We start from the raw sequence: 115343 nt of genomic DNA on the forward strand, positions 1-115343 counted from the left end.
GATTGCTGCGGCTTTCCTCGTCGCCGCGGATCTCGACGTTGGCGCTGGCGACGAGCTTCTCCACCAGGTCCTCTGGAGTGCTGCTGATCGGACGCCCGCGCAGGGCCAGATCGAGATAGGTCACGGCGTTGAGCGCCGTCGTACCGGCGGCGCCGGCAGCTAGCCCGGCTCCAAACCCCTTCCACAGGCTCATCTGTCGGTTCATACGGCGACCAGTCCGAGCCGGGTCATGCTGCCAAGCTGGTCGCTGCCACCCCAGCGTTCGACGAGCTTGCCGACAACGAACCGGCCGATCTGAAGACCCCGGACCTTGATCAGATCCTGGTAGCCCGACGGCCCTGGGATCAGACCAGGAGCGGGACCGTCATCGACCGTGCCTACCGCTACCAGGTCATCGAATCCGTTGAGGTTCCCACTATTGACTGCCTCGCCAAAGACTTCCTGGGCAAGGACGTTGGCCCTCTTGTCCGACATCGCCTACCAACTCCTTCAGATCGTCAGCCGAGCGGCCCGGGAACTTGCGCCTAGCAACAAAAGCGCACCCGATTCCGTGGTCAACCATCGACCTAGTCGTGCCAACACTTGTCCGTTCGGTACCCATCGACGATCACCTCAAAAGGGCGATCACCATCGTCAAGCATGGACGACCCGGACACAGGGCTTTCACCGTTTGTCTACTCGCGCCCGGCTGTGCTGTTCGTTCGGGCGATGTAGCCAACCGTTGAACGCCCTGTCGGAGCGGTACCGCAATAGGTGCTGGGGCGGATGCAAATGTCGACGCGAGGTGGCGGCACGATGTGGCTTTCGGCCACTTTGGCGTCCGAACTCTCGCGTCAGACGAACGCCTGCCGGCCACTCGGTGGAGTGACCGGCTGGGCTTGGACGGTGCCGTGATCAGTAGGTGATTGCGGCAACGACCTTGTCGGGGTTCACCAGGAAAGGTGCGACCGCGGCCAGGACGTTGCTCTTGGACGCGCCCTTTTCAAAGGACCCCATGTAGACGCCCCCTTCGGCCTTGAGACCGAGCAGGTTGCCGACCACAGCGGCATGGCGGGCCTCGACGCCGAAGATGCCGGCCGCGGCCTGGAGAATCATCTTGTTCTTGATGAACCCGGCCGCTCCGAGATAGGCGCCGACGCCCTTGTTCTCGAAGATGTGCGCGGTGGTCAGGTAGCTCTTGCGGCTGTCGAAGGCACCGCCGTAGTCGACGGCCGGGGCGCCGACCGGGGTACCGCCGAGCTTTTGGATCGTGGCGGTCAGCGTCGCGACGTGCGAGGCCTCGTCGGCGCCGATCTGCATCAGGTACTGCTTCTCCTTGCCCGTCACCAGGTTCGCCTTGTTGCCCTGGCGGTAGAACTCGGCCTCCAGGTACTCCAGCGTGAGCGCGTAGTTCAGGACCTCGATGTCGCTGTTGAAGTCCTTCGCGGAGGCGAGGTGGAACCCGTTGTTCAGGGCCCCGATTGCGACGCCGGCCGGTACTGCGGAGGCGTTGCCGTGGATGAGATCGGCAGTTGTGTCAGTCATGTGCTGGTCCTCCTACTTCGCGATGAAGGGCATGGCGGCCTTGAGGACCGCGCCCATCGGAAGGTTGGCCTCGATCGGCGCCGGGAACGGGTTCCCGCCGGTGATCTGGGCGATGATGGCCGCGTGCCGGGACTCGACCCCGGCGATGGAGGCTGCGGCGGCGAGCAGGGCCGGGTCCTTCACCAGCGTGACCTGACCGTGGTAGGCCTTGACGCCGAGCTCTTCGAACGTGCCGGCAGTCTTCAGGAACGCTGCGCGGCTGGTGAAAGTGCCGGCCGGGAATTTCACCTTCGGCTGCGCGACCGGCTTGCCGCCCAGGTCGGTGATGGTCTTGCGCACCGTGGCCACGTGGTCGGTCTCGTGCTGCTGGATCGGGTCGATCAGCTCCAGGTCGCGGCCCTTGAGCAGTTTAGCCTTCAACCCGGCGGTGTAGAACGCCGCCTCGAGGTACTCCAGGGTGAGGGCGTAGTTGAGGATGTCGAGATCGGACTTGGCGGCATCGTTCTTGAAGCCACGGTCGGCGTTGCCGAAGGCGACCGGGTCGCCGGGGCGGGTGGCGACGTAGGTGACGCCGACGCCGATGAGGGCTGCATTGCGCAGGAAGCTGCGCCTGCTGTGCTCGTCGGCGAATTCGAGTACCGGACGGCCCCCGAAGATCTTGTTGATACCCATGACTCTCCTTCAGTGCAATCGATCCGGAAGCGTCTGCTCCCGGCTCACTGCCGGACTGTTACCTATTGGTCGGCCCTCCTTCCACCGCGCGTGCCTGAACGACGATGCGCTGGTAGTGGGCGGTCAGGGGGTTACAGGCGAACAAGGTGATGAGCTTGTCGGCCGGCTTGGTGGGTTGGCGCAACACGAACTGCACGTAGCCGGACTCGGGCACGATCGTGTTCGCGATCACCTTGTACGTCATCGTGCGGTCGCCAACGGTGACCCGGATCGGATCGCCCGACTTGAGCCGCTCGAGGTGCAGGAACGGCTTCTCGTTGGTGCTCCGGTGGCCGCTGACGACGCTGTTGCCGGGACTACCGGGCAGCGGAGTGCCGGGCCAGTGGCCGACACCGTGGACCAGGGCTGCTTCGTCGACGCCGTTGTTGAGCTGCTGGTCGACACCCAACTTGGGGATCACCAGCCGCCCGAGCCGCAACTGCTCGCCGGGCTTGGCCTTGATCGCCTCGATCGGCACGCCCTGCGCGGGGTTGTCACCAGAGCTGAACTGAGGCTCGACCGGCTTCCCGTCGCGCAACTGATCCAGCATCCGGTCCACGAGGGCGGGATCAGCAGAACTGGCCGCCGAACCAGGCTGGGTCTGTCCGGTCGGCGGCCCGGCACTCTGCGACGCACTGGTGGAGCTGTCGGGTCCGAAGACGACCACGCCGACGACCACCAACGCGGCGAACCCGCTGCTCGCGGCCACCCAGCGCCAGACCGGCTTCCATCCCCTCATCGGATCTCACCGCCGCTGCGGCGAGATGTCGTCGATGGGAACTCGCTGCCGGTCGTGGCTTCTACTGTCGACGGTCTCAAAGGAATCACCTCCACGGTGTTCGGAGCTATAGGCACCCCGGATGGGAGACGGCGCGGGCCTATTTCGCCGTCCGGCCGCAGCCGATCTGGCCGCGGCCGATCTGGCCGCCGCCAAGCAGCGAACGACCGACGCAGATCATCGACACCGCGACGCGGCCTCATCACCTTGTCGCGGTCTGGGAGCTATCCCTGGTGGATTGAAAGCCGGTCGCCTGCGAGATTCGCGACGCGGGGCCCCTCGAGGTCCACCTTTGGTCGGTGGCGCTGCGGTGACGATGGACAGAACCTCGAGGTCGTTCACGATGCCCGCGTCCATCAGGGCGTCGAGAACCTCCGGGTTCGTCGCGACTACTTGCAGGCGGCAACGATTGGTCCAGGACCGTTGCAGAGCTTCCCGGAGGACTGCTGGCAGGTCCTCTCCCAGACCGTCGGTCTTGTCGAGGTTCAGCTGCACCACCCCGGCACTGAGGTCGCACGCATCCAGCAGCACCTCCCGCAACTGTGCCGTGTAGTGGTGGTTCAAGGTGCCGGCTACGTCGATGACCAGCAGGCCATCGGCTACCTGCAGGCAGATCTGGGTCGCTCGTCGAGCCGCCGTCTCGGCCACCGGCTGGCGAACCTTCGGGGTGAAGGTTGACGACATGGCCTCTCCTTGCAACCGGAACGCACCCGTCATTGGTGATGGGGCCGACCCGGATCCGCTGACCCGTGTCGGTCAGCTATCTGAGGTTCAGTTCGGGGCCCGGGCAGGGAGCTCGTGGTGTTCGGCAGGCCGTCGATCGCTCGCCGGCATTCGAGCAGACCTGACTTCAGCAGCCCGGCCCGCCGTGGCCGGCGTGACATCCAGCAAGTCGGCGGCTTCGCGGTAGGAATGGTCACCGAAGACGGTCAGCGCCAAGACACCCCGCTGGTGGCGCGACAAGACGCTGAACCCACGGCTTGCCGCCACCCCCAGCCCCGACTGCGGCTGGACCCCTCCGCCAGCCGCGGCCGATGCCTGAGAGGAGCCGCGGGGGCGCACGCAGTGGGTGTAGGTCAGCCGGGCGAGTTGGTGACGCAGACTGCCGGACGGGTCAGCGTTGCCGTAGCCGGTGCAGGCCTGGACCACAGCCTCGACGACGGCCGACTCGGCGGCTTCGCGGTCACTCGAGACCGCGCAGGCCAAGTTGAGCAGCGCTAGGCCGTGCAGGTCGTAGATCTGCGCGATCGAGGCGTCGTCGCCGCCTCGCGCCGACGTCAGCAGCCGGCGGTCGCCCGCGGCGTTCTGCTGATGGTGCGTCGCGAGGGGCGTGGAGGCTGGCCGTCGGTGTCGCAGCGATACGGACATGACAATGCCCCGATCCGGGGTAGATACATCGGCTCGATGCGCTACCGGGGTCCGAGGCAGCACCACTCGAAGAGTGTTTGTACGCATAACGAAACCACGCCAAGGGCGCCCTGCGCAACTCTCGTCACCGTTCCGGTATCAGCCGGCATGGCCCTGGGAGGGTGGTCGACGGACGCCCTGCTTAGCGGACTGAGCAGTGTTGTATCGGCGATTGCCGTCGCTCGATATCCGGAGGCTCAAGTTGACGGCTGCACACTGGCTGGGCGTCCTCGGGTCATTTGAGCGATGTCACTGTTAGACGGTGGGGCTGATCGCCCGGGAAGGTTGCGGGTGGCAATCAACCTGAGTGCGACGGTGTGCAGCTTGATGTTGTTGTCTTGGGAGTAGCGGCGCAAGGTCGCGAACGCCTGTTCGTCGTCGAGACTGTAGCGCTCCATCAGGATCCCCATCGCCTGCCCGATCAGTTTGCGGGCATCGGCTGCCTGGTGCAGCGTCTCCTCGTGCCGGGCTGTGCCCATCGCGATCGCGGCGTGCAGGCCCAGGATGTGAGCGATCGCCTCGTCCCCGGCGTCGAACGCATCCGGTCCGGAACTGCCAAAGGTCAGTACGCCGGTGGTGCGCTGCCCGGTGCGCAGCGGCACCTGCAGGACGGTCCGCAGCCCCAGCTCACAGGTCTTGGTGGCCCACTCGGGCCACCGCGCATCTGTGGTGCTGTCGCGGACCAGGACGGGGATGCCGTCGGCGAGGGCCACGATCAGCGGACCGTCACCGGTGTCCATCTGTAACTGGGAGACGGTCTCCATGATCGGATCGGTAACGGCAGCGATCGCGGGCCTCCCGCTGCGGTGAGCCAGTACCATCGCGGCGTGACTGCAGCCGACCGCGGGCAGTACGAACTGCAGGACCGCCGCGGCCGTGTGTTCCACACCGACGGATTCGTAGAGTTCCATTGCCAGGTCGGCGAAAACATCAGATGTGTTGTCGATAGTGCCGTGACCGGTGCCGCTCATCGCTAGGCCTCTCCTGCTTATCGGGCCCCGTTGGACCCGCCCGCCCCAACTCGGCCGACTCTGCCCCCATCATGCGCCTCGCCCGGCTGTCCGGCGTCATCATCGTCGAACAGATCTTCACGATTGGGCCATGCGCAGGCGTATCCCGTACACCGCTCTTCGCGTGAAGTCCTGAGGACTGCGCGTACCAGGTCAGTGAGCGAGGATGGCGGCTTTGTCGAGTGAGCCACCGATGATGGCATTGGCCACAGCGGTGAGGGTCTGGCTATTGCTGCGGGCGTAGGAACGCATCGCGGCGAACGCTTCGCCGAGTGGCAGCCCGGCCCGTTCGGCAAGCATGCCTTTGGCCTGTTCAATCAGGATCCGGCTGTTCAGCGCGTGCTGGAGCTGCTCGGCCAGCACCTCCCGCTCCCGCACAGCCCGCTCGTGGAGCAGGCCGATGGTGGCCATGTCGGCCAGCGCCTGCCCCAGCTTGAGGTCTTCGGCTGTCAGGGCAGCGGTGCCGGTGCTGAACAGGTTCATCGCGCCGATCACTTCACCGCGCAGCCGCAGCGGCAGCGCGTGCGCTGCCCCGTACCCGGCGGCGAGCGCCGCCGCGGCGAACTGGGGCCACCGTCCCGCGGTCAGGTCGACGTTGACTACCGGTTGACCGGTCCGGAAACAGTCCACGCAGGGGCCTTGGCTGTGCTCGAGTTCGAATAACTCCAGCAGCTCGGCCTGCTCATCGGAGGAGGCCATGAAGTGAAGGTCGCCGCGCTGGTCGGCCAGCATCAACCCGGGCCGTGTCCACGGCGAGCAACTCGACGCTGACCTCGGCCAAGGTGGCGAGCAGGTCGACCAGGTCGAACTCGGCGGTCAAGGTATCGGCCAGCTCGACGAAGACCTCCGCCAAGCGTTCTTCGCGTTGCGTCATTTCGTCGTCTTCCTTTCAGTGCCCTGGGGGCTGTGCCTGTTCCAGTCGATCGTTATCGGCCGGGTGGTCGTCACTGGTGGAACCGTAACCGCCGGGCCACCACATCGACCGCCACGTCGGTGACCGGCCGTTCCAGCGCGTACGAGCGGGCGCGCAGCATCACCAACGCCTCAGCCAGTCCGGCATCCAGCTGTGCAGCGATCATGCCGGTCGCCTGATGCACCACCGTGCGGTAACCGATCGCCTCGGCCAGCAGCGGATGCAGCTCCTCGGCATCGGCCTGTAGATGCAGCAAGATCGTCGTTGCCGCGTCAGCAAAGGCCAGCGCCTCAGTGACCTCGGCATCACCGAGCACTCCGGTCTGGTCGCGGTACAGGTCCAGCACACCCACCCGGATGCCGCCGACCTGCAACGGGAACGCGAACACCGCCCGCACGCCGGCTTCCAGCGCACCCGCGGTGAACCCCGGCCACCTAGCCGCCCCGGTCCGCTCCAGGTCCGGATGCAGCACCGGCCGACCGGTCGTGGACGACTCCACACACGGCCCCTCGCCAAGGGTGAACTGCAACTCCTCCAGCACCCGGGCCGGGCCATCGGTCGCCGCGAGCATCGACCCCGGCCCCGTATTGGTCATCCACACCAATCCGACACCGGTCACGGGCAGCGCTGCGGCACACGCCTCGACCAGCAGCGAAGGAAGGCCGCCCGCCTGGGCGCCTGTGAACGTGGCACGGGTCAGCCCCGACAGGATCTGAGCCGACCGCGCAGTCACCATGGTCACCGCCCCGCCCCGTCGCTGGTCCAGCCAGCGGCTCGATATTGCATTGATCAACACCCATACCTAAGCACGTCTGCTCCCTTGAGCCCCCAACCCACCCGCGGGTGGGTTGGGAAGGTGAGCCCGTCACCGGCCCGCGTTCGCCCTCAGACATCGAACCGTAACGTCCGGGCGACAAACGTCAGCGGTACGGGCCGGTCAGGTCGACGCCATCGGCCTGCAGATGCCACAGCCGTCGTCGCCGCCGCCTCAGCGAACGCCAGCGCCTCGGCGATCTCGAGCTCGCTCAAAGGCCCACCCGCTCGCGGTAAGATCCAGCACCCCGACCCGGTGACCGCCCAGCTGCAACGGGAACGCAAACACCGCGAACACCCCCGCGTCCAGTGCACCAGACGCGAACACCGGCCACCGGGCCGGTCCAGTCCGTGTACCAGATCCGGCTGCAGCACCGGCCGCCCCCGTCGACGTCGACTCCACACGGCCCTTCACCAACGGTGAACTACAACTCCTCCATCACCCCGGGCCATCGCTCGCCGCCAGCATCGACCCTGGCCCCGAATCAGTCGTCCACACCGGCCCGACACCAGTCACCGGCTACGCTGCGGCACACGCCCGCACCAGTACGCGGCCACCTCGCCTGGCCCTGCACCAGCCGCCGCCCCGGTCAACTCCAACAAGATCTGCGCCGACCGCTCGCTCGCCACTCGCATCACTCACCCTGTCGCGGGGTCCGCACGCCAACCGACCGCCTCATACACCCTGGAGGCCAAGTGCTTGGGTAGCTGACCTGGGGGCAGACTTCGCGGGTCGGTGAGGATTTGGCTGCCGTGGTGCTACTGACGGCCGGCGCGGGTCCCTGCCTGGCGGCGGTCACGGATCAGCTCACGGTGCTGGTGGGCGACACCGTGTCCGATGACCGGTGGTCGGTGTGGGCCGCACAGCTGGCCGAGCTGGGTCTGCGCAGTGTGCTGGCGATCCCGATCCGCGTCGGCGACGAGATGCTGGGTGTGTTGAACGTGGTGGCCGCAAAGCCGTACGCGTTCGAGCCCAGGGACGTCGCGATCGCGCACCTACTGGCCCGGCACGCCTCGGTCGCGGTGGCCAGTGCCCGCCAAGAGGACACTTTGCAGCGCGCGGTCGACGCGCGGGGCGTGGTCGGTCAGGCGCTGGGCATCTTGATGGAACGATTCAGCGTCGATGCCGATCGGGCGTTTCTGATCCTGCGCCGGTCGAGTGGCCCGGGGGAATCGCACCCCCGGGCTCTCACAGAGTAACCATTCAGGTTCCGGTTGGCACCGGTGGTTTCCAGGGGTTGCCGGTGATGGCGTCGCGTAGCGCGGTGAGAACGTAGATGCGGTGTTTGCGGGCGGTGGAGATGTAGCCGCGGACGCGGAGCCAGGCTTGTGCTCCGGTGCTGGCGCGGTGGCAGCCAGAGATCTTGATCTGGGTTTTCGCGGGTCACAGATCGCGCTCGGCCTGGTTGTTCGTGAACGGCACGAGGCCGGGGTGGCGGGCGACAGGAGTACCTGCTGGTCGCGGTCGCGGAGCCGTTCCAGCAGGTTGCGGGTCTTGGATTGTTTGCGTCCGTCGCGGCGGGGATGACAGGCCAGCCCGCACAAGATCGCGTGTCGCCAGTTGTCCAGCAGCGGGTTGCCGATCTCGGGCGGGGTCTGTTGCAGACCGTTGTCGCGGGCGGCGTGAGCGGCGTCGTTCAACCCGTACAGGGCGTCCAGCGCGGCTGTCGGCCAGGCCTGGCCGGGATGGATTTCGGCGACCGCGACCAACTCGCGGGCGATGTGGGCACAGCGCGCGTGTGTGGCGGTGGCATAGTCGGTGCCGTCGTAGACGCTGAGCGCGTCGTGCACGACGACGCCGGTGAAGCCGGGCAGCACCCCGAAGGCATCGACAGCCTTTCGGCCCCGGGACTCGTGCAGGTGGTAGGCGGTCAGGGTTTCGGTGCAGGCCACGTGCAGCCACTGCTTGCTGCCGGCAACGTTCAGGCTGGTCTCGTCGACGTGGACCAGGTGTGCCAGCGTGATCAGGGTTTTGATCAGCGCCTCCGTGTCGGCCAGCGCCTCCGCAGCCTGCGCGAGCACGCCACTGACCCAGCCAGTCGAGCAGCGCGCCCCGGTCACGTCGGCGATCAACTGCGCGGTGCGCTCGACCGGGACATGCTGGAACACCAGCAGATACACCGCGAGCGCGCGCAGGTTCGGCCCATAGGCCACCGGCGCGTTCACCCCGTCCGGCGCCGTTGCGGTGGTCACCAGGCCGCAACCACAGCGACGCTTGTGCAGCCGATGCTCGGTCACCTTCGCGGTGACCTCGGGGATGTCGTGCAACTGACGGCGCACCACCCCGACGGCTCGGGCCGGTTCCAAGTCCGCCCCGCAGCCGCCGCATTCGGATGGAACATGGTCGACCACCTCATCGGGCTGATCGACCTGCCGCAGCGCCGAACCCGGTGAACCCGGCTGCTTGCCCGGCCTCCGGTCGGTCTTGCCCCGCAACGAGCGCGGCTTGCCGAACCGATCCGAGCTCGGCGGCAGCGACGAGTTGCCCGAGTTCTGACCCAGCCGCCGCTCCAGCTCAGCGATCCGCTCCACCTGCGCCGCGTTCTGCTCGGTCAACTCCGCTACCCGAGCCGACAGCTCACCGACCAACGCCAGTAACTGCTCATAGGTTGGGGCCTCGGACACGACCACAACCCTGCCCACGCACCCGACACAGTCAAGCCGACACGCTCACGCCAGCCACATCAGTCACACCAGCCCACCTGAATGGTTACCTTCACCCTGCGATACGCCTCGTGCACAGCCCATTTCGAAATCTCGAACGACTTCATCGACGACCTCGGTTGACTCATCCAGCTCCTCCCAGCTTTCGCTGGTTGACTGCTCCACCAACCCGAATGGTCCGGCCCCTTCGCTCCACGCCCATTACAGCCGCTTCACCACTACTACGAGCCGGTCCGCCGGCATACCCCGCATCGGTACTCAACGCCTCACAGTTTCTGCTGCTCGGCGCGCTCCCTCTCGCCGCCACCAACGCGGCACTATCAGGGCATGCCTTCCCACGTTCCATGCGAAAGCCGCAGACCAGGCTCACGTCGCCTCCATGCCGGACACCACCTGGCCAGAAATCGGGAACACCCACCAGACTCATCCCAGCACCAAAAAGAAGCCCCGGTTTCGATGTCATCTATATCCATTTCGACACGTCGTCAGCGATTCACTCGCGTTCGTCTTCCTGATCCCCATCTGACGCCATCACGGACGCCTTTTCCCCATCGTTCACCACGACGGTCTTCAGCCAACGCAGCATGAGGTGATTGAAGCCTCACTCCCGACGAGCGACTCCGAAGGGCCACTACCCCTTCATCATTCGCACAACACCACATTCGCCTGCCTGACCTACCTCACGCAGCCTCCTGTGTTCGTGGCACACCTTTTTTCAAGAACTCGTTTTCCATTCGGAGTTCCCGCATTTCCCGCTCAAGCTCCCGAAGCCGAGCCCGCTCGGCAACATCCAAAGCAGGTTCCGCGCCGGCATGATCACGCCGATAGGCACTCACCCAGTTACTGAGAGTTCCCGGATTGATACCGAGTTCCCTGGCCACTTGGGCTACCGGCCGCGAAGTCTCGATCACCGACTTCACGGCCTCCTCCCGGTATTCGGGAGTGAAATTCTTCTTCGGACGAGGCAAGATCTGTCCTCTCCAGACGGCCCAATCTTAGTTGGGGCACTGTCCGGAAGGTTCGTGGCACCTCATGGCGTGTCCTCGGGTGTCTTGTTTTAGGCGGGTTTGGTCGTTGGTGGCATGGGTCGGGCCCGGCTGTCGCGTCGGGTGGGCGGGTTCCGATGTCCTTGGGTGGTAGGGATGCAGGGCCGGGGTTAGGTGGCTGGCCAGGGGGCGGCGCGGAGGCGTTGGAAGGCGGTGGTGAGGTGGGTTGTCCAGGGCCAGTCTTGGTCGAGTCGGAGGTGTCGGCCGCGGGCGGTGCGGACGAGGACGGCGGCGACGTGTAGTGCCTGGTAGCGGAAGGTGGCTGGTTCGGTGCGGGCCAGCGTGGCGGTGAAGCAGAGGGCTTGGGACCAGGTGATTAGGTCGGCGGCGGTGAGGGCGAGTTCGAGCCAGCAGGCGTTGGCTGTGTAGGCGTGGAAGGGCAGGTTGCGCATTCCGGTGTCTTTGCCGGTGCGGATGCGGTCTTCGACGCGGGCGTGGCCGCGGTGTTCGTGTTCGAGGTCGGGGACCTGTCCGCCGGTGGTGTCGGTGAGGAAGGCTGTGAAGCGGTGTCCGTCGATGTCGGTGAAGGTGAGTTGGGCGCCGGGGTGGGGTCGTTCGCGGCGGACGATGACGCGGGAACCGGTCGGCCAGTTGTCGAGGTTGAGTAGCCCTGTGAGTTCGGCGACCCAGGCTCCGCGGCGGGGTTGTCCGTCGGCGTTGTAGGCGGGTAGCCAGGCGTGTTCGGGAGTTGCGAGGATCGCGTGTTGGAGGTTGTGGTCGACGGAGAACCCGAGGGAGTATCCGATCCCGCGGGCGCGGAGCGCGGCAGCGAACGTGTGGGTCGCGCCGGCTGAGTCGGCGCTGGCCATCATCTTGGGCCTGTCGGTCTGTCCGGGTCGGGGCCGGGCGTTGCCGGGCAGCGCAGCGATCGCCAGGTCGAGCACCTTCACGTGGTCGGCGGCGGTGTTTGAGCCTGCGTTCCCGGGCCGCAGCAGCCCAGCCAGCGCCTCTCCACCGGAGATGTCGGGGCGGTCCAGGTAGCACAGCAGCGGGTGGAAGCCGTAGCCTTTCTTCCAGGTGGGTGCGGCGTTTTCCTTGTCCGAGTGCGCGGTCAGCAGGGTCGCGTCGAAGTGCAGCCACATCGGTTCGGACAGGTCCGGTCCCGCGCCTGCGGCCCAGGCCTTCTCCCGGGCGCTTGTCCGCGCTGCCCGTAACAGGCCCAGTTTGGTGTCATCGACCTTGTCGACGACCCGCCACGCGGTCGGGTCGGACGCGACCAGCCCGAACAGGCGCGGCTGGTCGCGCAGCGTCCGCAAATGCCGCAGCGCATCACCGCCATCAGCGATCGACACCGCGATATCGGCCAGCACCTGCCCCGGTGCATGCAACGGCGGCAACCGGTAGGTATCGATCAACGCCTCGGTCCATCCCTGCACCAGCCCGGTCGAGGCTGCCAGCTCCCGCAGCAATGCCGTGCCGGCGTGCGACACGATCCCCTTACCATCCGCGGACACCTTGAACCGGGACCCACCCTTGCTACGCTTCACCTGAGAGTGTCTTTCTGTTCGAGATCATTGAGTCTTCGCAAACCCAATTTTCCCTTACAGGCAAGGCACTCTCGCCTTTTCACATCACGTGTCGCCCAAATTTCCGTGAAACGTGGAGGCTAGCGTTCAATCCTGTTCCGGTCCTCCTCGGCTCTGGCCGAGACCAGAGCCGGCGAGAGCGACGCGGCAACGGTCGGGGCGGCTGGAGCGGTGCCGCGAGCCGTGCGGACCCGGGGGATGTTCGCGGCGTCGAGGGCTGCGATGACGTCGGGGTGGTTGGCGATCACCCGTAACCTGCCGTAGGCCCGGGTGGGGCGGCGCCAGATCTCTTGGAGGGCGTGGACGGCGTCGATGCTGAGGTAGGTGCAGGCCGACAGGTCCACGGTCAGGATTCCGGCGCAGGCCGGCCAGACGTCGAGTAGGTCTTCGCGAAGCCTCGCCGCGGTCAGCCGGTCGATGCGACCGATGGCAGTCAGGACGATGACACCATCGCCGACTCTGATCGTGATCCGGTCTGTTTGATGGTGATGCAGGTCGGCGGCGCTGGTAGGGGTGGTTGTGAGAGCCAGGGCCGGCTGGGTTGTCGATGTCATGCGGCCCCTACCGGTGTGAGGCAGTCGCGCAGCCTGCGTAGACCGTCGCGGATCGGGGCTTTGATGGTGGGGAGCGTCACTTCGAGGAGGGCGGCGACTTCCGGGTAGCTGTAGCCCTCGTAGAAGGCCAGCACGACGGCTTGGCGCTGGAGATCGGTCAGCGAGAGCAGGCAGCCGCGGATGTCGGTGTGTCTGGTGGCGGTTTCGGCGGTGGCGTCGAAGCTGATCGTGGAGGCACGGGCATCCTCAAGGTCTCGTTCTTTGCCGGCTCGATCTCGCCGGACCCGGTCGACGGCTCGCCGGTGAGCGATGGTGAGGGTCCAGGTCTCGACCGAGCCGCGGCCCGGGTCGTAGCGGGCGGCTGTTCGCCACAGTTCGACCATGGCGTCTTGGGCGACCTCTTCGGCCAGGGCCGGGTTGCGCAGTAGGCGAAGAGCGATACCGAACGCTCGGGACGCGGCCACGTCGTACAGGGCGGAAAACGCGTCGCGGTCGCCGTCGGCGACCTGTTCCATCACGACGGGCAGCGGGTTGTGTCGTCCGGTCGTGGCCGGACTGGGTCTCGGCGTCTCGGACAACGCAGCCAGCTCCTTTGGTGATAACACACGGTGAGGTGTGCCGCCAGGGTCTGGGGCAGCGCGTCGCCCGGGCGGCTGATCGCCTGGGGCCTATAAGTGACGTTACATGCGTTTCGCGTAACAGACCCCGCTCGTTGCCCCGGGCACCGCTGCGGAGTGATAGAGCGAGCTAGTTCGCCCCGATACAGGGGAGCCGTTTGGCACACGGCCTGGTTTTGGGTTGCGCAGGATTCGGTACCGGTTGTACGACAGCACGGGGTACGGTCGTGTTGCTGCCCCGGACCCTGGCGGCTCTCCATGGAGCGCCAACGAAGGGGCCGTCCGATGTCTCGAACAGTCATTCCACAGCGTCGTCGCTCACGGCGAGCGGCACTAGCAACTGACTCGCTGTCGGCTGAACGGCGGGATTTACTGGAGGCCGCGGGCAGCGGAGATGCCGCAGCCGTCGGCCAGATCTGTGACCGTCACGGCGGGGCGCTGTTCGGTCTGGCCCTCGCGATTCTCGGCGACCCGGCCCGGGGCCGAGGCCGTCGTGGTCGATGTCATCGCCCGGGCCTGCGCTGATCCCGCAGCGACAGCTACCAAAGCTGAGGCCGGTGGCGGGGGCGGTCTGCGGCGTCAACTCGCCCGGTCGACCTATCTGTACTCGACCCGCTGCATGGCCGATACGGATCGGTCGTCGCGCGGGCCGGCCACGGCGCGGATGGCCGAGTCGACCGAAGTCGCTCGCCAGCAGCGCTCGGCGGTCGCACTGGTGCGGTGCGGGGACCACATGGTCGGCGACGTCGCTGATCTGCTCGGCCTGCCCGTCACCGCCGTGGCTGTGCTGCTGTCGTCTGGCCTGAGGGATCTGGAGGCGGCAGATAGGCGCGCTGTGGACGACGGCCGCCAGCGACGCCGGACGGGGCCCGCCGGCGTGACGATCGCGAATCCAGATCCGGACCCAGTCGCACCGTCGGTCGAATCTCAGTTGCCAACGGCCACGAAGTTCGCCGCGCTGGCAGTCGACCTGGCCGCAACCCGCGACCTCGACCAGGTCCTCGCCAAGGTACTCAGGTTCGCCATGGCCGACGTGCACTGCGACTCGGCCACGATCCGGCTGCAGCCCACCGGACGGTGGCCAGCCATCATGGTCACTTCCGATCCACCCGATGCTCAAGCCAGCCTCCTGCAGCCCACCGGCGGTCACGAGGAGACCGGTGCCGGCGTCCGCAGCGTCCAGGTCGTCGAGCTGGCCGTCGGCCAGACTGTTCTTGGCGCTATCGCCTTCTACGCTGCTCAATCCACCAGGTTCACCCCGGCCGACACAGCAACAGCGAAGTTGCTTGCCGTCCATGCCGCGCTGGCTATCGCTTCGGTCCGGAGCGCGGTGAATCTGTCGGAGGCGATCGATTCGCGGGCCCTGATCGGGCAGGCCCAGGGCATCGTGATGGAACGCCTCGAGGTCGACGGTGAGGAGGCGTTCGCGCTGCTGCGGCGCTGTTCGCAGGACGACAATCGCAAGCTCCGCGACATCGCCCACGACCTGGTCATCACCCGGCGGCTTCCGGGCGAGCAGCTACGCCCGGGACCGGGACGTCGGTCATGACCTCCGGTCGCCGCGCCCACCCACTGACAAACAGGTGCTCCAGGCAGCGTCGGCGCGGCAGGTCGCCAGACATCATCGCGGCGGGCATCGTAGGCAAGCGACGTCGAGGCCGTGTGCTCACGGTCAGCCGTCCACGGCGCGCGGATACCGGCCCAGGACGGGTGTGAGGCAGTGGCATCGCTACGCCTACGGCAGATCCTCCTCGAGGTGCTGGCTGTCGACCAGCCAGACCCAACCAGCCTTGACGGTGACACCGTCTGGGGCAGACTGTGCGCTTCGGCAACCGCGGCGGTGCCGGTCAGCGGGGCTGGAGTCGCGCTGATGACACCAACCGGCCATGGTGGCACCCTTGCGGCCACCGATGGGCCGGCCGAGGTGATGGAGAACCTCCAGTACACCCTCGGTGAAGGCCCGTGCCTGAACGCGTTTCGTGACCGGCGACCGGTCCTGGAGCACGATGTCGCCCGGGCAGGAGCACGCTGGCCCGCCTTCGCACCGGCCGCGGCCGGATCCGGGATCGCTGCGGTCTTCGCGTTCCCGCTGCAGATCGGAGCCATCCGGCTCGGCGTCCTCGACCTCTACCGCGACAAGCCCGGCCCGCTGGACAGCCTCCAGCTGGCCGAAGCGCTCGACTACGCCGCCGCCGCGACCACGATCCTGCTGGACCTGCAACACGAAATGCCACCGGACCGGCTGCACCCTCAACTGGCCCAGGCCGCCGACGGGCACCGAGGGATCCACCAGGCCACCGGCATCATCACCGTCCAGGCATCGGTCGGCATCAACGAGGCGCTGCTGCTGCTGCGCGCCCGCGCCTACGCCAAGGATCGCCCGCTGCTCGAGCTCGCTCAAGATGTGGTGGCCCGACGAGTGACCTTCTACCCTGAGGACGATCATGATGAGTAACACCACCACGTGCTCGCGGCACCTTCTGGTCCGGAAAGGCGGCACCAAATGAGCAGGGAACAGCGCCTCACGGAGGTGTTTGTCGAACTCGCCGACACCCTCGTCGACAACTTCGACGTCATCGATCTGCTTCACACCCTGTGCGAGCGCAGCGTCGAACTGCTGCAGGCCGACGCGGCCGGCCTGATCCTGGCCGACCAGCGCGGCGTGCTGCACGTGATGGCCTCCACCACCAACGAGGCCAGGCTGCTGGAGTTGTTCGTCTTGCAAAACGACGAAGGCCCCTGCCTGGACTGCTACTCCACCGGCGAGCAGATGGTGAACATCGACCTGGACCAGGTCGAGGAACGCTGGCCCAGGTTCCGGGCCGCCACCATCGCCGCGGGGTACCGCTCCACCCACGCCCTCCCGCTTCGTCTGCGCGGCCAGGTCATCGGGGTTCTGAACCTGTTCTGCACCGCCCGCACCGCCCTCAGCGATGCTGACATCGCCCTGGGCCAGGCACTGTGCGACATCGCCACCGTCGGGCTGCTCCAAGAACGCACCGTGCGCCACGGCGAAGTACTGGCCGAACAGCTTCAGTCCGCGCTGAACAGCCGCGTCCTGCTCGAACAGGCCAAAGGTGTCTTGTCCGAGCGTGCCGGGATCGGCCTCGACGATGCCTTCACCCTGCTGCGTGCCCATGCCCGCCGCAACCATCAACAACTCAGCACTATCGCCAGCCAACTCATCGACGGCACCATCCCCGCCGCCGCACTCCAGACACCCGCCAGCGGTCCCACCAACACCTAGATACCGGGGCTGGTTGGATCCCGCGGCGGGACGCACAGCTATCTGCTCGAGGCCGCTGATTCAGGACGAAGGCTCAGTCGGCGTGCATGTTCAGCCTTGCCACAGGCTGAACCCGGCTGTCTCTTGCAGTCCGCCGGCTAGCGGTATCCGCAAGACGAAGCAGCCGGTGGGAAGCTTCGTTGATCGGCTTGCCGCGGACTGGTGTAACCGCGGATCGTGGGCGGTCTGTTTCCGCTGTAGCCGCTCGGCGGGGACGTCTGTGCAGTCAGTTGATGGTGGTCGCGATCTCGGGCAGGTGGCGGGTCGGTCAATCGGCTGTGGCGCGGCCGCGGGCCGCGTGGACGAGGCGAAGCGTGTAAAGCAGGGTGCTGAGGGTGAAGAAGACGGCGGTGAGGAGCAACCAGCGGGCCAGGTAGGGGTGCTGGTCTTGGCCGGTCGCGGCGAGGTAGGTGTCGTGGCCTTGTTTGGTGATGCCGGGGAAGAACAACAGCAACACAAGCCCCGCGGCCAGGGCCGGGACCCGGAGATAGTTCAACGCGCTTGGGTGAGGATGTGTGCTGGGACGGCGTGGCAAGAACCGCAGTGTGCGTTGGGCGGTACGGTCGGCGAGGGTATAGAGCGGGAAGAGGACGAGGTCGTGGGCGATGACCGCACCGACGAACCACGCCGCCATCTTCGGCCAGGAGGCGTCAGTGACGACCTGTAGTGCGACGTACCCGGTGAGCGCGAAGCAGCCCAGGAGCACCATCGCGTGCAGCGGGTGGGCGCCGTAGAAGCGGCGGATCGGGTCGACTGTGATCGGCATGGTCAGGTCGCCCGGAACTCGATGGAACGGACCCATTTGGTGTTGTGTACTCCGGGGAGCGCGGGAACGATGACCCGTGCCGGGTAGCCGTGATCGAGGCTGAGGTCGGCCTGGTTGACCTGCAGGGCCAGCAGGGAGTCTGGATGCAGGATCTGGTTGCTCTGCAACGTTGCCTGGTTGAACGACCCGCTCTTCTCAAGAGACATCACTTTGGCCGAGGCCGGATGGGGTACGCCGGCGAGCTGAGCGAGGTCTCGCAGCCGGACTCCACCCCAGGTCTGGGTGCTGGACCAGCCTTCGACGCAAGCGATCGGTAGCGTCGCGGTGTGCTGTGTCATGGCCGCGAGTTGAGTGCGAGTCAGCGTCACCGGCCGCGGTCCACCGAGCAGCCGCAGTGACCAGTCGGCGGCGGTGCTGGCGGGGTTGATGTTTGCGGCGGTGGCAGTGCGGTTGATCTGGAAATCGTTGGGTCCGTCGCCTAGATCGCGACCGCGGGGAAGCAGTAACGCGAACCGGCGGGTGACGCCTCCGAGCGTCTGGCCCGCGGTCAGTATCCCGACCAGGACCGCCCCTCCGCCGACCAGCGCCAGCGCGCCTCGTCGACTCATAGTGGGTGGAGCCGGGTCGGGCGCGACCAGGCCGTACGGATCGGGTCGTTCTGGGCGGGTGTCGGCCAAACGGGTCCGCAGTTCGCTACGTAGAGATCGCGACCGCAATGCCCGGATCAGATGGGGCAGTTTGAACGCCACATGCGTGACGAACGCGCCGATGAACACCCAGGCGCCGTAGAAATGGGCGGTATAGAAGGAGAAGCCGAACAAGTAGTCGTACTGGATGTTCAGCACTCCGGTGGCGATCTCGAAAAGGATCCCGCCAACCAGCAGGACCAGGGACAGCCGTTCAAGCAACTGTGCCGCCGATCGTGCCGGGGGCCACGCAAACAGTTTCGGTACCACCGACCACAGCTTCGCCAGCACTATCGGGATCAGCATCAGCCCCAGTCCGACGTGCAGCCCCTGCGTGAGGCGATACAACCACGACGGTCGCGTCGGCCAGTCGAAGTACGGCAGGCGCAGCCAGCCCACGTCCACCGGGTTGCCCTGCCCGAATCGAGGGGCGTACGCGGCGTACGACAACAGCCCGGAGACGATGACGACGGGCAACACGATCAGAAGCACCAGCCCGAACACCGAGGTCAGCCACGGGCCCCGCAGCGGACTGCGCCAAGCCCGGGCCTGAAACGGTCCGGGCGGGTTGCGGCGGGCCAGCCAGCGCCACAACCCAGCAGGGAAGCCGTCCTGAGACGACGGGACTGGTCTGTGAGAAGTCTCGCGACTGGGCTGCGAGGGGTTGTCTGTTGCCATAGTGCTCTCCACTCACCCTTGTTCGTGGTCAGGGGCGTTGATCCCGCGACCAGCGCGCTCATCGCAGTCGTCTTGGGCGAGCTGGGCGAAACATCGGGTCCGCCCGCGGCGCGTGGCGACCACCCGCAGACCCGCACGCCGGGCCAGTTCGGAAACTGCATTCAAGCCGACGACCGCCCAGGGAAACCACGCCCCGGCGGCGCTGGGATCCTGCAGCCGAGCGTGTCCCTGCCACAGCTCTGACCGGCGGGGACCCGTTTCCACCAAGATGCTGCCCCCGGGAGCAAGGAGCCTTGTAGCGCGGCGCAACAAGGTGACCGGGTCGCCGCCGATGCCGATGTTGCCATCGGCCAACACCACATGACGCCACGATCCCTCCGCGGGCAGTGGTGCGAACACGTCGCCGTGCAAGACCGGTGCACCGCGAAGCAAGCAGTAACGCACCGCCAGCGCGGAGCAATCCACACCCAGCACCGGGATCCCCTTCCTCAGCAACGCCTCCACCAGCCGCCCAGGCCCGCAGCCGAGGTCCACCGTCGGGCCCTGGCACCGCAGCAGCAGCCACCGATCCCTACGGCCGGCTGCGGCGCGCCACCGCGCCACGGACAACACCATCGACCGACCGTCATCGAGATGCAAACGCGTGCGGGTGCCGCCCAGCGCCACATCGAAGACCCCCGGCGCAGGAAGCGAGACCGACCCGGCGATGTCTGGCGCCACCGATACAGCAGAGCCCGTCATGTCAGACCCGGTCAGGTCGCCGGCGTGGTCGGTCCTCGCCGATTACCGCTCCGTAAACCTTCGCGCGGTGGGCTCCGTAGGCTGGACAAAAGACGCTGCGACATTACCCGGCAAGCAACGGACCGCCACCGACATCCAAGCCGTCACCCGCCCACTGCCGGATTTCGTTCCATTCCTCACAGGCCGGATGCCGCAGCACCCGCGGCCTTACCGTACGTTTCCGTTCCGGTGTATCAAGCCCCGACAACCTCCCCGCAACCAAGCCGAACCATGTCGGCTGACTCCCGATGCTCTGACACAGCTAATCGTTGTTTTTGCGCTGGAAACTACGGGGAGGCCAAGCTAGAAGTCACCACCAAGCGGAACTACGTCCCGCGGCCAAACCCAGGCGACGGATCAGACCGGGTGCTCGCGGGTCAGGTCGAGAAGTTCGTCTACTGACCATTGATCAGCTGCGTGTCGACCGTACTTGCGGGCAAGGACCAGGCCCGTGGAGCCGATCAGGAAGTCGGCGGGCAGCCCGAGATGCTGTTCTCCCCGGTCGGCGGTGCCTTTGAGCGATCGTGCAGCGGTCACGCTGCGACCGTAGGCGAGCCAAGCGCGGGGGTGTAATAGGGCGTGAGGCGAGGCCTCGACCTTGAACTCGGCGTAGAGGTTCTTGGTGGGGTCGGCGATCACCGCGAAGGGGAACCGGTCGGCCCCGTAGCGGCGCAGAGCCGTTTCGGTGGAGTGGAAGACGACGATCTGTGTCACGCCGCTCTCGGCGATCTCGGCGTGGCGCTGGGTGGTCTGGCGTAGGTGGAGGTTGCAGATCGGGCAGCCCGCGTAGCGGCGGAACTGCAGGTGGACCAGCCCAGCCGGATCCGGCAGCCGCGTCATTTCGCCCTGGAGCGGGGTCAACGATCGGGCGGTGACAAGGTCGCCCACAGCGAGTTGTCGAATTGGTCTTCCTCCTTCCACCGTCTGACGCTTTGGCCCTGGGTGTGCCTCACGGTGCGAGGCTGCCGAGCGAGGTGGTCACGCTGTACAGGACAACGTAGGTCGCGACGGCGATCACAGCGACCGCGGGCAGCCGCCACCGCAGAGTCTTGGCACCGGCGAGGCTGCACTGGTTGCGTCGGCGTAGCGCGAGCCAGACCAGCGTTGCCGTGACGGCCAGGCCGGCGAGACGGAACCACCAGCGGTAGTTGTCGTAGAGGTCGGTGGCCCACACGAACGCCGTGCCCGCGCCGACCACGCCGATCAGGGCCAGCAGCGTCGGGCCGACGCAGCACATCATCCCCACCAGGCCGCCGGCGATCCCGATCCGTGTGATCGGCAACGCCTGCTTGCGAGTCCGGGTCCGGGTCGGGGTCGGGGCGGTGTCAGGTTGCGGTCTGGACACGGCATGCCGCCTCTCTGGTGACGGTGTGGGCCAGCATATGGAGGCCCATCATCGCGGTACCGGCCGGTGGCTTCAGTGAGCGCGCTCACCGTGGCAGGCTCTGATTGAGGCTAGCGTCGTACGGTCGGATGCAGGAGACGAGAGACGGGTGGCCGGATGCTGGTACGGGCGAACTGGAACGGGACGGTCCTGGCTGAAAGCGCCGACACGGTCGTCGTGGAGGGCAACCACTACTTCCCGCCCGACTCGTTACAGACGGGTCTGTTCAGCCGGAGCCGGACCAAGACGTTGTGCCCGTGGAAGGGGATCGCGTCGTACTACTCCGTCACGGTAGACGACCAGACGCTCCCCGACGCGGCCTGGTACTACCCACACCCGACACCGCTCGCACGCAGGGTCAAAGGCCGGGTCGCCTTTGGGCCGGGCATTCAGATCGAGTCCGTCGAGGCGGCCGGCCGCGGTGGCCGGGAGCAGCGGTGACCGGCACCGGAGGGCCGGGCGGCAAACGTGACCGCGATGAGGTGTTCGTGGAGTTCACCCGGTCGATCTGCCCGGTCTGCAAGGTCGTGATCGACGCGCAGGTGAACATCCGCAACGACAAGGTCTACCTGCGGAAACGCTGCGCGGAGCATGGCGAGTTCGAGGCGCTGGTGTATGGCGACGCGCAGATGTACATGGATTCGGCGCGGTTCAACAAGCCGGGCACGATCCCGCTGCAGTTCCAGACCGAAGTGAAAGACGGCTGCCCCAGCGATTGCGGGCTGTGCCCGGAGCACAAGCAGCATGCTTGCCTGGGGATCATCGAGGTCAACACCGGCTGCAACCTGGACTGCCCGATCTGCTTCGCCGATTCTGGCCACCAGCCCGACGGCTACTCGATCACCCTGGAGCAGTGCGCGCGGATGCTGGATGTGTTCGTGGCCAGCGAGGGCCAGGCCGAGGTGGTGATGCTGTCCGGGGGGCGAACCCACCATCCACAAGGACATCCTGGCGATGGTCGACCTGGCGCAGGACCGGCCGATCAACGCGGTCAATCTGAACACCAACGGGATCCGGCTCGCGTCCGACCGGCGGTTCGTCGCCGCGCTCGGGGCCCGGAACCGGCCCGGCCGGGCGGTCAACATCTACCTGCAGTTCGACGGTCTCGACGAGGCCACCCACCGCGCCGTGCGCGGCCGGGACCTGCGCGCGATCAAGCAACGCGCCTTGGACAACTGTGCCGAGGCCGGGTTGACCGTGACCCTGGTCGCCGCGATCGAACGCGACGTGAACGAGCACGAGATCGGTCCGGTGATCCGGTTCGGGCTCGGCCACCCGGCCGTGCGATCGATCGCGTTTCAGCCCGTCACCCATTCCGGCCGGCACACCGTGTTCGACCCGATGACCCGGCTGACCAACTCCGACATACTGCACCTGATCGCCGCCCAGGTGCCCGAGTGGCTCCGCGCCGACGACTTCTTCGGGGTGCCGTGCTGTTTCCCGACCTGCAGGTCGATCACCTACCTGATCACCCAGGGCGTCCCCGGCGACCCGGACTTCGGGTTGGTGCCGATCCCGCGGCTGGTCAACGTCGAGGACTACCTCGATTACGTCTCGAACCGGGTGCTGCCCGACGACGGGATCCGCGAGGCCCTGGAGAAACTGTGGAGCGCGTCGGCGTTCATCGGCACCGACACCTCCAACGACCGGCTCCGTCAGGTGGCCGAGGCGCTGGACTGTGCCGACGCATGCGGGGTGAACCTGCCGGAGGCGGTCCGGGAGATCAACGACAAGACGTTCATGATCGTCGTGCAGGACTTCCAAGACCCCTACACCCTGAACGTGCGGCAGTTGATGAAGTGCTGCGTGGAGGAAATCACCCCCGACGGCCGGCTGATCCCGTTCTGCGCCTACAACTCCGTCGGCTACCGCGAACAGGTCCGCGCCCAGATGTCCGGCGTACCGGTCGCCGGCGTTGTCCCCAACTCCATCAACCTCCAACCGATCCTGACCGACTCGCCCTACGGGTCGAAGATGGACGGCTCAACGACGGAGAGCCCGCAGGTGGCGCCCCGTGACTGAGCCCACGCGGCAGGCACCGGGGCTGGATCCTGAGGACCTGAAGGGATGCTGCGCAGCGTCATATTCCTCCGACCTGGTCGCGTTGCTGCTGGGCGACTCCTACCACCCGGGCGGCCTGGCCCTCACGCGCCGGCTGGCCGACGGCGCCGGGATCCAGCCCGGGAACCAGGTCCTCGACGTCGCCTCCGGACGCGGCACCTCCGCGCTGCTGGTCGCACGCGAGTACGGCGCTAACGTGGCCGGCGTCGACCTGTCCACCGCGAATGTCTCGCTCGCGGGCCGGCGCCGCTGACGCCGCCGGCCTGTCCGGGCGGGCCACCTTCCTTCACGGTGACGCCGAACGACTGCCGGTGCCCGACCACAGCTTCGACGTGGTGATCTGCGAGTGCGCCCTGTGCACCTTCCCTGACAAGCAGGCCGCCGCGCGCGAATTCGCCCGGGTGCTGCGACCCGGTGGCCGGGTCGGGATCGCCGACATCACCGCGACCCCGGACCGGCTGCCCGCCGAGCTGACCACACTTGCTGCCTGGATCGCCTGCGTCGCCGACGCCCGACCCGCCACCGGCCCTCGCGGGTACACCGAGCTGCTCGAAGGCGCCGGACTGCGCGTGACCAGTATCGAGACCCACAACCAGGAGGTGGTGCGGATGATCGATCAGATCGATGCCCGGCTGCAGCTCCTGCGGCTCACCGCACCTGAGCGTCTGCGGGGCCTCGCCGGCGACCTCGCGATCGACACTGGCCGCGCCGGGGCCGTACTGGCAGCGGCCAGGGCCGCGGTGGCCGATGGGACTCTTGGCTACAGTCTGATCATTGCCCGCAAACCCGCGACAGACGATCCAGCCGGAGGACACCGATGATGGTCAGGCCGCGGCCGGAGGTTCTGGTCTTGGACGTGAACGAGACCCTGTCCGATCTGGAGCCGATGCGGGACCGCTTCGAGCAGGTCGGCCTGCCGAGGTACGCGCTCGACGCCTGGTTCGCGGCCACGCTGCGCGACGGGTTCGCGCTGACCGCCGCCGGCGCCTACCCGCCGTTCCGCGACGTCGCCGCCGACGCGTTGCGGTCGCTGCTCGCCTCAGACGGGCCTGCGGGGACAGCTGTCGCGGGAGCGGTCGGGCAGATCCTGGCGGGCTTCGCCGAACTGCCGGCACATCCTGACGTCTCGCCCGGCTTGCACCGGATCCACGCCGCCGGCATCCGGCTGATCACGCTGACGAACGGCGCGACCGCGATCTCCGACCGCATGCTCGACGCGGCCGACGTGCTGCCACTGCTCGAGCACCGCCTCTCGGTCGACGTCCCAAAGAAGTGGAAACCGCACCCGACGCCTACCGGTACGCCGCCGACGTGTGCGATGTTGACCCGGCGGCGATGGCGCTGGTCGCCGTCCACCCCTCGGATGTCGACGGTGCCCGTCGGGCCGGACTGACCGGGATCTGGGTCGACCGGCGCAAAACGCCGTATCCGACCGTGTTCCTGCCGCCCGACCTCCAGGTTCTCAACCTCGAGGCGCTCGCCGACACCCTCACCGCGTCGTGACCCCGTCCCGGCGGGTTGCCATCGCCTCTGCGGTCGCGGCCGGTGGCCTGCTGACCGGTGCCGGCGCCTACCTCGGCCTGGTGACAGGAGCCGTGCCGGTGGATCTAGGGATCGGCCGCCGGACCAGGGCACTCGGCCCGCTGACAGTGCAGATCGCCGCGCCGCGCGAGATCGTGTATGGCGTGATCGCGGCGCCGTACGCCGACCGGACCACCCGGGCGTTGCGCGAGAAGGTACGGGTGCTGGAACGCGGCACCGACATGGTGCTCGCCGCGTACTACACCCCGATCTCTGGTCGGCTGCGAGCCACGACTGTGGAGACCGTGCGGTTCGCCCGCCGGATCGGATCGACTTCCGCCTGGTCCGCGGACCGGTGCCGTATGTCGCCGAGACCTTCCAGCTGGACGAAGACGGCAACGGCACCGTGCTCGTCTACACCGGTGAACTCGGCACCGACCTGTGGCATCTCGGCCGGCTGTGGGGCGACCTCGTCGCCGCCAAATGGGAGGCAACCGTGAAGAGCTCGCTCGACACTGTCAAAGTCGAGGCCGAACGACGCCACCCGCCAGTAGACCGCTAACTGGCCGGAACCGGATGAGGCGCACTGTAACCGCCGTCACCGACACGGCCGTCGCCCGGTTTCTACCGTCAGCCTCACAGCCACCCGACACGTCTCCGGTGGCCCGAGGCAAGGGAGCGGTCATGGCGTCGGCAGACACGACAACCAGCTTGCAGGCACTACCGAAGAACCTGATCACAGGCGCCGCGGCCGGTGTGATCGCCGGGATCCCGCTGGGCATCATCATGCAAATCCGCGACGCGGACCCCAAGATGATGCCCGGCATCACGATGATCGAGTTGGTCGGAGATCTCATCTCCGATCCCTCCGCCGGGCTGGGCTGGCTCATCCACCTGTTCAACTCCGCCCTGTTCGGCGCCGTCCTCGTCCTGCTGCTCTCCCGGTGGCTCAGCCGGCGCGGCCCGGCGATGCTGCTCGGGCTGCTGTACGGCGCAGCATGGTGGGTCGTCGGTGCGCTGTGGATCATGCCGGCCTGGCTGGGCATGGACGCCATGGTCTTCGAGGTCGGCACCAACCAATGGTGGAGCCTGGCCGGACACCTCATCTACGGACTGCTACTCGTCGCCGGCTACATCATCGGCCGCCCGATGCTGTCCAAGACGCAACTGCAGGCCTAGCAACAAGTTTCATGGCAGATCCGAACGAGCGGTACTGTCTGGCCGAGGGCCTCGATGCCCTCGACCAGCGCTCTGGAGGTTCGCTCCCGCCCTGGGCACCAGGACAACGCGAGGAGCTGGCTGACGTGGAACGTGCCCCCGGCGGTCACGGCGCCGACGGCATCTGGTGCATGGCCGAGGTCGACATCTTCGCCGACCTATCCGCGACGGAGATGGAAGCCATCGCCGCCGCGGCACCGATGAAGACCTACCCGGCCGGCGACATCCTGTACTCACCCCACCAGCCGAGCCAGACATTGTTCATCCTCAAGAAGGGCCGAGTCCGGATCTTCCGGGTCGCACCCGACGGCCGCGCCCTGACCACCGCACTGCTCACCCCGGGCACGGTCTTCGGCGAGATGGTGCTGCTCGGCCAGCAGATGCACGACAACTTCGCCGAAGCCCTCGACGAAGCCGTCGTCTGCGTCATGAGCCGCGCCGACGTCCACCGCTACCTGCTGTCCGACCCGCGCATCTCCGCCCGGATCTCCGAAATCCTCGGCCGACGCGTCGCCGAGCTCGAACGGCGGCTCACCGACGCCGTCTACAAGAGCGTCCCCGCGCGGATCGCGGGCACCCTGTGCCTGCTCGCGTCCGAGCAACAGAAACGGACACTGGGCCGCGGCGTCCAGATCGCCCTCACCCACGAACAGATCGCCGCCCTCACCGGAACCTCCCGCGAAACCACCACCAAGGTCCTCGGCGAATACGCCGACCGCGGGCTGCTCCGCCTCGGCCGCGGCAAGATCACCATCCTCGACCCCGAAACCATCGCCACCGAAGCCGGACAATAAGGAACAAACCAGCCGTGCGGATCCCAGCGACCTCACACCGTCACACGCCGGCTACACCGACTTCGAGCCTGGCCAGCGCGATACAGAGCGCAACGTCGAAGTACGCACATGCGATGACAGCGGAGGGACTGTGGACCGACCTCCATCTCACGACCCCTGAGCGAGGCAACAACCAACGGACCTCATCCAGCTCACCGAGGTCCCTGGCGAACGTCACGATGCGGCAAGATGAGAAGAAGCAGCGCGCGCGCTAGGCCAGCTGAGAATCCCTGTTCCACTCCTCCTCGACCCCGAAGTCTGCCCGCTGGGTCAGCTATCCAAGTACTGGGCCCAGACCGGACCAGGACACCCTCGTGGAGTTGCTCGTTCCGCAACTCCACCGGCACCATCAGCTACTTGTCGCTTCAGATCAGCTCAGCTTCGGGAGTTCGGACCTATGAAGGCAGCTCTGTAATCATCGACGCTGGGTCCGATCCGCCAGCGGTGGGGGCCGACCTGTCGGGATGCCACACCAGCCATTTCCGCTCGACCTGTTCTGCCAGATCGACCCCGTGGTGCCGGGCCAAGAGCACCACATGGCACAGCACGTCGGCCAGCTCGGCACCGAACTGGTCGTCCAACTCCTGCTGCGTGTTTCCTTTGGACCTGGCCTGACCAGCCCGCATCAGGAATGCCTGCGTCAACTCGCCGACCTCCTCCTGGAGCTTGAGGAGGAACCCGGTCTCGTCGCGGGTGAACCCATGCGCGCGGGCATAGCCTCGCGAGATCACCTCGACATCATCACTCAGCCGCGTCAAATCCACGCAGCCAGCGTAGGGATGCGTCCGAGCGGCCGTCGCCCCAGGGACATCCTCAGCTTGTTGCACCTCGCCAGAGCCGACAGAACTCATCCCGACAACCCACTTGCCAAATGAACGGACGGCATGTGCCATTGCCCGTCGGCGTACCCGGTCCCTTGCCGCTGGGCCAGGAGGATCTGGCCGTCGCGGACGAGGAGCAGGTGGACGTCGATGATGGTGCGGAACCGGTCGGATTTCATGGGGTCATGCCTTGCTGGGAGTCGGATGGTGGCTCAGCGAGGCTAGCCCAACGGGTCCGGATCGCGTCGGTGATGACGGCCGCCGTGTCGCCCGGGCTGTGCCCGTCGACGTCGACGGTGAGCACGTCGACGCCACGGCGAGCCAGGTGCTGCGCGGCCTCGGCGTAGTAGCCCAGCTCGACGGTGGTCCCGTCGGTCTCCTCGAAGCGCCCGTGGCTGGTTCCACGATTCCGCAGGCGTGCGCGGATCGTCGCCGCGTCGGCAACGAGGATGACCGCGAGGTCAGGGCCGTCGGCACCGCTGTTGATGGCGTCGATGAACTCCAGCGATACGCCGTCGCGGCGCTGCAGGACCAGCGAGGAGGCGACGTACCGGTCACACAAGACCAATCGGCCGGCGCGCAACGCGGGGCGGAGCTCAACGTCGAGGTGGTGGTACCGGTCGGCGGCGACCAGGCAGGCCAGCGCGCGGCCGGAAACTCGTGGGTGCCGTTGCCGATTTCCGGTGTACTCCGGCCGGCTCCTATTTGGCATCGGCGACGGCTATTGCTGAAAGTGTCTTCTTCGTCTCTTATCGTGCAGAATCGAAGGTGTTTGCCGAGGCCGGAGGTTGCACATGTCACCGCGTCAGCCCGACCCGCAGTGGTGGACGTCGAGCACGCACTGCGGCCGGCCGCTGCGAGAGTATCTGGCCGCTCGCGACATCCAGGCACTGTTCCAGTTCCTGCGGAGCCGCGGCTTCAGCCGAAGCGCCATCGCGGCCGCGTCGGGATTGACCGAGAGTCGGGTGCGGAATATCGCACAGGGACGGACCCTGGTGACGTCGTATGACGTGCTCGTACGAATCGCTGATGGATTCGGTATCGACCGCGGCCTGCTTGGGGTCGGCTCCACCGCATCCGGCGGCCCTCATCGAGAAGTAGCGGTGGATCCCGGCGCCGGTCCAGGTTTCGTTGGGTCGCTGGCTGCATTGGCAGTAGGCCCTGCACCTGCCGAGCTGGCCGGCTATCTGTCCTCCACGAGGCCAGACGCGGCGACGGCTCCCTCAGTAGTGTCCGCGGCGACGGTCGAACTTATTCGCACCATTCGCGACCAGCACCGGCAGATCGATGCGGCCCATGGTGGCGGATCATGCCGGAGTTCGGTGGTCAGCTATCTCACGTGGGCCAGTGGGATGCTGGCGAGCCGCTTCGAGACAGAGAAGGTCGAAGCCGACTTCAAGGCCGTCCTGTCGGACATGTACCAGGTCGCTGGGTGGTCCAGTCACGACCTCGGCGACCACGCGGCCGCTCGACACTACCTGACCGCAGGCCTCGTCCTAGCGCGGGAAATCAACGAGCTCGCCCTCATCGCCGGGGGGTTCTATCGATTGGGCCGGGTATCAATCCACCAAGGGCGTGCACAGGAAGCGCTGCGGTTGTGGCAGCTCGGCCAGATCGTTGCCCAAGACAGCGGAAATCTCTCCGCAGTAGCCGTACTGCATGCCAACGAGGCTTGGGCGTACGCAATGCTCGGGTCCGGCGATCGTGTCTGTGACTCGCTCGCACGAGCCAAGGAAGAGCTCGGCCGCATCGACGCCGACACCGTCCCAGCCTGGGCACGGTTCTTCCTCGCCCCCGCTGACCTGGACGGAATCTCTGGAGTCATCTACGGATGCCTCGCAGCCCATCAGGAACACCGGGCCCGGTTCGCGCCGTTGGCGATCGAGCATGCTGAACGCGCCTACGCCAAGCGTGGACCGGGCGAAGAACGCAGCCGAACTTTCGATGCGATCTCCGTGGCCACCGGCTACATCCTCGATGCCCAACCCGAGCCGGCGACCACGGCCGGGCACACAGCCGTTGACCTGGTCGTGGCCACCGACTCGGCCCGGGCAACCGACAGACTGCGTCTGATGGCTTCTCTGGCCCGGGGATACCGCAGTCATAACGGCGTCGGCGGCGTACTCGAACGCGTTGGATCCTTGGCGGCCCACTAACTTTTACAGCGTGACGAACCTCAGCAGCAGCGAACGCAACCGCCTCGACAAAGCTCTGCGCGAGACCGCCCGGTCTGCCGGAATCGATCCCGCCGGGGCCGAACTACTCCGCTTCACCATGAACGCCGTCTACAAGCTCCCGGACCCCAAGATCGTCTTGCGGATGGCGCCGATCGAGAAGGTCGACGTCGTGCGTCGTGTCGCCATCGTCGCGGCTCGTCTCGCCGAGTTGAGGTTGCCCACGGCCCGCCTGGCTCCTGAATTCCCTCATGCGATCGAGACTGCGAGCTGGGCCGCGACAGCATGGACTTACCTGCCGCAGCCGCCCGGCCGCCGCCTCGAACAAGTCGAGCTGGCTCGGCCACTGCGAGCGCTCCACAGCCTACGAACCCTCGGATGTGCATTGCCCGAGTGGGATCCGATCGGCCGAGCTGAATCCCGCCTGGAGGCGGCAGCCTCCGCGCAAGACGAAGAGCTGCATCAGCTCCAGGTCTGGTCGGCCGACCAGGTCGGAATCGCCTTCAACGAGCTAGTCGACCAACTGCGTGTTCGCGGCCGCGAACTTCGTGCTGCGGCGACCGCCGCCGAATGGCAACTGCCCATCTCCGTCATTCACGGCGACGCCCATGCCGGCAACCTGTTGGCCGACGTCGACGGCAGCGCCCTGCTGGGCGACCTGGACTCGATCAGCATCGGTCCGCCCGAGTGGGACCTGGTCCCCGCCGCTCATGGAGTCGCACGATTCGGCGACCCGGCCGTCCAGTACGACCAATTCGCGGCCGAATACGGATTCGACCTTCTGTCCTCCCCCAACTGGCCGCTGCTGCGAGGCATCCGGGAATTTCAGCTGGTCACCAGCGTGATCGCCGGTTTGTCCGGACGGCCCGACGTCGCCAGCCAGCTCGCTCACCGGCTCCGCAGCCTCATCCGCGACGACATCGACACCGTCTGGAACCGCTACCGCTAGCCCGTCCCTGTGCCGTGGGGGGTCATCGTGACCCCCCACCACGAGCTGGGCAGGTCCCCCGATCACCCCAACACTCGGTCACGTAGCGCAACACTGCGCCTACTCTCGTCCCTGGCCTTTGGTGACGGGACTCCGCCGGGAATCTCAACGGGGAGATTGACGATGAGTCCGGAATTTGAACTGCTGTACGGCATCGCCGGGATGCTCTGGTTGTACCTCAGCGCGACCCAGCAGGCCGACCGGTGAACGCGGCCGCGGCTGCGCCCGCCGAGAAGAGCCGGGTTCTAGTGACGCTCGCCGGCCTGCCCATCATCGACCACATCATCGACGCCGACCGGGCCGACTGGTTCGCGGCCGCGATGGCCAGGCGGTACCGCTCCTGCCAGGTGAGTTCCGCGCCGTATCAGGCCGAAGGTTACGAACTGGTCGGCTCGCGGCCGGGTGAGCAGTCGTGAGCTATGCCGACCCGATGGTCCCGCTTCGCCGCCAACTTTCGGCGCCGGTACGCGGCGTGGTTCACGAGGCTGAACGACCGCTTCCGCCGATGGATGGACGAAGGCTGAGCCCCCTGCCCGCCATGGCAGTTACCTGAGACCGGGGGCGGGATCACGGGATCCTCACCCGTCGTCACTCGGTTCTCCTCACGGCCGAACAGATCCCGCCCCCCACCTTGCAGGAGTCCCCGGCCCGCGCAATTGGCACTGGCCGCTCCCCCTGAGCGGCCGCCGCTGCGCTCCCCCCCCGTTACCTTTTTCGTGGCTCCTGATCAAGGAGCTGCTGGTCGCCAGGCCCGGCATGACTTATGCCCCCAGTCGAAGTGATGATCCGGGGGGTGGTGTCACCGGGTTTGGCGGCATCGAGGGACCGCTGATAGGGACACGGCCGCCCGCGAGGGCAGGTCTCGTCGTAACGTGGCTGCCGGCCGTCGATGCCTGACTGGTAGACCAGCAGCGACGACACGAAAGACACCGCGAGTGAACCACGACTACAACGTCTTCCTCGGCCTGGACGTCGGCAAGAGCGACCACCACGCCGTCGGGCTGGACCCCACCGGCAAGCGGCTGCACGACGCGCCGCTGCCCAACAGCGAACCGAAACTGCGGGCGATGTTCGACAAACTCGCCGCCCACGGAACGATCCTGGTCGTGGTCGACCAGCCCAACACGATCGGCGCACTCCCGGTCACCGTGGCCCGGGGCCTGCGGCCACGACGTCGCCTACCTTCCCGGTCTGGCGATGCGCCGGATCGCCGACCTGTATCCCGGCAACGCCAAAACCGACGCCCGCGACGCGTTCATCATCGCCGACGCCGCCCGCACCCTGGCCCACGCACTACGCAGCATCGACGTCGACGACGAAGCCCTCGCCGAGCTCGACGTACTGGTCGGCTACGACGACGACCTCGCCGCCGAAGCCACCCGGCTCAGCAACCGCATCCGCGGCCTGCTCACCGGGACCCACCCCGCACTCGAACGCATCCTCGGCCCCAAAATCGCCCACCCCGCAGTACTGGAAATCCTCAGCCGCTGCGGCGGACCAACCGGGATCCGCACAGCCGGGCGCCGCAAACTCACCACGATCGCGACCAAGTACGCACCCAGAATGGGCACCAAACTGGTCAACAACATCCTCACCGCGCTCGACGAGCAGACCGTCGTCGTTCCCGGCACCGCTGCCGCCGACACCGTGCTGCCACGCCTGGCCGAAAGCCTCAAAACCGTCCTTGCACAACGCAAAACCGTCGCCGGCGAGGTCGAGGAGATCCTTGATGCGCACCCTCTTGCGCAGGTCCTGATCTCGATGCCCGGCATCGGCGTCAGGACCGCAGCACGCATCCTCCTCGAGATCGGCGACGCCTCCGCCTTCAAAACCTCCGGACACCTGGCCGCCTACGCCGGCATCGCACCCGTCACCCACCACTCCGGCACCAGCATCCGCGGCGAACACCCCGCCCGCAGCGGCAACCGCAAACTCAAACGCGCCTTCTTCCTCGCCGCCTTCGCCGCCCTCTCAGACCCCACCAGCCGCGCCTACTACGACCGCAAACGCGCCGAAGGCAAGAAACACAACGCCGCGCTCATCTGCCTAGCCCGACGCCGCTGCGACGTCCTGTTCGCCATGCTCCGCACCAAAACCCCCTACCAACCACCCACACTCCGCGCAGCTTGACGAACCCCATAGGGACACCCCCTTGACTTAGGAGATCAGCCGTTTAAACGCGCTTTGCTCCTGAATGAGGCTGGATCGCTCTGAGCGATGACCTGCGTTGCACACGTGAAGCGACGCCCGACTACATACCGTCACGGCGACGCTCCCGAGCGCGCGCGGCAGGCCCCGTCGGAGATCGAGCGACCGTTGCCGTAACACCGGGCGCGTCGCATGGGCCCTCGGCTCAGGCAACCGAGAGGACCTAGAAGCTTGTAGCGCCCGCGACCGACATTCCAGGTCCGGATCCGAGCTTCGAATCGCGGCCAGAATAGCTCACGGGAATAACCATTTCCGTAAGCTATCCGGCCGCACCGACAGGTCGGGCTAGTCGCCCTTGCCCACTCGCGTGTCCGTTCTCATCGGACTTGTCGCGTTCTCGGTGTATCTGACGCATTGATCGTTTCTTCTCATCCGGTCTGACGTATTGGTGCGGCGCCTCGGCCTGGACAACGCCTAAACCCTGAGCAACCTGACTCGCTCACCAACTCCCGGCTTGGCGATCTGCGTCAACTCGGATGAGAACGGACATCGCGCGCCGCTGGACCTCGGCCCATGAGGAACACCGGAACGGAAACGTACGGGAAGGGCCGCGCGGTGCTCGCATTCGTCATGGAGGCTCAGCGGTGCCCTGTCCGCCCAGTCGGCGGCGGTACAGAGAAAGCAGCGGCTTGTTGCGACTCTGTTGCAGATAGGGGTCTCTCGGCCTAGCCTGGCGCGGTCGGGTTCTGCGTCGTGACGGAGCCCACGAGCAGACGGTGGGGCCGCCATGGTGAACAGTGCAACGAGCGCCGTCGACGGGTCGCGGGTGGCCCGGCTGCGAGGGGCGCTGACGCCGCAGGAGTGGACCTCGATCGCCGGGATGGCGGCTTTCATCGTCGCCTTGCATGTGGCCGGTTGGGGTGTGCTGGCCGGGATCGTGGCGCCGGCGAATTATCAGGTCGGACCGAACGAGGTGTTCGGGATCGGGTTGGGCCTGACCGCGTACACGCTGGGGATGCGGCACGCGTTCGACGCCGACCACATCGCCGCGATCGACAACACGACCCGCAAGTTGATGACCGAGGGTAAACGCCCGGTGTCGGTCGGTTTCTGGTTCTCCCTGGGCCATTCTTCGATCGTGTTCGGCCTGGTCGTTTTGATCGCGCTGGGAGTGAAGGCGCTGGCCGGGCAGGTCAGCGACGAGTCCTCGACGTTGCAGAAGACCACCGGCCTGATCGGTGTTTCGGTGTCGGGCACGTTCTTGATGATCATCGGCATCATCAACCTGGTCGTTCTGGTCGGCATCGTGAAGGTGTTCCGCCGGATGCGGCACGGCGAGTTCGACGAGGCGCAACTCGAGCAGCAGCTCAACAACCGTGGCTTCATGAACCGGATCCTCGGGGGCGCGACCAAGGCGGTCACCAAGCCGTGGCACATGTATCCGGTCGGACTGTTGTTCGGGCTCGGGTTCGATACCGCGACCGAGATCGGGCTGCTCGTCCTGGCCGGTGGGGCCGCCGCGTTCAGCCTGCCCTGGTACGCCGTCCTCACCTTGCCGGTACTGTTCGCGGCCGGGATGAGTCTGCTGGACACCATCGACGGCTGCTTCATGAACTTCGCCTACGGCTGGGCGTTTTCCAAACCCGTCCGCAAGGTGTTCTACAACATCACCGTCACCGCCTTGTCTGTCGCGGTCGCCCTGATCATCGGCGGCATCGAGCTCATCTCCATCCTCACCGACGAACTACGCATCACCACCGGGCCCCTGGCCACCATCGCCGCCCTCGACCTCAACTATGTCGGCTACGGCATCGTCGCCTTGTTTGTCGCCACCTGGATAGCCGCCCTTGCCGTGTGGAGGTACGGCCGCATCGAAGAGAAATGGTCGGCCCGCGTCAGGCCAACCGCCGCAGACTGAGCGTGACCAACCCGAGTGGGACGACGATCCGCCCGGCGCCCCTGCCTCCCCCGTCTACGGGGGGAAACGGCGAGGCAGACGGCTAGTGATGGCGGACGGGCCGGCCTCGGGGCGCTTGGCCTAGCCGATCGAGCAACTGCTCATCGACGGCCTGGCCGTCCTGCCCGGGTGCTGGGACTTGGACAAGGATCGACCACAGCGCCGCCAGCCGGTGCGCGACGTCGTCAGTGAAGTCGTCCGGCCCCGGCCGCGACGCGGTACAGCGGTGGTGTCTCATGTCCCCAGTCCCCCAAATCCCCCGGCTCCCCCCGTAGAGAACATCGCTCACGCGGCCATCAGCGTTTCATTGCTGACGGCATCAAGTTGGTAACGGCCACGTGTAGCGGCTTGAGCAGCAATGGAACGGTCAGGGGCGATAGCGGACCGGGGTAGGCGGAGTTACCGCCCCTGACCGTTCCGATGTGGGTGGCCGAGAACCCGGCTGTGGTCTATGGCTTGGATAGGTGGCGGTAGATGGTGGGGCGGGTGACGCCGAATTCGGCTGCGATCTGGGCGACGGTGTAGCGCCGTTTTCCGTCCTCGGCGAGTTCTTCGTACATCTGCCGCGCCAGGGTGATCTGGCGGGTGCCGAGCTTGGGCTTTTGGCCTCCGGTGCGTCCTCGGGCTCGTGCTGCGGCGAGGCCGTCGAGGGTGCGCTCGGACATGAGTGCGTGTTCGAACTCGGCGATCGAGCCGAGGATCTGGAAGAACATGCGACCGACCGCGGTGGAGGTGTCGATGCCCTGGTCGAGTACGACCAGGTCGACTCCGCGCGTCTGCAGATCCTTGGACAGGTCGATCAGGTGCTCTAAGGATCGGCCGAGCCGGTCCAGCTTGGTGATGACGAGTTGGTCGCCGGCCCGGTTGGCGGACAGGAGCGCCTTGTCCAGCTCGGGTCGGTGGGCGAGTTTGCCGGAGGCCTTGTCGATGAACACCTCGTCGCAGCCAGCCGCGAGGAGCGCGTCGTGTTGGGCTTCGGGGTGCTGGTCACGGGTGGAGACCCGTCCGTAGCCGATTCGCATGGCCGGACCGTATCGCGAACCCCCGCCAGCGTGACATTGCCGCGTACACGGGTTGCGTTACACCTCGGCCAGGCTCAGCCGCCCTATCGGGTTGGAGTGTCTCGTGAACGATCGTTCGCGGACACACTCCATGCCGGGGGCCGATTGAGCCTCGCACACGACGGGAACAGGTCCATTATGGACATCGAGACCGCCCGGGCGGTCACGATTGCCCAGGGCCCTGGGGTTGCGAACAACAGCGCCAGGCCGCCGTGTCGCTCGTGTGTTCAGTGCACCCTGTCCGGGGTGGGGGTCTTGTCGTGTCGGGCGACCCGCAGTTCGATGCGATACGACAGGTCGTCGCGGCCGACGATGCGCAGCAGGTCAGCACCGGCATGCTCGGCCGCAGTGCGGACTACCTCGAGGTCGGCGCCCGGCTCGATGGCCGGGTGGAACTCGGCGACCAGTTGGCCGCGGTCGGCTACGATCTGGCCGCCTGCGTCCCGGACTCCTGGTGTCGCGGCGAGGATCTGCCCGGCCGCGGTGACGGCGGCGTTCGCGTCAGCACTCAGGCGGCCGGTCTTGTCGGAGCCGGTCAGGGTGATCCGGCCGATGCCGCGGCGTGGGAGGTGTTTGGCCAGCCAGGCCAGACCGAGGAGTACCAGGAGGATCCCGCCGGCTCCGGTTGCCCACGGCCACCAGTTCGCGCCGGTGGCGTCGGTGATCCAGGTGGATTCGATCCGGTCCGGCGCGTCCGGGATCCGGTCGTAGCGCCAGCCCAGTGCCGCAGTACCGGCAGCGATCAAAGCGAGTCCGGCCACGGCGGCGGCGACCCGGTCGACGGCGATCACGCCGCGACGCATGTCAGTTCTCCTCGACGGTGACGCGGGTCCGAACCCGGGGTGTGGGGGTGATGGCCTGGAGCCGACGGGTGATCGCGGCTGCCAGGTCGGTGCCGACCTGGCCGGTGTCGGCGCTGGTCGCGGTGGCGGTGACCCAGACGCTGCGGCCCTTGGCCTTGCTGGTAGCTGAGGCGACCGCGTTCGTTGCGCGGGCCGTGTCGGTGGCCAGCCGGGCAATGTCACCGCGACGGATCCACACGCCGTGGTCGCCGACGGCCAGGTGCGTTCCGCGGCGCGGCTTCAGCGCCGAGATCAGGAACCACAGGCCGACCACGACGGCGCCGATGCCGGCGTAGATCATCCAGTCGACCGGCTTGAGAACCTCGGCCTTGTCTGCCACCCACCCGATCCACGAGGTTCCGCCGATCACGCCGGCGGTATGCATGGTGTCGTGGATCCCGGCTACCCCGACGGCGGTGACCGCGATCGCCGACACGATGCCCGCGGTGGCGGCTGCAGGTGCGGCGACGGGCCGCTTGGCGGTGACGCTGCTGGTGCTCACAGGAGCCTCCTTGCCGGCTGGTCGGTGCTGGTTTCGGGCTGGATCAGCACGGCGACGATGTCGACACCGACCGCGTCGACGCCCAGTGCGGTCAGGTCCGCCACGATGTCGGCCACCCGGGTGCGGACCTCAGCGGCGATCTCGGCCAGCGGGCGACCCCAGACCACGGCGATCTCGACCCGCAGCCGGACCCGGTTCCCGGCGAGCACGGCATGTGCTTTCGGGACGCCCCGGCCGAAGGTGGCCGACTGGCGCGTCACTGGATCCACCTGCAGCGCAGCTGCCTCGGCGATCCGCTCGACGGCCCGGGAGCTGATGTCGAGCCGGCCCCGTTCACCCGGCTCGCGAAGCCCGATGGCCGGCGCCGGATCTGCGGGTGTCGCGGCAGGGAGAGTGCCGACGTCAGCCACGGCCGCGGCGCGACATCAGGTCATCCAGCCCCTTGGTGCCATCGGTCAGGTAGCGGCCGGCGACGAAGCCGACCGCGCCCAGCACCAGAGCCAGCAGGAATCCGCTGAAGCCGCCGGCAGCCGCCGCGATCGCGATGAGCAGGCCGGCGAACAGGCCGACGGTCGAGGTAGTCACGAGTTCTCCTTCGTGAGGCGCTGCGCGCCGTACAGCGGCCGGGTATCTGGCCCGGCCTCGGGCCGGACGATGTCTTGGACAGTCACGTGGACCGGCCTGTCGACCAGCGGCTCCACCGTGGTGCGCACCGTGTCGGCGGTCGCCCTCACCGGGTGGTCCCAGAACAGGCTGAGGTGGATCTCGACGTGACCCTCGGCGATCCGGACCCCGGCGACCCTGCCACCGGGAAGATAGGTCGCGACCTCACCGAACACCCCACCGTGCAGATCGGCCACGCCCGGCACCGACCGGGCCACGGTGGCGATCTGCACGGCCAGGTCCACGCCGGTTGTTTCGGTCACTGGACCCGGCGCTCGATCGGGGCTGCGTCCTCGGCGTCAGTGTCGTGGTCGTCGTCGCCTTCGAGGTGGATGTCGCCGACGGCGATGTTGACCTCGGTGACCTCCAGGCTGGTCATCTGCTCGATCGCGGTGATCACGTTACGGCGGATCCCTTGGGCCAGGTCGGCGATGCTGACGCCGTACTCGGCGATGATCTGCAGATCGATCGCGGCCTGAGTCTCGCCGACCTCGACCGACACGCCCTGCGACAGGTTGGTCCGCGAGCCCGGGATCCGGTCCCGCAGCATCCCGACGGCGCGCGCCGCGGTGCCGCCCAGGTCATACACACCGGCGACCTCGCGGGTCGCGATGCCGGCGATCTTCGACACCACCAGGTCCGCGATCGTGGTCTTGCCGTGCTCACTGACCAGTACGGCGCTGGCGGTACCGGTGGACAGGTCCTTGCCGGCCGTCGGCTTCACCGCCGTCTCGGTGCCGCTCCTGGTGCCGGTCCTGGTGGTGGGAGTCTGCGTCATCGGAGTGCCTTTCAGCCGAGGGATGGTCTCACCTGGTTAGTCGTGGCGAGGCGTGGCGATGTCACGGGGCAGGCGTAAATTTTCGGCCTGTGAACACCATCACCGGCTCTCCGCGTGACGATCCGCCTCCTCGTCTCGTCGAATCGGTAGTGACCTCCGACGACACGTTGCGGCGCGCCGCCGCGCTGGGTGATACCAACGCCTTCGCGGAGATCCTGCAACGGCACGGCCCGTCGATGTTCCGGTACGCCCGGCGGCTGCTCAATGACCGAGGAGACGCCGAGGAGGTGGTACAGGATGCGTTCATCGCGGCCTGGCAAGCCATCCCCGACTTCCGCGGCGACTCGAGCTTGAGGACCTGGCTGTTCACCATCACCGGCCGCAAAGCGATCGACCTGCTCCGCAAGAAACGACCCGTTCCAGTGGACAACGACGCCTTCACCAGCCTCGCCGCGACAGGCCCCGACCCGGGCACTCACGCAGGCCTGCTCGAGGCGCTCGATGCCGCACTGGCCGAGCTGCCCTATTTGCAGCGCGCGGTCTGGCTGCTGCGCGAGATCGAGCAGATGAGCTACGCCGAAATCGCCACCACCCTGCACACCACGCCCACCGTTGTCCGCGGCCAGCTCGCCCGCGGCCGCGCCGCACTCAAGGAACGGCTGAAGGACTGGCGATGATCGACGACATCCTGCACCAAGCTGCCACCGCCGCCCGCGACACCACCGAACCAGGCTGGATCGACATCTCAGCCTCCATCCAGCAACGGCTACGGTCAGTGACCCGCCGCAGCCACCCGATCCGGGCCATCACCGACACCGGCGCGACCATGTTCGTCACCGACCACGTCCTCACCACCCAACTCCGCCGACAGATCGCCCAACTCCCCGGCTGTGAACTCGAACAAGTCCAACTAGTCGGTGACGGCGACACCTGCACCGGGGCCGTCATCGACATCGTCACCCTGTACGGGCACGACCTCCACGCCCTGGCCACCCAAATCCGCACCATCACCTACCAGGTGTTCACCGACCTCCTCGGCCCCGGCGACCCACCCTTCGGCACCGACGGCGTCGACGTCACCATCACCGACCTCACCCGCAATCACAACTGACCTTCATGAGACAGCACCGCCCGGCCGATTGCCCGGCGCAGGAACCTAGCCGGACACCAAGCCCACGCGACACCGGCTCAGCGTTCAAATCCTGGTAGCCGGCGCACATCGACTCGGTCGCGCAGTTGCGCCGGGTTCAGTGATCCGGCCAGGAGGCCGCGGACGAGTGGCGTCCAGCAGAGTGGTGTACGGCAGGCCCGATAGGGCGTGGCGTAGACGTGTGAAAGCGGTCATCGCGTGATCCTTTGGAAGACCTCTCACAGTGCTTCTGAAGGAGAACTACGCGATGACCGCGAACACCAGTATCGACCCTGCCGAGTTCCTGCAAGATCACCTGGCGGCCGCGTCGCCGGATCTGTTGCGTGACATGTTGACCACGTTCATTCAGGCGCTCATGTCGGCGGAGGCCGACGCGGTCTGCGGCGCCCCGTACGGCGTGGCGAGCCCGGACCGGACCAACTCGCGCAACGGGTACCGGCACCGTGATTTCGACACCCGCGCCGGCACCGTGGACGTGGCGATCCCCAAGCTCCGCTCCGGCTCCTACTTCCCCGACTGGCTGCTGGAACGGCGCCGCCGCGCCGAACGGGCCCTGACTACGGTGGTGGCGACCTGTTACCTGCTGGGGGTGTCCACGCGCCGGATGGAGAAGCTGGTCGAGACCCTCGGCATCACCCGGCTCTCGAAGTCGCAGGTCTCGGTGATGGCCGCCGAGCTCGACGAGCAGGTCCACCAGTTCCGGACCCGCCCACTGGATGCCGGCCCATACACGTTCGTCGCTGCGGACGCGCTGGTGCTGAAGGTCCGCGAAGGTGGCCGGGTCGTCAACGTCCACGCGCTGGTCGCGACCGGCGTGAACGGTGACGGACACCGTGAAATCCTTGGCCTGCAAGTGACTTCGGCCGAAGACGGCGCCGGCTGGCTAGGGTTCCTGCGGGACCTGACCGCGCGCGGCCTGACCGGGGTCAAGCTCGTCACCAGCGACGCACACAGTGGACTCACCGCGGCGATCGGCGCCACCTTGCCGGGCGCTTCGTGGCAGCGCTGCAGAACCCACTACGCCGCCAACCTCATGTCCGTGACCCCGAAGGCCAGCTGGCCGTGGGTGAAGACCCTGCTGCACTCGGTCTACGACCAACCCGACAAAGACGCGGTACACGAACAGTTCGACCGGGTCCTGGACGCGCTGGCCGACAAGCTGCCCGCGGTCGTCGACCACCTCGAGCAAGCCCGCGCCGACGTGCTCGCGTTCACCGCGTTCCCGAAGGAGATCTGGCGACAAATCTGGTCCAACAACCCCCAAGAACGGCTGAACCGTGAGATCCGCCGCCGCACCGACGTGGTCGGCATCTTCCCAGCCCGAGACGCCCTGATCCGCTTGGTCGGCGCCGTGCTGGCCGAGCAGCACGACGACTGGATCGAGGGCCGCCGCTACCTCGGCCTCGACGTCCTCGCCAAGTCCCGAATGACCCTCACCGAGACCACCGAGGAGGCCACCACCGACACCGAAATCGCGGCGCTCAGCGCCTAACCATCCCAAGGATCACGCGACACAACCGCTACACCATCCAAATGGACTTGACCCGCGGACGTCTCGAAGGCGCCAGAACGCCACGTCGTCGGGCGTCTGTCCGAGCTGCTCCCCCACGGTCTGCAGGCAGGTCAGGATGTCGCTGATCCAGGCGGACAGTTCGAACTTTCCCAGCTCCCGCGCGGTGATCGCCGACCGGACGAAGGCCGTCAGGGCAGCAGCGTCGACGTTCAGCCCGAGCCGCGTCAGAGCAGTGGTCACGGTCCGCGGATCGGCCGTGAACAACCTGCCGCCGCCGAGGGGTTGCGTGATCGCTGCGGACACCGGGCTCTGGCGGGTGACGAAGGGCCGCAGATACAGCTCAGGTGCGTCGCTGTAGCGCGGCACGGCCGGATCGTAGGTGCCGGGGCGCAGATGACCGTAGGTGTGGACGAACGTCTCCCAGTCCATCGTGTTGTGGGCGACCTTGATGCCGTCGGCGCGTAGCTGGGCGCTGACGGTGCTGAGTGACTGCATGAACTGTTGGACCGAGGCCGCTGACGCCAGGCCCGCGATGACAGCGCTGCGGGTGAGCGCGGTTGCCAGGAACGCTGCCCGGGCCGTGTGTGCGAACGGCAACCCGATCGAGGTCTGGATTTCGCGGAGCAGGTGGTCGGCGCGGAGCAGTGGATCTGCGAAGCGGTCGCTGGAGGCGATCCTGTGTGCTGCGGCCAGGTCGACGCGCCTCAGGTCGCGGTCGACTCGGTGTATTCCGGCGGTGGTAACGGCGATCAGTGCCGCGCGAAGCTCGGCGCGGTGGGCCGGGAGCAGGCCCGCGTCGGCGGTCAGAGTGTCCAGGCGCTCGTCGAGGTCGAAGGTGGCGGTGGTGGTAGCCACGTCGAACTCGATGCGGTCGTGAAGGTGCGGCTCGGCGGCGAGCTGCTCCAGCTGACGTTCGACGATTCGGCGTGCGGGCGCGAACGGGAGCTGCGCGGGGATGAAGGACAGCAGGCTCGCGCGGACGTCGATATATGGCTGGCCGGCGAACTCGTGGAGGAGTTCGATCCCGCGCAGGTCGCGGTAGCCATACTGGGCCCGTTGGACGGCCCAGGTGCGATTGGTGATCACTTCCCGGTACAGCGACATCGCCAGCGGGCGGGGTCGCTGCCCGATCATCTCGGCCGGGTTCCAGTCGGCCATGTTGCTGAACCACGGCGCCATGCCCAGCAGCGCCCGATGGGTCTTGCGTCGTTCAGCTTCCAGCCGGTAGGCGCAGGTGTCGACTGCCCTGCGCACCGCCCGGTCGGTCTCTGGGTCCGGCGGCTGGTGCAGGACGAGCGGGCGGACCTGGAGGAGGTGGGTCCGGTGATCGCTGTCGACGACGAGTTCGAGGTCGAGCTGGTCGCTGCCGGTGGCCTTCTGCACGGCATCGACGGTGCGTAGGAGCTGCTGCAGCAGCGGTGAAGCTGCCGTTGGGGGGCTGTCGTGGGTCATGTACCAGGTCTGGGCCTGGGCTCGTCCTGAGGTGATCGCGTCGCTGGTTCCGGTGGCCTCGTCGACGGCGAGCACGTAGTACGGTGCGCCGGTCCCCGCGACCCGGGTGGTGACGACTGCCGCGGCCGACACCCGCGTCGATGTATCGCTGGACGAAGACGTAGCTGTCGTCGCGGTCGTCGCCGTAGGAACTGAACACCTGGTCGATCGCTGCCCGCAAGACGTTCGGTGCGGCGTGCTCCGGTATCGCGACGCTGTCGTACCTGCCCGCGGCCGATGAGGCCATCGTGTCCTCGCCGGGAGCCGAGCTCCGCACGATCAGCGCGCCACCGTGGTAGGCGGTGGCAAGGAAGTCGACGACGATCGGGCTGCGGGTGTGCCAGTTCCTGAGCGAGATGATGTGGCCGCGATCGATGGTCGCCGTCTCGATCAGCGGAGCCAGGCGCCGCAAAGTCAACGCCTTGGTCGACAATAAGCTGCCGGCCGTTGCCGTCGCCATCACAGGTCTTGTCTCCCGACCAGCAGTCCGCTGTCGGCAGCTTTCAGCCGAGTGCCGGCCCGTGAACCACCGAGGCCGCTGCCGGGTTTGAGCAGGTCGGTCAATGTGCGGACCATGCCATCGCCTTGGGTGGCCAGGTAGCGCAGCAGCCGGGCACAGGTGATCGCCGTGGACAGGGCGCAGCGGCGGTCTTGGTCGATGGCAAGGCCACCGGTCAGACCGAGCGCATCGGCAATGGCTGCGAGTTCGTACGACGAGTGGCCGGGCAGTTGCCGCCGGGCGAGCATGCGGGTATCGATGACCTGTCGTGGCCGCAAGCCTGGCAGTTCGCGCGTGAAGACCTCGATGTCGGTGCTGACCTGGTGGCTGACCAGCACCCTTCCGTTGAGGGCACCATGCAGTTCCGCGGTGGCGTGTGGCGTCAGCCGATGCGGCGCGGCCGGCCACGTTCCGCCGGCCCCGATCGTTCCGTTTTCGATCGGCACGACCGCGATCTCGACCAGATCGGCGGCCTGCTGCCCTGTGCTTTCGACATGGACCGCGGCGTAGTCGAACGCGTCCCACGGGGTCCGTGGTTCAGTCATTCGGGCACTCTCCAGACATTCCAGCGGGTTGCGTGGTGATCGTTGGGCGACGGTGGCCGGCGCGACGGCTTCATGAAGCCAGGAGCCGGCCGGTTCCAGGCGGCTGTGTTTGGCGGCTCGCCGGGTGCAGGGGCGGCCGGTGAGGCCGGCGGCAATCGCGAACAAGGCGGTGGCGGCAACGACCATGAGGTCCAGCACGAGCAGGTCGGCCGGCGATAGCCCGGCAATGGCGGATATCACCTGCGTGGATGGGCTCGCAGTGATCGTCATGGTCTGCCTGCCGACGGCAACGTCCACGACAACGGACCATCCGGGTCGCCGCACCACACGGACTGCGATGCCGCGGTGACGGTGATGCAGAACTGGTTCAGCGGAGGCGAACCCTCTGCCCGCCAGGCCGAGACGGCGGATTCGGCCGGCTGCCACAGGTCAGCACCCCACCAGCTCATCTGAGCCGTCCCGCCAGGTCCGGACCGGACCCGGGTCATCGCGGCCTGAGCGGGTCAACCAGGCAGACCTCGTCCCGGTCCACCCCTGCCGTTACGCGTCGCACGGTCGGCAGCGACAGCTGGGCAACGAACTGGGCAGTCACTCCGGACGTCCCGGAGTCCAGGATCTGTGGCCCGATTGCCGTCGTCCGCTGAGCCCCTGGCGCCGGCGGCACGGTCAGCTCGGCCCCGTCGCTGGCCAGGCTGCTGCCGGTTGTCCGGGCCGCAAGTAGTTGCTCCGAGCCACCACTGAACACCCCTTGGGCGGTCGCGGGATCCTTCACCTGCAAGGTCGCGATCGGCGCGTCACGGGTAAGGCTGCCGCGCAGGCCTGCCACGATCAGGCCGCCGGGGATCGTTTGCTCGACCCAGGCAGTCGGGATGAACCGCACTGAGCAGTGTGAGATCACTCGGTCATACAAAGCGCCGGCCGGGTAGCCATCCAGCCCGTCGGCGACCACCAGCTGCGGGTCGAGTCCGGCCTGTCGCATCGCCTGACCGGCCCGCGTGGTGACCTCGCTGCTCGAGTCGACCGAGGTCACCTGGTCTCCGCCGAGCCGGTGCGCCAGCAGCGCGGCCGAGTACCCGCTGCCTGTTCCGATCTCGAGCACCCGCATTCCGTCGACAACTTCCAGGCCTTCGAGCAGCCGAACAACCAGGCCGGGCGCGGAGGCCACCGCGGTCGCGTGGCCACTGACCTGGCCGCTGCCGTCGGCAAACACCCGGCCGATCCGGATCGGCAACGTGCGGTCGGCATACACCTGGTTGAGCCAACTGAGCAGGCCTACCTCGTCTTGCGACACCGGAACCCACACGCACTCATCCACTTCGGCGAAAAACGGACCCACAAACAGCTCCCTCGGGACCGACGCCACTGATCGGCTCCAGTGGCGAAAGCCGGGTCCTTGCCGTAGCTGCAGCTCGGCCGTCAGCTGCCGGCGTCGCCCGGCTGCCGGGTCGATGAGATCGGTAGGAGACATCGTGGGGTTCCTTACTCAGATGCAGAAAGGGGGCGGGCCGCGCGCTGCCCCTCGCGCTCGGGGCCTTGGTTCGGCAACGCGAGGGACAGCGGGGCCATCCGAGACCTGACATCGCCCCTGCAGGTCCCGGAGTTGGAACGGTGGGCGCCCGCGCGCATGGAGGGCGCCCACCGGATCGGAGAGGAGTCCTCAGCCGCTGCCCCAGATACAGGGGGAATCTGTTGCAGCGACTGAGGACTCCGCTTGGGCGACGGGGCCGGGACCGGCAGCTGAGAAGGCTGCCGATTGAGGAGACTGAGGAGCCCGGCCCCGCCGGATCAGGGTGGTGAAGGGGGAACCGTCAGCACGACGATGCCGGCCTCCACGAACTGCTCGGCATAGACCTGCGGGATATCGGTGCCTTCGAGCACAGCGACGGTCTTCACTTCGTCGCGGCGAGCTTTGACGACCAGTGCGTCGAGCCGGGCTCGACCAGTGCTGTGGAGATCGGTGAAGATGCCTTTGAGCTCGTAGCCCTCGCGGTTGGCGAAGCTAATGAGCTGCCGCCGGCATCCGGCTTTGGCTTTCGCTGAGGCGAGCGAGTCCTTCACCGTGAAGTAACCGAACAGATCCGGTCTGGTCAGGTCGGCCACCTCAGTACTCCCGGTCCGGGGTCTCCGGCCGCACAGGCACATTGGTGACCTGGACGCTTGGCCAGCGGTGGGACCAGCCGTTCTCGCAGATCTGGGCCTTGCCAGCGTGCGTGGTGATTCCTGCAACCAAACGTTCGCCGAATCGGGCCTCGACACGACGCAGCGGCTGGGCTTCGACTGTGGCGGTCATCAGATCCCCCGGAGTTCTCGGTGGATGTCGCGCAGGATCAAAACCCACACGTAGGCGGCAATCCATCCCAGCACCTCGAATCCGCTCATCTGGCTGCTCCTGGCTGACGGACGAGGAAGCCAACAAGATGACCGTCGCCGCCTCGCGATCGCGGACCTGATCAGGACCGCAAACCCACCATGACCATCCGCGGCCGCGCCGTCCCGCCATATGCAGAACCTGCATATGAGCACGGCCGTACCGCGTCCGGATCGCCGGTGGCTCACAGCGCTGTCAGTGGCCACAGCAGCTGATCGCTCGGCAGGTCCGGAGCTGGCGAAGCCGGTACGGCGTCGTCGGGCAGTGGCAGTGGCTCGTTGGTGACCCTGAGGCCAGCGAATCGGCGATCCATCGACGCCGCGTACCGAGTAGCCAGTGCGGGTTCGGCGCAGTAACTGGCGATCAGGTGCGATCCGAACCAGACGCGTACCTTGCGCCGGCGCTGGCGGCTCCCATCGACCGTTGCCGGGGTCACTGGTCCCTCATATCTTCGGCGACGTCGCCGAGGAACCCTCCCATGCCTGCCGCGCCGAGCAGGCACAGCAGTACGAATACGGCCTGGTACCAGTGCATGTCTTCTCCCCTGCCTCAGCGCGACCACCTGAGCCCAGTGGCTGGATGGTGACCACGTAGCGCGATCCCAAGGCCGGTAGCGAGATAGCCGGCGTCCAACTGATCACGCAACTCGTGTGTTCTTGCGGTGACTACGAGTAAACAGAGATCGACAGTGAAAAACCTGAGCCCAGAAGTCCTATTTGTTGCGCATGGCAATTGCGGCCAGTCAGGCGTGGATCCACCCGGATCGCCGCGAAAAGTTGCCCCCACGTCCCGGAAATCTGGTCACAGCCGCCTTGCTCTTGCACCCGAACGACACCATCCTGGACAAACTGACCGAGAGTAGGCGGACATGAGCACAGCGCAGGACAGGGGCAGCGCCAAGGCTGCCCGCACGGCGCTGCGCCTGCAGCTCATCAGCCAGGGCTGCACGGTCGAGGAGATCGTTGGTGAGTTCCAACGCCGATGGGGATACGGCACTCTTGCCGCATTCCGGCACGCCTGTGGCCTGTCACAAAGCGACGCGGCTGCTCTCTACAGTGCAGCCGATGACGCGCACGCGTCGACCGACTTCAGCCTGATCTCCAAGCTCGAGCGGTGGCCCGGGCCAGGTAGCAGAGTGCCGACGATCTACAACCTTGTCTTGCTCGCTCAGGCCTACAACGTCGCACCCCACCGGCTCGTGGCACCCGCGGATCTGACCAACCTGTCAGCCCGCGACCGCATCGCGCTCGCCGCGATGCGCCCTGCTGCCGCCACAACCCAGCTGCTGCAGCAGTCTGAGCCGGTGACCGCAACGAGCAGCGAGCCGGATGGTCTGAGAACGCTCGGTCCCGACCTCAGGCAGCTTCTTCGCCAGCTTCCCGGACGCGAACACGGACCTCTGCCACCGCACCTTCTGGAGTCCATTGACCGGCTGCGCCGAGACACCGACGACGTGCTGTCGGCCGGCACCGTGACCGGGTCCAGGATGGAACTGATCGAAGGCTCCGTCCAACAGCTCCGCCGAGACCACATCCGAGACGCACCCAACACGATGCTGGCTGCCTTGCTGACGGAATTCGTTGCCGTCGTCAACCTCACCGAGCAGCGCCAAACCGCGCGGATCCGGACCCGCCTCGCCGGGGCAACCGCGCAACTGGCCACACTAGCGGCAGACAGCCTCATGAAACTCGGTGAAACCACCGACAGCCACGCCTGGTACCGCACAGCACGACTCGCCGGAGACGACACCCACGATCATGCACTGCGCGCCCAGATCCGCGCTCAGGAAGCGATGCTTCCCTACTACTACGGCGACCTACCGCGCACGATCCGCCTTGCCCAGGAAGCTCAGCGCATCGCCGGCGACCTGCCTTGCGCTGCCGCCTGTCTGGCCGCCGCCGCTGAAGGTCGCGCCTGGGGACGGATCGGCGACCGCGACGCAGCAGAACAGGCCATCGGCCGAGCCCAAGACATTTTCAACCAGCTACCCGACCCCGATAGCAACGACGCCTTCGCCTTCCCCGAAAAACGGCTACTGCTGTATCTGTCCGGAGCCCTCACCTATCTCGGTGAACCCGCCCGGGCCGAACCGATCCAAGACCGTGCGCTCACCCTCTACTCTCAATCCGGCTCCGGATTCGCGCTCGACCCGACACTGATCCAGCTCGACCGCGCCGCCGGCCCTCGCGGACACCGACGCGGTCGGAGCATGCGAACTGACGCAAGAGACACTGGAAGCGGTGCCCGCCGGGCACCGGACCCAGATCGTTCTCACCCGAGGAACCGACGTGCTCTCAGCCCTCCCCCGCGCCGCACGGGCACTGCCAGCAGCCGCCGACCTGCGCGAAATGCTCGCGCTCACCGCGGCCCCGTAAATGACCTCGCTGATCACAGAGACCACCTTCACCCCCGACACCACACAACAAGTCCTCGCCAACGTCTGCTGCCAAGCCGGCCTCGACCCGGCCGGCGCCATCTTGCTTCGTCACCAGACCAACGCGGTCTACCTCGTACCCAGCAGCCAGATCGTCGTCAAGATCGCGCGGCCCGCCGAGCGGCCCGAAGACCTCAACCGAACGCTCGCCCTAGTGCGTTGGATGGTGAGTCGAGGCATCCTCACCGTCCCCCCTTCGCACCACGAGCAGCCGCTGGAAAGTGCTGGCTGCTTGGCCACCTTCTGGCCCTACATTCCGCAGCAGGACCAGCCTCGAGTGACCGCCGGGGACCTAGGCGAACCGCTCAAGGCCCTTCACACACTCACGTCGGCGCTCGATCTGCCACCGCTTGACATCATCGACGGTATCCGTGCCTCGATCGCGGCAAGCCGCATCCTCGACCAGGCAGAGAAGCAGTTCCTCACTGGGTACAGCGACGATGTCATGGCCGATATGGCCTTGGTCCGGTACGAACTGCCGACCGGGCTGATCCATGAAGACCCGCAACACCACAACGCACTCCGCATGCAGCAAGGAACCGCACTCATCGACTGGGACGGAGCCTGCATCGGCCCCCGAGAATGGGACCTCGTCACAATCGAGATCCACTGCCGGCGGTTCTTCTCCGACCCACAGGAGTACAGCCAGTTCGTCGAGGCCTACGGCATCGACATCCGCGACTGGTCCGGATACGACACCTTCCGCGACCTACGCGAACTCCGAATGATCACCACCAACGCCCGCAAATCCGCCCCCGGCAGCCCATCGGCCAACGAAGTCCATGCCCGGATCGCGCAACTCCAGCGAGGCGAAGGCGGACCGCTGTGGAATCGTCTCTGACACCCCTCGGCCGAACCACCCTGATTCTCCCTGCCGACAAGCTGACCGGTACGCAGCATCGGTCGCGACAAGACCGCGGCCAGCAAGCCGATTACACCTACGTCGGGCGGCTCCCCCGCCCGGACGGCGCCGGTACCTTCCTGTACCTTGCCGGTATCCACGCCCCCGGCACCGCCGGCGCAGCCGCCTGGCTCAGCGACAACATCGACAAGATTCACCGCGACGCGCGAGGCAAACGCTGGTCGGCGCTGATCCAGGTCGACCACGACGAACAGCGCAACATCACCGGCACCAGCACGCTAGCGCCCCTCGTCCGGCACGACGGGAGCTCGCGTTGATCACCAAGGCCTGGACCGAACCAGGCGACCCGAACAAACCCAACGAGGACTGGTACGGGGTCACCGAGGATGCAGCGGCCGCGGTGGTACTCGACGGAGGAACCGCACGAACCGGCACCGGCTGCATCCACGGCGTGGCCTGGTACGCCCACCAACTCGGCTCAGCGCTGATCCACAAGCTGCCCGGCCAACTCCCGCTGCCCGAGATCCTCGCCGCCGCGATCCATCACGTCGCAGACCAGCACCGCCACACCTGCGACCTCGGACACCCCGGGACCCCGTCCGCCGCCGTCGGAATCGCCCGCCGGACCAGCGACTCTCAATGGGACTGCATGGTCCTGGGCGACATCACGATCATCGTCCAAACGCGTCAAGGGCTCGTGCTCTTGGAGGACACGCGAATCTCTTACTCGGCCGGCGAGTATCGCAAGATCGCCGACCAGTGGCCCATCGGATCAGCAGAAAAAGACGCCGCTCTCGTCGACATGAAGTATCAAGAACTTGCCGAGCGCAACAAGACCTATTGGATTTCTGCCGCCGACCCGACCGCCGCCACGCATGCCTTCAGCCAGACAACCCACGGCGTGCAGGAACTCGCGATCCTCACCGACGGAGCTGCCCGAGCCTCTGCTTTCGGACTGGCCGACTGGCCAGGAATTCTCGACCTGCTCAGTCACGCAGACCCCGCACAACTCATCCGCGTCGTCAGAGCCAACGAAGCATCCGATCCCGCCGGTCAAAGGTGGCCACGCAACAAGCAATCAGATGACGCCACTGCCATCTACCTGACGATGCTGCCATCTCACCGCGCTGCCGAGAAGTGAGAGGTTGCGCGATTCAGCGGAAGTCCCGCGACTTGGTTTTGGCCGCGAGAGGGACTGGTTCGATGGTGCCATCAGCACGGAGGATCTGCGGGCGGCGACGGTTTAGGAGATGTGCAGTCTTGGTGACTGCGCACCGAAAAGGCGACCCGTGCATTCGTCACGCCGTGAGGAGTTCGCACCGGGCGCGCCGCTGCGTCAGGTGTTCGACCACGACGACCTGGTGGTCACCAAGCGAGACCCGCACGGACCGGCCCTGAGTTCGGTATCGGCGCCACGGATTCCAGGCGCAGACGCTGGAGCAGGCGAGATCCGGCCCGGGATGCGCGTGCTGGAAGTCGGCTCTGGCGGCTACAACGCGGGCTGATCGCCGAGCTCGTCGGCACCACAGGCGAGGTGACCACGGTCGACATCGATTCGTTCGTGACCAACCGCGCCGCGCAAGACCTGGCCGCTATCGGGTACGAACGGGTGCGGTTACTAGTTGCCGATGCCGTAGCCGGGCGTGGCGGAGCGGGCGCCGTCGGTCTGACGAAACAGCCCAGCCGAGACGCTCATCGACCACCTCCTGCGTTGCGGCGGCTAGCTGCAGCTGCCTGCCCCCGAGCGCGGGGAACATCGCCAACCGGTGAGGAATTCACCTATCCCGGCGGATGTGGCATCTTCGTCGCACTCGCATGCCGGGGCCGCGCCTTGCCGGGAGATGGACAGATCTGGGCCGTAGTCTCGACGGGTGGATGAGACACACGAGAACGACGTGACGTTGCGGTCTGGGATGCTTGATCGTTTGGCGGCGATGCGGGGCCGCCCATTGGCCGACGATGTGGCCAACGTGATGATGGTGGTGCCGCGGCACGTGTTCGTACCTGGGGCACCGTCGTCGGAGGCCTACGGCTTGGGCGCCGTGGTCACGCACTGGGACGGGCAGGGTGTTCCAAGGAGCTCGGCGTCCGCGCCCGGCACGGTTGCCGGGATGCTGGAGCAGGCCCAGGTGAGGCCGGGGCAGCGGGTGCTCGAGATCGGCGCCGGGACTGGGTACAACGCTGCGCTCCTGGCACATCTGGTGGGGGCGTCGGGGTCGGTGACCACGATCGAGTACGACGCTGATGTCGCCACTGCCGCGCGGAAGCATCTGGATGCCTATGGAGCGGACCGGGTCCGGGTGGTGACCGGCGACGGGACGCTCGGGGCGGCCGAGGATGGTCCGTTCGATCGGATCCTGGTGACGGCTGGGGCCTGGGATGTGGCGCCGGCGTGGGTTGAGCAGCTCGCGCCCGGCGGGCGTGTGGTATTGCCGTTGCGTCTGCGTGGTCTGACGCGGGTGGTCGCGTTCGAGCGGGACGGGGCCGGGCTGCGGAGTGTGTCGGTGGTCGAGGACGGGTTCATCCCGATGAAGGGCATCGGCGCGATGCCGGAGAAGAACGTCCCGCTCGGACCAGGCCCGGACCTGACGCTGCGGATCGACGATGCGCAGCCTGTGACGCCGGCTCTGCTGCAGGCCCTGGACAGCGAGGCGACACTGGAATGGACGGACGTCGTGGCACCGTGGGCGTGGACGCCGGAGCAGGACTTCTGGCTGGCCACCCTGCCGGGGTTTTGCAGGGTATTCGTGAACGCGGAAGCTGTCGCTGCGGGGCGGATTCCCCGGGCGAAGGACCCGTGGGGCGCCTGGGGGGTCTACTCAGGTGCATCACTGGCCTATTTGGCCGCACGGCAGGTCGACGGAACCGACCAGATGCCGATGCTGCAGGTCGGAGCGTGCGGGTTCGGACCCGAGGGCGCCGGCCTGGTGCGCCTGCTCACGGAGCGGGTGAGCGCGTGGCAGGAGCACTCGGCGGGCGGGGTCGAGATGACGATCGAGGCACGACCGCACTCATCGGCGCCGCTTCCCGGAGAAGACGCTGCCCTGCTGGTCGTCGACAAGGTGGACCATGTGTTCGTTGTGACCGCGGCCCTGACAGCGACGTCCGTCGAGGTGTAGCGCGGCGCGGAAGAACACAGCGTGATGAAGGCCCTGACGATCGCGTCAGGGCCTTCATCACGCCACATCGGTTCCGAGTTCAGGCGATGAGGAGCACGGCGTCCCAGGGCGTGGTGACCGGGTGCGAGGGAAGGCCGGCGAGGTCGCTGAGGGTCAGGGCGACCCCCGCCGCCCCCGTCAGGAATCCGGGGTTGTCGTGGCTGATCCCATGCTCGACGTGGGCCACGAGAAACGGCCGGTCGAGGTCCAGCGACTGTGCGACTCCGGCCGCCGCACGCTCGGCGACGCCGGCGTGAAGATCGGTCGCGCAGCGCAGCACCCCGGCGTACCCATGGCAGAGGGTTGGCGCCTCGATGCCCCAGTCGTTGCGCAGGGCACCGAGTTGCGCCAAGTCCGCGCGGGCGGCCTCGGTCAGAAGCGCGTCGTCGAGCGCACGTGCCGCATGCATCAGGCTCCTGGCGATCCCGAGCGGCCCATAGCACCACGCCGCACGCCGGCCGTGCCGGGTGATGCTGGCACCGTCATCCAGTTCCTCGCCCGTGGCGTGGTCCGGCCAGCCGTGGTCGTCGGCCCGCCACCGCTCGAGCCAGGCGACGGCATCCCGGATCGCTGTCTGCTGCCCAGGGACGGTGTACCCAGCGCAGTGGGCCAATGCCAGGAGCGCAAGGGGGCCGGCGACGCCGTGGGCGAGGCCTGTGTCTGCGGCCCCGGAGTGGTCGAGCCGGGCGGCGACGACAGCTGGGTGCTGCTCAGTGGGAACCCACCATCCTGGCAGGGGTACTCCGTTGTCGGTCAGCATCGTAGTCATCGCCGTCAACGCTGCGATGAGCCCTGGCTCAGCGACGGCGTTGCCGCCGACCACAGCGGCCAGCAGGACGCGGCCGATGCCGGCCAGGCCGGAGATCGTGTCGTAGACGTGCCATGACGTCCCGGCCCCACCCACACGGATCGACTCGGCGTAGAGGGCAGCAATGTCGGCGGCGCGAGCCGACAGCCAACTGACGGACCGGGCAGTCGCTGTTGCCGTGACGTCTGGGTCGGGCAGGTAGGGGGAGCCGAGGACCAGCGAAGCGGTCAGTCCTCCCATGGCCCCATAGATCCCGGCACCTTGGCCGATTGCGCTGGTGGCGTGTTCGGCAGCGGCGTTCCAGTGGGCATTGGCCGCTGCGCCGAAGACCGGGTCGACGGCGGACAGACGCGCATGGAGCAGCGCCGTCCCTGGTAGCCCGTCGGCGAGCGTTGCGATTCCGTACGACGGAGCGGCCGTTGCCACTCGGTGCGGGTCCAGCAGCCGTTCAGCGATAGCCAAGGCGGCGTCTGCGGTGTTCATCGGCGCTCGCGGGCGAGGAGGTCTGCCGCCAGCGCACGCGCGACATGTTCCTGGTCCCGGTCGAGACCCAGCCGGTTGGCGTGCATGTGAACCATCGACGAGGCACAGTCAGCGCGCCGACCGACCGGCACCGTGTCTCGGTAGACCGTCAGCGCGCCCTCACGCCGGTCCCACATCTCGCGCCCGAGCTGGTCGAGCAGCACGGCTGGACCGGACAGCGCTTCCGCACGCAGTTCGTTGACGCGTCGGCGTTGAGGGCGGTCCAGTCGGGGACGGCCGACCGCGGCATTCGGCTCACCGGTGAGTCCGCGGGCGATACCGATGGCCGAGAGCGCAGCGAGCACGAGCCGGGTGTTCTCGTCCGGCGTGTCCGCCAGGAGGCTCAGGGCGAGGTCGCTGTCGGCGTCGAAGACTCGCTCGGCGGCATCGATCGCCTCGGGACCGCCGTACCGGTCGGTCTCCGGTTCGTAGGACTCGATGACCAGACGTCCGACCAGACCGTGGGCCATCCAGGTGGCGAAGCGGTCCGACAGAGCAGGAAGCACCACCGTGCTCAGCAGCGAGGGTTCGCCCGCGAACCGGACACGCAGGTGCGGCCCGTGAGCGGCACTGTCGTAGCGAAGCCAGAACCAGCGGTCAACGTGGCAGCGCAGTGCGGTGGTCAGGTCCCCGATCTGTCGGAGTAGGTCGTCGTGATGGATGCTCGGCGACGGGATGGTCGCGGACAGCCACCGGCCGCCCGGTAGATGGATGACCGGAGGTGTCCAGATCGCCGGCCGGTTGTCGTCCGCGGCCGGGACGCGTCGGGGTCCTTGGAGCGGGACGACAAGCTCGAGGACGTGCCGCCCGTCCGGACCGTTCGCGACGTCCTGGACCGCATCAGGTCCACCGGGCAACGCGCTCACGGCGTCCGCGCCACGGCGGACGTAGCGGCGCAGGAGTTCCCGGTCGCGAGGATCGTCCAGGTCGAGCAGCAGGCGCTGGTCAGCGTCCTGCGTGACCACGAACCGCGGCACGGTGGGAACGGCCGCCGAACGCCACCGGGCAAGCTCGGATTCCCATGCGACCGTGTCGGCGACGGCCACGACGAGTGGGTGGGGCAGGCGCCACCGTGCCGGCGACAAGATCGTGTTCCGCCATCGCACCTGGGGCACGAACGGGGCGTCATCGAGCGGACCCCATGTCCAGGAGTGCCAAGGGTTGGCGCCGGCGTTTGCGAGATCCTGGAGCACGCGGACGGCGGGAGTGATGTAGGCAGGGCCGATCCTGGAGAAGAGTACGGGGGCGATCTCCCGGTCGAGGCTCCGCGACCACAGCGTGAGGCGGTGCCCGTCCGAGGCCAGATCGAGATCGGCCAAGGTCAGGTCACCTGGTCCGGGGACCGTGCCCACGCAGATCCGCTGCGGCACGAACCCGGCCGGCAACGCAACGGTCGCCAGAGCCGCCAGGCGTGGCCGGACCACGACCTCGGCGCGCAGCGGCACCGCAGGATCGACGGCAAGGCTCGGCAGGTGCAGGAGCGAGGAGAACCGTCCGAGGGTCGATCCCGCGTCCTGGGTGCTGCCGAGGTACGCCGCCAGCAGGTATCGGCCCTTGGCGAGGTGGTCCGGCGACTCGGACAGGACCCGCGCGTAGAGCTCGGCGCTGGACGGCGCCACGCGCTCACCGGTCACACGCAGCGCCGCCACAGCGTCCTCGCCGAGCATGACCTCGGTGCTGTGCCGGGCGGCCGCATCGGCAATGAGGCCGGCCAGGACGCGGCCACGGATCGGGGTCTTCTCCGGCCCCGGGGGCTCGTCGTCGTCTGGGCTACCGAGGCCGGTCACAGGGTCGACGACAGCCAGTAACGGGACGCGCCGTTGGATGCCGTACCGATCGACGAACCGGGAGTGGTACGCACCCAGGATCTCGGGTGACGGCGTGATGCTCCACAGCAGCCCGGCCGCATCAGCGGCCTCAGCAAGGAGTGAGCGCGGGACCTGGACGTCTGCGTCGATCGCGACGTCGACCGTGATCGGGCTCTCGTGGGGCGCGATGCGGTCGCAGATCGCGCGGGCCTCGCCCAGGGCCTCAAGGCGCTCGTCCGTCCCTGGCGGGTACTTATCTGCCTCGGCGAGCAGGTCGCGCAGCTCGACCAGCGGCCCGGCCATCTCGTGGCAGGCGGGAACCCGGGCCAGGAGATGCTTGAGCGGCTCCTGCGCGACGTCGTCTGGCAGCAGGTCCACCAGCAGCAGCCCGGTCCGGGCAAGCCTCTGCACTGTCGCCCGCACAATGTCGGCCGGAACACTCGGCCAACGGGCCTTGATGGCGGCCGCGACCTGCGCCAGGCAGGCCGGAGTGCGGCACGTGCCCACAATCAGCTCGACCGCCGGCGTCGCGCGCAGCGTAGTCCGCTCGGGCTTCCCAGACCCGATCGCCGATTCGTGTTCGTACCGGTCGCCGCGACGCACGGCGAGATCGTTGAAGGCCAGCAAGACGGCATCGAGCACTTCAGGATCGTTCAGGAGTTGGTTGGCGACATCGTTCAGCCAGGCGGCTGACGGAGTGCTCCGAGCGCGATGGTTCTGCCCCACGCTGAACCGGGCATCTCTTCCGGTCACCTGGGCGACCTGGACGCCTGCGAACGCACCCCGCGGGGTCGCTCGCGTCCGAGCGCGACGCTCGTAGGCGTGCACCGTCGTAGCAAGCCGTTCGTCGGCGTCCAGGGCGTCGTCGGTGACCGTGGCGAGAGAGCGCGAGGCGAAACGCACCGCCTCCAGAAACGAGCCGGACAGCACTCGTGCCGCACCAGAAGACGGCCGGCTTGCGAGCAGCGGTGTGCGCGCCAGGACCGGGAACTCCGTGTGCAGCGCGAATGTGCGCTCGCGCCTCATCGCCACGGCCCCTACACCCGGCAGTTACGGCAGGTGGCCGAGCAGCCCACGCTCGGACAGCTCGCCGAGCAACCGTCGTTGGTGTTGTTGGTGCACGCCATCGGGACTTGCAGAGTGCGGATGTCCAGATCGAACAGATCGGCTGTCAGCCGGTCGAGGTTGGTCTCGGTACGGTCCAGGACCGTCGTCGGTTCTGTCATGGGGTGTGCCTCTCGGTGAGGGGAGGAGCTGTCATCTCTCATCGAAGCCAAACGTCGGCAGGCAGAACAGAGCACGACGGCCGCACCGCTGTCGCATCCGTGTCGCACGGCCGAGGCCCCGCAATGAATCGCTGCCGTCCTCGGTGACCTGTGAGGCACACTTGGCCCGTCAGGGGTTCGGTTCGACCAGGAGAACGCGATGTCCGCGCAGTCCCGTGTGGAGTTCCGCTCGCTAGACGGCCTGCGGCTGGTCGGCGACATCCTCGTGCCCGATGGGGCGCCGGTGGTGGGCGTGCTGCTGGTCCATGGCCGCGGCGTGACCCGGCACGAGTCCGGCTTCTTCGACCGGATCGCCGAAGCCCTGGCCACGGCAGGTTTCGCATCGCTCCGGTTCGACCTGCGCGGGCACGGAGAGTCCGAGGGCACGCAGGAGGACGTGACGCTCGCGGGCCTGCTGAATGACGTCCGGGCTGGGTTCGAGGTACTGCGCACCGAGACAGGTGTGGCAGTAACGTCGCTGGTTGGGCAGTCCTTCGCCGGCGGGATCTGTGCGTACTACTCCGCTGAGCGCCCGGCGGAGGTGGAGCGCCTGGTGATGTTGTGCCCTCGTATCGACTACAAGGCGCGAACGATCGACGGACGGCCGTACTGGGTGGATGACCATCTGGACGACGAGCATGCCGACCTGCTGACCAAGGACGGCTTCTTGCAGTACTCGACATCGTTCCGGCACGGGCGTGCCTTCCTCAACGAGGTCTTCTGGCTCCAGCCGCACACCGCGCTCGGCGATGTCGTCGCGCCAACGCTGCTGGTCCACGGTGATGCCGACACCCAGGTACCGATCGGCCCGTCCTACGACGCGATCAAGGAACTCAACGATCAGTCTCGGCTCATGGTGGTCGAAGGCGCCGGTCATGGCTTCGCCGTGGCAGGCGACAAGGCCTACCAACAGCCGCAGACTCTGGACTGGCAGGCCGAGGTCATCCAGGGAATCACCGACTGGATATCCGCAGAGCGCTGATCGGCGCGACCGTCTGGTGTGCGGCTATGTGCAACGTGTTGGCGAGAGGAGGTAAGGATGCCGGACAGCGGGGAAGTGGACGAAGAGAGCGTAGGGTCGCGGATCGCGATGTTCCGCAACCTCGCGGGTTACACCCAGCGTGAGTTCGCCGATCACTCCCATCTCTCACTCGGTGCGATCCGCAAGGTCGAGCAGGGCGAGCGCGTGCCTACTTATGGCTTCCTCAACACCGCCGCTCGAACTCTCGCAGTCAGTGTCGAGCAACTCAACGGCCAGCCCTACCCCAGCCGGGAACGGGCCGATGCCCGCGTCCACGCACCGATCGTTGCTGTCCGCGAAATCGCGCGGGCCTACGATCTCCCACCTGAATGGCGTCCAGCTCCGCGGCCGCTCGACGCCGTCGCCCGCGAAGTCGATCTGGCGACGCGATACCGGGCCGCCGCCCGGTACACCGCATTGGGCGAAATGCTCCCCGCACTCCTCGAAGAGCTCACCGCGTGCGCACACCACCTGCACGGCAAAGCTCGGTACCGTGCAGCCCGCCTGCTGGCCTCCTGTTACTACATGGCCTACTGCCTTGCGTCCCGCCTCGGCTACGTCGACCTCGCCTCCATTCTGGAGGAGCGGCTCCAGTGGGCATCCTCGCTGGCCGACGACCCGCTCTCGATCGGCCTGTCGCAGTGGACCCGCGCCAACGGGTTCCAGGTCGCCAAGGACTACGACACGGGCCTGCGCCTTCTGGAACGGTCGTACGATCAGCTCTGGGACACGGTCCGCACGGACACCTCAGGCCCCGCGGTAACCCTGCTGGGGAGCATCCGCCTCCGGCAGGTGACCCAGGCCTCTCGCGCGCGCGACGAGGACGCGACGGCACATTACTTCGATGAAGCACGGCGCTTGGCCGAGCGCGTCCCTGGTGGCGTCGACCTCGTCCACTATCACTTGACCTTCGGGCCGGTGAACACCACAGTTCACGACATCGCCGCACAGATCGAACTCAAGCATGTCGACGTCGCGGCTGAACGAGCCCGGGCGCTCCACCTACCCGCCTCGATGCCCCGCACCCGCCGTGGTCATCACCTCATCGACGCCGCCCGAGCTTTCATCGCCATCGGCGATCACGACGCCTCCTTGGTGGCTCTGCAGAAGGCCCGTGCAGTCGCACCGCAGCAAACGCGATACCACCCGATGGCGCGGGAGGCCATGCACGTTCTGGCCGGCCACCGCCGCAAAGCCAATGAAGAGGTTCGGGCTCTCGCGGCATGGTTCGGGTCGTCCACCACCGGCGCCACCTGACGCTCTTTGTCAAGTGCTACTGCCCGGCAGCAGTACCCCACGATGGGGTACTTCGATGCCCGCAGCTCCTGGAGTCTGGTTTCGTCGGGATCCATCCATCCGGGAGGGCACGTGGCGACTCAGACAGTGACCATCCACAGGCACGACATCAAGCGCCTGCTCCAGGCTGCAGTTAAGGCGCGGACACTCGAACGATTCGCCGCAGGCGATGCCCACACCGCCGTCATCATGCTCGAGCTAATGAACACCGACAAGGAACAGCCTCCAACGACGGACGAACCGACCCGCGTCGCTCCCGCCCTGCGCGTGGAATGCTCGCCGCCGCCGACGCCGACGCGACGTGACGCGCTGGCCAACCGCAGACGGGAGGTCTGCAAGACCCAGGAGAGTCTGGCCATGGAGATTGGGGTTCAGCGGTCCACGGTCGCCCGCTGGGAGTCCGGCGACACGACACCGTCGTTGTGGGCACGGCCACGGATCGCCAACGCACTCGGCGTCACACTCGACCTGCTCGACGTGTTACTGATCAACCTCGTTGAACAGAACCACCCACAGATCGCGAAGGACGACGTGGTCGGACCGGTTGCGGCGCCGATGCCGCCTCCGGTTCGCGATGCGAAGCTAGGCGCTGACGCCGATGATGCGTTGAGACTGAGCCTCGTTCCGGGACCTGACAGCAGCGCCTCGTTACAGCCCGCACCACCAACTGTGCCTCAGCTCCGCTCCACACCACAGCCGCTATCTCACTCGGTTGCCAACCGTCCGGACCTCGATCCGTGGCTGCTGCGAGCCGTGCCCCAACCGCGCCGATCCCGGTCTTCTCGCGACCGATCACCAGATGATGGGCGCGAGCGCCCTACCGTCTTGATCATGATCGACACCGATCTGCAGGCAGAGTTGCTGCGACGGATGGAACCAGGCGATGAGGGCCGCCGCACGGTCGAAGACCACACTGACGATCCGCGCACCACGCAATGGGAAGCCGTGATCATGATCGATCAGAGCGAGGCGGCGTGGCTGTCCAGGGTAGTTACCAAGACCGGCTGGCCCCTGCACTCAGCCGTTGGTGAGCAAGCGACGACTGACGCGTGGTTACTGGCTCAGCACGCCGTCCACGAGCCTGAAACCCAGCGTGTCTTCCACCAGCAGATGACCACCGCCACCACGCACAGCGAGGCGGCCCCGCGGCTGCTCGTCTACCTGGGGGCCCGCATCCGAGTCAACGCCGGCCGACCGCAGCTGTACATCAGTCAGTTCGAAAGCGACGCCGCCGGCACGCTGCGACTCCAGCCCATCGGACCCAGACGCTTTGGACAATTGGCTGGCAACGGTCGGACTCGATCCGATCGCAGAGCACTAGGCCACGATGTACAGCATCTGGAGCCGATAACCCGACTAGTGATCGGTGCTGATGGGAGATCGGCGACGGTTGAACGGCAGGGTGAAGTGCGGCAAATCAGCCGGAGGCCCAGTCGCGGCACCCGGGATCATCGATTCCTGTTGCTGTGTGTCTTAGCGCCACTGCGGGAACCGGCGATGGTCCCTCGCCTGGGCGGCGCTCTACTGCCAGTCGATGACTAGTTGGTTCAGTGGGGTGGCGAAGGTGAAGCGGCCGGCGGCCGGGGCGGTGGGTGCGGCATCGCGGGCCTTGAGCTCGAAACGGGCCTCGCGGCCGCGGTAGTCGTGGTCCCAGGTACGCATCGACTCCCTGACGCGATCGGCCAGGTCGTCACTGCCAGGGCCGTGCCCGACGACTCCGAACTCCCACAGTTTTGCGCCTTCAGGAGTCCGCTGGTCCGACAGCCTCCGGACCAGGTAGGTCAGAGCGCCCTTGTCGACCACTGCGCTAGAACTCGGGTAGGGGTCGTCCAGAAGCAGGTTGCCGACGGCTTCGGCGCTGAAAGGCATCCGGTTGAGGCCGCCTGGCATGGTGCAGGTCAGCCACAGTTCCATCCACTCCGGCGACTCCATCGCCTGGTAGTAGACCTCGGACCAGATCACGGTGCGGGGCTGATCGATGACCCCGGCCAAGGCAGCGGCGTCGATCGCCTGCTCGCTGTTGGTCTGCAGACGCACAGAGCCGTTGGACGCGAGCGCGATGAGGCGACGGTCGTCGTCGGCGATGCCTTTGCGCAGTGGCATGAAGGTGTTCATCTCGCTGCCGACCGAGACCCAGTGACCGTCGTGGTTCTCGTAGGTGATCGAGCGGGACACGCTGCCGCGAAGCCGTTGCGGCACCACCAGGCGGCCGCCAGGAGCGAGTTGGTCGAGCCAGGTGCGCGGGACACCGTGGGCACCCACCGTGGCGATGATTCGGTCGTAGGGGGCAGCGTCGGGATACCCGAGCGCGCCGTCGCTCTGCAGGACTGTGACGTTGCCGATGCCGGCGGCGGCCAGGTGCGACCGTGCATTGGTGACAAGGTCGTCGTCGACATCGATCGTCGTGACGTGGCCGAAGGGTCCGACCAGGTGGCCGAGCAGTCCGGCGTTGTAGCCGGTACCCGCACCGAGTTCGAGGACGTTGTGGCCAGGCTCGACCTGAAGCTGCTCGAGCATCAGCCCGACAACGCCCGGTTGTGAGGCGCAGCTGATGGACGTTCCGTCCTCGGTTCGCTTGATGTCGACGGTCGAGTTGGCGTAGGCCTGTTCGAGGGACACGTCGGGGACGAAGAGGTGGCGGGGCACGGTCTGCATGGCTTCTTTGATCGGAGGCGTCCGTACGCGACCCTCGTCTACTACCTCGTCGACCAAGGCGAAACGCAGACGGTCAGCTACCGAGGTCTCGTCGTTCGGATCATAGTTCACCGACGTGAGGCTAGCGTGCCGTTCCGACATGCTGCGAGATTGTCGCACCTGTGTGAGATCGTGCCGAGTTCCTAGGACGCGATCCGCTAGTACCCAAAGAACTAACACTTGCTCGCGCAACTGCGCGACGCCCGCGTCGGCGGCGACCACGTCCTGGCGGAGGCGCCTCGGCCATCGCCTGACCGAGATCTGGGTTCGGGTGGGGACCGTCAACTACCTTGTCAGACTTGGCCAGCGAGCATTGACCGATCAGCCTGGTCAGCTCCGTTACCGACGCGCCGCGACCGGCTCTCGATCCTGGTCGTTTGTGAGATCGTCGGCGGGCCAAGCGGTGCGCCGCTTTGGGTAGGACCGAGTTGGGCAAGGGAGAATATCGTGGCAGATCCGTATCGTGGCCTGATTCTCGACTTCGGCGGTGTACTGACAACTCAGATGCGCCTGAACAGCAAGGCGTTCGAACAGTCGGAAGGGCTCGAGCCTGGCGCTTATGTTGCTGCGCTGGAAGAACATCCCGATGGGATCGCGGTCTATGCGGCGCTGGAAGTCGGTCAGGCCACGCAGGAAGACTGGAATCGGGTGATCGGTGGAATCCTTGGCATCGACTCGAATGACCTGATGCGCCGCGCCATCGCCAACCTGCACCCTGAGCCCCTGATCGTTGCCGCGGCCGAGCGTGCTCGAGCGGCCGGCATCAAGATCGCGTTGCTCAGCAACAGCTTCGGCCTCGCGCCCTACAACCCCTACGCGGATCGCGGGCTGTGGACGGACTTCTTCGACGCGGTGATTGTTTCGGAGCTGGAGGGCGTACGGAAGCCATCGGTTGAGATCTACGAGCGGGCGCTTATTGCCCTGGACCTGCCAGGTGCACAGTGTGTGTACGTCGATGACGTGGCAGCGAACCTGGCCCCTGCCCAGGTGCTGGGCATCCGGACCGTGCACCACACCACGAATCCGTTTACCACGGCGAGCTTCCTGGACTCTCTCCTACTCACCGATCCGATCTGATTCAACGGACCGCGGCTCGGTGTGAAGCGAGGTCGCGCGCAATGTCGCGTAGCTGCAGGTCGCCAAAGCCAGCCAGCCTGCGCTCTACCTCGGCAGGCTCCATACGCGCCCGCGGGGCAGGCCTATCGCGCATCATCTCCTCCCGAGCAGACCAGACCTGCCTTTTCTGACAGGCTCCTCAGCGGCATGGTAGTACTGGGGCTTCACCACAGCCCGTTGTCGAAGCCGTCACGCAGCACTTCGGCGAACTCACGACGAGCTGCAGCCAGTTCGACCTGATGGCCGGCCATTGCGTCCAGCAAACTGTCCACCGACCAGGTTGACAGGTATCCGAACCGGGCTGCGTAGATTCCGACTGCGCGGATCTCGTAGCGGTCGGAGTAGTCCATCAGCGTGTATCCCAGCAACTGATAGAGATCCTGCGGCGTGAGCTGCGCTGCCCGGGTCCCGTCTGCGCGAGGCTTGCCTCCCTGACCGGCCTTGAAGTCGACAAGCAAACCGCCGGCAATCAGATCTCCGTCGGCGTGGAGGTGCTTGCTGCCGTCGAATGTCATCCCGGTGACGACAGGTCCAGCCGGGAGCTGCGGAATCAGCTTGTCTTTCGCCAGGTCGTGCAGCGCGATCAGGTCCAGGACCTCGTCTTCGTTGGCGAGCTTCAGCAGGTCGTCCACAGAACTGCGGCGGTCGAGTTGCATCAACCTGGATCCAGTTGCCGTCGATATCCTCACGAGCTCGGTCAGCAGTGCAAGGGCATAACATGTCCGAGCCCACCACTCGCTATCTCGGTTTTCGTGGGACGCTGCGTTCATGATCACCCGACCGTCAGTTGCCGGTCCGGCCAGTAGTTTGATCAGCTCCATACCTGCTGTTTGACACGCGACATTCTGTCGGCGCATCCCAAGGATGGGGAGCCGCAGGTCGATCGCCGGATCGATCAGCATCCGGATCCACCAGTCGATCGCTGTCCCCTGAGTTCCAAGGCTCACCCCGGATCCTGGACGGACCTTCGACGACCCGGCTGACACACGAAACTCCGATTGGATCGGCTTGTACTGTGGAAAGGTTGATGCCATCCACCTGGCCACGGTGCTCTTCGGGCTACGGATCTCGTGGGTCATCGAGGACATGCCAAGCACCCTAATCCTGGCAACCGACAATCTGGGATAGGTCAGACAGCCAGGCAACGGCCACCGCGGCCGCGCCTCACACAGCCCGCTAGGCCTACGTTCCCGCCTACCTTCCTTCTGGTTATGTCGTCGCGATATGGCAAGGTCCAGTTCATGACGATCTCGATCGATGTTCTCGCTGGGCTTGACGACGTCGATTGGGCCGCGCTGGACCATGCGTACGGCCCAGCGACGGATGTTCCGGTCGACCTGCGCGCGATCTGCGGCGATGACATCGCGGCCATGTCCGAAGCATTCGATCGGTTGGCGAACAACGTCGGGCATCAGGGCAGCCGGTATCCGGCGACTCCGTTCGTGGTCCCGTTCCTGGCGCGCATCGCGGTGGCCGGCACACCGTGGGCACGGGTGAATGCTCTGCCGCTGCTGACGTTCTTGGCGGTGGCTTGGCACGACGAGTACAAACTGCCGATGGGAATCGACCCAGCGGGCTGGCGCGCCTCCGTCACCCCACCTGACGTCGAACTGCGCGAGATCGACGAAGAGATCGCCGGCGAGACCAACCCGGGCAAGCGAGACTGGCTGTTGAGCGTCCGAGCTCTCGTTCTCGCGGGGCGTTCGCTCGACGGCCGCATAGAGAGCTTGCACGCCTACGACGCTGTGCGCCGCGAACTTCCGCTCGTCCTGGGCCTGCTCGCCGATCCTGATTTCGTAGTGCGGCAGCACGCCGCGTACCTGGTGTCGTGGTTCCCGGAGGAGGCCGCCTCGATCGTGCCAACCCTGGTCACCCGGCTGGACTGCGAGTTCTTCCCCGAGACTCTGGCCACGGTCGTTTTGGGGATTGGGTTGCTCGGCTCGGCCGAGCAGATCGAACCGATCAGCGTGCTGCTGGATTCGCCGGAACCGCTGGTGCGCTGGGCTGCAGCAACTGCACTGGCTCGGCTTCGCGTCGTGCACCGCATGGACGGCGCTCTGGCCGCGCGGGCGTTCGGCGAGCTGGCCAGGGTGGCGAGTGGCCCGCGCCTGGAGCAGAGCACGGACCACAACGACGGGAACCTGTACGCCTACACGGGACGCTCACTGCTGCTGTTCATAGACAGTGCACCCGAGCATCGGCTGCCGGTCGACGAGGTCCTGATGGCCGTGGCGGGGTGCCTCCAGCACGTCACCATCCGGCAGTGCGACACGGTCGCTGGGGCGACGCTGGAGAAGGCCTTCGACGTGCAGGGAACTGGCCCTGCACCGGCCTTCGGCGACTTGTCCCCCGGCCGCCGGACCTTTCTGCGTGCCCTGGCCAATCACCCAGGCGCGCTGAACTACCACCAGTTCCCAGGGCTATCGCTGGAGCGCCTGCTGCCCGCGGCACGGCTGCCGGAGATGAGCCACGGCCTGCGCACCTACACCGGTCTGCCGCCAGCGAACAAGATCGACGATCTCCGCTTGCCCGACGACTGGTGGGCCTGGTAACCACGGCAGCGCGATGTCGCCGGGTGTCCGTCAGTCTCGGCGTCGCGGAGGTTGCTGTGCGAGCGGGGGGATCGAGTGGCCGAACCGATGGCTCGGCGCAGCGATCGCCGTTTCACCGTGAGACAAGAAGCAAGGAGGTGCGGCGTGCCCGACCAGGATGTCGAGCTCCATTCCACGATTCACGAGGTCGTCGGGGCTTTCCGGAGCCGCTACGGCGAGCTGATCGACGATCCGGAGTTCGTGCGGGAGCGGTGTTCTGAGCTGTCGGAGAAGTTCGCTGAGCTGTGCCGCGATAGTGGGGTTCCGGCGTGTGTTGTCTCCGGAGCGCGCTTTGGTGAGGATCCCAGATTTCCTGGCGTGACCCTGCTGCTGGCGGGTCACTACGCGACGCAGGTCCCAGCGAGGTGGGACGAGCTGCGGCAGGAGTGGAGCGGTGAGCTGGTCGTGGACTGGACGGCGCATCAGTTCGGCGATCCAGAATGGTCCGTGGACTTGCCGGTGCCGTGGATGACGAGCCTCGACTGTTGGCGGGAAATTTGGCGACACCTGTAACCGGACCGAGCACGGACACAGTGTCGGCAGCTGCATATGCCATCCTGCTATGTCGACCAAGGCGACACCGCCACTGAGTGAGGCGTTCGCGAAGCGACCGCGTTGACCACGCCATGGTCGACCGCTCAGTCCAGGCCGGTCAGCTGGTAGGCGCGATGATCACCACTGGGGTCGTCGACTGTTGGCTGGCGGTGCTTGCGACCGCGTTCGCGTTGGTCCGCCTGCGTGGGCTCACGCAAGCTTCGAAGGTGTTGGGGATGTCCCGTTGTGGGTTGAAGAACGCTCAGCTGCGGCGATCACGCGGCGCGGTGATCCCTGATAGAGCCAAGCCTCGATGTCGTCGAGGTCGACGAGCAACTGATGCCGGTCGGTGTAAGTTCGCGTGATGCGGGCGGTCCGGAAACCGGGACCAGCCACATCGTAGGACAGCCCGTCGTCGCCAGTGCCGATGAAGGTCTCCTCGGCCGACTCGATCAGTGCGGGCGGCACGATTGGCTGAGGTCCCACGAGCGCGGTGGCCTCATCTATGCTCTGCGCGCAGGCCTCGTCAGCGCGCCTATGCCAGTCCATCGATTCCGCGCGGTAGTTCTCCATCAACTCGGCTTGCTCGTACGCGGCCGCTTGGATTCTGCCATCTTCCAGGTATTCGTCAGTGTCCAGGGACGGCCGGTAGATCCAGCAGTAGTCAGGTTCATCCAGGTTGGCCCAGCCACGCCGGCGCAGGCGCCGACCGAGATCCTGGTCGGTGTAGTCGGCCATCGGGATCGGTGAGCCGACGAGCGTGCCATCACCCGGATTGCGCAACTGCATCGCGTACTCCCTGCGTTCCAGGTGACGCCTGGGGTCAGGCGATCCGGGGAGGGAAGGTGGCGCATCTGACGCGGTGGTCGGCTTGGTCCGCACTCGGGCACTCCGCGGCGCGTCTCGCTTCGACATCGAGGTGTCTCCATTGCAGTCGGGGTCGATTCCCACGAATAACGAGGCCATGGTTCCGGCGTCACGACGAGCGTGCAGAGACCCAACCCCAATCGACTGGTGGACTGCGTACCGAAGTCCAGCCAGGCAAATCTGCACCCTTCTCCAGAAACCGGAGAAGGGTGTGCAATAGCGCGCCACCGACGCAGAGCAACTCCACGATCCCGCCGTCGCGCGGAGCAGACAAACGGGATCGCATGCGGGCTGCCGGCCCCCTGGTTCGCGGAGCCGGCAGATTCTGTCACCGACTGCCGATAGCGTCATGACGTGTGACCACTGACAGTTGGAACAAGGGCGCCGGGCCGGCACCGCGCCGTGCGGGCTCAGCCTGGTCGGCCGAGGACACCGCGACACTGCTCGACGGGCTCCGGCGCGGTATAGCGCTGCAAGCACTGGCGGGAACGTTGCAGCGCACGCCCGGAGCGCTGCAGGCACGTTGTCAGGTGCTGCTGCCGCCGCAGCTACGGCCGGCGTCGTGGGCTGAGGCGGAGACTGTGCTGCGAAGACAACTCGCGACCAACCCGAACTTCGCCATGGTCACGGAGCCGGCCCGGACATCGAGCCAGCCCGGGAACCCTGGCCGGGCTGCCGCGGGCTCACCTCTTCTGTTGAGTGGCGAACAGCGACAGATGATTGACGCCGTACGTTCAGGACACGATGTGATCGTCGATGCGACGGTGGGATCGGGCAAGACCACGGCGATTCAGGCGTTATGTACCGAAGTGGGCCGTGATCGTAAGGTTTTATACCTGACTTACAGCAAGCTACTCAAAGCCGACGCGCAACGCCGAGTGAAAAACGCGAGAGTGCAGAACTACCACGGGATCGTGTACCCAGCGCTGTTAGAGGCGGGCATCAAATGTGGTCTCGATGAATCCATCCGGCGATTCAATGCGGCATTCGCCAACCTCTCAGCACCACTACCCAAATATGACCTTCTTGTGGTTGACGAGTATCAGGACATCAACGAGGAATACGCGCAACTGCTGCGCAACATCAAGTCACTGAACCCGGCGATGCAAACCGTCCTAGTCGGTGACCTGGCTCAGAAGGTGCACTCGAACACGACCCTGGACGTCCAGCGGTTCTCCAGGGAGATCACTCGGCAGGCTGAACTGCTGCCGTTCACTCAGTCCTTCCGAGCAGGTCGAGAACTCGGCGCGCTACTCAGCGAGGCGTGGAACAAGCCGGTCGTGGGCGTCAATCCCTCGCAGGCGATCCGGTACGTCTCCTACCACGAGGCGCTCGACCTCATGGGAGCGAAAAAGCCGGGCGAACTGCTGTGCCTGGGCAAGCGAAACGGCCAAATGGCAGCAGCCTTGAATCACCTCGAACGTAATCAAGGTGAGGTCTTCAACAAAGAGACCGTCTACGCCTCCATCCGCGACGGCGATACCACTGTAACCTACAACGAAGATACCGCGGTATTCACGACATTCGACTCCAGCAAAGGACTGGAACGCCCGACAAGCGCGGTGTTCGACTACGACGAAAACATGTGGGACGTGCGCTGCGGATTCCCGAACGTGGACACAACCGTCATGCGCAACGTGTTCCTGGTCGCAGCCTCCCGAGGAAAAGACGAAGTCGTCTTCGTGCGGTCACAAAACGCTCGGAGGCACGCCAAGAGCATCGGCTTCATCCCTGTGCAGCGGTTCACGCAACTACTGACCGATCAACGGCCCAAGTATGACAAACCGTTGCTGGCGTCGGACTGTTTCGACTTCACCTACGCCGAGAACCTCCAGTCGTGTGTCGACCTGCTCGACAGGCGACGCCTCGACGACGGTGCCGGCGAGGAGATCACCATCGACCGTGTCGACGGGCTGATCGACCTGTCCCCCGTTGTCGGCCAGTACCAGGAGGCGGTGTTCTTCGACAACTACGACCCTGCCCTAGAAGTGATGCTGAACCCCAAACCGATCGCGAAGCAGCTGCAGGCCAGGCTCAACGAAGACCCCTGGCACAATGCACTACTACTGACCGCCGTCGACACAGACCAGATGCGCTACGCAGAACAGGTCACCCGAAAAGTCGGTGCCGAAGTTCGCGACGCGCTGACCAAGCGGCTGGCCACACAGCTACCTCGCGACTGCGCAACGCAGTCACCAATGGACCTGTCAGGAATCGCCGCTACCCCCGAGGCGGCGACGCCGATCACGTTCGTAGGTGTTGCCGATGCCATCCACGATGGTCAGATCTTCGAACTGAAGTTCGTCTCCGAACTCGACCGCGCCATGTTCCTTCAGCTGGCCCTCTACCTGGTGATGGGCGGCCACCCGACGGGCATCCTGTGGAACACGCGCACCGACGAACGCTGGGCCGTGCAGGTGCCCGACCGCAAAAAGTTCATGCACGCAGTCATCCGGTGCGTCACCAAACAGCACTACCAAGAATTCCGGACAACACCACAGCGACCGGAGCCGGGCGGCCGGCTCCGCAGGATCACAGACGGCTTGCTCGGCCGATCGCGATGAGACGGAACAACCGCTGGCAGATGCCCAGCCGTGATCAGAACAAAGCGTCGATCAACCTGACTCGCACAGCTCGCTAAGGCTTCTGGACACGTGGTACCTCGTCACATGGCAGGGCCCTCGACCACTGGGGCAAGGTGCTGTTGTTCTTGAGTCATCCAGAACCGACCCGAGATCGTCGACCTGTCGACTCGCACGGCCCCACGTGCCGTTGAAGTCTGGAACCTGACCATCCACGGACTACAGCCCTCATCTCGATGCAGGCCGATCAGCAGACTCGTAGAGGCAAGAGCGTGAGCGGCTGTCGGTTCTCGCGCCGCCGGCAGACACTTTCCTGGGTCCGGTATGAGCTGGCGGGTCCTGTTTGGCCCCCCGACCCGCCGAGGATCGTCCTCCCTTGCTAGCAGTGTTGTTGGCAGTACGCTCACCTGCGGCGGGTTCTGGATGCCCGTAAGGTCTGTCGACCGGCCCCCGGTGGTCTGTCAGCCATAGGCCCGGGGTGTGGTGCACCCAGTCCAGGTTTCCTGGCGCGCATGAGCTTGCATGCCCTCGAATCGTTCTCGTCTGGCCGGGCAGCCGGGAGAGGACTGCACTCGTGCCCACTCGTTCAAGGCTGGCCTACCGCCGTAGCCGCTATACCGGTGAACCTGCACCACTGGCGCGCCGGGGTGTCAGCCGCGACCGGACCCACGGGCTCGACGCGTGCAGCCCGGCGCAGCTTGAGCTGCGGTCGTTGCTGTTCTATTTCGCGTTCACACGTGGCCCCTGGCACCTCGCCCGAATGTTGTTCTACACATGGGATGCGAGTCCACAGCACGACATGTTCGTGATGACCAACGTCACCGCTCCGGAGAACCTGGCACGCACTGTCGGAGCAAAGGGATACGACCGGCCTGGCCTGCCAGGCCTACGGTTGCTGCCCGATGCGGGTACCGGAAACTACGACTTCGTTCATCTACCGACCGGAGGCCGGCTGCGCGTCCTGACCGGCGGCGAGGGCCGGTACGGCGACCTCGCAGCCGTCGGCATGCGGCCCCCGGATGACGACGAGGCCGAGGGCCTGGCCGCGGCGGCGTCGATGAGCCACCACACCAAGCGGCTGTTCGCTGCCTTGCTGGCAAGGTGCAGCTGCCGCACGATGGACGGGCGCTGGGACGTCGGCCAGTTCTTCTACGCCAGCGACCACGAGTTCGCCGACCAGCCTGGCCGGATGGCCGTCGAGGAACGCTTCGAGCTGACGGGGTCTGGCGACCGGTGGGAGCTGGCCTGGTCGCTAGCAACAGCCCCCGAAACCTTCACGCGCCCACTCATCACACCGGGGATCGAGTTGCCCGGGGCAAGAATCACCGTCGAACAGGCTGGGACGGTCAGCACGATCAGGTTGGGCACGGCACAGCTCCGGCTGATCCGTCAGTGACGGCCAGCCGGGCATACTCCACCTGCGCCGTGCCCGTCAGAGAAGGTTGGCCATCGTCCAGCGTTGCGGCGTCCAACAGCCGTCGGGGGCGAGGGGCCGGCCGTCGAGCACCGGCCGCGGCAACCCCGCGCCTGGCTGACTGGTTCGTCGAGTCCCGGCGTTCGCGGTCCTCCTGTGCAAGCCAGATCGGCACTGGGACGCCGACAGCGAAGCACTGCGGGTCGCACAGACCAGCAGCTCACCATGGGCTTGGTCAGCCCAGTACAGGGCTGTTCCGCAGGTGGGGCAGGCGAACCACTCCCCTGGCTCCTCGCACCAGGCGGGTGCCTCTTCTGCAACGGGCATCGGTCAGCGGTCCGAGGTGGTGATGTCGGAGCGGGCCCCGGACGACTTTGGCGATCGCGCGCCGTGCGTCGTCACCGGGCTCTGCCAGGTCGCGCAGCCCGTGGGCTGCGGCTTCCTGTCCGGTTGCGAACAGTGGCACTGGTGAGACGTAGTTCCTGACGCGGTCGGCGGTCTCGGGGCTGATCCGGCCTCGCACGACTGCCATGCGCAAGGCAAGGAGATTGTTGCCGTCGTGGCAGCCGGCCCAGCCGGCGCAGATCCGTTTGCGCTGGCTGTTCGGATCGGCGAGGTGGCACAGGAAGAGCCGACCCGGTTGTTCGGGTGTGGTGGCGTCGTAGCTGGCGAGCTTGGCGTACTCGGTCGCGTCCCAGACTCCGGACGGTGCGTCGATACGGTAGGGGTCGGAGTCGCACGGGCGGGGTGTCGGCGGGGCGATCTGGTCGGGCTCCAGCTCGTGCTCACTTTCCATCTCCGGCTGGTTCGGGACAGTGCAGAGAGGACTGCGCGGCGTCCTGTCTGCTGCGGGGCAAGGTGCTTGTGTCCGGCCGGCCGGCCGGGTGGTTCGCAGCTGCGTAGATCAGTTCTTCGTTTCCGCTGTGGGGGTCGGGGTAGATCTGGCCGTCGACCCGGAAGTATTCCAGGACTTCGCGGAGCGCTTCGTTGACGGCCATGACCAGGAAGTGTTCAACCCAGAGCTTGCGACCTGGCACGACCAGCACCGGGCCGGTGGAGCCTGACCCGGTACGAACGTGATGCGGCGTCTGCACAAGTGACGAGTTCGGTGATTCGTCAAGCATGGAGATGCCAACCGGCGAGTATCCAGGTATCTACAGGAGGACCCGTGAGGTCAGTACCTTGTGGGATCCCAGCTGGCCCGGAACTCCATCTCACCGAGCTGGGTGTTCCACAGCGGCCGAGACCGATCGGTGGGATGCAGTTGGAACTTCGTCTTGGTCTGAGCGTCGTACCAACAGAAGGTCTCGACCTTGGCGCTCCCGGATATGCGGACCTCGTCCAACGCGGGCACCAGGTCGGAGTCAGAGGTGGCCAGGATGACCAAATCGGTCGCAGGGTTGCGGGCCTCGCGGACAGTCGCCAGTGCGCACAGCACGTCTACGCCCTTCTCCTGGGGTCGGCCGATCGGGATCTTGACGCCGTTGATGTCGTGGGCCGGACGACCGGTCACGTGACGCTGATAGTGGTATTTGAGCGGTCGCAGGGTGACCGTCACCCGCTGATCCCGTTCCCACTGTGCCTTCTGCGCCTGGCTGCGGTTGTAACCGTCCGGGTCGTGCTCGCCCGAGGGCTGGCCCCGATACACCAGCACCTTCCTCAACACCGCAGGCTGGCCAACCCCGGGGCGTTGCCGCTTGTTGCGAGTGGCGATTAGCTGGTTCGCGAACCGCAGAGGATCGATTAACGTCTCGTGCCGGGGCCAGTTCTTCGCCGAGGCAAACAGATCGTGGCCGGTCAGATGGACGTTTTGATAGTCGATGATGACCGAAGCCCGAAGTTCAGCGTCCATAAGCACCCTCAGGACGAAAAAACCCCACCAGTCCCGGAGGACGGTGGGGAGCTATGTCGCCACTATGGCACACAGCCCGCCACCACACGAAACAGCACCTCTCCGACCCATGCACCCCGCGGGGCCGTATCCAACGCGCCGCGTACGTATCCGGCTGCCAGTCCTCCTGGCCAGCTCCGTGGTCGTCTCTGCTGGACGGTCCGCGGCCGGGGCGCGAGCAGGGATGTCGGTGGTCATCGGGGTTCCTGTCCGGTGGCTTGCAGTGCGGCGATGAAGGCCCGCGGCACGACGCGGAGCTGGTGTTGGTCGGCATCCGAGGGCAGTTGGCGCGATCGAGTAAGTCGGCGATGTCGTGGGCCGGCATGTCCAGGTCGATTTCGGTCATCGGGTTCTCCAGGTCGGGGTGGATGGTTGATTGCCAGGCCGCCGCCGGTACGTCCGGCGCCGGGCGGTCAGTTCTGTTTGGCGGCGTCCTCGAGCTGGCGGGAGCTGAAGGTGATGCCGGTGTCGGGAGCGTCGCGGACGAGGTCCATCAGGCCAGGTAGCGGGGCGGGGCGGTGGGTGACGGTCGCGGTGATATCGGTGAGCAGGTCACCGAGCAGGTGGGCCAGGGTGCGGGCACCGGAACCTGAGTAGCCCCAGGCGATCCCGGCGCCGGACAGCTGGGGTGCGAGCCACAGCCGCCCGTCGGCGGTGCGGACCCACACCACGTGGTCCTCGAGGATCACCGCGGCCAGGTCGGTACTGGATGCGATGCGCTGGGGTACGGCGACGAAAAGCGCGTCGCGTCCACGGCTGATTGCCGGGGCGCCGGTGTCGGGATCGACCAGGTGCCGGTCAGCACCGGCGGCCTCGCTGAACGTGGCGAACGCGGCCAGCTGCGGATCGGCGTCTACGAGCCGTTCAGCCCATTCCTTCGCGGCCGCGCTCTGGGCGGGCCGGACCTCGATCCGGGTGGAGTAGGGCAGGTCGGTTCCGCCGTTCCACTCGATCGCGACCTTGACGCAGTCACCGGCCAGGGTGTCGGTGCGCTGCAGCAGTTGGGCCCAGGCATCGCGCCGGACCAGTTCGGCCGGCGCCGGGGCTTCGTGGCCGGGCGCGGCCAGTGGCGTCGCGGCGATCAGGAGGTGCCCGTCCTTGACGACAGGCGTGCCGGCGAGCATGTCGACCTCGTGGCGGGCCTGGTCGAACGCGCTGGTCTCGATCTCGTTGGCCAGCGCGGTCAGCATGGCCCGCACGCTGGTCTGGCCGGGTTCAGCCGCAGCCGCACTGCGGAGTACGGCGGTGTCCGCGTCGGGCAGCGGCGCTGATTCCACCGGTGGCCTGCCCGGTTCCCACCGGTCCAGCTCGCGCGGTTTGAGCAGCGACGTCGGCCACCACGGCACCGGGCCTCCAGTGACCGCGGCCAGGTCTTCCCAGTCGGCGCGGTAACCCACCGACCGGCCGCGCTTTTGGGCCTTGCGGTCGTGAGCCGACAACTCCGGGCCGAACGCGTCCAGGAATACCGACACCCGCACCAGCGCGTCGACATGCGGCAGTTGCTCGAACAGCTCCGGCACGCCCTGATCGCGGGCCCACTGCGACGCCGGCGCCGGATACCAGACCCCGACTCCGCCGATCGCGGTGTCCCACACCAGCACCGACCCCAGCCGGTTCGTCACCACACCCCGGTACCGGACCCAGTCGCCCGGCTCCAGGCGCCGGAACAGCACCGGCGCTTTCGCGGCCAGCTTGTGCCCACTGGCCACCAGATACCGCCAGACCGTCGCAGGATCGAAGAAGTCCCGGCCCCCCTCCCGCTCGACAGGCGCGGGGAATCCCGGCTCTTTGCGCAGCTGGTGCACCCGGGATCGCGACACCCCGAGCAACGTCGCGATGTCCACCATCGACAACCGGTCTTCCACCACAACCACTCTCCTAACGGTTCCGTTAGAAGCAACACTAACGGAACCGTTAGGAGATGTCTAACGGTTCCGTTAGATCAGGGTTGACGGCTGATGGATCGTGCCGCGTCACACCACAGGGCAATGGCGCGGCAACGCCGACACCTCAGGCACCGCAACCCGATGATGATCACGGGGCTGCGACCGTAGCCGTAACCATTGCCGCGAGCGTAGTCGACGTGGCCCGGGTCCGCAGCTACCGCGACCACGATCACTGACTCACCCCGCGCGACACGGTGACAGGGATCCCACGCTGCCCGGCAGGCGTAACCCGCGACGCTGAGCGCGCGTTGGAGATCGTGCAGGCGGTCACGTAGCTGGAACTATTCGGGGGAGGTTCCAGGCCGGATATGTGGCGTCAGCCGGGGCCCGGCGTTCCTCAACTACTGCGCGCCGGGCCTACTTCCTTTAACAATGTCGCTGCCGAGCCATCGGCGTCGGCCGGGCCTGCCCCGCGCTACCGCGTTGAGCCCCCACACTGGAGCAGTGGACGACGACCTGATCACGGCGCAGATGGTGCGGATCACTCCGATGCTGTTCGAGGCACTGGCCGGTGCCGACGGCGACCCGATGATCGCCGCGCGGTTCCCGGACCTGCGAAGCACCTGGTCAGGAACAGAGCAGCAGACACGGGCCGCTTTGCTGCTTTCGCTGGCGTGGCACGCGCGAACCCGGGAATCGGTGGCTGGCGATACCACCTCTCAGCAGTACCCCGGCGACCTGCAGAAGTTCGCCGTCGACCACACCGGCGACCTCGAGTCTTTCCACGAAGACAACTACCCAGCACGGCCGCTACCCGGCCGTGCTGGGGAGCGAGTCACCTCCTACACCGAGGGCCGCGCGGATCTCACCCTCAGTCTGGAAACAGCACTCATCCTGTTCGGCACCCAGTCACCAGCCCCCAATGACCTCGACGAGGACGACGCCCTACCTGCCAACCGCCAACACGGTGTGCGCACCAACGCGGAACAACCCCATCGCCTCGGCTGAACAGGCTGCCCAATGGTCAGTCCCCGGTGTGCGGAGGTATCCGGATATCGACAGCTTCTGATCATTGGACGCGCCACGTCGGCATCAACGTGGCTCTCGTCAATGACGGCCCGGAGTGACGGCATTGGTAACCGTGTCCGGCATGCCCAAGGTCCACATGACATCAAGAGCTGTTCAGATGTCAGTACGTGCAATCGGGTCGACCTGAATTACAGCTGGGACTAGTGTGAATGACCTGGGAGAGTCACTCTCTCAGCACCGCGGCAACGTCGGCTACCCTCCCCAGGTTTGTCCGGGGCCGCTGGCAACGAGTTCCTCCTCCTCGTTGGCCTGAAACTGCTGGACTGCGCCGTCGGTACGTGCCCGGTGAGGCGGGCACGTACACCACACGACCGGCGCAGTCCGGCAGCAGCCAAGTACCCCAGGGACACAACGCCCGAAGGGTGCCATAGCGCGGCATTCCAAGCCCGGCTCCGAGCAATCTGGCCCTGAAACGACCAGACGCCATGTCGACGCTCAGTGGCCTCCCACACGGCGCGTCAACAACGGGAAGGCACCCGCATTCCTGGCACGCCGCGATCCGCGGCATCGACAGTAAAGTCGCCTCTCAACTTGCTGCCCTCCAGATCAGCCGACGCACGCAGGGCCTCCGCGGGGCTCTGCAACGTCCCGCTGGCGCCCGGTCCAGAACCTTTCGGCGCGCGTCTCGGGACTGCGACGAGCCCCAGGTAACCCTGTGCGCTTATCCACAGGGTGGTGAAGAGACGGTCGCTTGAAGTGCAGTATCGATGCCAGAATTTGGCCCATGGCTGACAAACGATCTGGAGATCCGGAACAGCGCCGGTGCGGGCGGCCGACTCGAACAGGTTCGCCGTGCGCGGCCATTGTCCGCCGCTCGGCGGTGCTCGACGCGTTCGCGCCCGCCTGCGGCATGCATTTGTCCGACGAGGAGAAGGCTGCCACCCGGACTGCGCTGTGGTCCGAGGAAGGGCAGGTTCTGTGGGCCTTGGAGCAGCGGAATGATGCTCAGGATCTCGCGTCCGCGCAGGACCTGACAGACCTCCTTCGGATGAGGGAGACGAAGGTTCAACGGGCTCTTCGTGAGCTGCAAAAACACGGCACCGTGGCTGCGCGAAAAGTGGATCGCCGTTCGCTGTGGGGCACCACGGACCAGGTCATGAGGTGGGATCGACTCAAGATGCGCTTCCAAGCCGAGATGGAAGGGACCAGCGCCCGAGTCCTCGCCGTCAACTCAATCCTCGCCCAGCATGCTGAGCGGCTCGACAAAGTCTGTCACCCGAACGGTGTTTCGGTTGATCTGCGCAAACCACCGGACCGGGATCCGGCCTCGCCGGCTCGTCATCTGCTGGTTCTGGCGGCCGGACAGCCCGACGCCGCTGCGTGGCTGTCAGCCGCCCTGAGTCGCCCGACGCCCGCCCAAGAGAGAACGCAGGACTATGTCGACCAGTTCGACGACTTACTCGGCCCGCTGGAGCTGGCCGGATGGCGATGTCACGAAGAAGGCTTCGACCTCGACCAAGACGACGACGGCCCGGTCTTGTCCACCACCATGTTCCGGACCTGCATGCTTCTCGCCGCCGAGTACCGGCCCTTCGACGACACCCTCACCTTGACTCCTTTCGAGATGTTCGACGAAGACGAAGAGTTGTTCAGCATCCTGGACAGCAACGAACTAATCGCCCTGGACGTCGATCCCACCCAGGACGTCACACGGCGAGCCGGCGAACTCGGGTTGCTGGAACCAACTCGGGTGACCGTGACGCCCGACGCCGGTATCAGCCTCAACGAGTTCGTCGGGTATCAAATCGCCACGTATGTTGTGGGCCCGGCTGCCCACTACCGGGACAAGTCTGCGCTGGACGTCGCCGGTGAGATCGACGAGCACCCCTACTTGAAGCTCTACCTCGACACCGTCGTCGGCTTCTTCGGATCTGGTGTCCTGCCTGACCTCGTTCCGGATTCCATTGCACTGGGAATCGCGGCTTGGTGCTGGCGGAACAATACTGCCGTCGAGGAGTTCCACCTCCCGACCGATGTGCTGATGGCCAGAGTCAATCTCGCGGTCACTAGAGCAGCCATGGATCACATCGACGAGATCGAGGGCGTCGACTGGGCCGGTCTGATCAACGCCTTGACCGACGACTCCTGGGCATTGCCTGATGGACGCACGATCTCAACGTTGTTCGGCGCGGGCTGGGGGCAGGTCCAACAAACTGTGGCCGAGCAACTCCGGCACTGGCAAGCGATCGACGCGGACGTACTCGGGCCCGAAGCGACACTACGACTCCTGTCGATCGGCGGGACCACCGGATACACCGACAGGTGGTGGGGACGAAGCCGCTGGTCAGCGATGTGCGCGGCGGTCGTAGCTGACGCGATCAGCGCTGAGGTCGCGCTACCAAGCCCGTATCACCATCGAGGATCCGCTCAACTGATCGATGATCTGTCCGATCCCGGCGAACTGGACGACGCGGTGCTCGAGTGGATGATCGATCTTCCAGGCACCGGTGTCGGCGGCCCACAAGGCCTTCGCTTCCACTCTGCTGCCCGGCCCATCACCCGGACGGTCGACCCGCCGAGGTCTGACCTGTCACGGATGCTCAACTCGGAGTACTGCAGGAGCACCGATGGGCATCGGCGACCAGCAGATCTACCGCCTCCCGAGGCAGTAGACCGCTGACCTGGTGCCGACGCGCCGGTGTCCACGTCCGGCTCCGGGACGGATCCCTAGAGCGCGATCGAGGTCCAGCAACGGACCCTGACCGATGCCTCGTGGCGGGCACGTAGACCACACGACCGGCGCAGTCCGGCAGCAGCCAAGTACCCCAGGGACACAACGCCCGAAGGGTGCCATAGCGCGGCATTCCAAGCCCGGCTCCGAGCAATCTGGCCCTGGAACGACCAGACGCCATGTCGACGCTCAGTGGCCTCCCACACGGTGCGTCAACAACGGGAAGGCACCCGCATTCCTGGCACGCCGCGATCTGCAGCATCGACAGTAGAGTCGCCTCTCAACTTGCTGCCCTCCAGATCAGCCGACGCACGCAGGGCCTCCGCGGGGCTCTGCAACGTCCCGCTGGCGCCCGGTCCAGAACCTTTCGGCGCGCGTCTCGGGACTGCGACGAGCCCCAGCCTGGATGTGGTCCGCGTCAGGTCACATCGAGGGCGCTGCATCGTTCCCTTCGTGGCCACTATGAGGTGGCTTGCGGCCCGGGCTTGCACCGGCCACGCAAGGTTGCGACAGGGAGCCCTTCCTGGCACACCGATGAGACCAGGATCGGCCCGCATGCGGCGCACGCCGGGCACTGCCGGGGGCTGGTGGACGTCCGGCCACCGCCTGGACGCGGGCCGATCCTGCCTCGTTCGCTTCCACAAAGGCGGCACCATCTTTGGATGAGAGTTCGGACACCACGACGGTGAACCACCGCTCGGTGGCAATGGCGCCGGACGCTGAGCTCGTCCGGGCCCGGCTGTCTGCTCGCGATAGAGCCTGCGCTCGAGGCGGCCAGTCGTCCGGGCAGCAAGGGGCGCGAGCACACAACGTCGTCGACGGTCCAGCAGCCGAAAGGGCTTCTGCAGCCAGCACCTCAGCACGAAGCGACGACCACCGGGGGCCACGTCGGCATCAGCCGTCGACGGCCGGTCAATCAAGACCCCGGTCGCCAGGGTGGCCAGCTTCCGCCGCTGCCGGCATCAGCGGATGCTCGCCTCGGTGGCGCCTTCGATGCATCACTCCCCCGATGGCCGACGCGCAGTGCGACATCACAGGCACCTACGCCGGGGCCTGGGATCCGGTTGCGGTCCGAAGATCACTTCTCCCCGTAACCATCAGCATCCGTTGCTTCAGCGCCGACGGCAGCAGGCCCACTGAGGTCTTTCCGTACTTTGGCGCGTACCCGGCAGATCCCAGACACGAAGAAGGCCCCTCTGACTTCGGCGTTTTGCCTGGTCAGAAGGGCCTTGGTGGAGCCGCCTATCGGAATCGAACCGATGACCTTCTCAGTATGACTCTCTTGGCCACGATCAAGAATCAGGCATACGTGCTTGCTTCGCCTGGCGGCTGGGAATGCCAACAGTTGGTACTGGGCACACCTGGCCGGTCTCGGTCAGTACGCCGTCATCACACGCAAGACGCAGTCGACCAGCACCTGGGCGAGGTCGGACGCCACATGCAGTCCTGCGCTCGGCCATAGCTGCGGCGGAACTAGCAAGCCACACCCAATGGCGGCTGGAGTACTTGCTTCCGACCACCATTGACGCGAACGCCGAACGCGGCCGACCTGCCCCGGCACGTTCCCGCCAAATCGCAGCGGTGTCCGTTGACCAAAACTAAGCTCTTCTGCTGCCTGGATCGGCCCCGAACAGCCGGCACTCAGGGCGTGACAACGAACCCTCGCAGGCCGGCTCGACCACAACGAATTGCCTGACAGCGGGCCGACGATCCGAAGCTGAGTCACGTCGGGTCAGCTCCAGTGAGGTCCAGATAGCTCGTTCTTAGACCGTAGCCTAGACCGTAGACAACCCGATCTGGCGTCAATGACGAAGGCCCTCTGACCGGTAACTTCCCTGGTCAGAGGGCCTTCAGTGGTAGCGGGGATAGGATTTGAACCTATGACCTCTGGGTTATGAGCCCAGCGAGCTACCGAGCTGCTCCACCCCGCGCCGTTGTGTGTCTAGTTTAGGGAGTTTGGGCCCTGCGACCAAATCGAGTGGCGGTGAGTCTCTGGAGCGGGGAAATCCCGTGTCGGGTGGTGGGGTGCGGGGCGTAGCGTCCGAGTATGTCTCGACTTGCGTTGCGGCCGTTTGAGGCGGCTGATGTGGGGGTTGCTGGGCGGTTGCTGGCAGAGCGGCATGGACGGCATCGCAGGGAGCATCCGTTGTTGCCGGCTGCGTATGAGAATCCGGCCGTTGCCGTCACAGAGGTTGCTGCGGCTTGGGAGGTTGAGGGGGCTTCGGGGTCGGTGCTGGTGGAGGGGGGCGAGGTCACCGGGTATTTGCTGGGGGCCCCGAAGCCGTCGCCGGTTTGGGGGGCCAACGTGTGGGTGGAGCGCGCGGGGCACGCGGTACGGGATCCGGAGAAGGTGCGGGATCTCTATGGGGATGCAGCAACCAGGTGGTTCGAGCAGGGGCTAACGGCACACTACGCGGTGGTGCCAGACGATGCAGGGTTGATCGATGCCTGGTTCCGCTTGGGTTTTGGGTCGCAGCATGCGCACGCGGTGCGGGCTGTGCCTCATACGCCGTACGGCGAGCACCCGGAGCTTCTGGTACGACGTGCTACAAGGAGCGACGTCGCAGTGCTGGCAGAACTCGAGCTGGTGTTGCCGCAGCATCAGGGATTGTCGCCCGTGTTCTCTGCCGGCGAAGTAGGCACTCTGGAGGAGGCGCTGGCCGAGTGGGAAGAGGACATCGACGATCGGTCGTACACGACATTTGTTGCCGAGTACAACGGTCGCGTGGTTGGCATGTCGGTCGGCTGCTCGTTGGAGAAGTCGAGTGCACACAGCGGCCTGGCTCGGCCTGACAACGCGGCGTTCCTCAGTTTCGCAGCCGTCTTCCCAGATGCCAGGGGTATCGGCGCGGGGCGAGCGCTGGGTGAGGCCGTGCTGAACTGGGCAGCTGAGGTCGGCTACGACTGCGTCGTGACGGACTGGCGGGTGACGAACCTGCTGTCTTCGAGGGCTTGGCCGAGTCTCGGATTCGTCCAAACGTTTCATCGCCTGCACCGCCTGCTTGGGCACTGACTGAATCAAACGCTCTGTACACGAGTGTTCACAATGAGCTATTGCCATCGCTGTACGTGCATGTTTACATCCCCTCAGTAACTGTTCGTAAGGATCGTTTCCTAAGGGGGGAATCATGTCCAGATCGTTTCTGCCTGCCCGCCTCGCAGCATGTCTGTTGATGCTGGCAACGTTTCTCACCAGCGTCAGCCCTGCTGACGCCGCTGTCCCCGACCGCAAGGCCTGGGTGCTGTGGAACCAGACCGCGGCCGCTCCGGTCGCCTTCGGCACCTGGCCGGCCGCGACCACTGTGATTCCGATCGGCGTCGGCCGGTACCAGGTCAAGTTCCCGGGTCAAGGTGCGCCGAACGGCGTCGTCCACGTCACCGCGGTCAACAACGCACCGCACTGGTGCCAGGCGGAGAACTGGGCCCAGTCCGGCCCGGACGAGATCGTCAACATTCGCTGCTACCGCGCCGGTGGGGTACTGGATCCGTCCAGCTTCAGCGCCTTCTTCGTACGAGCGTCGGGCGGACCGTCATCGGGTCTTTACGGGTACGTCGACTCGACGGCTACCGGCGCACTTGTCAGCCAGTTCAACTCGACCGGCGCCGGCAACACCTCGACACCAGGTGGCACCGGTCAATGGCTGGTGCGGTTCCCCGGTCTGGTGACGGGTGGACCGCAGGACGGCAGCCTGCAAGCTACTGCGGTCAATACCGCGACCGGCGCTCGCTGCAAGGTCTCCACCTGGGCGTCCACCGGCGCCGGCCAGGACGTGAAGGTGCTCTGCTTCAACGCCGCCGGCGCGTTGCTGAACACCAGGTTCACGCTGACGTACCAGCACAAGGTCTCCCTGTACGGCGCGGCGATCCCACCGAAATACTTCGGCTACTTCCTGAACCAGCCACCGGCCGGGCCACCCACCACGAACCTGAACTCGGTCCTCGGTCTCGGCGCGAACACGATCATCTCGGCGGGCCCAGGGTTGTCGTTGGTGACGTTTCCGAAGATCGGCTTCACCCAGAACACCGTCCAGGTGACGGCCTACGGCGCGAACCCGAACTTCTGCGGGCTGAACACCTTCTGGACCAACACGGCCGGACCTGACCTGATCGTCCGGGACGTCAACTGCTTCACCAACGCCGGAGCAGCAGTCAATACCGGCTTCACCGTCAGCGCGAACTCGATCCTCTGAGGACCGGGAGGCGACGCCTACGCACTCGGCGTCGCCGCCCGTTTCGTTGCCTTCAGCACCTAGCCGTCAGCACCCAGCCATCCGCCGGCAGAGGTCAGGACGACGAGGCCTCCGGGTGGAACCCACCCGCGGTCGTCAGCAGATCGTCCTCGCTGAACCGCGTCCGGTCGATCGACACCTCCGCCGCGACGCCGGGCGATACGAAGTAGAACACCTGGTCCGCCGCCAGATACCCGTCGTACCCTCCGACCGTGACGGGCGTGAGCTTCCACTCGGCGGGATCCTGCTCGTGATACTCGGTCAGGAAGTCGCGGAGCTCACTGAGATCGGTCAGCTTGGTGCCCCGGACGGTCTTCACCGTCAGGTCCACCACCGTGGCCCCTTCCGGGTCGGGCCCGGTCTCCCAAACCCTGCTGTGGAAGCTGACGTCCTCCCACTCGTACTCGAAGTCGCTCGGCGAACCGATGCCGCCGGGCAGCTGCTCGATGACGAATCCGTCCAAGGTGCACGCCCTCTGCTGAGTCGATGGGGAAACCTGATGGGCACCTGCCCGTGGATCCAGGCCTACCGCGGCCGCCGGTGCTGCCACCAGGCCGGTGACAGTCGCGACACCGATCAGGCCGCCGCCCACGATACGGCGAGTCGCCCGCGAGGCGCGGGACCTCGCAGTACGAGCTGAGCCGACTGGCGCGGTACGGGCTGGGGTGGAGTGATGCGACATGGCTGCCTCCTAGGCGGAACCGGCGCCTGCCCTGCTGCAGGCGTCCTTCTTGCCTTAGAAGTTGCCGCTGTCGGGGCTGATTTCGGCGAGCGATTTCAGACCTGTGGACAAACGCACTCGGGCCCCGCACCAGAGGAGGTGCGGGGCCCGAGGAGAAACGATCAGCCGGTCGGTGAGGTTGGTGGGCTCGACGGTGTAGTCGGAGTGGACTGAGTTCCTGTCGGCGTCCCGGTCGGGTTCGGCGTCGGCGTTGTCGACGGCGTCACGACGGCACCTGCTGCCACCGCCCGGTCGATCGCTGCCTTCATCTTGTTGACCTGGGTCTGGTAGCCGGCAAGGTCGCCGCTCTTGAGCGCGGCCTGGGCTGCGGTGTACGCCGTCTGCGCCTCGGCGAGGGCCTGCTTGATCGTCTGGTTGGCCGGTGGATTGGTCGGTTTGTCGCTCGGATCCTGCTCACCGGTGCTGACCTCGGCATTGAAGACCTTCGTCAACGCCTCTTGCAGGGTCGCCCCGAAGGCCACCCGATCACCGAAGCTGACCAGCACGTACCGCAGGACCGGATAACTACCTGGTCCACTGGTGCGGACCGAGTAAACGGGTTGCACATAGAGCAGACCGCCGCCCAGCGGCAGCGTCAGCAGGTTGCCGTACTGCGCTCTGGCGCCGCTGCTGGGCTGGTTGATCGGCAACAGGGCCGCTCTGATCGCGTCGTCGGTCTGGAACTTGTTCGCGACTTGTCCTGGACCCGGTATCTGCAGGTTCCCGGGCAACCGGAGGATCCGGAACTGGCCGTAGTCCGGTGACGAGGCTTCGGAGTCGACCGCCATGAACGCGGTCAGGTTCTCTCGTTCGGCGTTCGGTACATAGACCGAGGTCAGCGAGAACTTCGGATCGGTCTGATCCGGCATCCGCAACGACAGGTAGAACGGAGGCTGGAAGATGGTCGAAGAATCCGCCGAGGCCGCACCCTGGGTCGGGTCGGCAGGCACCCGCCACAGGTCGCTGTTCTGGTACCAGGTGGTCGAGTCCGTCACGTGGTACTTCGCGAGCAGGTCGCGCTGCACCTTGAACATGTCCTCGGGGTAGCGCAGGTGGGACTTCAGCGAAGGCGAGATCGCCGATCGCGGCTTGACCGTGCCGGGGAACGCCTTCATCCAGGTCTTCAGCACCGGGTCGCTCTCGTCCCACGCGTACAGGTCGACCGACCCGTCGTAGGAGTTCACGACTGCCTTCACCGAGTTGCGGATGTAGTTGATCTCTTCGCTCGGCTGCTGCGCGATCGTGCCCCTGCCGGTCGTGCTGTCGCGAGTGCTGTCGTCGAGTGCGACCTTCTCGGAGTACGGGTAGTTCGCCGAGGTGGTGTAGCCGTCGACGATCCAGACGACCTGACCGTCGACGACCGCCGGATACGGATCGCCGTCCGGGGTCAGCCAGGGGGCCGCCTTCTCGACCCGCTCGCGCGGGGTCCGGTCGTAGAGGATCTTCGAATCGGTGTTCAGCCGGCTGGACAGCAGGATGTTCGCGTCCCGGAATTTGGTGGCGTAGAGCAACTTGTTCCCGAACGAGCCGACCGGGACGCCACCCTTGCCCTGATAGGTGTTCAGGGTGGGATCGCCGCCGTTCTTGCCCTCCGGCGTGTCCAGCTCGACCGGCGAGCCGTTCTTCGCACCGCCGACGATCGAGTAGTCCGGGGACTGCTCGCCGAAGTAGATCCGCGGTTCGTAGTCGCCGAGCTGACCGGTCGGTGGCAGATCCTTGGAGGAGAACACCGGCGTACCGTCGGGCGCGCGCTGGTTGCCGTTGGCGGCGACCACGCCGAATCCGTGGGTGTAGACCGTGTGGTCGTTGTTCCAGTTGCGCTGGCCGGCCGGGAGCCGATCGACCTGCACCTCGCGGACCGCGATCACCGTGTCCTTGACCTGGTTGCCGATCTTGTACCGGTCGACGTCGAGGTCGGTCGGGAAGGAGTAGAAGCCGCGCACCTGCTGCAACTGCTCGAACGTCGGGCCGACCACGGTCGGGTCGATCAGCCGGATGCCCGGCAGCACCTCGGCGTCGGCCGCCAACTGGTCCGATTGGACCGTCGTCTTCGCCTCGTAGTTGATGACCTTGGTGTTCTCCAGGGCATACGCCTGCCGGGTCGCCTCGATGTTCTTGGAGATGTACGAGGCCTCCTTCACCGGCTCGCTCGGACGCACCCGGATCTGCTGGAGCGAAGCCGGCCACAACGCGCCGAGCAGGATGGCCGACAGGATCAGCACGACGGTGCCGACGCCCGGGAGCAGCCAGGTCTTACGGACCACGTTCGCGAAGAACAGCCCGGCACAGAGGACGGCGATGACCGCGAGGATCTCCTTGCTGGGCAGGACCGCATGATCACCGGTGTACGAGATGCCGGTGAACAATCTGCTCTGCGCGGTGGTCTGACCGAAGCGGTCGAGCCAGTAGCTGAACGCCTTCAGCAGAACGAGGAGGCCGAGCAGGACCGAGAACTGCACCTGGGCCGCGCCGGAGGCCTTCTGCCCCTTCGCGGACGGGCGGAACCCGCCGTACAGGTAGTGCGTGATGATCGCGGCGACCAGCGACAGCAGGACGATCGAATAGCCGAAGCCGAGCAGGACGCGCAGCCAGGGGTAGTCGAAGACGAAGAACGAGATGTCCTTGTTGAAGTGCTTGTCCGTGACGCCGAAGCTGGTCCGGTTCTTCCAGGCGAGGAAGACCTTCCACTCCCCCGACGCCGCCGAACCACCGAAGACGAGCATCAGCGTGGCGAGCACACCGACGGCGATCTTGCCGCGTTGCTGAAGAAGTTCGCCGTACCGCTCGAAGCCGGGGCTCGGCGACGGAGCGAGTGCGACCCGCGGGCGGGTCCGGAAGGCGACGACGACGTTCGCGACCACGGCGAGCGCCATCAGCAGGCCGACCACCACGAACAACAGCACGCGGGTACCGAGCACGGTGCTGAAGACCGAGCCGAGGTCGACCGACCGGTACCAGAGCCGCTGGGTCCAGACGTCGGTGAAGACGCTGAAGAGGATGAGCAGCACGATCAAGGTGGCGATCGTGGGCAGCAAGGCCCGGGGCCGCTGACCCGGCGTTCGCCGCGATTTGCGCGGCTCCTCCGGCATGTCGTAGACGCCGTCGCTCATGATCGGTTCTCCTCGTCGTCACTGCTGCCGTCGACCCCAGCGCCGGCGGCGGGAGAACTCCCCGTCGAAGGCTCGAATGTCAATGACAGTACTTCGCAAAGCGTGGGGACCAAGTCGACGCCGGTGAGCACCGCGCTGTCCTCGTCATGGGTGCGCAGCCGGACGGCGCCGAAGCGATCGCCCTCGCGCAGTACGCCGGCGACCATCCGTACCTCGTGGCGGCGCGGGTCGCTGCCGGCCAGCCGGGCCAGCTCCGCGTCGGATTCGGCGTCCGGCAGGCCGGATTCGACCGGGGCCGGGAGCACGATCCGCTCGACGACCAGAGCACAACCGCTGACGCCCTCGGGCCACTCGATCCGGGCCAGCGCATCGGCGATGTGCTCGTCGTCCATGCCGCCGGGCAGTTCGCCCTGGGCGACCGGGGTGAGTGGCTGGGCCGCGTCATCGGCGCCGAGCTCGGCGGCCAGCTGCGGCTCGGCGCGGAGCAGCTCGTCGGTCGGGACCAGCGCGAACAACTGCGCGGGCTGGTCCCAGCCCGCGCTGCTGACGTGCTTCTCGATCTCGATCACCGCCTGACTCAGCGCGCCGGCTCCGGCGGTCGAAACGTCGGGGCGGGGTTCTTCGTCAGGTCCTACGGAGTGCATGCCGGGACGTCTCCAGTTCCACTGGCCAATGCTTTCAAAGCGCCGATCGCCTCGTGCAGGGTGGTGATCTTCACCAGCCGGATGTCCTTGACCCCCGCGTGCAGGGCCGCGGCGCAGTTCGGTCCGGGGACCAGGAAGACGGTGGCGCCGGCCGCCTTGGCGCCGGCGATCTTCTGCTGGATGCCGCCGATCGCGCCGACCTGGCCGAGTGCGTCGATGGTTCCGGTGCCGGCGATGTGCTTGCCGTCCAGCAACGCGCCAGGGGTCAACTTGTCGTAGATGGCCAGCGCGAACGCCGTACCGGCACTCGGGCCGCCGATGTCCTGGCCGAGATTGACGCTGACCTTCACGGCCGAATCGACGCCGATGGTGATACCGACCATCGGCCGGGTCTCATCACCCGGAGTCGCGGCGGCCTTCACCACCACGGTCTGCTCGACGCCGCCACGGCGGATCAGGAAGCTGACGTCCGCGCCGACCTTGTTCTTACGGACCAGCTCACCGACCTGCGGCACCTGGGTCGCGGCGACGCCGTCGACCTTCAGTACTACGTCGCCGGGCTTCAGCTTGCCGTCGGCCGGGCTGCCCTTCGACACCGTCGACACCTTCGGGTGGAAGGGCACCGGCACCTCTTGCAGCGCGGCGGCGACGGCGCTGTCCTGCGAACCGGTCATCTCGGCGGTGTTCTGCTGCTCCACCTCGTCCGCGCTCTGCTCCGGCGGATAGATGATGTCGCGCGGGAACAGGTCGTGGTGCGGGTCGAGCCAGTTGCGCATCGCCTGCGGCAGCGTGAGGTCGCGGTCCGGCGAGGTCACCGACACCGTGGTGAGGTCGAGCTCACCGGTGGTCGGATAGATGTCGTGGCCGGTGACCTCGATCACCGGCTTGCTCTTCGCCGACCCCAGCGTGTTCTTCACCGGCCCCGGGCTGAAGGAGACGAACGGCACCGGGAAGACGGTCACCAGTCCGAGTGAGATGACTAGCACGACGATCGAGGTGACCAGCGTGGCGGTACGACGTGTCACGAACCCTGCCCTGCGATCTTGAACTTGTGGATGAGGCCGCGCAGCCCTGTACGCGGTACCGGAGTGGCGAGCGGGGCCGGGGGCGGCCACCGCCTCGTTGAAGCGGCGGAACTCCTCCACCGAGGCGAAGGCGCCACCGGACCGGCGCGGACCACGGCTCCGCCCACGCCAAGCCGCCCAGCACATCGCCAGGACGGTGGCGACCAGCGGGAACGCCAGCCACGCCAGGACCTTCATCGGGCCACCTTCATGCGCCCAGCGTACGGGTCAGCAAGTACCTACCCACTCGCTCGCACCATCGGTGAAGTGCTGGTGTTTCCAAATCGGAACCTCAGCCTTGAGGTCGTCGATCAGCCGGCGGCAGGCGGCGAAGGCCACATCGCGGTGCGCGGCGGCGACAGCGACGATCACGGCGGCGTCGCCGATCGCGAGCGCGCCGGTCCGGTGGACAGCGGCGAGCGCGGTCACCGCCGGGTCCGCACAGATCCGCTCGGCCACCTTGCGCAGGTGCTCGAGCGCGTCCGGGTGTGCCTCGTAGGTCAGCTCGTCGACCGGCCGGTCGTCGTCGTGGTTACGGACGGTGCCGATGAACAGCGCGGTCCCGCCGGCCGAGGGGTCGGCGATCGCGGCCAGCAATTCGTCGCTGGACAGCGGTGACTCGCGGATGTCGAGCAACCTGATCGCCTCGGTCATACCTCTTCCTTACCCCTAGTGCCCGGTGCCGGGAGACTGGCCACCGCGTTGCGGGCGAAGTCACAGCGTACGAATACGTTCGCCCATGGAGGAACGGTACGCGGTAGCCAGTACGTTGGAGTTGTACGCCCCACTGCACAGGAAGGCCCACTCCGATGAGCGACGAGCCGGACAACCCGTTCAAGGGAACTCCGTTCGAGGCCATGTTCCAGCAGTTCTCCGGTGCGGCCGGCGCGGGCGGCGCCCCCGACCTGAACGCGATCTTCGCGCAGGTCCAGCAGCTGCTCAGCGGATCGACCGACGGCAAGCCGGTGAACTGGGACCTGGCGAAGGACATCGCGCGTAAGACCGTCTCCGCCGCCGGAGACCGTTCCGTCACGCCTACCGACAGCGACCGCGTCGCCGATGCGGTCCGGCTCGCCGAGCACTGGCTCGACCCGGCCACCACGCTGCCCGAGGCAACCACCACGTCCGCTGCCTGGAGCCGCGCCGAGTGGGTCGAGAACACCCTGCCGGTCTGGCAGACGGTCGTCGACCCGGTCGCCGAGCACGTCGCCGGGGCGATGGGCGGCGCGCTGCCGGCCGAGGCCCAGCAGATGGCCGGACCGATGGCGGGCATGCTCCGCCAGCTCGGCGGCTCGATCTTCGGCGCTCAGGTCGGCCAGGGTCTTGGCGAGCTGGCCGGTGAGGTCGTCAGCTCGTCCGACATCGGGCTGCCGCTCGGACCGGCCGGTCAGGCTGTACTGATCCCGGACAACGTGGCGAAGTTCGCCGAAGGCCTGGGGCTCACCGACGAGGACGTCCGGCTGTATCTGGCGCTCCGCGAGTGCGCTCACCAGCGGCTGTTCGCAGGTGTGCCGTGGCTGCGGCAGCACCTGTTCGCCGCGGTGGCCGACTACGCCGCCGGGATCGAGGTCGACTCCGGCAAGATCGAGCGTGCGATGGCCGACGTCGACATGCAGAACCCGGAGGCGATGCAGGAGGCGCTGGCCGACGGTCTGTTCGAGCCGGAAGACTCCGAGCAGCAGAAGGCCGCCTTGGTCCGGCTCGAGACCGCGCTCGCGCTGGTCGAGGGCTGGGTCGACGACGTGGTCCGCGAGGCCACCAAGGACCGGATGCCTGCCGCGGTGCAACTCGCCGAGACCGTACGGCGTCGTCGCGCGGCGGGCGGCCCTGCCGAGCAGACGTTCGCGACCCTGGTCGGTCTTCAGCTGCGGCCCCGGCGCCTGCGGGACGCGGCGAACCTGTGGGCCGCAGTACGGGATGCCCGGGGAGTCGACGGCCGCGACGAGCTCTGGTCGCACCCGGATCTGTTGCCCAGCGCCACTGATCTGGACGACCCGATCGGTTTCGCCCAGCACGCCGGGGAGCTGGCTGACATCGACATCACGGACTTCCTGAATGCCGATGACGCGTCCGCGCCGAAAGATGACGAGGGCAACGAAGAGGGTAATTCCGGCAAGTGACGCTGCATGACGACGCTACTGCGACGCTGACCGGCTGGAATCCGCCTGACGCCGAGCAGGCTGAATTGCGGGAGCGTTACCTCAAGCATCTCGCGCAGTACGAGGACGGTATGTGGCGGAGTTGCCGGCCTGAGCATGTGACTGCGAGCGCCCTGGTCCTGGATCCGTCCGGGGGCAGGGTGCTGCTGACGCTGCACAAGACGGTGAACCGCTGGCTGCAGATGGGCGGGCATTGTGAGGCGGGCGACAGGACGCTGGCAGGTGCCGCGTTGCGTGAGTCGACCGAGGAGTCCGGGCTGACGGGTCTTGTGATCAGCTCCGAGCCGCTGCTGTTGTCGCGGCATGAGTTGTTGGCGGGCGGTTGCGCGGGTGCGTTCCACTTGGACGTTCAGTATTTGGTGACTACTTCGGCGGATACCGAATACGTGATCAGCGATGAGTCGCATGATCTGGCGTGGTTCGGGGTCGATGCGCTGCCTGCCGGTATCGACCGGACGGTCGAGGAACTGGTGCGCAGAGCCACTGGGTGATGGCGGATCGCCGGCGCCTCGGCGTACATGCGTTTGAACGCGTCGGGAGATCGCGGTGGTGAAACGGGTGTGCGGACCGGTCCCTGTGGTCCGGTCCGCACACGTTTGTTTTGTGTCCCCGGGTCGTCGTCGTTCCCCCCTTCCCTGGGTGCTGCCGATCTCACCGCCCCTGAACGGCACCGGCAAGACCCAGTTACGACGACGACCTCGAGGACACCCAGCGCTCCGTGTCGGAGGTTCCGTTAGCGATAGCGGTGTCCGGGTGCGTGCCTCGCGGTGGCGGAGGGAAGGCCTCGATGGTTTTCCATCGTGGCCTTTTCTCCGCTGCCGTGAGGTGCGTGCCTGGGCGCCGGTAGCGCAACGGAACCTCCGACACGGGGCGCTAGGTCCCGTTGCTTGGTGAAACGAGTCGGAGCCAAGAAGGTGACGGCTCAAGCACCGCGAAGTATGGCGCGGGTCGCGTCCCAGCCCTCTAATCCCGGATCCAGTCGCGCTAGGTCACCGGGCGAGCGCATTCTGTGCCAGCCGGGGCCGATCGCGACCGCGTGCCGGCGGGGTTTGAGCTGCTCCAACTCAGACAGCGAAGTGTCAAAGGTGGGCTCGGCCGCCACGACCCACGAAGCGACAGGGAGATTGACGCCGATGGCGACCTGGCCGCCGTCTTCGGAGGGACACACAGCCAGGTCGGCGGTCGAGAGGGCTCGGAAGAGTTTGCCGATGAGGAGGCCGGGGAGATCGGGGGCGTCGTACGAGACCGCGACAGCGGCGGCCGCGGGGCCGGCACCTGACAGCGCGTCAAGGACCGGACGAGTAGGGCCGACCGAGTAGACAGGGGTGCCGGGCCAGGTCAAAGCGGATACCTCGGCGACGGAGGACTCCTCGCCGCCGACCACGGCGACTGCTACGTCTACGCGGTCCAGCGAAGCCAGTACCTCGTATGTGTCCTCGGCAAGGGCCAGGCGCCAGGCCTCAGGTGAGCGGCCGGGCGGAGCCCAGGTGCCGACGGCAGACACGACCAGTACTACGACCCGCCGGTCCAGCGCCTGCCCAGCCGGATCGGGATCGGTTGCCGGCGGGGTATCGGATGAGTCGTGCATCGCGGCCTCTCGAACAAGCTTTGGGGGTTCGGGAGACAGTAGCCGACTGGCGCTTGCCGGCCAGGAGATCCAGCTTCATCGCGGCCATGATCGCCTGGGCGCGGTTGGAGGCGCCCAGCTTTTCGTACAGGCGGGCCACACAGGTCTTCGCGGTGGAGAGACTGACGCAGAACGAACCGGTACCGCCGGCGTTCCAGAGTTCTTCGAGCAGCAGATCCACCCGGCTACCAAGCGCGGGAACTTTCATGGAATCCCTTCCGGGGTTCGAACGTGGCCCTCCTCAAGGTCACCTTTTCGGGCCGTGGACCGGCCCTCCTCCGAGCCGGTCCACCGACATCGAGTACTACGTGCAGGCGCCGGCCGGGGTGACCAGGCCGTTGACGCCGAGGGTGATGGTGCAGCCGTCACCGGCGGGGCGGTCGCGGAGCAACTGGTTCACGCCGACGGTGAGCTGGAGCCAGCCGGTCGGGGTACGCGCCGTTCTTCGCGTAGTACGCCTCGACGGCGACCTGAACGTCTTCTTGTCGGTCTTGCAGGCGGCCCGGCAGCCGCCGGCGGTCGGTTACTTGCTGCGGCACCGGCTATCTGCCGGCCTTCGATCAGGCCGGGACCGACAGTTGGCGTTCGATCAGGCCGAGGCGCAGGGCGGTCATGATCGCCTGGGCGCGGTTGCAGGCGCCGAGCTTCTCGTAGAGCCGGGCCACGTACGTCTTGGCCGTCGACGGGCTGACGAACATCGACCGGGCGATGGCCGGCACCGACATCCCATCGGTCAGCAGCGCCAGCACCTGCTGTTCCCGCGGGCTCAGCGTCAGACCGACCATGATCGAACTCCGTCGGCCGAGCGCACCGGCCAGACCGGTCGCCGTGAAGGAACACGCGGCCACCGACGCGTGCCGGATCGCCGCCAGCACCTCGACGTTGGGTGCCGTCTTGCAGACAAAGGCCGAGACACCGGTCTCCAGCGCCCGGAACAGCACGTGGTCCTCGGTGTTAGAGGTCAGTACGACGATGCCGAGCTCCGCGTAACGATCGCGCAACTCGGCGGCGACCCGCAGTCCGTCGCCGTCCGGCAAGGCCACATCGAGCACGACGACATCAGGGACGGCGACTGCCACGACCACGGCGGCCTCCGCGGCCGAACCGCACTCGCCCACGATCTCGATGTCCCCGGCCCCGGCGACCAGCCCGACCAGGCCGTACCGTGTGAGCGTGTGGCCGTCGATGACCACGACGGTGATTGATTTCGCCATGTTTCCCCCCGGCAATCATTGCTCTCCGCGATCGGACGAGCAATTGATGGCGACAGCTTCTGTGGAGAAGGTTGCTGAACACGCAATTAACCTTCTGTAACTATGATCGCTCAAGGTCCGCACTCTGTTACACCGGTCACAGGGGTGTTTTCCACCCTCGCGACCGGTCTCGCGGTTACCCAGTGCCACCGAGCGAGAGGGTCCACCCATGGTAATCGCCCTGCTACTGCTGGTGTTCTTGCTCGGTCTCGCGGTCGGCTCGTTCCTCAACGTAGTCATCCATCGGGTGCCGCGCGGCGAGTCGGTGGTCAGCCCGGCTTCACGCTGCCCACGCTGCGGCACGCCGATCCGCGCGCGCCACAACGTTCCGGTGCTGGGCTGGCTGATACTCCGGGGACGCTGCGCTGACTGCGGTACGCCGATCAGCGCCCGCTACCCGTTGATCGAGCTCGGCACCGGGCTCCTGTTCGCCGCGCTCGCCTGGCGCCTGGACCAACTCGGGCCGGCTGCCCGCAGTACCGGCGTACATGTGGTTCGCGGCGATCGGGATCGCCTTGGCGTTGATCGACCTGGAGCTGCGCAAGTTGCCGAACGCGATCGTGCTGCCGTCGTACCCGGTGATCGCGGTACTGCTGATTGGCGCTGCCGCCTGGCAACACGATTGGTGGCCGCTGGCGAGGGCCGGTTTGGGCGCAGCGGCATTGTTCGGGCTCTTCCTGCTGCTGGTGCTGATCGCCCCGGCAGGAATGGGCTGGGGCGATGTCAAACTGGCCGGCCTACTGGGCGGCGTACTGGCCTATCTGTCCTGGTCTGCCTTGCTGATAGGCGGATTCAGCGCCTTCGTCCTCGGCGCTGTCGTCGGAGTAGCCGCGATTGCCGTCGGCCGCGCCGGCCGCAAGACCGCGCTGCCTTTCGGCCCCTTCATGATTACCGGCGCACTCCTGGCAATCTTCTTCGCCGACCCGCTGGCCGACCTCTGGCGCCGACTGATGGGCTGAGTTCAACCGGCGGCGGCCAGCTCTTCGCTGATCAGGCCGAGCCGTACGCCGGCCATCAACGCCTGCGCCCGATTGGAGGCGCCCGACTTCTGGTAAACCCTGGCGCCGTCGTACCCCCCACAGCCCGCCCATTACTCCGAGCAACCCGAACCTCGTCACCGTATGCCCGTCGACGATCACGATCCTGATCCGATCAGTCACGAACCTCATCCCCGTGAACGTCACCCTAGGTAACACCCACCGGGTCAAGGTAGGGATTTAGGCCCTGGTTTCCCACCCCGAACCGAGACCGCCCAATATCACAATCAGTAACCCCGATCCTCACTTTTCACCCCTCACCCGGGACGAGACCAACTGAGGATCGTCACTTGCCGTGCACCCGCGTGAGGTGTGGTCGGATCACTGTCCACCAAGGCCACCTTGGATCGCAGTGCCGGAGAGCCGGCTGGAGTGCAGGTCGCCGACTTCGGGCAGATGTAGACCGACAAGTACATGCTGAAGACGAACCCTGGAGAGTCGTCCGGAACCTCGATCACCGCACCCGTGTACGAGAAGCTGCCGGTCTCCTTGACCCACAGGGAACGCGAGATCACGCCGAACCGGAACACCTGCTCGGCCGCGTTGTTCAAGGTGATGTCGAGGGCTGCCTTCGGCGCGTACGTCGTGCCTTGCACGTAGAACTGGTTACCAGAGTTGTTCACCGCAGTGACCAACGAGCAGTTGGCAGCAGCCTCACCGCCGCCGGTATAGGGGCCACTGGTGACGCAGCCACTGGCCCCGCGGAAGGCCGGCGGGACGAACGTGAACTCCATCCGGAGCGAGTCGATCCGCTCGATGCCGGCGTGCTTGAGGACAGCGGTGTAGGCGAGCTTGGCTCCGGAATACGTCCCCTTGTTGACCAACTGTGCCAGCGTTCCGGTTCCGCCTTGGAGGATGTCGATCGAGTCCGTGTGCATCGCCGTGTCGTTGTAGCTGGGCACTGTCACCGTGTACGGCGTGCCGCCGGTGGGGCTGATCTGTACGGACAGGTTGTCCTGGGTCGATCCAGCGGAGTTGCCGTGCACGGCGACGAGCTTGGCGGATTTCAGCACGGATCCCTCGGGTATCGCGCTCGACGGTGGGTAGCCCTTGACCGTGACCGTACCGGTCTGAGTGCTGCTGCCACTCTTCGTCCAGGTCGACAGTTGGCCGTCGGGGCCGGCGATGTTGGCCGCGTTCGAGAATGCGCCCGCAGTATCGACTGCGGTCATCGCCAACGCGTTGGCGCCGGTCCAACTCGTCGCCGTGTCGGCTCCGGACTTCAGTCCGTAGATCGCGACCGGTGCCTTGTCGACGTGATAGGTGCCGCAGATCTCGACCTCTCCGGCTTTCACAGCGAAGCGGCTGTCGGCGCCGAAGATGAACTGCACGCCGACCGCGGACGCATTCTTGATCGGGTTGTCGCACGAGCCTGGAATGGTGGCGGGCACCTGTGGGCCGGCGATGATGGCGCCGGCCGCATTGACAGGTGTGCCCGCGACCAGCTTGCCGTCGTTGACCGTCCAGGTGTTGCCGTCAGGTCCTGCCGACAACAGGGGGTTGGAGTTCACCCCGTTGTTGCGGAAGTCGAAGTAGTACACCCCTGGCTTGAACCACCACGTGCTGTGCTTGCAGGAACTATTGCCCTGCATCATGTTGTTCAGCCCGACCACGTCGTCGTAGGTGCCAGGCAGGAAGGACACCACCGAGTTGGCAGTCGTGCAAGACGGCAGGTCGCGATGGACCGGCGGATCCGTTGCCGCAGGCACATAGTTGGGATCGTCGCCGAGCACGTTCGGCGTACTGGCGTAGTTGCAAGAAGGTGCGGGCGCACTCTGGATGGTGCCCGCGCAGGAGGTCCGGGCCCAGACAGCGGCATTGGTGCTCAGCGCACCGTTGACGACGTTGATGTTCGAGTTGGAGAAGACGTTGCCCCGGACCCGGAAGGTCGAGCCGGTCGGTTGCTGGATGTTGAGGCCGTCTTCACCACTGACCTTGCCCAGCGTCAGGATCGCGTTGCCCGGGCGGTTGCACTGGGACAACGACGGGCATTGGATCAGCACCTTCTTCGGGTCCGCGGAGCAGGTGACCGCGGCCGAGTCGGCACCGTAGAAACCGTTCAGCTGCAGGGTGTTGGAGGCGCCGAAGCACTTTTGGCCGGCGGCATCGTTGTAGGTGCTGTTGCGGAGGTTGTTGATCGACGCCTGTAGTGCACCATCCGCGTTGTACGTCGCGGCTGCCTGATCGCGAAGTCCTACCGTCTCCCGCAGGCCGGTGTCCGATCTGGTCAGCAGCGCTGCCAGGCCGACCGCGATCACCGTGACCAGGATCAGGACCAGCACCAGCGCGGCACCGTCCTCGGAGCGGGCACGCGTGAACCGGGACTTCATGACTGCCTCCGCTGACCGTTGAGCGTGATCGGGTAGTCGCCGACCGAGGGCTTCGTCGCGACCAGGCGAAGGGTGATCTCGTTCGGCACCGCCGCCAGCTCGCAGTTCGACGAGCAGTTCACCGTGACACTTCCGGGCTTCACGTTGTGTGCGATCAGCACGTCGACAGGGGTGTCACTACCCGGGCACTTCAGCCGGTGCAGTTCAGTCGAACCGGCGACTGTCTTCAAGTAGTAGGCGATGACCACCGTCTTCGGGCTTGTCATCGAGTCGGCCGGGTCCCACGAATCGGACAGCAACCGCAGCGCCGCGGTCGGCGTACCGACTGCTCCACAGGTGTAACCACCCTGGTTGTAGGCCGCGTTCAGCTGGACGGACGGCTTGAACGGAAGGGAATTGCCGCTGACGTTGTCGTAGTCGCGGATACCGACGGCGGCCACGTCACGGGCGAAGTACGACGAGCTGAGCTGCGCGTCGTGCGACAAGGCCATCCGGTCCTGAGTGGTACCGGTGTTCTTCAGAGCGCTGACCACTGTGCCGGAGAGGGGGATCGTGATGATGCCGATGATGACGATCGCCACCAGCAACTCGACCAGAGTGAACCCAGCTTCGGAACGGATCCGGTCCTTTACCCGCATAGGTCATCCCCCAGCCTGCAAGGCTTACGCAGTACTACGACCAGCTGCTCGCTCGCCCGGCCGTCGTCGCTGTTGGCCCGGATCGTCAGCTTCTGCAGACCCTTGTCCGTCGTACAGGTCGGCTTCCAGGCACTACCGTCCCAGTACCGCATCGATCCGGGGACGACCGAGTGCTGAAAGCCCCCTGGGTTCGTGAAAGAGCTGAGCGCGTACGGCGCCGGCGAGGCGCAGCTGTCGATATAGTGGCCGTCGGCAACGTAGTTCTGCAGGGCCTCGGCGTAGTCGCGGACCGCGGTACCGGCGGTGGCCTGTTTGCGATGGATGTCGGACATCAGGACGCTCGTGGTGAGGCCGGCCATCAGGGCCACCGCGGCGATGCCCATGATCGCGACGGCGAGCAGGACCTCGACCAGGGTCTCCCCTCGCTCGTCGGCGACCCGGTGGCGGGCGGGCATCAGCCCTGGACCTGACGGAAGATGCCGTACATCGCGGACACCAGCGCGACGGCGACGAAGCCGACGACGACGCCCATCGCGATGATGACGGCCGGCTCGAACAGGCCGATCAGTTTCTTCAGCTTGTAGTCCAGCTCGCCCTCGTAGTACTCCGCGGTGACCTCGAGTTGGGTGTCGAGCGTTCCGGTGTCCTCGCCGACGCGCATCATCTGCGCCGCAGTGGTCGGGAACAGGCCAGTAGCCGCGAGCGGGCGCGCCAATCCTTCACCCTCGAGCAGCGCCTCGCCGGCTCCGCCGAGAGCGCGCCGGAAGACGAGGTTCGGCAATGAACCGGTTGCCACCCGCAGAGCCTCAGGAAGCTGGACACCGGCGCCGACCATCGACGAGAGGATCCGGCAGAACCGTTCGACCAGAGCGAACCGGATGGTGCCACCGACGACGGGCAACGCCAGAAACACCTTGTCCCGGGCGTAGCGGCCGCCTTGGGTCCTCGTGACAGCGAAGAAGACCAGTGCCACGATCGCTACCCCGAGGCCGACGGCCCACCACCAGGCGGTGAGGAAGTCGGTGACGGCGAGCAGCATCCTGGTAGGCAGCGGCAGCTCGGCGTGCAGGCTCGCGAAGAACTCCTTGAACCGCGGTAACACGAACGCGGCCAGCACGACGACGGTGACGAGCGACATGAGCGCGACGATGGTCGGGTAGATCATTGCCTGCTTGACCTTGCGCCGGGCCTCCAGATCACGCTCGAGGTACTTCGCCAGCTGAGACAGCACCGAGTCGAGCTGACCGCTGAGTTCGGCCGATCGGAGGATCCCCCGGTAGAACTCGGGGAAGATCTTGGGATGCCGGTCGAAGCAGTCCGACAGCTTCTCGCCGCCCCGGAGACCCTCTTCGACCTCGGCCATCATCCGGCGCACGGAGTTGTTGTCGGCCTCCTGGCCGAGGCTGTGCACGGCGTCGATCAGCGGCAGGCCCGCCTTGATGAACGCACCGAGCTGGCGGGACAGGTGCATGACCTCCTCGCGCTTGACCCGGCGCGCGGTGATCTCCAACTGGAGCACACCAGGCTTCTCCGTCACGCGGATGTCGCGGAGCTCCCGCTCGTACAGAGCCAGCTCGGCCTCCTCGCGGCTGTCCGCCTTGGTGATCCCTTTGGCACGCTGACCGTCGGGCGCGACGGCGACATAGGCAAATCTGGTCATGTCAGCTCCCGACCACGTAGATGGAGCGGAGCACCTCGGCGACCGTCGTGACTCCGGCTCCGACCAACCGAACCGCTTCCTCTTGCAGGGTTCGCATTCCCTCGTACCGCGCGACCTTGCGGATCTCGTCGTGCGAGGCCCGCTCGACGATCAGTTCGCGGATGCCGTCGGACACCGGCATCAGTTCATAGACACCGGTCCGCTCGAGGAAGCCGGTGTGCGAGCAGAAGTTGCAGCCCGCTCCCCGGACCAGCCCACCGACCGGGATCTCGCCGCCAAAGGTGGCCAGGAACGCGACCTCTTCCGCCGGCGGCCGGTAGGTCTCGCGGCAGTTGTCGCAGATCCGGCGAACCAGCCGCTGGGAGACCACCGCGCTGACCGACGAGGCGATCAGGAAGTTCTCGATGCCCATGTCCAGCAGGCGATGCAGGGCCGTGGCCGCATCGGTCGCGTGCAGCGAAGAGAGCACGAAGTGACCGGTCAGTGCGGACTGTACCGCGATTCGCGCCGTCTCCACGTCCCGGACCTCGCCGACGAGGATCACGTCGGGGTCCTGCCGCAGGATCGACCGCAGACCGCCGGCGAAGGTGATGCCGGCCGACTCGTTGATCTGGATCTGGTTGATCGACGAGAAGGTGTACTCGACCGGGTCCTCGATGGTCATGATGTTGCGTTCCGGCGTGTTGATCTCGCCGAGCGATCCGTACAAGGTGGTGGTCTTGCCACTGCCCGTCGGCCCCGCGCAGATCACCATTCCGTACGGCGACCTGAGCAGGCTGGAATAGCGAGTGGCCATCTCGGGTGGCATTCCGAGCTGTTCCAGCTTGAACAGCGGGCGGCTCTTGTCGAGCAGCCGCATCACGACCTTCTCGCCGCCGACCACGGCTGTGGTGGAGACCCGGATGTCGACCTCGCGGCCTTCGACGTCCATGCTGATCTGGCCGTCCTGTGGGCGGCGCCGCTCGACGATGTTGAGGTCGGCCAGGATCTTGATCCGGCTGACCACCGCGGGACCGATCGACCCGGGCAGTTCGAGTTGATCGTGCAGGGCACCGTCGACGCGGAACCTGATCCGGACCCGGTCGTCGTGCGGTTCGATGTGTACGTCGGACGCGCGGTCGCGAAGCGCCTGGGTGATGATCAGCTGGACGACCTGGACGACCGGGGCCTCGTCGTTCGCGGCCGCCACGTCGACCCGGTTGGAGTCCTTGCGGATCACGTCGCGGGCCTCGAACATCTTGAGCCGCGAGTCGATCCCGCTCAGGGCCCGGAAACTGTTGCCGATGGCACTGAGGATGTCGGTCGGCGCGGCGATCCGTAGTACGAGCCTGCGGTCGAGCACTGCTCGCAGCTCGGTCTCCACCTCAGGATCGGCAACCGCGATGACGACCTCGTGCTCGTCGGCGGTCAGCGGTACTGCGGTGAGTGCACGGGCGGTCTGCTCGTCGATCAGCTCCACCGCCGCCGGATCGGGGCTGACCGTGCGGAGATCGACCTGCGTGAGTCCGTGCCGTTCGGCGATCTGCCTGGCTCGGTTGCGCTCGATCTGCAGGTCTTCGGCGGTCGCCGCCGGACGCACCTCGGGCCGCGCGGTCACATTGGCGGCGGCCACGATCTCTTCGCGTTTGCGGTGCCTCATGCCGGCACTCCTGCCCGCAGCCGGGGCCGCGTCTCGATGTCCTTGGGGTAGAGGCTGCGCGCGGCCGCGTCGTCGTACGAGACCGTCCCGGCCTGGACGAGCACGGACAGGGACTGCTCGAGCGTGAGCATGCCTTCGCGTTGTCCGGTGACGACCGAGTTGCGCAACTGGTGCGTCTTGCCTTCCTTGATCAGGTTCCGGATCGCAGAGTTGGCGACCAGTACCTCGTACGCTGCGATCAGGCCGCCGCCGGTCCGTGGAATCAGCCGTTGGTAGACGACGCCGCTGAGCGCGGCGGCGAGCTGAACCCGGACCTGGGACTGCTGTTCCGGCGGGAAGACATCGATGATGCGGGCGATCGACTGGGCCGTGTCGTTGGTGTGCAAGGTGGCGAAGACGAGGTGGCCGGTCTCGGCGATGGTGAGCGCGAACCGGATCGATTCGAGGTCACGCATCTCGCCGACCAGCAGGACGTCGGGGTCTTCGCGGAGGGCCGAGCGGAGTGCGTCGGGGAAGGAAGCGGTGTCGCTGCCGACCTCACGTTGGTTGACGGCCGAGCGCTTGTGCTCGTGGACGTACTCGATCGGGTCCTCGATGGTGATGATGTGACAGGCCCGGTCGGTGTTGATCTGGTTGATCACGGCAGCGAGGGTGGTCGACTTGCCGGATCCGGTCGGGCCGGTGACCAGGATCAGGCCCTGATGTTGTTTGGCGAACTCGCCGAGGATCGACGGCAGGCCGAGCTCGGCCATGGTTGGGATGTTGCGCGGGATCATCCGGAGCGCGACCGTGCTGTCGCCTCGCTGGCTGAAGGCGTTACCGCGGATCCGGGCGTTGTCGCGCCAGGAGAAGGAGAAGTCGAGCTCGAAGCTGTTGCACCAGGCCTCTGCCTGGGCCGGCGTGAAGAGCTCGGCGAGCAGTTCGTCGGTGTCGTCGTGGCTGAGAATCGCCGCGTTGATGACGGGGTGCAGTTCGCCGTGGACCCGGATTTGCGGCGGCATGCCCACGGTGAGCAGCAGGTCGGTGCCGCCTGCGTTCCAAAGCTCCTCCAGCAGCACGTCGACGCGGCTACCGCGAGCAAGACCGTTCATGAGACTTCCTTCAGGTGAGGCGGCTGGAACACTGCCGGGAAGGGCCCTTGGGGGGTCTGCCCTCCCCGGCAGTGGTCGGGAGGTGGCGGGGAGGCTTCAACTCCTTCCTCGCTACCGCGATCGATCAGGTGCAGGCGCCGGAGGCGGTGACAGTGCCGTCGCTGGCCCCAAGGGTGATCACGTAGCCGCCGTTGGCCATGGTCGCTGTCGGCGCTGCGCGGAGGAACTGGTTCGGCGCGGTCGTCAGCGCGGCGTAGTCGGCCGGGTAGCTGCCCGTTTTGGCGTAGTAGGCCTCAACCGCGGTGATGACGGACGACTTGTCCGTCTTGCACGCCGCTGCGTTTCCGCGGTCGTTGATGCCCTGGACGGCGAAGACGACGATGCCGGAGAGGACACCGAGGATGACGATGACGATCAGGAGTTCGATCAGGGTGAAGCCGGATTCGTTCTTGCGTGCCGAACGTAGTTGCTGAAGCATGATGAATCGCTTTCTTTTCAAGGGATTTGATGAGCTGGACTTGCTGGGACGGTGGCTAGCCGGGAGGCGGGTCGCGGCTACACCTCCCGTCGGTGGGGAGGAGTGCGGCGGCGAGTTGGCGGATGGCGAGGCTGACCGGGTGGTCACGGTCGGCCGCCACGAGTGGTTCGCCCCGGTTGATCGAGGCCGGTACGCCGTTCCAGCTGGGCAGGTGGCCGGCGATCGGGCTCCTGACCAGCTCGTCCAGCACGCTGTCCGGCAGATCCGCGGCGGCGTCCGACCGGTTGACCACGATCGATCGCGCGGTCCGGTCGTACTGCAGCAGGTCGAGCACGTCGATGGTGGCCCGGAGATTCTTCAAGGCAGGGCGGTCCGGTGTCGTCACCAGTACGTGGTGGTCCGCGGCGTCGAGGGCCGCGAGCACCTGGGTGCTGAACCGGCTCGGCGTGTCCACCACGACGAAGTCGTAGAGCAGCGGAAGAACTTCGAGCAGCCGGCTGACCAGTGAGACCGGGATCAGGGCGGCTTCACCCGGCCGTGTCGGAGCGAGCAAGCAGTCGAGTCCGGGCCGGTACGGCGTCATCAACTTGAGGGCGCCGGCCGGCGTGAGGTCGGCGTACGAGGGGTCGCCGGCCGCGTCGTACGAGAGCGCGTCCATCATGCTGCGCTCGGACCGCAGACCGAGTACGCCGGCGGCGTCGCCGAACTCCAGGTCGAGGTCGAACAGGCAGACCCGGTGCGCACCGCGGTCGTGCAGGACGGTGGCGAGGTTCGTCGCCAGCGTGGTCTTGCCGCAACCGCCCTTGGCCGCGAAGACCGTGATGAGCTGCCCGTTCGCCATTCCGCACCCCCCGCCCGCTGAAGAAGGGAGTCCACACTCTGTGTCACTGATCTCGGCGTCGACTCCGCCTCAAGAGTGGATCTCGGGCGAATTTCGTCACAGCGGGTGAACGGGCGACAGGCGGTCTACAACCGGCTGACCGATCGGACCAGCCCTGTCATACGAATGACCTACAGACAAGCCGCGAGGTCCTCCCGGCAGCAGGGGACGGCTACTTGGTGGCGTCGTAGGTTTGGCGGGCGGTGGCGACCTTGTCCATGTGGCATTCGGCCCAGGCTTTGATGTGGAGGATGAGGGGCATCAGGGTCAGGCCGAGTGGGGTTAGCTCGTAGTCGACTCGGACTGGGACCGAGGGGGTCACCTGGCGGCTGACGAGGCCGTCGCGTTCCAGGCTCCGCAGCGTCTGGGTCAGCATCTTCTGGCTCACGCCGGCGATCCGGCGGGACAGATCGGAGTATCGCTGCGGCCCGTCGGCGAGCGCGGAGATGACGAGCGTCACCCACTTGTCGCTGATCCGGTCGACCAACTGCCGGGCCGGACAGGACGCCAGATAGGCGTCGTATGCCTGCGCCGCGTCCTCGCGCCGCTGGGCGGCGTCACGTGTCGGCATAGCTCTCCCCAGGGTTCGGTACGAACTTCAAGGTGCCTACTTCCGAAAAGAGAGTAACTCTCCAACAGTGGTACCACCAATGACTTCCGAACCAGAGGAGAACACTTCGATGCGCGCACTCGTAGCCCGCCGTCTGGACGGCCCGGAGGCCGTCGAGCTGATCGACACCGCCATCCCCGAGCCCGCCGAGGGGCAGATCCGGCTCAAGGTGTCCGCTGCGGCCGTGAACCCGGTCGACGTCGCCACCGCCGACGGGACCTTGATCGACTACAACCTCTCCGCGCCGCGAGAACAGTTCGGCATCGGTTGGGATGTCGCCGGGACGATCGATGCGGCCGGTCAGGGCGTGGACCTGCCAGTCGGTACTGCGGTCGTCGGTGTCGCCGACCTGCTCGGCCGACCGCTGAAGACCCACGCGGAGTACGTCGTACTGAACGCGTCGGCGGTCGCACCCGCACCAGCCGGGCTGGACCCAGTGGCCGCTTCTACGTTCGCGCTGAATGCGTTGACGGCGTACCAGGCGTTGGACGCGCTCGCCTTGAGCCCTGGGCAGACGCTGCTCGTCACCGGTGCCGGCGGTGGCGTTGGTGGCTATGCGGTTGAGCTCGGGAAGCACCGCGGGCTCACGGTGATCGCTACGGCCGGTGAAGACGACGAGGACCTTGTACGGGGGTTCGGAGCCGACTACTTCGTACCGCGATCGGCCGAGCTGACAGCGGCTGTGCATGCGATAGTGCCGGCCGGTGTGGACGGGTTGGTCGATGCGGCAGTGATCGGAATCGGGGCGCAGGAATCTGTGCGGAACCGGGGACGCCATGCACATGTGGTCGCCGGTCCGCCGCCTACGCAGTTGCGCGGAATCACTCTGTTCCCGATCTTCGCCGATGCCAACCGGGCCGATCTGGTCGAGCTTGTGCGACTGGTGGAGGCAGGAGTCATCTCCACTCGGGTGGCGGACACCTACCCGCTGGAGGACGGCCCGACGGCTTACGCGCGGCTGGCGAAGGGCGGGGTTCGCGGGCGGCTTGTGCTCATCCCCTGATCGCTTGGAGCAGGCGGAGCGCGACCTGCACATCGAGCGCGCGTGCCGGCTGCTGCCAGCCATCGCCTACGAGAGCGGTGATTCGGTCGAGGCGTTGCTGGACGGTGTTGGGGTGAATGTGGAGCTCAACGGCGGCCCTGGTTGGGCTCTGACCTGCGGCGAAGTAGGCCTGCATGGTGCCGATCAGGTCTGTGCCTCGCTGCTCGTCGTAGGCGAGTACTGCGCCCAGCAGGTGGTGCACGTGGGCTTCGATGTCGACCTGCGCGGCACCGACGAGGCCGGCGACGCCTAGGTCGTCAGGTGCGGCTGACTCTCCCGATCGACCTAAGCGGAGCATCGTGGTGACCAACCTGGTCCCCTGTTGGTGTGCCTCGACCAGGGCCGGTCCCCAGGTGGCTGGTCCGGTCACAGCGATGGTGAGGTTGGTGCGCCGCGCTAGGTCCGACAGCTCCTTGGCAGTGGTGGGGCTTGCGAACAGGAGGACGAGGTCGCCGCCGTACGGGCCTCCGAGCACCAGCTTGTCCTCCAGCGGAGCTGACAGTCGCAGAACTGCGTTGTGGTCGCCTCGGCAGACCGCGACTGTCAGCGGACCGGCGGCACGTCGGTCTGGGTCAAGCAGGCGTAGGCGATCAGCGAGGGCTCGGGGGTCGGCCGTGCCGCTCAGGGCGTCGGCGAGGATGTCGGCCTGCGCCCGGCGAGACTGTTCGGCGGCCTGACGACGGAAGAGGAGCACGAGCGCAGTGACTACCGCTGCACGTTCCACGATGCGCCGGTCGGCTCCGGACAGGTCGTTCACGCCACCGATCACCAGCGCACCAAGACGCTCACCCTTGGCCGTCGCGGCGACCACCCAGCAGTCCCCGACCGGCGTCAGGCGGCCGGAAGCAGGCGAATCTCCCCACCGCACACCGCCGGCGCCGTATCGGATCGGGAGGTTGCGAGCACCGGGGCGCTCGCCGGCTCCGGCGAGTTCGTTGCCGGCAGCACCGACCAGGACGACCCAGACGCCGAGCAGGTCGGCCAGCGCGGCGGCGATCGCGTCTACGTCGCCGCCGGACAGGACGATCTCGGCGAACCTGTCATGGGCCGCGGCGGCGTGCTCGGTCCCGGCGTGAGCGGCGGACAACTGTTCCAGTGCCGCCGCGGTTTCGGCCGCGGCGCGGACCTGCACGATCGTCACCGCTGCCAGCGCCGCCAATGATCCGAGCAGCGACACCTCCTCGCGGCTGAACGGGCGGCGGGTGCGGTTGGAGGCGAAGAGGACACCGACGAAGGCCCCGTCGACGATGAGCGGCGTACCGCAGATCGCGACCAGGCCCTCCTCCCCGACCGCGTTGTCGATCGGGGAGGTGTGCCGGAACCGCCGGTCGCCCGGGTAGTCCTCGGTCCAGTACGGCTTGTGCGTTTCGGCGACCAGGCCACCGAGTCCGGCCCCGAGCGACAGCCGCAACTGCTGGAACGCGGCCGACACGGATCCGTCGGTGGCCCGCATGTAGGTGTCGCCTTGCGTCGCGTCATACAGGGTCAGGTACGCCACGTCGGTGCCGATCAGGGTGCGGGCGCGGTGCACGATCGTGTCGAGGACCCGGCCCGGATCGCGGGTGGAGGCGAGTTCGCGGGCGACGTCGACGAGCGCCGACAACTCGGCCTCGCGCTTCTTGCTCGCCTCCAGCAACTGCCGCAGGTCCTCCATCTGCGCGATCATGCCACTCCTCCTCTTGCGTCCGAAGAAGTGGAGTTGACGTCCCACCGCTTCTTCGGACGCAAGCGATTCTCACAGCGTGGTCAGGTCCCGGCGGGAGGTTTCGCCGTACGAGGTGACCGCGACGATGGAGATCACCGCGCAGACGGCGACGTAGATGGAGATCGCGAAGCCGGAGTCGTACGCCTTGAGCAGGGCGATCGCGATGAACGGGGCCAGGCCGCCCGCGATGATCGAAGCCAGCTGGTAGCCGACCGAGACCCCGGAGTACCGGACCCTGGTGCCGAACAACTCGGTGAAGAAGGACGCCTGCGGGCCGTACATCGCGCCGTGCAGGATCAGGCCGACCGTGACGGCCAGCGCCGCCAGCGCGAAGTTCTTCGTGTTCACCAGGGCGACGAAGACGAACGCCCAGATCCCGACGCCGATCGCACCGAACAGGTAGACCGGTTTGCGCCCGATCCGGTCGGACAACGCGCCCCACAACGGGATCGCGCAGAAGTGGATCGCGGCACCGATCAGGACGGCGTTCAGCGCGAACGACTTGTCCAGCTTCAGGTGCTCCTTCGCGTACGTCGCGATCACGATGGTGAAGATGTAGTAGCTGACGTTCTCCGCCATCCGGGCGCCCATCGCGGTGAGCACCTCACGCGGGTACTTGGTGATGACCTCCACGAAGGGCAGCTTGTCGGTCGGCTCCTGCTTGGCCCGCGCCTCCTTGAACAGCGGCGACTCCTCGATCCGCAGCCGCACCCAGAGCCCTACCAGCACCAGTACTGCGGACAGCAGGAACGGGATGCGCCAGCCCCACTTGTCGAACGCAGCGTCGTCCTGGAAGGCGGCCAGCCCAGCCAGTACGCCGTTCGCGATCAGCTGACCGGCAGGAGCACCCGCTTGCGGCCAGGACGACCAGAACCCGCGCCGCTTGGGATCACCGTGCTCGGACACGATCAGTACCGCGCCACCCCACTCACCGCCGAGAGCGAAGCCCTGGATGAGGCGCAGCAGCGTCAACAGCACCGGTGCGAGCGCACCGACCTGCGCGTACGTCGGCAGCAAGCCGATGGCGAAGGTGGCGGCCCCCATCATCAGCAGGGACAGCACCAGCAGGTTCTTGCGCCCCAGCCGGTCCCCGAAGTGACCGAAGACGACACCGCCGATCGGCCGGGCGAAGAACCCGACGGCGAAGGTGGCGAAGCTCAGTAGCGTGCCGGTGAGCTGCTCGCCCTTGGGGAAGAACAGATCCCCGAATATGACGGACGCGGCCACGCCGTACAGGAAGAAGTCGTACCACTCGACGGTGGTGCCGATCAGGCTGGCACCGACCACCCTCGCTATCGGGGTCCTGGTCGTCGCTGCGGTTTCGGTGGATGACATGGCGGGCTCCTTTTAGTGGGCGGTCCAGCCGCCGTCGAGGACGAGTGAACTCCCCGTGAGTGAGGCCGAGGCCGGGCCGCACAGCAGCGCGACCAGCTCGGCCACCTCGGCCGGCTCGATCAGCCGCTTCACCGCGACCGGTTCGAGCAGGACCTTCTCCAGTACTTCCGACTCGGTCAGCCCGTGGGTGGCCGCCTGGTCGGCCAGCTGAGCCGTGACGAGCGGAGTACGGACGTACGCCGGATTCACGCAGTTGCTGGTGACACCGTGGGCCGCACCTTCGAGTGCGACCACCTTGCTGAGCCCTTCCAGGCCGTGCTTGGCAGCGACGTACGCCGCCTTGAACGGGCTGGCCCTGAGGCCGTGGACCGAGGAGATGTTGATTACCCGGCCCCAGCCGCGCCCGTACATGTACGGCAAGGTCTGCCGGATCAGGCGGAACGGCGACTCCAGCATGAGGCGCAGGATGTAGCCGAAGCGCTCCGGCGGGAACTGCTCCACCGGGGCGACCTGCTGTACGCCCGCGTTGTTCACGAGGATGTCTATGTCGGTCGGAAGGCTGCTCAGGCCGTCCAGATCAGACAGGTCGGCTGCTAGCGGTTCGATGCCGTCTGTGGCAAGTGCTGCCACGCCGTCCGCGTCGTAGTCGACAGCGATCACGTGTACGCCGTCCGCGGCGAGCCGGCGGGCGCACGCCGCACCGATGCCGGACGCTGCTCCGGTGACGAGGGCTCGACGGGTCTCCATGGCCGAGGACTCTAGAAATCCCCGCCGCGTCGCACTATGGGCTCGCGGCACACACTCGGGCGGCCTGCTGTGGGCCGAGTGCCCATCCAGCCATTCCGACGCCTATCAAACCTGCTCGTGGTGACAGGAAGATTTATGGTTGAACCATGGTCGATATCGAACATCCGAAGAAGAAGGCCGCCGGCGTACCGGCCGTGCTCTCGTCGTTCAAGTTCGGCTTCCGCGAGATGGGGCCGGTCCGGACCGGCAAAGTCTTCCTGAAGATGAACCAGGACGGCGGCTTCGACTGCCCGTCCTGCGCCTGGCCCGACCCGGACAGCAAGCGCAAGCACGCGGCCGAGTTCTGCGAGAACGGCGCCAAGGCGGTCGCCTGGGAGGCGACCCGCAAACGGGTCCCGCGCGCCTTCTTCGCGGACCACTCGATCGACCAGCTGAACCGGATCTCGGAGTTCGAGCTCGGCAAACTCGGCCGGATCACCGAGCCGATGCTGCTCCGGGCCGGCGCCTCCCACTACGAGCCGGTGGGCTGGGACGAGGCGTTCAAGGTGGTCGCCCGGCATCTGAAGGCTCTGGCCGACCCCGACGACGCCGTCTTCTACACCTCCGGCCGGACCAGCAACGAGGCAGCGTTCCTCTATCAGCTCTTCGTCCGGGCCTACGGCACGAACAACCTGCCCGACTGCTCCAACATGTGCCACGAATCATCCGGTACCGCGCTGACGCGGGTGATCGGCAGCGGCAAGGGTGCGGTCACGCTCGAGATGCTCGAGGAAGCCGAGTTGATCGTGGTCGTCGGCCAGAACCCCGGCACGAACGCGCCCCGGATGCTCAGCCATCTGGAGATCGCCAAGAAGCGCGGCGGCGACATCGTGTCGGTCAACCCGCTGCCCGAGCCGGGCCTGATGAACTTCAAGAACCCGCAGCGGCCGTCCGGCTGGATCGGCAAGGGCACCGCGCTGGCGGATCAGCACCTGCAGATCCGGATCGGTGGCGACCAGGCCCTGTTCCTTGCCGTCGGGCACTTGTTGCTGGAGGCCGAGGCGGCCGCGCCGGGAACGGTGCTGGACAAGGACTTCATCGAGTCGCACACCAGCGGGTACGAGCTGTATGCCAAGCACAACGCGGAGCTGGACTGGGCTGCTGTCGAGCTGGCTACCGGATTGGCCCGGGCCGAGATCGAGGAGTTCACCCAGCGGTTCATCAAGTCCAAGGCGACGGTGATCTGCTGGGCGATGGGGCTGACCCAGCACCGCGAAGCAGTTGCCACCATCACCGAGATCGTCAACGTCCTGCTGCTGCAGGGCAACATCGGTAAGCCCGGTGCTGGTCCGTGCCCGGTGCGCGGCCACTCGAACGTGCAGGGCGACCGGAGCATGGGCATCTGGGAGAAGATGCCGGACGCGTTCCTCGACAGACTGGACGCCGAGTTCGCGTTCAGCTCACCACGGGATCACGGCATCGACTCTGCCGAAACGGTGCAGCGGTTGCGCGACGGCGCAGTACGGGTGTTCTTCGCGATGGGCGGCAACTTCGCGAGCGCGACGCCGGACACGGACGTTGTCCACAGGGGATTGCGCGAGTGCGACCTGACCGTGCACGTGTCGACCAAGCTGAACCGTTCGCACACGGTGACCGGGCGCGAGGCGCTGATCCTGCCGACGCTCGGGCGGACCGATCACGACCACACACCTCATGGTCCGCAGTCGGTGACCGTGGAGGACTCCCAGGGTGCCGTTCACCTGTCCACCGGGAACCTGGTGCCGCCGGCAGCCGAGATGAAGTCGGAGATCGGCATCGTCAGCGGGATCGCCGCGATGGTGGTACCGGAGGTCGGGCAGATCCCGTGGGCGGATTTCGCCGACGACTACAGCCTGATCCGGCAGCGGATCGGGCGCGTCTGCGACGGGTACGAGAATTTCGAGGATCGGCTCCGGGCCAACGACGGCGGGTTCCTGCTCGCGCACGCGGCGCGGGACAAGCGCGAGTTCAAGACCTCTGATGCGAAGGCACAGTTCAGCGCGAACGACCTCTCCTGGCTGCCCACCGATCCTGGAAAGCTGCTGCTGCAGACGATGCGGAGCCACGACCAGTTCAACACGACGATCTACGGGCTGCAGGATCGCTACCGCGGGGTGGACGGCACTCGCGAGGTGGTGTTCGTCAATCCCGATGACCTGAAGGAGCTTGGTCTGAAGGACGGGCAGCGCGTCGACATCGTCAGCGAGTTCAGAGGTGTCGAGCGCCGGGCTGCGGGCTTCCGGCTGGTTTCTTACCCGACCGCACGCGGCTGCGTGGCGGCGTACTACCCGGAGACGAACGTGCTGATGTCCGCCGACGACGTGGCGAAGGGCAGCAACACTCCAGTAGCCAAGGGCCTGACGGTCCGCCTGGAACCGATCAGCTGACCCGAGCGCCTCTTGCGTCCGAGGGGCCGAGGGTCCTGCCCCACGGTTCTTCGGACGTAAGCGCCGGTCAGCTGAAGAACGTGCGGCGCCGCGCCTGCCTCTTGCGTCCGAGGAGGCGAGGGGCCCGCCCACGGTTCTTCGGACGTAAGCGCCGGTCAGCTGAAGAACGTGCGGCGCCCCGCCGGGGGAAGTCCCGCGGCGGGGCGCTAGTACGGGCTGGGGAGATCAGCCGACGGGGGTGAGCTCGCGCTCCTCCTCGGGGGCCGCGGTCGGAGCGGCGTGCTTGGGCTGCTTGCCCCGCATCCACTTCGGAGCCCACCAGTTGGCGTCGCCGAGCAGGGTCATGATGCTCGGCAGGACGACCGCCCGGATGATGGTCGCGTCGATCAGGATCGCGACCGCCAGGCCGACACCGAGCTGCTTCATGTCGAGGGTGCTCAGGGTGGCGAAGACCGCGAACACTCCGATCATCACCGCCGCCGCGCTGGTCACCACGCCGGCCGAACCGGTGATGCCTTCGGCAACGGCCTGCTTGGTCGGCACGCCCCGCAGTACTGCCTCGCGGATCCGGCTGACCACGAAGACGTGGTAGTCCATCGACAGCCCGAACAGCACCACGAAGAGGAACAGTGGCAGCCAGGAGACCACCGCTCCGTTCGACTTGAAGTCGAGGATGCCCTCGGCCCAGGTGTTCTGGAAGACCGCCGTCACCACTCCGTACGCCGCGCCGGCGCTGAGCAGGTTCAGGAGGATCGCCGTGACCGCCACGACCACGGACCTGAACGTCACCATCATCACGATCATCGTCAGCAGCAGGACGAACCCGATCACCAGCGGCAGCTTGGCCCGCGTGTGGGCCGCGTAGTCGACATCGGCCGCCACGAACCCGCCGACGGCGTACTCCACTCCCGGCACCTTGCCGACAGTCTCCGGCATCAGGTCCTTGCGCAGCTTGGTGAGTGAGTCGCGTGCTTGCTGGCTACCACCCTCGTACGGCGTTGCGACCTCGAGTGTGGTCACTGTGCCGTCCTTGGAGACCCGCGGCTCCTCCAGCCCGTCCTGTGCGAACAGCTTGTCGGACTGGGTGCGCTTGACCAGGTCGGCCAGCGCTGCCTGCACTGCAGGCTGCTGGTTGGCAGGAGCCCGTACTGCGACCTCGTGGCTGGTGCCGGTGCTCGGGAAAGCCGCAGTGAGCCGGTCGTACGCCTTCATCACCGCGGTGTCGCGCGGCAGGTCCTCGGTGCCCGGGAACTTCAGTGACATGCCCAGTGCGGGTGATGCGACCGCCAGCAGCGCGGTGACCGAGATCAGCAAGGTGACGACCGGGTGCTTCAGGGCCGGCTTGAGCATTGTCGGCCAGAAGCGCGGCTTGCTCTTGTTCGCCGTCAGGCGCCATACGAGCGGGATCCGCGGCTTGTCGACCCAGCGGCCGAGCTTGGCGAGTACTGCGGGCAGCACTGTCAGCGAACCGACGACTGCCACGGCGACGACCAGGATCGAGCCGACTGCGAAGGACGAGAACACCGCGTCACGGGCAAGGAAGAGGCCGGCCATCGAGATGATTACCGCCGTACCGGAGACCACTACCGCGTGGCCTGAGGTTGCTGCGGCGATCTCTACCGCGTCGACGTGACCGCGACCCTTGGCACGTTCCTCGCGCTCTCGGCGGAGGTAGAAGAGCGAGTAGTCGACACCGACCGCCATACCGATCAGCAGGATGACGCTGTTGACCGCGTCGACCGCTGGGATCAACTGCGAGGCGGCTGCGGAGAGGCCGATGGCTGCGGCGACCGCGGACAGGGCGAGCAGCAGCGGCACCGAGGCAGCGATGAGCGCACCGAACGCGAGTAGCAGGATCGCCAGCGTCACCGGCAGGCTGAATATCTCGGCCCGCTTGAAGTCCTTGCCGAGCGTCTCGTTCAGCGCCTTGTCGATCGACTCGCCGCCGACCTCCTCGACCCGCAGGTTCGGGTACTCCTGCTGGACCTTCGCGGTGGCGTCGAGCAACGGTTGGACCCGGTCGTCGGAGTCGCCGTCCTTCAGGGTCACCCTGACGATCAGCGCTTCCTTGTTCGGAGAGAGCATCGGCTTGGCGACCTCACTGACCCCGCCGAGTGCGCGCATCCGCTGGGTGACGACGCCGGCGACCTTGTCGGCAGCAGCTTTGTCCAGCTGGCCGGAGGGTGCGGTGATCAGCACGCTCTCGACGTCCGGGTCGTCGAAGTTGCCGGACTTCACGATGTTGTCGGCCCGGGTCACCTCGCCGATGTCACCCTCGTTGTCCGACTGCTTCGTGCCCGTCACCGAGCCGAGCGCGAAGCAAGCGATGACGACGGCGACCCACATCGCGATCGCCCGCCACGGATGGGTGGCGCTCCAGCGTGCCGCCCGTACCGTGATCTGTCCCCTGGCCATGGTTCCTGCCCCTCTGCGCCCCCTCGGCGCACCCTCCCAGCCCGGCCCGACGCCGTACTGGCTTCACGGGACTCAGCCTGTGCGACACCAGGGGTTCGCCACCATGCAGGAACCCACCGACTCCACCCTGGTGCTGGCCCCACCCCCACCCCCGGGGTAAACAGCTGAACACCCCGGGGAACCCACCTCGGCACCGGAGCTTGGGGCCGGCTTTCGGGGGTTCGGACAGTACGTCGGGACCTCGGTCAGGAAATAGCTTGTTCACAGTTCCAGGTGGGTGTCCGAGGTCCCGACAACCGCGGGCGGAGCGCGGAGCGCCGGCGCCGGCGCCGGCGCCGGCGTCGGGGGGCGTCCTGGTCCGGAGTGGGTGCGGCGTACGGGGGCGGGGGTTTAGAAGTCGTCGAGGGTGAGGTTGGCGGCGGCGGAGATGCCTTCGAGGTAGCCCTCGGCGCGCTCGGACTTGGGGAAACGGTGGACCAGTTTCCAGAAGGCGGCGTCGTGGGCGGGCTCGATCAGGTGGGCCAGCTCGTGGATCAGGACGTAGTCCACGACCCAGGCCGGCATCGACTGCAGCCGGCTCGACAAACGGATCGAACGGTCCGCCGGAGTACAGGAGCCCCACCGTCTGTTTTGGTTCGAAACCCACCGGACTGACGCAGGTTCGGGCACTTCAGGGAGGTGGCGACACGCGAGTTCGTGTGCTCTGGCCAACAATTTTTCGTCCGACACGCGGGATCTGCTGCGCTGCTTCTCCAGCCGCTGGAGCATGGTTTCGACCCAGCGCGCCTCCTCCACGGCGGACAGCCGGTCGGGCATCAGCACGACCACCCGCTCGCCGTCGCGATAGGCGCTCACGGTGCGCTTCCGCCGCTTGCTGCGGCGGATGTCCACGTACGGCGGGATCGAGCGCGGTGGAGACTCGGCCATAGCTGAGACGCTACCGCACGGAATCTTCCAACTTTCTTCTGTCCACATCCTGTGAATAGACGTTTCCGCAGGTCAGAAGGCTTTTGGCGGGACCGGTGAGGATGTTTGTTCACATCCTGTTCCCCCGGTCGTCCACAGCGTCGATCGGCGTGCCCCACAGCTTGCCCACAGGTTTATCCACAGGGGTGGACAACGTGGGCTTGCCACCGGGACGCCGGCCTGGCAGCGTCTGTTCCAGCAGGCTCCCGGACCGCCTCCGGGGCCGCTCGGAGGGGAAGCCGAGCGGTTCCGAAGGCGGACAACCGGGAGCCTGTTCCGTTTCGCGACGGACCTCGGAAAAGGGTTTCCAGGCGGCACGCGGGCCGGGAGTTGCGCTTGAGCCGCTCTCAGCCTGCCGTAGGGTGAATCCCGATTGGGCCGAACGGCCTACGGCAGGACGGTCTGCCGAAAGCATCCACGACGGCCTGGGGCGCACCGCCCCGGCTGGTATTCAGAGCAAGGAGAGGGCCCTCATGGCAGAGACCTGGAGCGGCGAGTTCTACTGCGTCAAGTGCAAGGCCAAGCGCACCGCCGACGGCGAGGTCAAGGTCAACGACAAGGGCACGCGCATGGCCAAGGCCAAGTGCCCCGAGTGCGGTACGAACCTGAACCGGATCCTCGGCAAGGCCTGACGCACCAAGTCGGAGGGGCGGTGGTGCGGTCTTCGGACCCCACCACCGCCCCTCCGTCGTTCTCCGGGCGCCACGCGACGCGGCCCGGCGCAGTACGAGATCTGGTTGTGCGGCGGCGCGCGGGTGACCCGGCGCGGGATT

112 protein-coding genes, 1 tRNA gene and 3 pseudogenes (1 of these 116 running past the window's edge) are annotated in these 115343 nt (G+C 66.7%); 45 read left to right on the forward strand and 71 right to left on the reverse strand.

The window, feature by feature from the left end; translation table 11 throughout:
• From F1D05_RS10605 to F1D05_RS10650, 11 genes are all read right to left on the reverse strand, one after another.
• A protein-coding gene (locus tag F1D05_RS10605; protein WP_185447258.1) for a hypothetical protein crosses the window boundary here: on the reverse strand, positions 1–193 show its beginning. The gene continues 257 nt to the left of window position 1, outside the view; 193 of the gene's 450 nt are visible here — the first part of the coding sequence; its start codon is at positions 191–193; its stop codon lies off the left edge, out of view.
• Positions 194–201: 8 nt separating this feature from the next.
• Positions 202–474, reverse strand: a complete 273-nt coding sequence (locus F1D05_RS10610) for a hypothetical protein (RefSeq protein WP_185447260.1) — start codon at positions 472–474, stop codon at positions 202–204.
• Positions 475–894: 420 nt separating this feature from the next.
• Positions 895–1524, reverse strand: a complete 630-nt coding sequence (locus tag F1D05_RS10615; protein WP_185447262.1) for a ferritin-like domain-containing protein — start codon at positions 1522–1524, stop codon at positions 895–897.
• A gap of 12 nt (positions 1525–1536) precedes the next feature.
• On the reverse strand, positions 1537–2196 hold the full coding sequence (locus F1D05_RS10620) for a ferritin-like domain-containing protein (RefSeq protein WP_185447264.1): 660 nt from the start codon (positions 2194–2196) through the stop codon (positions 1537–1539).
• A 58-nt stretch (positions 2197–2254) separates the two neighbouring features.
• The gene (locus F1D05_RS10625) at positions 2255–2974 is read right to left on the reverse strand and encodes a sortase (RefSeq protein WP_185447266.1); all 720 of its coding nucleotides are present in this window, start codon (positions 2972–2974) and stop codon (positions 2255–2257) included.
• 216 nt (positions 2975–3190) lie between these two features.
• The gene (locus F1D05_RS10630) at positions 3191–3697 is read right to left on the reverse strand and encodes an STAS domain-containing protein (RefSeq protein ID WP_185447268.1); all 507 of its coding nucleotides are present in this window, start codon (positions 3695–3697) and stop codon (positions 3191–3193) included.
• Between the two features lie 87 nt (positions 3698–3784).
• Positions 3785–4381 carry an RNA polymerase sigma factor gene (locus tag F1D05_RS10635; protein WP_185447270.1) on the reverse strand — a complete coding sequence of 199 codons (597 nt, stop codon included), beginning with the start codon at positions 4379–4381 and terminating at the stop codon, positions 3785–3787.
• Between the two features lie 236 nt (positions 4382–4617).
• A complete protein-coding gene (locus tag F1D05_RS10640; protein ID WP_185447272.1) occupies positions 4618–5391 on the reverse strand; it encodes a GAF and ANTAR domain-containing protein in 774 nt (257 codons plus the stop codon).
• A 192-nt stretch (positions 5392–5583) separates the two neighbouring features.
• A complete protein-coding gene (locus tag F1D05_RS10645) occupies positions 5584–6162 on the reverse strand; it encodes a GAF and ANTAR domain-containing protein (RefSeq protein ID WP_246486582.1) in 579 nt (192 codons plus the stop codon).
• Positions 6113–6304 carry a hypothetical protein gene (locus F1D05_RS40035; RefSeq protein ID WP_246486583.1) on the reverse strand — a complete coding sequence of 64 codons (192 nt, stop codon included), beginning with the start codon at positions 6302–6304 and terminating at the stop codon, positions 6113–6115. Before F1D05_RS40035 ends, F1D05_RS10645 begins: the two co-directional genes overlap by 50 nt.
• Before the next feature lie 70 nt (positions 6305–6374).
• Positions 6375–7079: a GAF domain-containing protein gene (locus F1D05_RS10650; protein WP_246486848.1), complete on the reverse strand. Its 705-nt coding sequence runs from the start codon at positions 7077–7079 to the stop codon at positions 6375–6377.
• Positions 7080–7975: 896 nt separating this feature from the next.
• On the opposite strand from F1D05_RS10650, the gene F1D05_RS10655 reads away from it, so the two are divergent.
• Positions 7976–8356 carry a GAF and ANTAR domain-containing protein gene (locus F1D05_RS10655; RefSeq protein WP_246486849.1) on the forward strand — a complete coding sequence of 127 codons (381 nt, stop codon included), beginning with the start codon at positions 7976–7978 and terminating at the stop codon, positions 8354–8356.
• Between the two features lie 258 nt (positions 8357–8614).
• Here F1D05_RS10655 and tnpC read toward each other — a convergent pair.
• The 6 genes and pseudogenes from tnpC to F1D05_RS10680 form a co-directional block, all read right to left on the reverse strand.
• Positions 8615–9799, reverse strand: a pseudogene (gene tnpC / locus F1D05_RS40040) (IS66 family transposase); the annotation flags it as partial.
• Positions 9800–10500: 701 nt separating this feature from the next.
• Positions 10501–10788: a transposase gene (locus F1D05_RS10660; RefSeq protein ID WP_185447276.1), complete on the reverse strand. Its 288-nt coding sequence runs from the start codon at positions 10786–10788 to the stop codon at positions 10501–10503.
• Between the two features lie 188 nt (positions 10789–10976).
• Entirely contained in the window at positions 10977–12353 is a 1377-nt protein-coding gene (locus tag F1D05_RS10665) for an IS1380 family transposase (protein ID WP_185447277.1), read from the reverse strand.
• A 119-nt stretch (positions 12354–12472) separates the two neighbouring features.
• On the reverse strand, positions 12473–12946 hold the full coding sequence (locus F1D05_RS10670) for an STAS domain-containing protein (RefSeq protein WP_185447279.1): 474 nt from the start codon (positions 12944–12946) through the stop codon (positions 12473–12475).
• Positions 12943–13524, reverse strand: a complete 582-nt coding sequence (locus tag F1D05_RS10675) for a sigma-70 family RNA polymerase sigma factor (protein ID WP_246486584.1) — start codon at positions 13522–13524, stop codon at positions 12943–12945. The genes F1D05_RS10670 and F1D05_RS10675 overlap by 4 nt, the downstream gene beginning before the upstream one ends.
• Positions 13525–13932: 408 nt before the next feature.
• Complete coding sequence (locus F1D05_RS10680; protein WP_185447280.1) at positions 13933–14070, reverse strand: hypothetical protein; 138 nt, start codon at positions 14068–14070, stop codon at positions 13933–13935.
• On the opposite strand from F1D05_RS10680, the gene F1D05_RS10685 reads away from it, so the two are divergent.
• The 3 genes from F1D05_RS10685 (at position 14057) to F1D05_RS10695 (ending at position 16810) form a co-directional block, all read left to right on the forward strand.
• Complete coding sequence (locus F1D05_RS10685; RefSeq protein ID WP_185447282.1) at positions 14057–15112, forward strand: GAF and ANTAR domain-containing protein; 1056 nt, start codon at positions 14057–14059, stop codon at positions 15110–15112. The two genes, F1D05_RS10680 and F1D05_RS10685, sit on opposite strands and share 14 nt — an antisense overlap.
• A gap of 171 nt (positions 15113–15283) precedes the next feature.
• The gene (locus F1D05_RS10690) at positions 15284–16018 is read left to right on the forward strand and encodes a GAF and ANTAR domain-containing protein (RefSeq protein ID WP_185447284.1); all 735 of its coding nucleotides are present in this window, start codon (positions 15284–15286) and stop codon (positions 16016–16018) included.
• 48 nt (positions 16019–16066) lie between these two features.
• Positions 16067–16810: a GAF and ANTAR domain-containing protein gene (locus tag F1D05_RS10695; protein WP_185447286.1), complete on the forward strand. Its 744-nt coding sequence runs from the start codon at positions 16067–16069 to the stop codon at positions 16808–16810.
• 307 nt (positions 16811–17117) lie between these two features.
• Here F1D05_RS10695 and F1D05_RS10700 read toward each other — a convergent pair whose 3' ends face one another.
• The 5 genes from F1D05_RS10700 to F1D05_RS10720 all read right to left on the reverse strand — a co-directional run bounded on the left by F1D05_RS10700 (position 17118) and on the right by F1D05_RS10720 (position 21104).
• Complete coding sequence (locus F1D05_RS10700; RefSeq protein WP_206686466.1) at positions 17118–17651, reverse strand: hypothetical protein; 534 nt, start codon at positions 17649–17651, stop codon at positions 17118–17120.
• Positions 17618–18979, reverse strand: a complete 1362-nt coding sequence (locus F1D05_RS10705) for a molybdopterin-dependent oxidoreductase (protein WP_185447290.1) — start codon at positions 18977–18979, stop codon at positions 17618–17620. Before F1D05_RS10705 ends, F1D05_RS10700 begins: the two co-directional genes overlap by 34 nt.
• A 12-nt stretch (positions 18980–18991) precedes the next feature.
• The gene (locus tag F1D05_RS10710) at positions 18992–19699 is read right to left on the reverse strand and encodes a class I SAM-dependent methyltransferase (protein WP_219732999.1); all 708 of its coding nucleotides are present in this window, start codon (positions 19697–19699) and stop codon (positions 18992–18994) included.
• A gap of 417 nt (positions 19700–20116) precedes the next feature.
• Positions 20117–20680 (reverse strand): redoxin domain-containing protein, encoded by a 564-nt coding sequence (locus F1D05_RS10715; protein WP_343066584.1) that lies wholly within the window; start codon positions 20678–20680, stop codon positions 20117–20119.
• Positions 20681–20708: 28 nt separating this feature from the next.
• Positions 20709–21104, reverse strand: coding sequence for a hypothetical protein (locus F1D05_RS10720; RefSeq protein WP_206686160.1), 396 nt, complete (start codon positions 21102–21104; stop codon positions 20709–20711).
• A gap of 156 nt (positions 21105–21260) precedes the next feature.
• Here F1D05_RS10720 and F1D05_RS10725 point away from each other — a divergent pair, with 156 nt between their 5' ends.
• The 8 genes from F1D05_RS10725 (at position 21261) to F1D05_RS10755 (ending at position 26737) form a co-directional block, all read left to right on the forward strand.
• Positions 21261–21584, forward strand: coding sequence for a DUF427 domain-containing protein (locus F1D05_RS10725; protein WP_206686161.1), 324 nt, complete (start codon positions 21261–21263; stop codon positions 21582–21584).
• 513 nt (positions 21585–22097) lie between these two features.
• Positions 22098–23165, forward strand: coding sequence for a radical SAM protein (locus F1D05_RS10730; RefSeq protein WP_206686162.1), 1068 nt, complete (start codon positions 22098–22100; stop codon positions 23163–23165).
• A complete protein-coding gene (locus F1D05_RS38780) occupies positions 23158–23457 on the forward strand; it encodes an SAM-dependent methyltransferase (RefSeq protein ID WP_206686163.1) in 300 nt (99 codons plus the stop codon). Before F1D05_RS10730 ends, F1D05_RS38780 begins: the two co-directional genes overlap by 8 nt.
• Positions 23429–24025 carry a methyltransferase domain-containing protein gene (locus F1D05_RS10735; protein WP_206686164.1) on the forward strand — a complete coding sequence of 199 codons (597 nt, stop codon included), beginning with the start codon at positions 23429–23431 and terminating at the stop codon, positions 24023–24025. The genes F1D05_RS38780 and F1D05_RS10735 overlap by 29 nt, the downstream gene beginning before the upstream one ends.
• Complete coding sequence (locus F1D05_RS10740) at positions 24025–24597, forward strand: HAD family hydrolase (RefSeq protein WP_246486586.1); 573 nt, start codon at positions 24025–24027, stop codon at positions 24595–24597. The genes F1D05_RS10735 and F1D05_RS10740 overlap by 1 nt, the downstream gene beginning before the upstream one ends.
• A 106-nt stretch (positions 24598–24703) precedes the next feature.
• Positions 24704–25225, forward strand: coding sequence for a hypothetical protein (locus tag F1D05_RS10745; protein WP_206686165.1), 522 nt, complete (start codon positions 24704–24706; stop codon positions 25223–25225).
• A 184-nt stretch (positions 25226–25409) separates the two neighbouring features.
• Positions 25410–25904: a hypothetical protein gene (locus F1D05_RS10750; protein WP_185447292.1), complete on the forward strand. Its 495-nt coding sequence runs from the start codon at positions 25410–25412 to the stop codon at positions 25902–25904.
• A gap of 11 nt (positions 25905–25915) precedes the next feature.
• The gene (locus F1D05_RS10755; protein WP_185447294.1) at positions 25916–26737 is read left to right on the forward strand and encodes a cyclic nucleotide-binding domain-containing protein; all 822 of its coding nucleotides are present in this window, start codon (positions 25916–25918) and stop codon (positions 26735–26737) included.
• Positions 26738–27171: 434 nt separating this feature from the next.
• On the opposite strand, the gene F1D05_RS10760 is transcribed toward F1D05_RS10755, so the two are convergent.
• The 3 genes from F1D05_RS10760 to F1D05_RS10770 all read right to left on the reverse strand — a co-directional run bounded on the left by F1D05_RS10760 (position 27172) and on the right by F1D05_RS10770 (position 28309).
• Positions 27172–27540 carry a MazG nucleotide pyrophosphohydrolase domain-containing protein gene (locus tag F1D05_RS10760; RefSeq protein WP_185447296.1) on the reverse strand — a complete coding sequence of 123 codons (369 nt, stop codon included), beginning with the start codon at positions 27538–27540 and terminating at the stop codon, positions 27172–27174.
• Positions 27541–27623: 83 nt separating this feature from the next.
• Positions 27624–27776: a hypothetical protein gene (locus F1D05_RS10765; protein ID WP_185447298.1), complete on the reverse strand. Its 153-nt coding sequence runs from the start codon at positions 27774–27776 to the stop codon at positions 27624–27626.
• Complete coding sequence (locus tag F1D05_RS10770; protein WP_185447300.1) at positions 27773–28309, reverse strand: dTMP kinase; 537 nt, start codon at positions 28307–28309, stop codon at positions 27773–27775. Before F1D05_RS10770 ends, F1D05_RS10765 begins: the two co-directional genes overlap by 4 nt.
• A gap of 82 nt (positions 28310–28391) precedes the next feature.
• Between F1D05_RS10770 and F1D05_RS10775 the strand changes: the two genes are divergently transcribed.
• The 5 genes and pseudogenes from F1D05_RS10775 to F1D05_RS10795 all read left to right on the forward strand — a co-directional run bounded on the left by F1D05_RS10775 (position 28392) and on the right by F1D05_RS10795 (position 34825).
• The gene (locus tag F1D05_RS10775; protein WP_185447302.1) at positions 28392–29753 is read left to right on the forward strand and encodes a helix-turn-helix domain-containing protein; all 1362 of its coding nucleotides are present in this window, start codon (positions 28392–28394) and stop codon (positions 29751–29753) included.
• Between the two features lie 10 nt (positions 29754–29763).
• Positions 29764–30720, forward strand: a complete 957-nt coding sequence (locus F1D05_RS10780; RefSeq protein WP_185447304.1) for a phosphotransferase family protein — start codon at positions 29764–29766, stop codon at positions 30718–30720.
• 242 nt (positions 30721–30962) lie between these two features.
• Positions 30963–31175, forward strand: coding sequence for a hypothetical protein (locus F1D05_RS10785; RefSeq protein ID WP_185447306.1), 213 nt, complete (start codon positions 30963–30965; stop codon positions 31173–31175).
• Positions 31176–31694: 519 nt separating this feature from the next.
• Positions 31695–32889 (forward strand): annotated as a pseudogene (locus F1D05_RS10790) (IS110 family transposase).
• A gap of 805 nt (positions 32890–33694) precedes the next feature.
• Complete coding sequence (locus tag F1D05_RS10795) at positions 33695–34825, forward strand: HoxN/HupN/NixA family nickel/cobalt transporter (RefSeq protein WP_195826157.1); 1131 nt, start codon at positions 33695–33697, stop codon at positions 34823–34825.
• 488 nt (positions 34826–35313) lie between these two features.
• On the opposite strand, the gene F1D05_RS10800 is transcribed toward F1D05_RS10795, so the two are convergent.
• From F1D05_RS10800 to F1D05_RS10830, 7 genes are all read right to left on the reverse strand, one after another.
• A complete protein-coding gene (locus tag F1D05_RS10800; protein ID WP_185447307.1) occupies positions 35314–35886 on the reverse strand; it encodes a recombinase family protein in 573 nt (190 codons plus the stop codon).
• 266 nt (positions 35887–36152) lie between these two features.
• Positions 36153–36728: a hypothetical protein gene (locus F1D05_RS10805; RefSeq protein ID WP_185447308.1), complete on the reverse strand. Its 576-nt coding sequence runs from the start codon at positions 36726–36728 to the stop codon at positions 36153–36155.
• A 1-nt stretch (position 36729) separates the two neighbouring features.
• Positions 36730–37269 carry a DUF6286 domain-containing protein gene (locus F1D05_RS10810; protein WP_185447309.1) on the reverse strand — a complete coding sequence of 180 codons (540 nt, stop codon included), beginning with the start codon at positions 37267–37269 and terminating at the stop codon, positions 36730–36732.
• Complete coding sequence (locus tag F1D05_RS10815) at positions 37266–37679, reverse strand: Asp23/Gls24 family envelope stress response protein (protein ID WP_185447310.1); 414 nt, start codon at positions 37677–37679, stop codon at positions 37266–37268. Before F1D05_RS10815 ends, F1D05_RS10810 begins: the two co-directional genes overlap by 4 nt.
• On the reverse strand, positions 37672–37854 hold the full coding sequence (locus F1D05_RS10820) for a hypothetical protein (protein ID WP_185447312.1): 183 nt from the start codon (positions 37852–37854) through the stop codon (positions 37672–37674). Before F1D05_RS10820 ends, F1D05_RS10815 begins: the two co-directional genes overlap by 8 nt.
• Positions 37851–38195, reverse strand: a complete 345-nt coding sequence (locus F1D05_RS10825; RefSeq protein ID WP_206686166.1) for a hypothetical protein — start codon at positions 38193–38195, stop codon at positions 37851–37853. Before F1D05_RS10825 ends, F1D05_RS10820 begins: the two co-directional genes overlap by 4 nt.
• Complete coding sequence (locus F1D05_RS10830) at positions 38192–38710, reverse strand: Asp23/Gls24 family envelope stress response protein (protein WP_185447313.1); 519 nt, start codon at positions 38708–38710, stop codon at positions 38192–38194. Before F1D05_RS10830 ends, F1D05_RS10825 begins: the two co-directional genes overlap by 4 nt.
• Before the next feature lie 89 nt (positions 38711–38799).
• Here F1D05_RS10830 and F1D05_RS10835 point away from each other — a divergent pair, with 89 nt between their 5' ends.
• The 3 genes from F1D05_RS10835 (at position 38800) to F1D05_RS10845 (ending at position 41352) form a co-directional block, all read left to right on the forward strand.
• On the forward strand, positions 38800–39387 hold the full coding sequence (locus F1D05_RS10835; protein WP_246486587.1) for an RNA polymerase sigma factor: 588 nt from the start codon (positions 38800–38802) through the stop codon (positions 39385–39387).
• A complete protein-coding gene (locus F1D05_RS10840) occupies positions 39384–39821 on the forward strand; it encodes a hypothetical protein (RefSeq protein WP_185447315.1) in 438 nt (145 codons plus the stop codon). The genes F1D05_RS10835 and F1D05_RS10840 overlap by 4 nt, the downstream gene beginning before the upstream one ends.
• 286 nt (positions 39822–40107) lie before the next feature.
• Entirely contained in the window at positions 40108–41352 is a 1245-nt protein-coding gene (locus F1D05_RS10845; RefSeq protein WP_185441957.1) for an IS256 family transposase, read from the forward strand.
• 12 nt (positions 41353–41364) lie between these two features.
• Here F1D05_RS10845 and F1D05_RS10850 read toward each other — a convergent pair whose 3' ends face one another.
• The 7 genes from F1D05_RS10850 to F1D05_RS10880 form a co-directional block, all read right to left on the reverse strand.
• Positions 41365–42957: a hypothetical protein gene (locus F1D05_RS10850; protein ID WP_185447317.1), complete on the reverse strand. Its 1593-nt coding sequence runs from the start codon at positions 42955–42957 to the stop codon at positions 41365–41367.
• A 366-nt stretch (positions 42958–43323) separates the two neighbouring features.
• A complete protein-coding gene (locus tag F1D05_RS10855) occupies positions 43324–44178 on the reverse strand; it encodes a 3'-5' exonuclease (RefSeq protein WP_185447318.1) in 855 nt (284 codons plus the stop codon).
• 214 nt (positions 44179–44392) lie between these two features.
• Positions 44393–45211, reverse strand: coding sequence for a methyltransferase domain-containing protein (locus F1D05_RS10860; protein ID WP_185447320.1), 819 nt, complete (start codon positions 45209–45211; stop codon positions 44393–44395).
• Between the two features lie 482 nt (positions 45212–45693).
• Entirely contained in the window at positions 45694–46008 is a 315-nt protein-coding gene (locus F1D05_RS10865; RefSeq protein ID WP_185447322.1) for a hypothetical protein, read from the reverse strand.
• Between the two features lies 1 nt (position 46009).
• Positions 46010–46198 carry a hypothetical protein gene (locus F1D05_RS10870; RefSeq protein WP_185447323.1) on the reverse strand — a complete coding sequence of 63 codons (189 nt, stop codon included), beginning with the start codon at positions 46196–46198 and terminating at the stop codon, positions 46010–46012.
• A 1303-nt stretch (positions 46199–47501) separates the two neighbouring features.
• Positions 47502–47930, reverse strand: a complete 429-nt coding sequence (locus tag F1D05_RS10875; protein ID WP_185447325.1) for a hypothetical protein — start codon at positions 47928–47930, stop codon at positions 47502–47504.
• Positions 47931–48092: 162 nt separating this feature from the next.
• Positions 48093–48245, reverse strand: coding sequence for a hypothetical protein (locus tag F1D05_RS10880; RefSeq protein WP_185447327.1), 153 nt, complete (start codon positions 48243–48245; stop codon positions 48093–48095).
• A 271-nt stretch (positions 48246–48516) separates the two neighbouring features.
• On the opposite strand from F1D05_RS10880, the gene F1D05_RS41930 reads away from it, so the two are divergent.
• From F1D05_RS41930 to fxlM (F1D05_RS10905), 6 genes are all read left to right on the forward strand, one after another.
• Positions 48517–48651 carry a hypothetical protein gene (locus F1D05_RS41930; RefSeq protein WP_281388935.1) on the forward strand — a complete coding sequence of 45 codons (135 nt, stop codon included), beginning with the start codon at positions 48517–48519 and terminating at the stop codon, positions 48649–48651.
• Positions 48652–49551 carry a phosphotransferase enzyme family protein gene (locus F1D05_RS10885; RefSeq protein WP_185447329.1) on the forward strand — a complete coding sequence of 300 codons (900 nt, stop codon included), beginning with the start codon at positions 48652–48654 and terminating at the stop codon, positions 49549–49551.
• Positions 49536–49889, forward strand: coding sequence for a hypothetical protein (locus F1D05_RS10890; protein ID WP_185447331.1), 354 nt, complete (start codon positions 49536–49538; stop codon positions 49887–49889). Before F1D05_RS10885 ends, F1D05_RS10890 begins: the two co-directional genes overlap by 16 nt.
• Entirely contained in the window at positions 49886–50713 is an 828-nt protein-coding gene (locus F1D05_RS10895; protein ID WP_206686167.1) for a protein phosphatase 2C domain-containing protein, read from the forward strand. Before F1D05_RS10890 ends, F1D05_RS10895 begins: the two co-directional genes overlap by 4 nt.
• 148 nt (positions 50714–50861) lie before the next feature.
• Entirely contained in the window at positions 50862–51077 is a 216-nt protein-coding gene (locus F1D05_RS10900) for a hypothetical protein (RefSeq protein ID WP_185447333.1), read from the forward strand.
• Positions 51078–51443: 366 nt separating this feature from the next.
• Positions 51444–52691 carry a methyltransferase, FxLD system gene (gene fxlM / locus F1D05_RS10905; RefSeq protein WP_185447335.1) on the forward strand — a complete coding sequence of 416 codons (1248 nt, stop codon included), beginning with the start codon at positions 51444–51446 and terminating at the stop codon, positions 52689–52691.
• A 79-nt stretch (positions 52692–52770) separates the two neighbouring features.
• On the opposite strand, the gene F1D05_RS10910 is transcribed toward fxlM (F1D05_RS10905), so the two are convergent.
• The 3 genes from F1D05_RS10910 to F1D05_RS10920 are packed head-to-tail and all read right to left on the reverse strand — an operon-like array spanning position 52771 to position 57094.
• On the reverse strand, positions 52771–54021 hold the full coding sequence (locus F1D05_RS10910; RefSeq protein WP_185447337.1) for a lanthionine synthetase LanC family protein: 1251 nt from the start codon (positions 54019–54021) through the stop codon (positions 52771–52773).
• Positions 54018–56894, reverse strand: coding sequence for a lantibiotic dehydratase (locus F1D05_RS10915; RefSeq protein WP_185447339.1), 2877 nt, complete (start codon positions 56892–56894; stop codon positions 54018–54020). Before F1D05_RS10915 ends, F1D05_RS10910 begins: the two co-directional genes overlap by 4 nt.
• Before the next feature lie 11 nt (positions 56895–56905).
• The gene (locus tag F1D05_RS10920; RefSeq protein WP_185447341.1) at positions 56906–57094 is read right to left on the reverse strand and encodes a hypothetical protein; all 189 of its coding nucleotides are present in this window, start codon (positions 57092–57094) and stop codon (positions 56906–56908) included.
• Between the two features lie 199 nt (positions 57095–57293).
• Here F1D05_RS10920 and F1D05_RS10925 point away from each other — a divergent pair, with 199 nt between their 5' ends.
• From F1D05_RS10925 to F1D05_RS10935, 3 genes are all read left to right on the forward strand, one after another.
• Positions 57294–58115 (forward strand): alpha/beta hydrolase, encoded by an 822-nt coding sequence (locus F1D05_RS10925; RefSeq protein ID WP_185447343.1) that lies wholly within the window; start codon positions 57294–57296, stop codon positions 58113–58115.
• Positions 58116–58172: 57 nt separating this feature from the next.
• Entirely contained in the window at positions 58173–59411 is a 1239-nt protein-coding gene (locus F1D05_RS10930) for a helix-turn-helix transcriptional regulator (protein WP_185447345.1), read from the forward strand.
• A 111-nt stretch (positions 59412–59522) separates the two neighbouring features.
• Entirely contained in the window at positions 59523–60992 is a 1470-nt protein-coding gene (locus tag F1D05_RS10935) for a helix-turn-helix domain-containing protein (protein WP_185447346.1), read from the forward strand.
• Here the strand turns inward: F1D05_RS10935 and fxlM (F1D05_RS10940) are convergent.
• Entirely contained in the window at positions 60972–62216 is a 1245-nt protein-coding gene (fxlM, locus tag F1D05_RS10940) for a methyltransferase, FxLD system (protein WP_206686168.1), read from the reverse strand. The two genes, F1D05_RS10935 and fxlM (F1D05_RS10940), sit on opposite strands and share 21 nt — an antisense overlap.
• A 375-nt stretch (positions 62217–62591) precedes the next feature.
• Between fxlM (F1D05_RS10940) and F1D05_RS10945 the strand changes: the two genes are divergently transcribed.
• Positions 62592–63221: an HAD-IA family hydrolase gene (locus tag F1D05_RS10945; RefSeq protein ID WP_185447350.1), complete on the forward strand. Its 630-nt coding sequence runs from the start codon at positions 62592–62594 to the stop codon at positions 63219–63221.
• A gap of 203 nt (positions 63222–63424) precedes the next feature.
• On the opposite strand, the gene F1D05_RS10950 is transcribed toward F1D05_RS10945, so the two are convergent.
• Positions 63425–64348: a hypothetical protein gene (locus F1D05_RS10950; RefSeq protein WP_185447352.1), complete on the reverse strand. Its 924-nt coding sequence runs from the start codon at positions 64346–64348 to the stop codon at positions 63425–63427.
• A 123-nt stretch (positions 64349–64471) separates the two neighbouring features.
• Between F1D05_RS10950 and F1D05_RS10955 the strand changes: the two genes are divergently transcribed.
• Together F1D05_RS10955 and F1D05_RS10960 are read left to right on the forward strand one after the other, a co-directional pair.
• On the forward strand, positions 64472–65812 hold the full coding sequence (locus F1D05_RS10955) for a HEAT repeat domain-containing protein (protein ID WP_185447353.1): 1341 nt from the start codon (positions 64472–64474) through the stop codon (positions 65810–65812).
• 144 nt (positions 65813–65956) lie between these two features.
• A complete protein-coding gene (locus tag F1D05_RS10960; protein WP_185447355.1) occupies positions 65957–66364 on the forward strand; it encodes a hypothetical protein in 408 nt (135 codons plus the stop codon).
• Between the two features lie 231 nt (positions 66365–66595).
• Here F1D05_RS10960 and F1D05_RS10965 read toward each other — a convergent pair whose 3' ends face one another.
• Positions 66596–67174: a hypothetical protein gene (locus F1D05_RS10965; RefSeq protein ID WP_185447357.1), complete on the reverse strand. Its 579-nt coding sequence runs from the start codon at positions 67172–67174 to the stop codon at positions 66596–66598.
• Between the two features lie 434 nt (positions 67175–67608).
• Here F1D05_RS10965 and F1D05_RS10970 point away from each other — a divergent pair, with 434 nt between their 5' ends.
• Positions 67609–69816, forward strand: coding sequence for a DEAD/DEAH box helicase family protein (locus F1D05_RS10970; RefSeq protein WP_206686169.1), 2208 nt, complete (start codon positions 67609–67611; stop codon positions 69814–69816).
• A gap of 778 nt (positions 69817–70594) precedes the next feature.
• The gene (locus F1D05_RS10975) at positions 70595–71230 is read left to right on the forward strand and encodes a hypothetical protein (protein ID WP_185447359.1); all 636 of its coding nucleotides are present in this window, start codon (positions 70595–70597) and stop codon (positions 71228–71230) included.
• 253 nt (positions 71231–71483) lie between these two features.
• Here the strand turns inward: F1D05_RS10975 and F1D05_RS10980 are convergent, their stop codons facing one another.
• The 4 genes from F1D05_RS10980 to F1D05_RS10995 all read right to left on the reverse strand — a co-directional run bounded on the left by F1D05_RS10980 (position 71484) and on the right by F1D05_RS10995 (position 75013).
• Positions 71484–72044 carry a DUF6283 family protein gene (locus F1D05_RS10980; protein ID WP_185447361.1) on the reverse strand — a complete coding sequence of 187 codons (561 nt, stop codon included), beginning with the start codon at positions 72042–72044 and terminating at the stop codon, positions 71484–71486.
• On the reverse strand, positions 72034–72246 hold the full coding sequence (locus tag F1D05_RS10985; protein ID WP_185447363.1) for a hypothetical protein: 213 nt from the start codon (positions 72244–72246) through the stop codon (positions 72034–72036). The genes F1D05_RS10980 and F1D05_RS10985 overlap by 11 nt, the downstream gene beginning before the upstream one ends.
• Before the next feature lie 176 nt (positions 72247–72422).
• On the reverse strand, positions 72423–73100 hold the full coding sequence (locus tag F1D05_RS10990; protein ID WP_185447365.1) for an NYN domain-containing protein: 678 nt from the start codon (positions 73098–73100) through the stop codon (positions 72423–72425).
• A gap of 452 nt (positions 73101–73552) precedes the next feature.
• Positions 73553–75013: a hypothetical protein gene (locus tag F1D05_RS10995; RefSeq protein ID WP_185447366.1), complete on the reverse strand. Its 1461-nt coding sequence runs from the start codon at positions 75011–75013 to the stop codon at positions 73553–73555.
• A gap of 516 nt (positions 75014–75529) precedes the next feature.
• Between F1D05_RS10995 and F1D05_RS11000 the strand changes: the two genes are divergently transcribed.
• Together F1D05_RS11000 and F1D05_RS11005 are read left to right on the forward strand one after the other, a co-directional pair.
• On the forward strand, positions 75530–76033 hold the full coding sequence (locus tag F1D05_RS11000) for a hypothetical protein (protein ID WP_185447368.1): 504 nt from the start codon (positions 75530–75532) through the stop codon (positions 76031–76033).
• Between the two features lie 805 nt (positions 76034–76838).
• Positions 76839–78734, forward strand: a complete 1896-nt coding sequence (locus F1D05_RS11005) for a hypothetical protein (RefSeq protein ID WP_185447370.1) — start codon at positions 76839–76841, stop codon at positions 78732–78734.
• Between the two features lie 1905 nt (positions 78735–80639).
• On the opposite strand, the gene F1D05_RS11010 is transcribed toward F1D05_RS11005, so the two are convergent.
• Positions 80640–80716, reverse strand: a tRNA-Met gene (locus tag F1D05_RS11010).
• 488 nt (positions 80717–81204) lie between these two features.
• Here F1D05_RS11010 and F1D05_RS40050 point away from each other — a divergent pair.
• The gene (locus F1D05_RS40050) at positions 81205–81798 is read left to right on the forward strand and encodes a GNAT family N-acetyltransferase (protein ID WP_246486589.1); all 594 of its coding nucleotides are present in this window, start codon (positions 81205–81207) and stop codon (positions 81796–81798) included.
• A gap of 115 nt (positions 81799–81913) precedes the next feature.
• Positions 81914–82975: a hypothetical protein gene (locus F1D05_RS11020; RefSeq protein WP_185447372.1), complete on the forward strand. Its 1062-nt coding sequence runs from the start codon at positions 81914–81916 to the stop codon at positions 82973–82975.
• A gap of 94 nt (positions 82976–83069) precedes the next feature.
• On the opposite strand, the gene F1D05_RS11025 is transcribed toward F1D05_RS11020, so the two are convergent.
• The 5 genes from F1D05_RS11025 to F1D05_RS11050 all read right to left on the reverse strand — a co-directional run bounded on the left by F1D05_RS11025 (position 83070) and on the right by F1D05_RS11050 (position 89207).
• A complete protein-coding gene (locus F1D05_RS11025; RefSeq protein ID WP_246486590.1) occupies positions 83070–83696 on the reverse strand; it encodes a hypothetical protein in 627 nt (208 codons plus the stop codon).
• A 161-nt stretch (positions 83697–83857) separates the two neighbouring features.
• The gene (locus tag F1D05_RS11030; RefSeq protein ID WP_185447374.1) at positions 83858–86845 is read right to left on the reverse strand and encodes a UPF0182 family protein; all 2988 of its coding nucleotides are present in this window, start codon (positions 86843–86845) and stop codon (positions 83858–83860) included.
• Complete coding sequence (locus F1D05_RS11035; RefSeq protein WP_185447376.1) at positions 86842–87489, reverse strand: PPA1309 family protein; 648 nt, start codon at positions 87487–87489, stop codon at positions 86842–86844. The genes F1D05_RS11030 and F1D05_RS11035 overlap by 4 nt, the downstream gene beginning before the upstream one ends.
• Positions 87477–88751, reverse strand: coding sequence for a YlbL family protein (locus F1D05_RS11040; protein WP_246486591.1), 1275 nt, complete (start codon positions 88749–88751; stop codon positions 87477–87479). The genes F1D05_RS11035 and F1D05_RS11040 overlap by 13 nt, the downstream gene beginning before the upstream one ends.
• Positions 88752–88781: 30 nt before the next feature.
• Positions 88782–89207, reverse strand: coding sequence for a molybdenum cofactor biosynthesis protein MoaE (locus tag F1D05_RS11050; RefSeq protein ID WP_185447380.1), 426 nt, complete (start codon positions 89205–89207; stop codon positions 88782–88784).
• Between the two features lie 155 nt (positions 89208–89362).
• Here F1D05_RS11050 and F1D05_RS11055 point away from each other — a divergent pair, with 155 nt between their 5' ends.
• Complete coding sequence (locus tag F1D05_RS11055; protein ID WP_246486592.1) at positions 89363–90673, forward strand: zinc-dependent metalloprotease; 1311 nt, start codon at positions 89363–89365, stop codon at positions 90671–90673.
• Positions 90670–91203 carry an NUDIX hydrolase gene (locus F1D05_RS11060; RefSeq protein ID WP_185447382.1) on the forward strand — a complete coding sequence of 178 codons (534 nt, stop codon included), beginning with the start codon at positions 90670–90672 and terminating at the stop codon, positions 91201–91203. Before F1D05_RS11055 ends, F1D05_RS11060 begins: the two co-directional genes overlap by 4 nt.
• A gap of 431 nt (positions 91204–91634) precedes the next feature.
• Here F1D05_RS11060 and F1D05_RS11065 read toward each other — a convergent pair whose 3' ends face one another.
• Both F1D05_RS11065 and F1D05_RS11070 read right to left on the reverse strand, forming a co-directional pair.
• A complete protein-coding gene (locus F1D05_RS11065; protein ID WP_206686170.1) occupies positions 91635–92300 on the reverse strand; it encodes a DUF2064 domain-containing protein in 666 nt (221 codons plus the stop codon).
• Between the two features lie 599 nt (positions 92301–92899).
• A complete protein-coding gene (locus F1D05_RS11070; RefSeq protein ID WP_185447384.1) occupies positions 92900–93553 on the reverse strand; it encodes a response regulator transcription factor in 654 nt (217 codons plus the stop codon).
• A 208-nt stretch (positions 93554–93761) separates the two neighbouring features.
• Between F1D05_RS11070 and F1D05_RS42925 the strand changes: the two are divergent.
• Both F1D05_RS42925 and F1D05_RS38790 read left to right on the forward strand, forming a co-directional pair.
• Positions 93762–94028, forward strand: a pseudogene (locus F1D05_RS42925) (prepilin peptidase); the annotation flags it as partial.
• A gap of 52 nt (positions 94029–94080) precedes the next feature.
• The gene (locus F1D05_RS38790) at positions 94081–94551 is read left to right on the forward strand and encodes a prepilin peptidase (RefSeq protein WP_206686171.1); all 471 of its coding nucleotides are present in this window, start codon (positions 94081–94083) and stop codon (positions 94549–94551) included.
• 335 nt (positions 94552–94886) lie between these two features.
• On the opposite strand, the gene F1D05_RS11080 is transcribed toward F1D05_RS38790, so the two are convergent.
• The 9 genes from F1D05_RS11080 to F1D05_RS11120 form a co-directional block, all read right to left on the reverse strand.
• Positions 94887–96959, reverse strand: a complete 2073-nt coding sequence (locus tag F1D05_RS11080) for a hypothetical protein (protein WP_185447386.1) — start codon at positions 96957–96959, stop codon at positions 94887–94889.
• Positions 96956–97597, reverse strand: a complete 642-nt coding sequence (locus F1D05_RS11085) for a PilW family protein (RefSeq protein WP_246486593.1) — start codon at positions 97595–97597, stop codon at positions 96956–96958. The genes F1D05_RS11080 and F1D05_RS11085 overlap by 4 nt, the downstream gene beginning before the upstream one ends.
• Positions 97588–98052, reverse strand: a complete 465-nt coding sequence (locus F1D05_RS11090) for a type IV pilus modification PilV family protein (protein ID WP_185447388.1) — start codon at positions 98050–98052, stop codon at positions 97588–97590. The genes F1D05_RS11085 and F1D05_RS11090 overlap by 10 nt, the downstream gene beginning before the upstream one ends.
• A complete protein-coding gene (locus F1D05_RS11095; RefSeq protein ID WP_185447390.1) occupies positions 98052–99257 on the reverse strand; it encodes a type II secretion system F family protein in 1206 nt (401 codons plus the stop codon). Before F1D05_RS11095 ends, F1D05_RS11090 begins: the two co-directional genes overlap by 1 nt.
• Before the next feature lies 1 nt (position 99258).
• Positions 99259–100896, reverse strand: coding sequence for a GspE/PulE family protein (locus F1D05_RS11100; RefSeq protein ID WP_206686172.1), 1638 nt, complete (start codon positions 100894–100896; stop codon positions 99259–99261).
• Positions 100893–101987, reverse strand: coding sequence for a type IV pilus twitching motility protein PilT (locus F1D05_RS11105; protein ID WP_246486594.1), 1095 nt, complete (start codon positions 101985–101987; stop codon positions 100893–100895). The genes F1D05_RS11100 and F1D05_RS11105 overlap by 4 nt, the downstream gene beginning before the upstream one ends.
• 124 nt (positions 101988–102111) lie before the next feature.
• Entirely contained in the window at positions 102112–102465 is a 354-nt protein-coding gene (locus F1D05_RS11110) for a type II secretion system protein (RefSeq protein WP_185447392.1), read from the reverse strand.
• 55 nt (positions 102466–102520) lie between these two features.
• Positions 102521–103306: an AAA family ATPase gene (locus F1D05_RS11115; protein WP_185447394.1), complete on the reverse strand. Its 786-nt coding sequence runs from the start codon at positions 103304–103306 to the stop codon at positions 102521–102523.
• A 211-nt stretch (positions 103307–103517) separates the two neighbouring features.
• On the reverse strand, positions 103518–103916 hold the full coding sequence (locus tag F1D05_RS11120) for a winged helix-turn-helix transcriptional regulator (RefSeq protein WP_185447396.1): 399 nt from the start codon (positions 103914–103916) through the stop codon (positions 103518–103520).
• 109 nt (positions 103917–104025) lie between these two features.
• Here F1D05_RS11120 and F1D05_RS11125 point away from each other — a divergent pair, with 109 nt between their 5' ends.
• Positions 104026–104958, forward strand: a complete 933-nt coding sequence (locus F1D05_RS11125; RefSeq protein ID WP_185447398.1) for an NADP-dependent oxidoreductase — start codon at positions 104026–104028, stop codon at positions 104956–104958.
• Here F1D05_RS11125 and F1D05_RS11130 read toward each other — a convergent pair.
• The 3 genes from F1D05_RS11130 to F1D05_RS11140 form a co-directional block, all read right to left on the reverse strand.
• Entirely contained in the window at positions 104948–106663 is a 1716-nt protein-coding gene (locus tag F1D05_RS11130) for a helix-turn-helix domain-containing protein (RefSeq protein ID WP_185447400.1), read from the reverse strand. The two genes, F1D05_RS11125 and F1D05_RS11130, sit on opposite strands and share 11 nt — an antisense overlap.
• A 69-nt stretch (positions 106664–106732) precedes the next feature.
• The gene (locus tag F1D05_RS11135) at positions 106733–108037 is read right to left on the reverse strand and encodes an MFS transporter (RefSeq protein WP_185447402.1); all 1305 of its coding nucleotides are present in this window, start codon (positions 108035–108037) and stop codon (positions 106733–106735) included.
• Between the two features lie 12 nt (positions 108038–108049).
• Positions 108050–108784, reverse strand: a complete 735-nt coding sequence (locus F1D05_RS11140; protein ID WP_185447404.1) for an SDR family NAD(P)-dependent oxidoreductase — start codon at positions 108782–108784, stop codon at positions 108050–108052.
• Between the two features lie 146 nt (positions 108785–108930).
• Between F1D05_RS11140 and F1D05_RS11145 the strand changes: the two genes are divergently transcribed.
• Positions 108931–111189, forward strand: coding sequence for an FdhF/YdeP family oxidoreductase (locus F1D05_RS11145; RefSeq protein WP_185447406.1), 2259 nt, complete (start codon positions 108931–108933; stop codon positions 111187–111189).
• Between the two features lie 225 nt (positions 111190–111414).
• On the opposite strand, the gene F1D05_RS11150 is transcribed toward F1D05_RS11145, so the two are convergent.
• Entirely contained in the window at positions 111415–113604 is a 2190-nt protein-coding gene (locus F1D05_RS11150) for an MMPL family transporter (protein ID WP_185447408.1), read from the reverse strand.
• A 390-nt stretch (positions 113605–113994) separates the two neighbouring features.
• Positions 113995–114531: a M48 family metallopeptidase gene (locus tag F1D05_RS11155; RefSeq protein WP_185447410.1), complete on the reverse strand. Its 537-nt coding sequence runs from the start codon at positions 114529–114531 to the stop codon at positions 113995–113997.
• A gap of 512 nt (positions 114532–115043) precedes the next feature.
• Between F1D05_RS11155 and F1D05_RS11160 the strand changes: the two genes are divergently transcribed.
• Positions 115044–115202 carry a DUF5679 domain-containing protein gene (locus F1D05_RS11160; protein WP_012922897.1) on the forward strand — a complete coding sequence of 53 codons (159 nt, stop codon included), beginning with the start codon at positions 115044–115046 and terminating at the stop codon, positions 115200–115202.
• The last annotated feature ends 141 nt before the right edge of the window (positions 115203–115343 follow it).

The sequence above is a fragment of the Kribbella qitaiheensis genome (assembly GCF_014217565.1).
Lineage (GTDB): Bacteria > Actinomycetota > Actinomycetes > Propionibacteriales > Kribbellaceae > Kribbella > Kribbella qitaiheensis_A.

Coding starts and splice junctions, on each gene's coding strand:
- F1D05_RS10980 (WP_185447361.1), bottom strand. CDS start 72,044: ATGGAAAGTGAGCACGAGCTGGAGCCCGACCAGATCGCCCCGCCGACA.
- F1D05_RS11110 (WP_185447392.1), bottom strand. CDS start 102,465: ATGCTTCAGCAACTACGTTCGGCACGCAAGAACGAATCCGGCTTCACC.
- F1D05_RS11070 (WP_185447384.1), bottom strand. CDS start 93,553: ATGGCGAAATCAATCACCGTCGTGGTCATCGACGGCCACACGCTCACA.
- F1D05_RS11155 (WP_185447410.1), bottom strand. CDS start 114,531: ATGGCCGAGTCTCCACCGCGCTCGATCCCGCCGTACGTGGACATCCGC.
- F1D05_RS10725 (WP_206686161.1), top strand. CDS start 21,261: ATGCTGGTACGGGCGAACTGGAACGGGACGGTCCTGGCTGAAAGCGCC.
- F1D05_RS10735 (WP_206686164.1), top strand. CDS start 23,429: ATGTCTCGCTCGCGGGCCGGCGCCGCTGACGCCGCCGGCCTGTCCGGG.
- F1D05_RS11115 (WP_185447394.1), bottom strand. CDS start 103,306: ATGGCGAACGGGCAGCTCATCACGGTCTTCGCGGCCAAGGGCGGTTGC.
- F1D05_RS10650 (WP_246486848.1), bottom strand. CDS start 7,079: ATGGTGACTGCGCGGTCGGCTCAGATCCTGTCGGGGCTGACCCGTGCC.
- F1D05_RS10915 (WP_185447339.1), bottom strand. CDS start 56,894: ATGAGGCGCGAGCGCACATTCGCGCTGCACACGGAGTTCCCGGTCCTG.
- F1D05_RS11080 (WP_185447386.1), bottom strand. CDS start 96,959: ATGAAGTCCCGGTTCACGCGTGCCCGCTCCGAGGACGGTGCCGCGCTG.
- F1D05_RS11020 (WP_185447372.1), top strand. CDS start 81,914: ATGTCCAGATCGTTTCTGCCTGCCCGCCTCGCAGCATGTCTGTTGATG.
- F1D05_RS11085 (WP_246486593.1), bottom strand. CDS start 97,597: ATGCGGGTAAAGGACCGGATCCGTTCCGAAGCTGGGTTCACTCTGGTC.
- F1D05_RS10730 (WP_206686162.1), top strand. CDS start 22,098: ATGGTCGACCTGGCGCAGGACCGGCCGATCAACGCGGTCAATCTGAAC.
- F1D05_RS10770 (WP_185447300.1), bottom strand. CDS start 28,309: ATGCCAAATAGGAGCCGGCCGGAGTACACCGGAAATCGGCAACGGCAC.
- F1D05_RS10830 (WP_185447313.1), bottom strand. CDS start 38,710: ATGACGCAGACTCCCACCACCAGGACCGGCACCAGGAGCGGCACCGAG.
- F1D05_RS10990 (WP_185447365.1), bottom strand. CDS start 73,100: ATGGACGCTGAACTTCGGGCTTCGGTCATCATCGACTATCAAAACGTC.
- F1D05_RS10870 (WP_185447323.1), bottom strand. CDS start 46,198: ATGACCGCCACAGTCGAAGCCCAGCCGCTGCGTCGTGTCGAGGCCCGA.
- F1D05_RS10930 (WP_185447345.1), top strand. CDS start 58,173: ATGCCGGACAGCGGGGAAGTGGACGAAGAGAGCGTAGGGTCGCGGATC.
- F1D05_RS10950 (WP_185447352.1), bottom strand. CDS start 64,348: ATGTCCTCGATGACCCACGAGATCCGTAGCCCGAAGAGCACCGTGGCC.
- F1D05_RS10840 (WP_185447315.1), top strand. CDS start 39,384: ATGATCGACGACATCCTGCACCAAGCTGCCACCGCCGCCCGCGACACC.
- F1D05_RS10680 (WP_185447280.1), bottom strand. CDS start 14,070: ATGACATCGACCACGACGGCCTCGGCCCCGGGCCGGGTCGCCGAGAAT.
- F1D05_RS11135 (WP_185447402.1), bottom strand. CDS start 108,037: ATGTCATCCACCGAAACCGCAGCGACGACCAGGACCCCGATAGCGAGG.
- F1D05_RS38790 (WP_206686171.1), top strand. CDS start 94,081: ATGTGGTTCGCGGCGATCGGGATCGCCTTGGCGTTGATCGACCTGGAG.
- F1D05_RS10615 (WP_185447262.1), bottom strand. CDS start 1,524: ATGACTGACACAACTGCCGATCTCATCCACGGCAACGCCTCCGCAGTA.
- F1D05_RS10955 (WP_185447353.1), top strand. CDS start 64,472: ATGTCGTCGCGATATGGCAAGGTCCAGTTCATGACGATCTCGATCGAT.
- F1D05_RS11130 (WP_185447400.1), bottom strand. CDS start 106,663: ATGATCGCGCAGATGGAGGACCTGCGGCAGTTGCTGGAGGCGAGCAAG.
- F1D05_RS11160 (WP_012922897.1), top strand. CDS start 115,044: ATGGCAGAGACCTGGAGCGGCGAGTTCTACTGCGTCAAGTGCAAGGCC.
- F1D05_RS10920 (WP_185447341.1), bottom strand. CDS start 57,094: ATGACAGAACCGACGACGGTCCTGGACCGTACCGAGACCAACCTCGAC.
- F1D05_RS10775 (WP_185447302.1), top strand. CDS start 28,392: ATGTCACCGCGTCAGCCCGACCCGCAGTGGTGGACGTCGAGCACGCAC.
- F1D05_RS10700 (WP_206686466.1), bottom strand. CDS start 17,651: ATGGGTCCGTTCCATCGAGTTCCGGGCGACCTGACCATGCCGATCACA.
- F1D05_RS40035 (WP_246486583.1), bottom strand. CDS start 6,304: ATGACGCAACGCGAAGAACGCTTGGCGGAGGTCTTCGTCGAGCTGGCC.
- F1D05_RS10640 (WP_185447272.1), bottom strand. CDS start 5,391: ATGAGCGGCACCGGTCACGGCACTATCGACAACACATCTGATGTTTTC.
- F1D05_RS10985 (WP_185447363.1), bottom strand. CDS start 72,246: ATGGCCGTCAACGAAGCGCTCCGCGAAGTCCTGGAATACTTCCGGGTC.
- F1D05_RS10755 (WP_185447294.1), top strand. CDS start 25,916: ATGGCAGATCCGAACGAGCGGTACTGTCTGGCCGAGGGCCTCGATGCC.
- F1D05_RS10750 (WP_185447292.1), top strand. CDS start 25,410: ATGGCGTCGGCAGACACGACAACCAGCTTGCAGGCACTACCGAAGAAC.
- F1D05_RS11030 (WP_185447374.1), bottom strand. CDS start 86,845: ATGAGCGACGGCGTCTACGACATGCCGGAGGAGCCGCGCAAATCGCGG.
- F1D05_RS10705 (WP_185447290.1), bottom strand. CDS start 18,979: ATGGCAACAGACAACCCCTCGCAGCCCAGTCGCGAGACTTCTCACAGA.
- F1D05_RS10765 (WP_185447298.1), bottom strand. CDS start 27,776: ATGAAATCCGACCGGTTCCGCACCATCATCGACGTCCACCTGCTCCTC.
- F1D05_RS10965 (WP_185447357.1), bottom strand. CDS start 67,174: ATGCAGTTGCGCAATCCGGGTGATGGCACGCTCGTCGGCTCACCGATC.
- F1D05_RS10635 (WP_185447270.1), bottom strand. CDS start 4,381: ATGTCCGTATCGCTGCGACACCGACGGCCAGCCTCCACGCCCCTCGCG.
- F1D05_RS10620 (WP_185447264.1), bottom strand. CDS start 2,196: ATGGGTATCAACAAGATCTTCGGGGGCCGTCCGGTACTCGAATTCGCC.
- F1D05_RS10975 (WP_185447359.1), top strand. CDS start 70,595: ATGTTGTTCTACACATGGGATGCGAGTCCACAGCACGACATGTTCGTG.
- F1D05_RS11120 (WP_185447396.1), bottom strand. CDS start 103,916: ATGCCGACACGTGACGCCGCCCAGCGGCGCGAGGACGCGGCGCAGGCA.
- F1D05_RS10670 (WP_185447279.1), bottom strand. CDS start 12,946: ATGACATCGACAACCCAGCCGGCCCTGGCTCTCACAACCACCCCTACC.
- F1D05_RS11150 (WP_185447408.1), bottom strand. CDS start 113,604: ATGGCCAGGGGACAGATCACGGTACGGGCGGCACGCTGGAGCGCCACC.
- F1D05_RS10805 (WP_185447308.1), bottom strand. CDS start 36,728: ATGCGTCGCGGCGTGATCGCCGTCGACCGGGTCGCCGCCGCCGTGGCC.
- F1D05_RS11050 (WP_185447380.1), bottom strand. CDS start 89,207: ATGACCGAGGCGATCAGGTTGCTCGACATCCGCGAGTCACCGCTGTCC.
- F1D05_RS10610 (WP_185447260.1), bottom strand. CDS start 474: ATGTCGGACAAGAGGGCCAACGTCCTTGCCCAGGAAGTCTTTGGCGAG.
- F1D05_RS11025 (WP_246486590.1), bottom strand. CDS start 83,696: ATGTCGCATCACTCCACCCCAGCCCGTACCGCGCCAGTCGGCTCAGCT.
- F1D05_RS10625 (WP_185447266.1), bottom strand. CDS start 2,974: ATGAGGGGATGGAAGCCGGTCTGGCGCTGGGTGGCCGCGAGCAGCGGG.
- F1D05_RS11040 (WP_246486591.1), bottom strand. CDS start 88,751: ATGAAGGTCCTGGCGTGGCTGGCGTTCCCGCTGGTCGCCACCGTCCTG.
- F1D05_RS10695 (WP_185447286.1), top strand. CDS start 16,067: ATGAGCAGGGAACAGCGCCTCACGGAGGTGTTTGTCGAACTCGCCGAC.
- F1D05_RS11145 (WP_185447406.1), top strand. CDS start 108,931: ATGGTCGATATCGAACATCCGAAGAAGAAGGCCGCCGGCGTACCGGCC.
- F1D05_RS11100 (WP_206686172.1), bottom strand. CDS start 100,896: ATGAGGCACCGCAAACGCGAAGAGATCGTGGCCGCCGCCAATGTGACC.
- F1D05_RS11140 (WP_185447404.1), bottom strand. CDS start 108,784: ATGGAGACCCGTCGAGCCCTCGTCACCGGAGCAGCGTCCGGCATCGGT.
- F1D05_RS11065 (WP_206686170.1), bottom strand. CDS start 92,300: ATGCACGACTCATCCGATACCCCGCCGGCAACCGATCCCGATCCGGCT.
- F1D05_RS11005 (WP_185447370.1), top strand. CDS start 76,839: ATGGCTGACAAACGATCTGGAGATCCGGAACAGCGCCGGTGCGGGCGG.
- F1D05_RS11090 (WP_185447388.1), bottom strand. CDS start 98,052: ATGCCCGCCCGCCACCGGGTCGCCGACGAGCGAGGGGAGACCCTGGTC.
- F1D05_RS10885 (WP_185447329.1), top strand. CDS start 48,652: ATGACCTCGCTGATCACAGAGACCACCTTCACCCCCGACACCACACAA.
- F1D05_RS11035 (WP_185447376.1), bottom strand. CDS start 87,489: ATGCACTCCGTAGGACCTGACGAAGAACCCCGCCCCGACGTTTCGACC.
- F1D05_RS10795 (WP_195826157.1), top strand. CDS start 33,695: ATGGTGAACAGTGCAACGAGCGCCGTCGACGGGTCGCGGGTGGCCCGG.
- F1D05_RS10740 (WP_246486586.1), top strand. CDS start 24,025: ATGGTCAGGCCGCGGCCGGAGGTTCTGGTCTTGGACGTGAACGAGACC.
- F1D05_RS11125 (WP_185447398.1), top strand. CDS start 104,026: ATGCGCGCACTCGTAGCCCGCCGTCTGGACGGCCCGGAGGCCGTCGAG.
- F1D05_RS11105 (WP_246486594.1), bottom strand. CDS start 101,987: ATGAACGGTCTTGCTCGCGGTAGCCGCGTCGACGTGCTGCTGGAGGAG.
- F1D05_RS10630 (WP_185447268.1), bottom strand. CDS start 3,697: ATGTCGTCAACCTTCACCCCGAAGGTTCGCCAGCCGGTGGCCGAGACG.
- F1D05_RS10855 (WP_185447318.1), bottom strand. CDS start 44,178: ATGACGATCACTGCGAGCCCATCCACGCAGGTGATATCCGCCATTGCC.
- F1D05_RS10800 (WP_185447307.1), bottom strand. CDS start 35,886: ATGCGAATCGGCTACGGACGGGTCTCCACCCGTGACCAGCACCCCGAA.
- F1D05_RS10910 (WP_185447337.1), bottom strand. CDS start 54,021: ATGAACACCGCAGACGCCGCCTTGGCTATCGCTGAACGGCTGCTGGAC.
- F1D05_RS10845 (WP_185441957.1), top strand. CDS start 40,108: ATGACCGCGAACACCAGTATCGACCCTGCCGAGTTCCTGCAAGATCAC.
- F1D05_RS11095 (WP_185447390.1), bottom strand. CDS start 99,257: ATGACCAGATTTGCCTATGTCGCCGTCGCGCCCGACGGTCAGCGTGCC.
- F1D05_RS10925 (WP_185447343.1), top strand. CDS start 57,294: ATGTCCGCGCAGTCCCGTGTGGAGTTCCGCTCGCTAGACGGCCTGCGG.
- F1D05_RS10645 (WP_246486582.1), bottom strand. CDS start 6,162: ATGCTGGCCGACCAGCGCGGCGACCTTCACTTCATGGCCTCCTCCGAT.
- F1D05_RS11055 (WP_246486592.1), top strand. CDS start 89,363: ATGAGCGACGAGCCGGACAACCCGTTCAAGGGAACTCCGTTCGAGGCC.